The organism is Sphingopyxis terrae subsp. terrae NBRC 15098 (genome assembly GCF_001598815.1).
Taxonomy (GTDB): Bacteria; Pseudomonadota; Alphaproteobacteria; order Sphingomonadales; family Sphingomonadaceae; genus Sphingopyxis; species Sphingopyxis terrae.
The window spans coordinates 52,465-133,930 of the sequence record NZ_BCZQ01000016.1 but is presented as its reverse complement, the minus strand read 5'-3'; the positions used below and the strand labels follow the sequence as shown (position 1 = coordinate 133,930).

At 64.2% G+C, this 81,466-nt stretch carries 76 protein-coding genes, 1 tRNA gene and 1 pseudogene (1 of these 78 cut by a window edge); 45 read left to right on the top strand and 33 right to left on the bottom strand.

Annotated elements, in window-relative coordinates:
- The coding region (locus tag STE01S_RS19680) for an ArdC-like ssDNA-binding domain-containing protein (protein ID WP_255265926.1) at positions 1–518 on the bottom strand (518 nt) is incomplete at its 3' end.
- Positions 519–627: 109 nt separating this feature from the next.
- On the opposite strand from STE01S_RS19680, the gene tnpA reads away from it, so the two are divergent.
- The 4 genes from tnpA (at position 628) to STE01S_RS10645 (ending at position 3,327) form a co-directional block, all read left to right on the top strand.
- Complete coding sequence (tnpA, locus tag STE01S_RS10660) at positions 628–996, top strand: IS66-like element accessory protein TnpA (RefSeq protein ID WP_062767578.1); 369 nt, start codon at positions 628–630, stop codon at positions 994–996.
- Complete coding sequence (tnpB, locus tag STE01S_RS10655; RefSeq protein WP_062767576.1) at positions 993–1,340, top strand: IS66 family insertion sequence element accessory protein TnpB; 348 nt, start codon at positions 993–995, stop codon at positions 1,338–1,340. The genes tnpA and tnpB overlap by 4 nt, the downstream gene beginning before the upstream one ends.
- 62 nt (positions 1,341–1,402) lie before the next feature.
- Positions 1,403–3,031, top strand: a complete 1,629-nt coding sequence (tnpC, locus tag STE01S_RS10650; RefSeq protein ID WP_062767574.1) for an IS66 family transposase — start codon at positions 1,403–1,405, stop codon at positions 3,029–3,031.
- On the top strand, positions 3,031–3,327 hold the full coding sequence (locus STE01S_RS10645) for a hypothetical protein (protein WP_062767572.1): 297 nt from the start codon (positions 3,031–3,033) through the stop codon (positions 3,325–3,327). Before tnpC ends, STE01S_RS10645 begins: the two co-directional genes overlap by 1 nt.
- A 365-nt stretch (positions 3,328–3,692) precedes the next feature.
- Here STE01S_RS10645 and STE01S_RS10640 read toward each other — a convergent pair whose 3' ends face one another.
- The 6 genes from STE01S_RS10640 to STE01S_RS10615 are packed head-to-tail and all read right to left on the bottom strand — an operon-like array spanning position 3,693 to position 12,979.
- Entirely contained in the window at positions 3,693–5,699 is a 2,007-nt protein-coding gene (locus tag STE01S_RS10640) for an ATP-binding protein (protein ID WP_062767570.1), read from the bottom strand.
- Positions 5,696–6,913, bottom strand: a complete 1,218-nt coding sequence (locus tag STE01S_RS10635; protein ID WP_062767568.1) for a GIY-YIG nuclease family protein — start codon at positions 6,911–6,913, stop codon at positions 5,696–5,698. Before STE01S_RS10635 ends, STE01S_RS10640 begins: the two co-directional genes overlap by 4 nt.
- Positions 6,903–8,957: a DEAD/DEAH box helicase gene (locus STE01S_RS10630; protein ID WP_062767566.1), complete on the bottom strand. Its 2,055-nt coding sequence runs from the start codon at positions 8,955–8,957 to the stop codon at positions 6,903–6,905. Before STE01S_RS10630 ends, STE01S_RS10635 begins: the two co-directional genes overlap by 11 nt.
- Complete coding sequence (locus STE01S_RS10625) at positions 8,954–9,367, bottom strand: hypothetical protein (protein WP_062767564.1); 414 nt, start codon at positions 9,365–9,367, stop codon at positions 8,954–8,956. The genes STE01S_RS10630 and STE01S_RS10625 overlap by 4 nt, the downstream gene beginning before the upstream one ends.
- 1 nt (position 9,368) lies before the next feature.
- Positions 9,369–10,205: a hypothetical protein gene (locus STE01S_RS10620; RefSeq protein WP_162928251.1), complete on the bottom strand. Its 837-nt coding sequence runs from the start codon at positions 10,203–10,205 to the stop codon at positions 9,369–9,371.
- A complete protein-coding gene (locus STE01S_RS10615) occupies positions 10,202–12,979 on the bottom strand; it encodes a class I SAM-dependent DNA methyltransferase (RefSeq protein WP_062767560.1) in 2,778 nt (925 codons plus the stop codon). The genes STE01S_RS10620 and STE01S_RS10615 overlap by 4 nt, the downstream gene beginning before the upstream one ends.
- 785 nt (positions 12,980–13,764) lie before the next feature.
- Here STE01S_RS10615 and STE01S_RS10610 point away from each other — a divergent pair.
- A complete protein-coding gene (locus STE01S_RS10610; RefSeq protein WP_062767558.1) occupies positions 13,765–14,922 on the top strand; it encodes a hypothetical protein in 1,158 nt (385 codons plus the stop codon).
- A 60-nt stretch (positions 14,923–14,982) separates the two neighbouring features.
- On the opposite strand, the gene STE01S_RS10605 is transcribed toward STE01S_RS10610, so the two are convergent.
- Positions 14,983–15,366 carry a hypothetical protein gene (locus tag STE01S_RS10605; RefSeq protein ID WP_062767557.1) on the bottom strand — a complete coding sequence of 128 codons (384 nt, stop codon included), beginning with the start codon at positions 15,364–15,366 and terminating at the stop codon, positions 14,983–14,985.
- A 265-nt stretch (positions 15,367–15,631) separates the two neighbouring features.
- Positions 15,632–16,819, bottom strand: a complete 1,188-nt coding sequence (locus STE01S_RS10600) for a leucine-rich repeat domain-containing protein (RefSeq protein WP_062767555.1) — start codon at positions 16,817–16,819, stop codon at positions 15,632–15,634.
- A gap of 229 nt (positions 16,820–17,048) precedes the next feature.
- Here STE01S_RS10600 and STE01S_RS10595 point away from each other — a divergent pair, with 229 nt between their 5' ends.
- The 6 genes and pseudogenes from STE01S_RS10595 to STE01S_RS21020 all read left to right on the top strand — a co-directional run.
- Complete coding sequence (locus tag STE01S_RS10595) at positions 17,049–17,483, top strand: hypothetical protein (protein WP_062767553.1); 435 nt, start codon at positions 17,049–17,051, stop codon at positions 17,481–17,483.
- 70 nt (positions 17,484–17,553) lie between these two features.
- The gene (locus tag STE01S_RS10590; RefSeq protein ID WP_062767551.1) at positions 17,554–18,306 is read left to right on the top strand and encodes a hypothetical protein; all 753 of its coding nucleotides are present in this window, start codon (positions 17,554–17,556) and stop codon (positions 18,304–18,306) included.
- The gene (locus STE01S_RS10585; protein WP_082813303.1) at positions 18,303–19,847 is read left to right on the top strand and encodes a type IV secretory system conjugative DNA transfer family protein; all 1,545 of its coding nucleotides are present in this window, start codon (positions 18,303–18,305) and stop codon (positions 19,845–19,847) included. The genes STE01S_RS10590 and STE01S_RS10585 overlap by 4 nt, the downstream gene beginning before the upstream one ends.
- Positions 19,840–20,181 carry a hypothetical protein gene (locus STE01S_RS10580; protein WP_062767547.1) on the top strand — a complete coding sequence of 114 codons (342 nt, stop codon included), beginning with the start codon at positions 19,840–19,842 and terminating at the stop codon, positions 20,179–20,181. The genes STE01S_RS10585 and STE01S_RS10580 overlap by 8 nt, the downstream gene beginning before the upstream one ends.
- 165 nt (positions 20,182–20,346) lie before the next feature.
- Positions 20,347–20,667, top strand: a complete 321-nt coding sequence (locus tag STE01S_RS10575; protein WP_062767545.1) for a hypothetical protein — start codon at positions 20,347–20,349, stop codon at positions 20,665–20,667.
- Positions 20,664–21,638 (top strand): annotated as a pseudogene (locus STE01S_RS21020) (recombinase family protein); the annotation flags it as partial. The gene STE01S_RS10575 and the pseudogene STE01S_RS21020, both read left to right, overlap by 4 nt.
- 541 nt (positions 21,639–22,179) lie before the next feature.
- Here the strand turns inward: STE01S_RS21020 and STE01S_RS10560 are convergent.
- A tRNA-Arg gene (locus STE01S_RS10560) sits at positions 22,180–22,256 on the bottom strand.
- A gap of 118 nt (positions 22,257–22,374) precedes the next feature.
- On the opposite strand from STE01S_RS10560, the gene STE01S_RS10555 reads away from it, so the two are divergent.
- Positions 22,375–23,439: a YeiH family protein gene (locus STE01S_RS10555; protein WP_058810884.1), complete on the top strand. Its 1,065-nt coding sequence runs from the start codon at positions 22,375–22,377 to the stop codon at positions 23,437–23,439.
- A gap of 31 nt (positions 23,440–23,470) precedes the next feature.
- Here STE01S_RS10555 and STE01S_RS10550 read toward each other — a convergent pair whose 3' ends face one another.
- Entirely contained in the window at positions 23,471–24,268 is a 798-nt protein-coding gene (locus STE01S_RS10550) for a zinc-ribbon domain-containing protein (protein WP_062767539.1), read from the bottom strand.
- A gap of 205 nt (positions 24,269–24,473) precedes the next feature.
- On the opposite strand from STE01S_RS10550, the gene ftsE reads away from it, so the two are divergent.
- Genes ftsE through STE01S_RS10530 form a run of 4 tightly spaced genes read left to right on the top strand, consistent with a single transcriptional unit; the run spans position 24,474 to position 27,375 of the window.
- The gene (gene ftsE / locus STE01S_RS10545) at positions 24,474–25,202 is read left to right on the top strand and encodes a cell division ATP-binding protein FtsE (protein WP_058810882.1); all 729 of its coding nucleotides are present in this window, start codon (positions 24,474–24,476) and stop codon (positions 25,200–25,202) included.
- Positions 25,203–25,214: 12 nt separating this feature from the next.
- Positions 25,215–26,120 (top strand): cell division protein FtsX, encoded by a 906-nt coding sequence (locus STE01S_RS10540; RefSeq protein WP_062767537.1) that lies wholly within the window; start codon positions 25,215–25,217, stop codon positions 26,118–26,120.
- Positions 26,117–26,647, top strand: coding sequence for a YdcF family protein (locus STE01S_RS10535; protein ID WP_003042416.1), 531 nt, complete (start codon positions 26,117–26,119; stop codon positions 26,645–26,647). Before STE01S_RS10540 ends, STE01S_RS10535 begins: the two co-directional genes overlap by 4 nt.
- Positions 26,644–27,375 carry a lysophospholipid acyltransferase family protein gene (locus STE01S_RS10530; protein ID WP_003042413.1) on the top strand — a complete coding sequence of 244 codons (732 nt, stop codon included), beginning with the start codon at positions 26,644–26,646 and terminating at the stop codon, positions 27,373–27,375. Before STE01S_RS10535 ends, STE01S_RS10530 begins: the two co-directional genes overlap by 4 nt.
- A gap of 38 nt (positions 27,376–27,413) precedes the next feature.
- On the opposite strand, the gene STE01S_RS10525 is transcribed toward STE01S_RS10530, so the two are convergent.
- Positions 27,414–28,322: a prephenate/arogenate dehydrogenase family protein gene (locus STE01S_RS10525; protein WP_062767535.1), complete on the bottom strand. Its 909-nt coding sequence runs from the start codon at positions 28,320–28,322 to the stop codon at positions 27,414–27,416.
- Between the two features lie 5 nt (positions 28,323–28,327).
- Positions 28,328–29,446, bottom strand: coding sequence for a histidinol-phosphate transaminase (gene hisC, locus STE01S_RS10520; RefSeq protein WP_062767533.1), 1,119 nt, complete (start codon positions 29,444–29,446; stop codon positions 28,328–28,330).
- A 79-nt stretch (positions 29,447–29,525) separates the two neighbouring features.
- Here hisC and metX point away from each other — a divergent pair, with 79 nt between their 5' ends.
- Entirely contained in the window at positions 29,526–30,647 is a 1,122-nt protein-coding gene (gene metX / locus STE01S_RS10515; RefSeq protein ID WP_062767531.1) for a homoserine O-acetyltransferase MetX, read from the top strand.
- A 2-nt stretch (positions 30,648–30,649) separates the two neighbouring features.
- Positions 30,650–31,237, top strand: a complete 588-nt coding sequence (gene metW / locus STE01S_RS10510; RefSeq protein WP_062767529.1) for a methionine biosynthesis protein MetW — start codon at positions 30,650–30,652, stop codon at positions 31,235–31,237.
- A gap of 40 nt (positions 31,238–31,277) precedes the next feature.
- On the opposite strand, the gene STE01S_RS10505 is transcribed toward metW, so the two are convergent.
- Together STE01S_RS10505 and STE01S_RS10500 are read right to left on the bottom strand one after the other, a co-directional pair.
- The gene (locus STE01S_RS10505) at positions 31,278–31,790 is read right to left on the bottom strand and encodes a DUF1993 family protein (RefSeq protein WP_058810876.1); all 513 of its coding nucleotides are present in this window, start codon (positions 31,788–31,790) and stop codon (positions 31,278–31,280) included.
- A gap of 112 nt (positions 31,791–31,902) precedes the next feature.
- Positions 31,903–32,568 (bottom strand): TetR/AcrR family transcriptional regulator, encoded by a 666-nt coding sequence (locus tag STE01S_RS10500; protein WP_003042393.1) that lies wholly within the window; start codon positions 32,566–32,568, stop codon positions 31,903–31,905.
- Between the two features lie 206 nt (positions 32,569–32,774).
- On the opposite strand from STE01S_RS10500, the gene STE01S_RS10495 reads away from it, so the two are divergent.
- Complete coding sequence (locus STE01S_RS10495) at positions 32,775–35,039, top strand: TonB-dependent receptor (RefSeq protein WP_062767527.1); 2,265 nt, start codon at positions 32,775–32,777, stop codon at positions 35,037–35,039.
- Positions 35,040–35,125: 86 nt separating this feature from the next.
- Here the strand turns inward: STE01S_RS10495 and STE01S_RS10490 are convergent, their stop codons facing one another.
- Genes STE01S_RS10490 through hemC form a run of 5 tightly spaced genes read right to left on the bottom strand, consistent with a single transcriptional unit; the run spans position 35,126 to position 40,082 of the window.
- Positions 35,126–36,244, bottom strand: coding sequence for a CaiB/BaiF CoA transferase family protein (locus STE01S_RS10490; protein WP_062767525.1), 1,119 nt, complete (start codon positions 36,242–36,244; stop codon positions 35,126–35,128).
- A 19-nt stretch (positions 36,245–36,263) separates the two neighbouring features.
- Entirely contained in the window at positions 36,264–37,466 is a 1,203-nt protein-coding gene (locus STE01S_RS10485) for an acyl-CoA dehydrogenase (protein WP_058810873.1), read from the bottom strand.
- A 45-nt stretch (positions 37,467–37,511) separates the two neighbouring features.
- Positions 37,512–38,423, bottom strand: a complete 912-nt coding sequence (locus STE01S_RS10480; protein WP_062767523.1) for a mitofilin family membrane protein — start codon at positions 38,421–38,423, stop codon at positions 37,512–37,514.
- A 1-nt stretch (position 38,424) separates the two neighbouring features.
- Positions 38,425–39,132, bottom strand: a complete 708-nt coding sequence (locus STE01S_RS10475; RefSeq protein WP_062767521.1) for a uroporphyrinogen-III synthase — start codon at positions 39,130–39,132, stop codon at positions 38,425–38,427.
- Entirely contained in the window at positions 39,129–40,082 is a 954-nt protein-coding gene (hemC, locus tag STE01S_RS10470) for a hydroxymethylbilane synthase (protein WP_062767519.1), read from the bottom strand. The genes STE01S_RS10475 and hemC overlap by 4 nt, the downstream gene beginning before the upstream one ends.
- A 115-nt stretch (positions 40,083–40,197) precedes the next feature.
- On the opposite strand from hemC, the gene tsaD reads away from it, so the two are divergent.
- The 3 genes from tsaD to STE01S_RS10455 all read left to right on the top strand — a co-directional run bounded on the left by tsaD (position 40,198) and on the right by STE01S_RS10455 (position 43,869).
- Complete coding sequence (tsaD, locus tag STE01S_RS10465) at positions 40,198–41,232, top strand: tRNA (adenosine(37)-N6)-threonylcarbamoyltransferase complex transferase subunit TsaD (RefSeq protein WP_062767517.1); 1,035 nt, start codon at positions 40,198–40,200, stop codon at positions 41,230–41,232.
- A gap of 11 nt (positions 41,233–41,243) precedes the next feature.
- Positions 41,244–42,236, top strand: coding sequence for an NAD(P)H-dependent glycerol-3-phosphate dehydrogenase (locus STE01S_RS10460; RefSeq protein WP_062767604.1), 993 nt, complete (start codon positions 41,244–41,246; stop codon positions 42,234–42,236).
- 94 nt (positions 42,237–42,330) lie between these two features.
- Entirely contained in the window at positions 42,331–43,869 is a 1,539-nt protein-coding gene (locus tag STE01S_RS10455) for a lipopolysaccharide biosynthesis protein (protein ID WP_003042368.1), read from the top strand.
- 9 nt (positions 43,870–43,878) lie between these two features.
- Here STE01S_RS10455 and STE01S_RS10450 read toward each other — a convergent pair whose 3' ends face one another.
- The gene (locus STE01S_RS10450; RefSeq protein WP_003042365.1) at positions 43,879–44,877 is read right to left on the bottom strand and encodes an adenosine kinase; all 999 of its coding nucleotides are present in this window, start codon (positions 44,875–44,877) and stop codon (positions 43,879–43,881) included.
- Positions 44,878–44,986: 109 nt separating this feature from the next.
- Here STE01S_RS10450 and STE01S_RS10445 point away from each other — a divergent pair, with 109 nt between their 5' ends.
- Together STE01S_RS10445 and STE01S_RS10440 are read left to right on the top strand one after the other, a co-directional pair.
- The gene (locus tag STE01S_RS10445; RefSeq protein WP_062767515.1) at positions 44,987–45,664 is read left to right on the top strand and encodes an EI24 domain-containing protein; all 678 of its coding nucleotides are present in this window, start codon (positions 44,987–44,989) and stop codon (positions 45,662–45,664) included.
- A gap of 12 nt (positions 45,665–45,676) precedes the next feature.
- Complete coding sequence (locus tag STE01S_RS10440; protein WP_058810865.1) at positions 45,677–46,057, top strand: hypothetical protein; 381 nt, start codon at positions 45,677–45,679, stop codon at positions 46,055–46,057.
- 28 nt (positions 46,058–46,085) lie between these two features.
- On the opposite strand, the gene STE01S_RS10435 is transcribed toward STE01S_RS10440, so the two are convergent.
- A complete protein-coding gene (locus tag STE01S_RS10435; RefSeq protein WP_062767514.1) occupies positions 46,086–46,565 on the bottom strand; it encodes a MarR family winged helix-turn-helix transcriptional regulator in 480 nt (159 codons plus the stop codon).
- 193 nt (positions 46,566–46,758) lie between these two features.
- On the opposite strand from STE01S_RS10435, the gene ectA reads away from it, so the two are divergent.
- From ectA to STE01S_RS10395, 8 genes are all read left to right on the top strand, one after another.
- The gene (gene ectA / locus STE01S_RS10430; RefSeq protein WP_322787076.1) at positions 46,759–47,346 is read left to right on the top strand and encodes a diaminobutyrate acetyltransferase; all 588 of its coding nucleotides are present in this window, start codon (positions 46,759–46,761) and stop codon (positions 47,344–47,346) included.
- Positions 47,347–47,384: 38 nt separating this feature from the next.
- A complete protein-coding gene (gene ectB, locus STE01S_RS10425) occupies positions 47,385–48,689 on the top strand; it encodes a diaminobutyrate--2-oxoglutarate transaminase (protein ID WP_062767510.1) in 1,305 nt (434 codons plus the stop codon).
- A 16-nt stretch (positions 48,690–48,705) separates the two neighbouring features.
- A complete protein-coding gene (locus tag STE01S_RS10420; RefSeq protein ID WP_062767508.1) occupies positions 48,706–49,131 on the top strand; it encodes an ectoine synthase in 426 nt (141 codons plus the stop codon).
- Positions 49,132–49,157: 26 nt separating this feature from the next.
- Positions 49,158–50,078: an ectoine hydroxylase gene (thpD, locus tag STE01S_RS10415; protein ID WP_062767506.1), complete on the top strand. Its 921-nt coding sequence runs from the start codon at positions 49,158–49,160 to the stop codon at positions 50,076–50,078.
- A complete protein-coding gene (locus tag STE01S_RS10410) occupies positions 50,075–51,535 on the top strand; it encodes an aspartate kinase (protein ID WP_062767504.1) in 1,461 nt (486 codons plus the stop codon). The genes thpD and STE01S_RS10410 overlap by 4 nt, the downstream gene beginning before the upstream one ends.
- A 23-nt stretch (positions 51,536–51,558) precedes the next feature.
- Entirely contained in the window at positions 51,559–52,797 is a 1,239-nt protein-coding gene (locus STE01S_RS10405; RefSeq protein ID WP_062767502.1) for an MFS transporter, read from the top strand.
- A 6-nt stretch (positions 52,798–52,803) separates the two neighbouring features.
- A complete protein-coding gene (locus tag STE01S_RS10400; RefSeq protein WP_062767500.1) occupies positions 52,804–54,135 on the top strand; it encodes an MFS transporter in 1,332 nt (443 codons plus the stop codon).
- A gap of 181 nt (positions 54,136–54,316) precedes the next feature.
- Positions 54,317–55,357, top strand: coding sequence for a rod shape-determining protein (locus STE01S_RS10395; RefSeq protein WP_058810857.1), 1,041 nt, complete (start codon positions 54,317–54,319; stop codon positions 55,355–55,357).
- Between the two features lie 150 nt (positions 55,358–55,507).
- Here the strand turns inward: STE01S_RS10395 and rpmG are convergent, their stop codons facing one another.
- From rpmG to STE01S_RS10370, 5 genes are all read right to left on the bottom strand, one after another.
- Complete coding sequence (gene rpmG / locus STE01S_RS10390) at positions 55,508–55,675, bottom strand: 50S ribosomal protein L33 (protein WP_003042331.1); 168 nt, start codon at positions 55,673–55,675, stop codon at positions 55,508–55,510.
- Between the two features lie 229 nt (positions 55,676–55,904).
- A complete protein-coding gene (locus tag STE01S_RS10385) occupies positions 55,905–56,633 on the bottom strand; it encodes an energy transducer TonB (RefSeq protein ID WP_062767498.1) in 729 nt (242 codons plus the stop codon).
- A 130-nt stretch (positions 56,634–56,763) separates the two neighbouring features.
- The gene (gene gltX, locus STE01S_RS10380; RefSeq protein WP_062767496.1) at positions 56,764–58,074 is read right to left on the bottom strand and encodes a glutamate--tRNA ligase; all 1,311 of its coding nucleotides are present in this window, start codon (positions 58,072–58,074) and stop codon (positions 56,764–56,766) included.
- 35 nt (positions 58,075–58,109) lie between these two features.
- Positions 58,110–59,783 carry an NAD+ synthase gene (locus STE01S_RS10375; RefSeq protein ID WP_062767494.1) on the bottom strand — a complete coding sequence of 558 codons (1,674 nt, stop codon included), beginning with the start codon at positions 59,781–59,783 and terminating at the stop codon, positions 58,110–58,112.
- Positions 59,784–59,814: 31 nt separating this feature from the next.
- Positions 59,815–60,327, bottom strand: coding sequence for a DUF2306 domain-containing protein (locus tag STE01S_RS10370; protein WP_082813301.1), 513 nt, complete (start codon positions 60,325–60,327; stop codon positions 59,815–59,817).
- Positions 60,328–60,503: 176 nt separating this feature from the next.
- Between STE01S_RS10370 and STE01S_RS10365 the strand changes: the two genes are divergently transcribed.
- The 10 genes from STE01S_RS10365 to STE01S_RS10320 all read left to right on the top strand — a co-directional run bounded on the left by STE01S_RS10365 (position 60,504) and on the right by STE01S_RS10320 (position 70,162).
- Complete coding sequence (locus STE01S_RS10365) at positions 60,504–61,283, top strand: LytTR family DNA-binding domain-containing protein (RefSeq protein ID WP_058810852.1); 780 nt, start codon at positions 60,504–60,506, stop codon at positions 61,281–61,283.
- Between the two features lie 82 nt (positions 61,284–61,365).
- The gene (locus STE01S_RS10360; RefSeq protein ID WP_003042312.1) at positions 61,366–62,301 is read left to right on the top strand and encodes a ribose-phosphate pyrophosphokinase; all 936 of its coding nucleotides are present in this window, start codon (positions 61,366–61,368) and stop codon (positions 62,299–62,301) included.
- Between the two features lie 4 nt (positions 62,302–62,305).
- Positions 62,306–63,088 carry a histidinol-phosphatase gene (gene hisN, locus STE01S_RS10355; protein WP_062767490.1) on the top strand — a complete coding sequence of 261 codons (783 nt, stop codon included), beginning with the start codon at positions 62,306–62,308 and terminating at the stop codon, positions 63,086–63,088.
- A 223-nt stretch (positions 63,089–63,311) separates the two neighbouring features.
- Positions 63,312–63,515: a 50S ribosomal protein L35 gene (gene rpmI / locus STE01S_RS10350; protein WP_003042306.1), complete on the top strand. Its 204-nt coding sequence runs from the start codon at positions 63,312–63,314 to the stop codon at positions 63,513–63,515.
- A gap of 14 nt (positions 63,516–63,529) precedes the next feature.
- Positions 63,530–63,895, top strand: a complete 366-nt coding sequence (rplT, locus tag STE01S_RS10345; RefSeq protein ID WP_003042303.1) for a 50S ribosomal protein L20 — start codon at positions 63,530–63,532, stop codon at positions 63,893–63,895.
- A 325-nt stretch (positions 63,896–64,220) separates the two neighbouring features.
- On the top strand, positions 64,221–65,123 hold the full coding sequence (locus STE01S_RS10340; RefSeq protein WP_082813300.1) for a helix-turn-helix domain-containing protein: 903 nt from the start codon (positions 64,221–64,223) through the stop codon (positions 65,121–65,123).
- Between the two features lie 161 nt (positions 65,124–65,284).
- On the top strand, positions 65,285–66,379 hold the full coding sequence (gene pheS / locus STE01S_RS10335) for a phenylalanine--tRNA ligase subunit alpha (protein WP_062767600.1): 1,095 nt from the start codon (positions 65,285–65,287) through the stop codon (positions 66,377–66,379).
- Positions 66,376–68,757, top strand: coding sequence for a phenylalanine--tRNA ligase subunit beta (gene pheT / locus STE01S_RS10330; RefSeq protein ID WP_062767488.1), 2,382 nt, complete (start codon positions 66,376–66,378; stop codon positions 68,755–68,757). The genes pheS and pheT overlap by 4 nt, the downstream gene beginning before the upstream one ends.
- Before the next feature lie 29 nt (positions 68,758–68,786).
- Positions 68,787–69,746, top strand: coding sequence for an alpha/beta hydrolase (locus STE01S_RS10325; protein WP_062767486.1), 960 nt, complete (start codon positions 68,787–68,789; stop codon positions 69,744–69,746).
- Positions 69,743–70,162, top strand: coding sequence for a GFA family protein (locus STE01S_RS10320; protein ID WP_062767484.1), 420 nt, complete (start codon positions 69,743–69,745; stop codon positions 70,160–70,162). The genes STE01S_RS10325 and STE01S_RS10320 overlap by 4 nt, the downstream gene beginning before the upstream one ends.
- 2 nt (positions 70,163–70,164) lie before the next feature.
- Here the strand turns inward: STE01S_RS10320 and STE01S_RS10315 are convergent, their stop codons facing one another.
- Positions 70,165–72,921: a [protein-PII] uridylyltransferase gene (locus tag STE01S_RS10315; protein WP_062767482.1), complete on the bottom strand. Its 2,757-nt coding sequence runs from the start codon at positions 72,919–72,921 to the stop codon at positions 70,165–70,167.
- Positions 72,918–75,578: a DNA mismatch repair protein MutS gene (mutS, locus tag STE01S_RS10310; RefSeq protein WP_062767479.1), complete on the bottom strand. Its 2,661-nt coding sequence runs from the start codon at positions 75,576–75,578 to the stop codon at positions 72,918–72,920. The genes STE01S_RS10315 and mutS overlap by 4 nt, the downstream gene beginning before the upstream one ends.
- Before the next feature lie 132 nt (positions 75,579–75,710).
- Between mutS and STE01S_RS10305 the strand changes: the two genes are divergently transcribed.
- Positions 75,711–77,975, top strand: a complete 2,265-nt coding sequence (locus tag STE01S_RS10305; protein WP_062767477.1) for an NADP-dependent malic enzyme — start codon at positions 75,711–75,713, stop codon at positions 77,973–77,975.
- 71 nt (positions 77,976–78,046) lie between these two features.
- Here the strand turns inward: STE01S_RS10305 and STE01S_RS10300 are convergent, their stop codons facing one another.
- Positions 78,047–78,535: an outer membrane protein assembly factor BamE gene (locus tag STE01S_RS10300; protein WP_003042276.1), complete on the bottom strand. Its 489-nt coding sequence runs from the start codon at positions 78,533–78,535 to the stop codon at positions 78,047–78,049.
- A gap of 171 nt (positions 78,536–78,706) precedes the next feature.
- Here STE01S_RS10300 and STE01S_RS10295 point away from each other — a divergent pair, with 171 nt between their 5' ends.
- Both STE01S_RS10295 and STE01S_RS10290 read left to right on the top strand, forming a co-directional pair.
- Positions 78,707–79,237: a ubiquinol-cytochrome C chaperone family protein gene (locus STE01S_RS10295; RefSeq protein WP_003042274.1), complete on the top strand. Its 531-nt coding sequence runs from the start codon at positions 78,707–78,709 to the stop codon at positions 79,235–79,237.
- Entirely contained in the window at positions 79,234–79,761 is a 528-nt protein-coding gene (locus tag STE01S_RS10290; protein WP_003042270.1) for a YceD family protein, read from the top strand. The genes STE01S_RS10295 and STE01S_RS10290 overlap by 4 nt, the downstream gene beginning before the upstream one ends.
- Before the next feature lie 15 nt (positions 79,762–79,776).
- Here STE01S_RS10290 and STE01S_RS10285 read toward each other — a convergent pair whose 3' ends face one another.
- The 3 genes in view from STE01S_RS10285 to secY are tightly spaced (at most 48 nt apart) and all read right to left on the bottom strand, a layout consistent with a single transcriptional unit that may run on beyond the window.
- Positions 79,777–80,496, bottom strand: a complete 720-nt coding sequence (locus STE01S_RS10285; protein ID WP_003042268.1) for an SRPBCC family protein — start codon at positions 80,494–80,496, stop codon at positions 79,777–79,779.
- 48 nt (positions 80,497–80,544) lie between these two features.
- Positions 80,545–81,207: an adenylate kinase gene (locus STE01S_RS10280; RefSeq protein ID WP_174531835.1), complete on the bottom strand. Its 663-nt coding sequence runs from the start codon at positions 81,205–81,207 to the stop codon at positions 80,545–80,547.
- A 47-nt stretch (positions 81,208–81,254) separates the two neighbouring features.
- Positions 81,255–81,466: the 3' portion of a preprotein translocase subunit SecY gene (gene secY / locus STE01S_RS10275; protein ID WP_062767475.1), read on the bottom strand. 1,162 nt of this gene lie beyond the right edge of the window; 212 of the gene's 1,374 nt are visible here — the last part of the coding sequence; the start codon falls outside the window, past its right edge — the gene reads right to left on this strand; it ends in the stop codon at positions 81,255–81,257.

The window sequence follows — 81,466 nt, the reverse complement described above, 5'->3', positions numbered from 1 at the left end:
AGCTCGTGAAGCAACGTGGAATACCATCCTTCGGTCGCGGTGCTGGTCTTCGTGCCGACGAACCGGTGACGATCCGGCATCGTGATGCTGTCGGTTGTGCGATTGTAGAACGCGCGTTCACCGGCAACGGTGATGTTCGCACCCGTGGATGCGATGAAGGCTTCGGCAGCAACGCATGGATCGATGCGATCAATCGACGGTTCGATTGCAGGAAGCTCGAAGCCATCGACCTGTGCGACATTGAACACGCGCGATGCACGGGCAACGAAGAATCGATTGCCGCGATCATCATCATCGCCGGATGATTGCGTGTCACGCTCATGCGGTTGAAGTTCACGATAGAAAATGATGATCGAAGATTTCTCGCCCTTGCGGACTTGTGCGCCCTTCTCTTGCCACTGGCGATATGTGCCCCAGAGGCCATGATCGAATTGCTGGCAATATGCCGATGCCCAAAGGGCGACGGTGTTGACGCCGCGATAGGCGTTCTTGCTTTCGACATTGGTGGGACGTTCGATTGATCGTAACCGACCGGTGGAGGCCGCCTGCCGGGATGTGATGTGAGCGGGTAAGAGACGTCGATAAGGGCGTCGATATGGACGTCCTGAGTGAGAGCGAGGGACGGCGGTGGAGATATTGGGCCGGGAACGGCGTCGCCGGTGGAGCCAAGCTGAAAAGCTTGAGATTGTCGCGGCGGTGGGGGTGAACGGCGAGACGTTGGCGCGCGTTGCGCGGCGCTACGATGTGTCGCGAAGCCAGATTTATAATTGGCGCCATCTTTTCAGGAAGAGAGGGCTGCTGCCTGCGCCGGTTGGGCCGATCTTTTTGCCGGTCGAGATCGGCGCGCCCATGCACGCGGAACCCGCGCTCGAGGACCGCATGGTCTCGCCCTTGATTGTCGAGCTGTGTCTGCCGCAGGGACGGTGCCTTCGTTTCGACAGCGGCATCGAGGCTGCTGCCCTGACCCGGCTTATTCGATCGGTGGAAGCCGCATGATCGGACCGGGAACCGGCGTAAGGGTGTATCTCGCCTGCGGCGTCACTGACATGCGCAAAGGAATTTCGGGTCTCGCCATGCTCGCCCAGACCGTGCTGCGCCAGCAGCCAGCCAGTGGTTCCGTATTCGCCTTTCGGGGACGGCGCGGCGACAGGCTGAAGCTGCTTTACTGGGATGGCCAGGGATTTTGCCTCTATTACAAGATCCTGGAGCGAGGCCGCTTTCCCTGGCCCTCTGCGGCCGACGGGACGACGCGACTGACATCGGCCCAACTCGCGATGCTGTGGGAAGGGATCGACTGGAGGCGCCCGAACTGGGGCGCGCCACCGGCACGCGCGGGGTGACTTTTCTTCCTTGAAGCACCTGTTTTTCTGGACCTTTTGGCCGTTTTCGCGTAGAAAAGGCCATGCTGAACGCGGCGTCCGATCCTCCCGAAGACCCGGCACTTCTCAAGGCGATGATCGCCCAGTTGCAGGCAGAGAACGCGAAGCTGACGACGACGCTACACGCCCATGACTTGATCGTTCAGGCACTCCGTTTGCAGATCGCCAGGCTCCGGAAGCAGGTTTTCGGCAAATCCTCCGAGAAGATCGAACGCGAGATCGAACAACTCGAGTTCGCTCTGGAAGACGCTCTCGTCTCCTTCGCGAGGCAGGGCCTCGTGGCAAGCGACCAGGACGATCCGGAAGCGGGGCCCGTGGCCGTTTCTGCCGATACCGGCTCCAGGCCGCGTCCATCCCGTCGCCCGCGCGTCTCGGCGGGTACGCCGCGCGAACGCCACGAACTTGACCCCGGCAGCACCTGTCCGGATTGCGGGGGCGACCTGCGTCTCGTCGGCGAAAACGTGAGCGAGATCCTCGAGATGATAACGGCAAAGCTCAAGGTCATCGAAGTTGCCCGCCCAAAGAAGTCCTGCCGTTGCTGCGAGAAGATGGTTCAGGCGCCAGCCCCGAGCCGACCGATCCCTGGCAGCATGGCCGGAGGAAGTCTTTTGGCTTACGTGCTGGTCTCGAAGTTCGACGACCATTTGCCGCTGTATCGGCAAAACGAGATCCTGGCGCGCATGGGCGCAGACATCCCACGCAGCACGCTTGCTGATTGGTGTGGCCGCTCGATGCGGATCCTGCAGCCCGTGACCGACCGGATCGAAGCATCGGTCCTGGGCAGCGACATCCTGCACGCCGACGACACACCCGTCCGCGTGCTTGCTCCGGAACGACGCGCCAAAGGTATCGGCAAGGGTGTGATGCAAGGCCGGATCTGGGGTTATGTCCGTGACCAGCGCCCCTGGGCTGGCACCGCGCCGCCCGGGGTCGCCTACCGCTATGCTCCCAACTGGAAAGCGGAGCATGTGTTGGCCCACCTGGGCGATGCAAGCGGCATCCTTCAAGCCGACGCCTACAAAGGCTATGCCAAGCTCTACGAACTTGCCGCAAATGGTGAACCTCGCTTCCGGGAAGCCGCCTGCTTTGCGCATTGGCGACGCGATTTTCATGACATCTGGATGTCGCAAAAATCGAAGATCGCGCACGAGGCGCTCGAGCGTATCGGGCAACTCTACGACATCGAGCGCGAAATCGCGGGCAAGCCTGCCGATATCCGCCGGGCCGTGCGCCAGGAACTGAGCAAACCCAAGCTCGAGGCTTTGCGCACCTGGGCCGAGAAGCAACTTGCCCGTATTCCGACCAAGGGGGATCTGGCCAAGGCCTTTCGCTACGCCCTGGGCCGCTGGCACGCGTTCAGCCTGTTCCTCGACGATGGGCGCGTCGCCATCGATAACAACGCCGCCGAGCGCGCCGTCAGGCCCATATGCCTGGGCAAGAAGAACTGGTTATTCGCCGGTTCCGAGGCCGGCGCCGAAACCCTCGCGCGCGCCATGACGCTCATCGAAAGCGCCAAGATGAATGGCCTCGATCCCCAAGCCTACATCACCGACCTGCTCAATCGCATCCACGATCACAAGATCAACAGGATCGACGAATTGTTGCCCTGGAATTGGGTGCCGCTGACCGTCCCGCAAGCACTGGCCGCCTGATGGCCGCGGTCACTTACGTCCGCACCCTCGACTATGTCGCCAGGATACTCGACGAGGACGTGGAGTTGCTGGAAGCCATCGTCTCGAATGACGACAACCTGGCCTACGGCGCCATCATCAGCGTCTACGTCGGACCGGACGAGTCCATAACCGCGCTGACCGATCACGGCGTCGACGAGCTGACTGACATGCTCAGCCAAGCGCGTCTCACGACCAAGACCTGGCACCAGTTCCTCGATGACTTCGTCGACGATCCCGAACTCGCCGCCCGCTTCAAGACCCAGGCCTCGCGGTAGCAATCGGACGGTTACGATTGATCCGCCTGCACGATGCCAAGGCATTTGCGGATGCTCGGCTCCGGCTTCGATTGCGGCAATGATTTGATCGGTGATAGCTCCGTAAACGTCGAAGCGTTCTTTTGATGAAGTGGTCATGTCCTGATCTCCTTTCGCTGTATCCTGAGGACGCGAAGGGAACAGGCTGGGGGAAAGTCGGACTGTCAGCCGTAAGGCGAAACGGGCAACACGGGAGCGCAGCGAATGGATCGGGCCGCCCGTTGACGGGACGACGCCCTCAGCCACATTCGCGGATGAAACTCAGGGCGCAGCGGAAGGCATGGAATGACAGCAATCACAGCGGGATGGGATGTCGCGCCTTGCGTTCATTCAATGCCGAGTTTGCTGAAGAAGATTTTGTTGCGCATCTCTGCATCGCGCAAGACCTTAGTCCAGCTCAGCACCTCGACATAGAGATTGATATTGCCAAACCAGCGGAACCAACCAAGCCCATCGGGCATTGGCGTAAAATCCTTCTCGCGATCAAGCCAATCGGTAACTTTCTTGGTCAAGTCGCATACGACGTAGCCATAGAATGGCGTATTTGTGTTGACGATGATGTCGCGATTCTTCGGTGTCTTGAACTTCCCATCTCGGATCTGATTCACGTAGCGGACAATCTGCTGCACGGGATCATCCTTGGATGACGGGTTCGCAAAATCGTCACGCTGCGGCTTCTTGAACTCGAAAATCGTGATCGGATTGCTGGCTTCGTTCTCGCCGCGGAACGCCACGCGATTGTTGAAAATCGTGATGTCCGTTCGATCGCCATTGGCCTTGTTGATCGGCTTTTCTGACGAAATGTAGGCTGAAAAGTTAAGCCGCTCGTCCAGCATCCAGAGGTTATGGGCGTCAAAGTCGATCTCGTCGGAGTCCTTCTTCCGTTGCATGATAATATCATGCACTTCGCCCTCGGACTTGTGGCGACCGTCATCATCGGATTCGAGCGCCTTCGAGAAAAGGTCGAGAACGCACTTGCGCATCGAAACATAGTGGATGAGGTCGTTCTTGCTCGTCTCGGAAATGCTCGTCATCACCTGCGAAATTTTCTTGTCGAGGTCGGCCTCATCCTCGGCCTGTAAGATTGCCGCAACCTGCGCGCGAGTAGCTTGCTCTTTTTCGAACTTCTTTCGCTGGAAATGCAGTTCGATGTCCTGATTGCTCGGACGCATCGGCAATGAGCTAAAGTCAACCTCGTTGCTCAGGGTTCGATGCCACGGCGCTTGGGTTGATACATATTCCGTGATGCGAGCTTGCTTCCGTTGCTTACGCTCGGCGATCTCCGCGCCAACAGCCGATTTCGCAATCTCTGCCGCTTGCTGCTCGATTTGGCTCTGCGAAATACCGCTGAGCAAATCGGATTCGGTCTGGAAACGGAACTCGCCGCGTTCGAGCGAAACGTTGTCGTTCAGATAGTCGCCGAACACATAGGCTTTGATGACAAAGTTGCGTCCTTTGCCCGCCTCATCGCCGGGTATCGGCTCAAAAAACTCGTCCGCAAACTCTGGAACATAGGCTTGCAACGCTACGTCCGTCACTTCTCGGCGATGGGCGACAAGGCTTACTTTGCTGCGCGCAGCGCGCGGCGAATAGAATTTGAAGACGCGCACCTGAAACAACTGATCTTCGCCATTTGTGGATAGACAGAACGCGCCATTCTGAACGGGCATTTCGACAATCTGGCTGCTATCCTGGCCCAGATAATCGTTCAACGAAACCGGTGCGGCGGTGCTGCCTTCGTCACGGATAACAACGCGTGGGCAGGGTTTATCGGCATCTACGAAATATGGGAGCAATCGCTCCACAAGCACACGGCTGATGGTGTCGATGCCCTTGTCTGGAAACTTGACTGACTTGATCCCTGCGATTTCGATCACGCTTCCCGTGTCGCCTTCCGAGATTGGTCGCAGCTCCTCATCGACGATAATATCTTTATCCAGCCCCATGCGGAACCTGCGTTCGCGCAACTCGTGGCCTTCGGCAAAAATGCTGCTGACATTCATGCGGTCAAAATATTTGAGGCAAGTGAAGCGACCAAAGCCCTTGCCGCCGTCAGATTTCTTTTGCTCGGTGTAGAGTTCGTCAAATGAGTCTCGATTCGCTTGGGTAAAGCCAACGCCGTTGTCAGATACGATGAACCCATCGACACCGCGCAAACCTTCAATCAAATCCTCCTGACCATCACGCTTGATCTGGATATCAACTACGCCTTTGTCAGATTTTTTCTCATCTATAGCTTGGATCGAGTTCACGACCAGTTCGACAAGCGGCGTGTAGACGTTGGTGCCTGAGCGAATGTTTTCGACGAGGCGCTTGATGTTGACGTTGCTCATGACGCGTTACCTTCGCGGACAAGCCGTGCCGTTTTTGGATCATAGGTATATTCGGTAATCGTACTGTCCTTAATCCGCTCCACAGCGTCATCGACAACAAAGCGCGGTACAAGGAACCATTCGCGCGGAATTACAGGATTACCGAAACGATCCTTAATCTCGATGTCGAGCCGCGCTGGATCGAATATTCGATGGATCAGATTTTCGAGCTTCGTCCGGTTGATGTTGTAGAGCGTGTAGGTCGCGACGATTTCAACGTCGGCCATCAAGAATGTCGGGTCGAGCTTGGCATTGGCGATGCGTTTTTGCACATCACCGCCGGTCACACCGATTTTGTGAAGCACCTCGCGGTTTGCGGAGACAACGGGATGATCCGATTTGCTCCGCAAAACATAGATCGTGCCGCTAGCTGAATCTTCGTTTTCAAGCTGTCCTGAAAATGGGGTTCGCTCGTCGTGGACAAACAACGGCCCTGCTTCTGGATCGGAGATGCGGCGTCCAGCTTCATCTTTATGCAAGGCGCGCTGCAATGAGCGCATGAGCATATTGCTCTCAGTGCCGTTGTCGAAAATCACGCGCAAGCGCGCGTCTGTGCGTCCCTGCGCGTTGACGAATATCTCATCCATGTCGGCGACATAGGCTTTCTGCCCACCGACGATGAACCATGCGCCAGGGCGGATTTCCGCTTTTAGCTCGAATTCACGGGATTTTCTGATCCCGCTTTCAAGCTCCCGCTGCACTTGATCGAAAAGCGGTTTGAATGAGGCGAAGTCCTCGCACTTGTCGCGGTTCGCGATCTCTTCCGCTGCGCGCTTTTCCTCAGCCGTGCGAACGTGGCGAAGATCGGCGATTTCCGATGTACCCATCGCGCCTTCAAGTTCTGCAAGAAGCGCGTCAGTGTCCATGTCTTCGTCTGGTGCAATTTCCGTCTGACTGCCGCTTGTCAGCAATCCTTGGTGGTCAAACGGTTCGAGCAATGCGCGGCAATCATCCAGCGCCCGCAACCGATCCAAGCGCGTAGCATATATCCGCTCGAAGATGTCACGGCTCTCACCATGGCGCGGCGCGTGGCCATGCTTCTCGACAAATCGCTGGATCTCCTCAAATCCAGCGATGATGCGTTCCTCGCGTGGACCGCGCCCTGTCTTCTTCTCAGGCGGCGCGAAGTCGGCGAGCTGTTCGGCAAGAGCATCAAGATCGAGGTCAACTGTCATAGCGTCCCTCCTTCTTGAAACGCATGAAGGCGGCGGCGCCCTCGGCGAGACGCCGTTCCCAAGCGTCGGACGAGGTGATCGAAGGCGGACGCTCACGCTCCTTGATGAAGCGCGCGGCGCGCACGGCAAGTTCCTTCGCCTCATCGGGCGACAAGCTGGTGCGCTTGCTCGCGATAGCAGCCGCAACTTGCTTCAAGCTCTCCTCGCTCATGGTCTTGGCGAGAATGGCATAGGCTTCTTGAAACGGATTGATGCGGTCAATGAGGTCGATGTCGAGTTCGCGAACGTCCATCGCGAATTTGCGGACGCCATCAATCAGCGCGGTGTTGGCACTCGGCTCGTCATCTTTCTTGTCGCCACCGAGCGCAATGCGCGCTGCCTGCTGTGTGAGATTGAGGGCTGCGATGGCGTGCTGACGCACTGCCTCCTGATCCTCTTCGTCCAATTCGGGATACTTGTCCTTGATGATCTTGCCGAGCCGAAGCTGTGTCAGCTCTTCGGGCACCATCTCCTCGTCAAACAGTCCGCGTTCGATAGACGGCTTGTCCTGAACGAAGGTTGCTATCACCTCGTTCAAATCCTCTTTGCAGATGCGAACGGCTTCTTTGCTCTTAGGCTCGGTCAGACCTTTGATCTCGATCTGGAACTGTCCCGTCTGTTCGTTGAAGCCAACATTGCACTTGTCCGGCTGATAACCTTCATCGCCGTAATCGAAGCCAGGTTGTGGGCCGCTCTGCGGATTCTTAGGTGTGAAGTTGAAGCGCGGCGCGAGCACTTGTTCCATTAGCAAGCTCGCCGCGATCGCTTTCAACGTATCGTTCACTGCCTCGGTAACAAGTGACTCAGCCGCATCTGGCTCAGCGATCAAATTGGTGAACCGTGCACGAGTCTTGCCCGGTGCGTCGCGAGTGGCGCGGCCAATGATCTGCACGATCTCAGTAAGGCTGGCACGATAGCCGACGGTCAGTGCGTGCTCGCACCAAATCCAGTCAAAGCCTTCCTTGGCCATGCCAAGCGCGATGATGATGTCGACATGATCGCGATTGTTCTTGTGGGCTGGGTCTTTCAGGGCAGCGGACACGCGGTCGCGCTTTGAAGGATCGTCGTCAACCAGGTCAGCGATGCGCAGCTTTTTGCCATCCGACATTTTGACGATCTGGAAGCCGGTGACGGGATCGGCACCTTCCCACTCGCCCAGCTCCGAGATGATGTGCTCGACCTCTTTGATCTTGTCCTTCGTGCTCTCGCGCGAATTGACGTTCGGAATGTGAATGATGGTTTTCTCGGCTGGGTTCAGCACCTCAAGGATGTCGTCCGTGTAGGAGCCGGAATAGAAGAAATAGCCAATGTCGAGCTGCTTGAGATACTCGTAGCCGTTGAGCTGCTCGTAGTAGGTGTAGGTGACGGTATCGAACTTCGCTTCGTCTGTCGGTGACAGCACAGCCTCAGCATCGCCACGAAAATAGCTGCCCGTCATTGCGACGATGTGCACCTTGTCGCGCGCAATAAAGTCGCCCAGGTGCTTGCCCAGCACGTTGTCAGGGTTGGCAGAAACGTGGTGAAATTCATCCACTGCGATTAAGCGGTCATCGAACGCCTCGATGCCAAACCGCTCCACCGCGAAACGAAACGTCGCGTGTGTGCAGACAAGAACCTGATCGTCGCTGGCGAGAAAACTGCCGACGCTGTTGACCTTGCCGCCGTCCTCACCGGGCGCGTTGCAGAGATTCCACTTCGGCGTAACGGTCCAGTCGGACCAAAACCCGTACTTGGTGAGCGGTTCATCAGCGAAGCTGGAGCCGATGGATTTTTCTGGAACGACGATGATCGCCTGCTTCAATCCCTGATTGGCGAGCTTGTCGAGCGCGATGAACATGAGCGCGCGGCTTTTCCCTGATGCCGGCGGCGACTTGATAAGGAGGTATGGTTCCCCACGTTTTTCAAACGCCCGTTCCTGCATCGCGCGCATTCCGAGGGCGTTGGCTTTCGTCGAGCCGCCATTGCGAGCGTATGTAACTGAAACGGATGGGACGGACTTGGTCATCGGGAAATCCTGTAATCGGCTAGATAGTTGATCGCCCAAGCGGGAGGGAGTGGCCAGCTTCGAAACCCCTTTTCGTGCCAGGTAACACTGTCAGCCCCAATCAAGCCGTTTCCTTCTAGGTGTTGAACAAACTTATCATGATCATAGAGATAGAGGTCATCGCCATACAAAAATGCGATGTGGATGCCTTTGCCCACATATTTCCGGTCGATAACCAATCGGCCCTTTAGCTGGACCTTCAAGAAGGTTTCGCCGTCTATGTGGACGGCGATGAAGTCCGCACCTTGCCAATCGTCGGTCAAACGTATGCTGTTGAAGCCATAGTCAGCGAGGCGAGCTGCGACCTTCTGGAAATTGTAGTTTTCCTTCTGGCGTGAGTTCAGGGCGGCATATTGAATACGGGCGAACATATCAGCGCTCCCCTGCAATGCTCGCGAGAGCCGCCTTTAGCACCTGGAAACAGACCTTCGCTGTGTGTTGGTCTGGGGTGAACCCAGACGCCATCTGCTCATAGGGGTGGATGTAGTTGCGGAAATCACGTAGCCCGTGACTGAATTTTTTCACGTCAGGCTTGAACAATCCGATCTCGCTCGCAACGTCGATCAACTGCGACAGTGACCATTCATGGAAACGGCGGGCGGTTCCATCTGACCCCTTCGGGCTAGACGACGCACGATTAAATCGAGCGGGTTCCTTTTGCGCTGCCCCAAGCAACACGGCCTCAAGGACGCTACCGCATAGGAAGATGGTCGATAGATAGGCTCCAGCGGCAATTGCAGTGCGAGCTTCTTTCAAACGGCTTTCAATGATTGGAACTGCTTGGGCTTCGATAGGAAGTTTCTGGATATTGGGAATGATGAACTCGTTGTGCAGAAAGTCATCGACAGTCTGCGCGGCGGGTTTTGGCGATGACGCGGACTTACCCTCAAGCCGTGCAACGATGCTGCGCGCTTTGGCGAGAACGGCGTCATCGGATTGCTGACCATTGAGCGCGCCTATGGCCTCGCTCGTATCGAGCAATTCGGATAGCACTTTCCCGACAAGTGCATCTGGCTCTTGCTCCCAGAATGATCGCAGCTTCTTGGCCTTGGAGCTGCCGTAGGTTTGATATCTGGCGTCGTGGATCGCGACGCGGTGACTTTTGAAGAACTCCGCAAAGGTCTGATCGGTGTAGTCAAGGACGTAACCGCTACCCATCCCGAGCAGGTTTTCAAAATATCGCTTCTCGGTGTCGGTAAGGCTGCTCATGCTGCCCCTGCCTTGCGCTTCTTCGCGCCACCCGCGCCTGCGGTCATCTTGGTGTAAAGCTCGAACAACTTTTCGAGTCGTTCGGTGTCGTTCTTGAACCGCCTTCCAATATAGATTCGTTCCAACACCTCGTCGTTCCGTTCATGCGCTTCGCGCAGGTCGTCGGGCATAGCTTCGGAATCGTAAAGATCGGCGATGGTTGAAGGGAAATGCGCCTCCCGAGCCAACAGAATATCTTCAGCGCAACGTGTCAGATCATCCCTGTTTTTTTCCGTCAGGGTCGGAAGCGGAAAGGCATTCCATCCGAGTGTATTCGAATAGCGGAAATCGGTCTTGATCTTGCCGCAAACGGTTGAAATCCAAACCAGGTGAAGCCTTGAAGCGATGATCGCCATGTTCCAGCTCGGCGCATCGTAAATCGCAAGGGCAGCATCGGAAACAATTGCAGATTCATCAAGAAGCCCAAAGGGCAGATATTCCCGCCGCTCCGATGTATGTCTTGGAATAATGATCGAATGTTGTTTGGCGATAGATTGAATTTGAATAAATTTGTGCGGCGTCTGAGCATGAGGTCGCGTTGTCGGTGCTTTGGCTGAGGCACGAAACCTGCGCACGCTCTCAAGTCGCTCGCTAATTGCCGCAATTGCTTGAGCCTCGGCAACCTCCCCGTTTTCGATCCAGAGACAATATCGTAACTCGCCACGGATGAAGTCTCTGGAACCAACATAAGGCCGAATGAATTTTGAGGCCTCCGGGTGGGTCGAAAGGATTGATGCGCGCTCGGAAGCTTCCAACACCAAAAATCCACCGTCTGACGGCATATTTCCTTTATACATTATGCCCAATCCGACCGGAGGTTTGGATTGTCCCTCGACTACGATTGGTGGCCCTGAAACGAGATATGGGTTAATGTTATCGACTTCTCGTCTCGCTGATATGCCGTCCTTATCCATTGAAAACAGGATCGCATTCCTGCCTAACGTCGCAGTTAGGCCAATGATTACCACTGTCACACCTGCATTGTGTGACGCTAGATTCGACCACTTAAAGGACAGATGCGCGAACCTTATTCTCAGCCCTCGTTGTATAAGAAGCGGCCATAGCAATGGGACTTGTTGCCCTTGGCAAACAGAGTTTGTGCTAACGAATGCAAATTCGCAGGACACTGATGCAGAATATGCGGCGGCCTTAAAGAACCATCCGGCTATATAATCAAGGTTCTTCCACGAAGATGTAATTGATGAGAATATATCGTGGAGATCAGTTTTCTGATCTTCTGATTGCAAACTGCTGCCGATGTAAGGCGGGTTGCCGCAAATGTATGTCTCGCCGCCTTCATTCTCAAAGTCGATCTGCGCTTGATCGAGTGGTGTCGAAAACAGGTCATCGCCAACCAGCTTAACGCCGATTCCCGTTGGCGGACAAATGCTCAGCCAATCAAGGCGCAGCGCATTGCCACAAGTGATCCAGTTTTCTGCATTGAGCGGCAAAAATTCCGCTAGCGCTAACTTCTGCCCGCGATAGAGCGTGTCGCACTGGAACTCGGCGATGATAAGCGCGAGCCGTGCAATCTCAGCCGGAAAATCTCGCAGTTCGATACCGCGAAAATTGGTAAGCGGTATATCAGATACGCGGCCCTCCTCACCACGCCGCCGATTGATCTCTGCCTCGATCTCCCGCATTTCCTTGTAGGCGATAACAAGGAAGTTACCGCTGCCGCAGGCAGGATCGAACACGCGGATGCGCGCCATTCGATTCCGGAGATTGAGAAGCTTTCGAGGACTGTCACCTGCCTCTTCAAGCTGCTCGCGCAGACTGTCGAGAAAAAGCGGATCGAGCACCTTCAGAATATTCGGTCGGCTCGTGTAGTGCATACCCAGCGCGCCGCGCTCTTCATCATCGGCAACAGCCTGAATCATCGATCCGAAAATGTCGGGATTGATCTGCGTCCATTTCAGGCTGCCGATGTGTAGTAGGTAGGATCGCGCGATGCGGCTGAAACGTGGAACCTCAAGGCTCCCAGAAAACAACCCACCGTTCACATAGGGAAACACGTTCGCCCAGGAGCGAATAACTGAGGCCTGCCGGTCACTAATCCGCGTGTTCATCGCGCGGAAGATTTCTGCGATCACCTCATGAGTGTTCGACGCGTCCTTCTCGCTCATCTGATCCACCGTCGCGGTGAACAGGCCGGTGCCGTTGAAGATGTCGGTGTCTTCCGCGAAGAAGCAAAAGATCAGCCGCGCCATGAAGTGGTTCATGTCGGGACGGCGGTCGGCCTTGCTCCACTCGGGATTGTCTTTCAGCAGCTCAACGTAGAGTCGATTGAGGCGGCTGGTAGCGCGAATGTCGAACGCGCTATCACGCACCTGTTTGACGGTGCTGATGCCCGCCAATGGGAGGAAGAAACCGAAATGCTCGGGGAACTCGGCAAAGGTGCAGGCAACCGTTTCGCCGGACTCGATATCCTCGGCTTCGAACATATCGCCGTCGGTGGCGAGCACGAATTGTGCTTTCGCTTTGGAGGTCGCGGGGCTGGCTTTTAGCGCGGCAAGTGTCGCGGTCACATCGCCCTTCTCAGCAACAGCGATGTGGATGTTGCTGCGTTGAAGGACGCCGCCAAGATCGGAGCTGTTGCTGTGACCGTCGCGAAGACGCTTGATCGTCGCCGGTTTGTTGCCGAACGCCTCAAGGAACTGAAACGGAAACTCCGCTCGATCGAACGGACGTTCCGCCAATTCCGTTACTGCCTCTTCGATCTCAACAGCGTTCATGTTTCGCGACGGCTCCCTTCCGCCCTCAGTCTGGTTGATCGGTGTCAGCGACGAATGACCGCATAAATTCGCGGAGCACCTGCGCGGCGGGACGGTCTTGCTTTCGACACGCAGCTAGAAACTTCTCGCGAAGTTCGCGTTCAACGCGGATGCGAAAGCCGGAGTCCTTCCCTGACATGGTGGTGAGTGTAGCCAATGGATACACAAATCGCCAAGCAGAAAGAGGCGGAAAAGTTTAGCGATCAACAGAACTTACGGAAGCTGGGTTGCAAGGGGCAGGCTCGCCCCTGCTCGCGGTCCATCGGCGACTACGATGGTGTGCATCCAATCCGCATAGGGTTGGGCGATGGGGTCCAGGGGAGAGCGAAGTCTCCCCTCGGTCATGGGGGTGTCGGGGGAGCTGGAACGCTCCGCCTGACTGGTGATGCAACGGCCATTCGTTGCACCGGCTTCGATGATCTCCGCAAGCGTTGCCCTGCCTGCATCGCAGGCATCTGGGCAAGCGGATGGAGATTCGGAGAGGCCGGTTTGCCGGAGGGGATGCAACGGGGCACGCGCAGCGGGTGCCCCTTGCCAAGGTTGCGATGGTACTACCATCGACACCTTGCGGATCACGCTAAGGCGTAATCTGGCTATTGCGGAGTCGGTAGAACCGACAAGCTGGATTTGTGCTCGGAGCGGCTGGCACTCCTCGCGGATTGCGGCCTTCGCTCATGCTTGGCCGAGTTTGCCCCATTAGGCAATCTGGTTGGTAGCAAATCGGCGGCGGAAAGGAGTCCGTCACCATGGACAAGCAACCAAACATATCCGCTTTGCTGATCGTGAATTTTATTCTGCACTTCATCTCTGCCTGCATGGCAGGCGTGTGGATCAGCGAACTCGTGTCGTCATCGGGCGGGATGACGCCGCTCGCGTGGTTTGAAACCGCGCTCGCGGTGGTCGCGATTTCGATTGGTCTCAGCGCGCTGAGCTACATCGCGATCCGGCACATTCCGACGCTGCCATCTTCGCAGCGGCGAATTGCCAAGGTCGGCTTCTTCGGTGGCTATTCCGCGATTGCTGCCTTGCTGTTGCTGGCGGCTGCATCTGTGCTCGGTGCACCGGCTGGTGAACGCGCACATTTGGAATATGCTCACCAGGAATTCAAAACTGAAACCCAAATGCGCAGAACGGCTGTTGCGACGATTGAAAATCGCGAATCGTTTCTGATCGACTGTGAAAATGTCGGCGATGCGATGAGCAATCAGGAGAGCGCAACCGGTGCATTCAGCCGCGAAGGCGGCGATGTAGGCCGCGTGGCGATCACGCTTCGCAACATCGCCGACGGGTGCAAAAGTGCGCGTAATTCAATCTATGCAAATCGCGCATATCTTGTCCGCCAATTTGCGCGTGCAGATCGAATTCTGATCGATCTGCGGCGCGTGATCGATTCGGAAAATGATCGTCGCAAAAAGATGGTCGATGCACGCAAACTCGCTGACGAATGGCAGCGTGTCATGCGCGGCATCAATGATGCACTTGCCGCCGAGACGCTGATTGCAGCGTCGGAGTCGCTGACCAAAGATTGGCACGCGGCTGGCCTACCGGTCGCAGCGGCCAACGCGATCACGCAAAACTTCGACGGCATCGCAGATGCCCTTGTCGAAGGTCTCGACGATATCGCAGCGATGAAAGAGCGTCCTCTCCCTGGAATTCCGGTCGTCTCGAACATTGCCTATTTGGGGATGTACCCCGATGCCACGATGAGTGCTCTTGCGATTGGCGCGATCATCGAACTGATACCGCTCGCAGTTATCGTGCTCGGTATGTCGATGACTGAGCGCGCCTATGCGCCGCGCGTACCTGCCGCACCTGCTCCACTGCCTGCTCTGGTCGGCGCGCCGGAAATCGCAGTGCGACCTAAACGGCAATACAAGCGTCGCGCGTCGAAGAGCGACGCGTAACCAGCCATGATCGGCAAAATCTAGCGCGAGGCGATGCTGACATCGCCTCGCGTTTTGGTGTCACCACCATGCGTAGTAGGCAATCGTGCGACCTTTCGCGAACTCCTCGCGGCATTTGCGGATGAATTCGAGATCGTCATCGCGTTCTTCGCCGGTCGTCGCGCCGAAGAAAAAGCCGGACGTATCAGGCAGGCGATTTTCAAGGATCGTGCGCTCAAGCTCATCGATATCCTCCGGCGTCAGCTCTACCGTGTTGACGTTGAAATCGTCATCGGTGCCGCCCTTCTCATAGTAGCGTCCAGCCATCCAACCGTGAAGGTTGGGATGTTTGCGCCAGTAGTGAATGCGCGGCGTGTTATCGAGGTGTAAGCCTTCCACGTCGAAATCGACGGGCGGACGATTATCGTCCTTCGGCATTGAGTGGGCATACATATCAAGTCCCATGATGGTCTCCTTTCGTTATGCCGCAGGACAATTCGCGCGGCTGATGGAGACAGGCGGCACACGCCGATTTGCGCCAGCAATGCCCCTACACGGTCAGGCTTTGCCTGAGTGGTGCGGGCTGGGGCTTGCGGGCATTAGCGAAGCGGACGGGTGCAATGGTCGGAACAATTCAGCTCGCGATTGTGCTCATGCATTCACGCGAAAAGGAATGACCACAGGTTTGATCGGCACGTGCCTCACACGATGAAGTTGAGAAATCCCGCCTTCACTCGTTCGACATGAGCTTGCGCCGTTGCCGGTAAAACTCGCGCAGGCGCGAGAGACAATTCTCATACGATTCACGGCTGAGAATATCAGCGGGAACACCATCGGCGGTGCCCTGATAGAAGATCAGCTTCTTCAAGGTTGGGATGCTGCACAGTCGCTCCAGCGACGCATCGATGTGGCAGCCGTTGAGAATGACATCCTCCAGGTTCGGCAAACCAGCAATCGGATCGAGGGTGCGAATGGCTGTGTCAGAGCAATCGATGTAAGTCAGTTTGTTGCAATTTTCCAAGCCGTCGAGGGACGAGATGAGAGTGTCCTCGCAGCTCAGGAAAAAGAGGTCGGGACAATTCCGCAACGGTGTCAGGTCAGCGATATCGGTGCTGCCCATATAAAGACGCTGCAATTTGTGCGCGTCTTGCAGCACTGCGATGTCCTGCACGTTCGTAACGCCACAAAAGAGCTGCTCAAGGTTACTGACGCTCAGGCCATTCAGGCTGTCGAGCTGGATGTAGCTGCAATCGAGAACCTGCAATTTTTTGAGAACGCCGAACGGTTCAACGGTCGTGACAAGCGTGGAGCAAACGCTGAGATGCGTGAGGCCTTCAAACTGCATCGCCTGATCGGGAACAGAGTCGATGAACAAATTGTAGAAGCTGAGCTTGTTGCTGCGCTCCTTCTTTTCCTGCTCGACGCGGCGATTGGCGATCTCCCAATCGATTAGATTGATCGGCACGCGCGCATTGATATCGATGCGCTTCATTACGCCGCGCTTCGATGCGTTCTCGCGTCCCTCCTTGCCCTTGAGGAAGTGGGTCACAAACGGATCGAGATCGCGCGCGCTTTCCATGAACTCCTGGAACTGACTGCGCGTGCGGGTCCATTGGTAGAAAAGCATCAGCGCAACGAAGTCGCCTGCGTGCGATTTCTTCGCATCCTCGCATTTGCGGCCAACCTGTGCGCGAGCAGTTGCCATGTCTGACGGGAAGGCAACCTGATAAATCGGGCGATAGGCCTCCGCAAACTCGACAAAGGATTTGTACTTCTCGGGGCGCTCGCGCGCCGAATAATCCTGAAAGGCTTGGATCATCTGGAACAAGCAGGCTGAAGTTTGCGCCTTGGCTTCACGGGCGGCGTGAAGGTCCGCCCGCAAAATTCCACTTAGCTTCTTGAAATCGCTGTAATCCATTTCGCCTTCACCTGCTCCGACTGAGACGTAGATTCAGTCGAGGCGATTGTGAAGCGCACTTGTGCGTCGCGCTCCGGCTGCGCTCCGGAGTCGCGTGCAAAATCTCCGGAAATTCTCCGGAGACAGTCCGGAGGACTGAGTTTCCCCCATCTGGCATTTAGAAATCACTGATCAGGGCTTGGGAGAACCAAGCGCGGCCGCTCCCCACAAGACATGAGGAGCGAGAGTGATGACCACTCAAAATTCTTTTGGCGGCGAATGCCGTTGCAATGACCGTAACGGCTCACGCGGACCTGATATCATCTATGTTCCAAGCCCTGCGATACTGCGCGAGGCTTTCACGATCTTCAATCTTGCGATTGAGTATGCGCGAATTCAGCCGCGTATCTCTCGGCGGCGTCTGGTTGATTGGGTCTATGATCGGATCATCGGCTGCGAGGCTGTCGTGATCGATCACGATGGAATTGAAATTGATCTGCTGCGCGTCGATGTCGATGGAATTTTCGGTGATGATTATTCGGCGTCATGGGCAGGCGATTTTCTCGGCGGGCGTGTGCGCCCTCGTCGGCTCGCCGCCTCGCCGAAGATTGCAGCGCGCATCAAGCTTTTGTGGATCGCGCTTGCAGCGCATGATCCTGCTGCTGCAAAAAGTGTTCTGAACTGAGTTTGCCCCACCGCGCGCTCCGTTCAATGATGTCTGTCCTCCATCGCAATCCCGCGATGGAGGACAATTCATGTCTGACGTTCAATACAAGCTCGACTATGACGATGGCGCTGCGCGCCAGGTCGGGACGGAAGTAATTCACGCGGCTGCGCCGCGTGTTGAATCGAAACGGCGCAAACGCAAATTTCGTATTCCGGCTGCCGCAAACACCGCAATTACGGTGATCATTTGCGGCGGTATCTTCTTCGCCGCCGTGCGCTTCGCGCCAGAAGGTTATCGGCCTCAGGATTTCACGGGCGAATATATCGGCGATGTCGCTGGCGAAGTGAAAGAAAACGAAGGCGCGGTCGATGCTGAAGTGCAGGCCTATGTGAACGCGGTGCGCGCGGCTTATGAGCAGCGCAACGCGCAATATACCCGAATCGTCGAAGGGTATCTCGAAGCCTATAAGGCGGCCGTCGCTTTGAATCAGTTGCAGGTCGAAGCAAACAATCGCCTGCGCGGTGCCTATGTCGAACGGCAGATGGGACAATCAGCTCAGGCAAGTGGCGCAAATGTCGGCCTTGCCAATGGTGCTGAAGCATTGGGCACTGTGCTCAACTGGCTTGAACCTGGGTCGGGTGACACCGTTCTCGCGGAAGCGGAACGTCAACGCGGCATCGCGAGCGGTCGTCTCGAAGATGCGGCGGTCACGAGCGCCAATGTCGATCTCACTGGCTATGTGAACGCACTGCCGAGTGAAGATGCACTTCGTCAGCGCATCGATGCTTTGCCGCCAATCGATCTGCCGCCCCCGCCGCGCTTCATGCAGGAGGGACGATGATGCGACACGGCGGGAGCTTTTTGAACTGGATGGAGCGCGGCTTCGCGCTCCATCGTGGTTGGACTGAGGCTGACAACGCACGTCGATCACGCGAGCGAGCTGAAGAACTAGAAGATGCGATGGCAACTGCGGAGCCGTCCGGCGCATTTGGCGACGGGCGGCTTGGTAATTTGGAGGACTGCAAAAAGGCTGGGCTGCTGAACAGCACCGGTCTCTTCCTCGGAGCCTTCGGCGCATTCGGTCACTTCATCTTTCACAATGGCGAGGAGTCCCTCCTCACCTACAATCGTGCTGGCGGCGGTAAGGGGACAACTCTGATCCAGCCGAACCTCGCGCATTCGAATGATCGAACGCTGGTCGTCGTGGATGCCAAAGACGGTGAGCTAGCATTTTCCAGTGCGGCGCATCGGCGTGATACGCTTGGCACTGAGGTCATCTACTTCAATCCTTATGGCCTGCACGGCTATCCGAACACGAATGTGAATCCGCTCTTCCGGCTGATTGAAGTGGTCGAAGCTGGCGGCTCGCCGGATGGCGAAGCCGAAGCGATCTTCGAGATCGTCATGCCTGCGCCCGTGCGTGATGGTGACAACGCATGGGTGCGCAAAGGTGCAATCCAACTTTGTTCGCTGCGCGCTGAATATCTCGCGCATGAAATGCGCGAGCAATGCACGCTGCCTGACGTGTGGACATTCCTGCATGGCGATGACGAACATTTCGCGATGGAATTTTCGATGATGGCGTCGTCGTCCGTCGAATCCATCGCGCGCCGTGCACAGGCCTTCGCATCGATGCGCGTGAATGCGGAAAAGCAGTGGGAGGCCATTCGCAGCGAAGCTGCATCGGCTCTCTCGGCATTCGAGCCTGGGAAGTCGCTCGGCAATGCCTGCGCATCGCACGATATCGATCTGACGCGCGCCAAGCGCGAGAAGATGACGATCTTTATCATCCTTCCTGCCAATCGCATCGATGTCGCGAAAGCGTGGGTCTCGATGCTGATTGCGATGATGACAGAAGTGATCGCAGCGGCGCGCGGGCCGGTGCGCACAACCTTCATTGTCGATGAATTCGCGAACCTGCCGCGCGTGCCCAGCATCCTGCGCTCGCTGCGGCTCTATCGGGGCCTCGGCGTGAGCTACTGGTTCTTCGCACAAGGTCGGAACTCGCTCACGTCGCAATGGTCGAAGGAGCAAGTCAAAGACATCGAAGATCAGGTCGGCATCATCACCATGAAATCGGTGTGGGAGCCTGATCTCTTGAAAGACATCGAGCTGTGGTCGGGGACGAAAACCATCCTGCAAGGTGGTGTCAGTCACAATGGCGGTGTCATTCAAACGGCGAATGCCAATCTCTCGGAAACGAAGCGGCCTGTGCTTCAAGCGGGCGATGTGATCGCACTTGGCCCCACGCGCCAGGTCATCCGCGTGGCATCGATGCCGCATCTGCTGATCAGCGATGCGGTTCCCTACTTCACCGTTGATCCGTGGCGAACACAAGTGCGCGACGTGCGCGATCTGCACAAGGGATTGGGCGATGGATGACAAAAGCGGTGCGCTGTCGCGGCGTTTCTCCAAAGCCGCAAATATGTCGTTTCGCGATTGGGCCGTTCAGGTCCGCGTTCAAGGCGCAATTCGGCGCATGAATGAGCGCTTCGAGAAGTGCGAGCCTGCGTTGACGCAGGCTCGCTATCGTGACCTGCTGACGAAGCAAGGCGCATCGCCGGAGTTGAAGCCATCCTACGCCACTGAGAATCCGCAAGATCGAATGTGGCGGGCTGCAAAACAGTGGGTGCGCTACGATCATCAAGGCCGCGTGAACAAAATTCGCGAAGTAGGCGACAAGATGATGAGCAAGGATCGCGGGCTGGAACGATAGAAACCGCAGAATTCTGCGGAAAAGCTTGTAATTTTTGTTCAATTCATGCTATGATTATATTATAATGTGGTCGCAAACTAAGCGTGTTCTGCGCGAGTTTCCCCCACGTTGTTCTGACCAGACACGCAGAATTCCCATCAGGCCGCTCGCCATCGAGCGTGCGCGATGGTGATTGTGATGAACGAGATTGTCGGAATTACACCTGAGGAACTCGAAGGATATCGCGCGATTGTCGCGACTATCGAAGGAATGACGGACGCCGAGAAAGACGAGGCGATCCAAGTCGTTGACAGCATCATGGCAGCGTTTGCCGCTGCCGATTGGGGTCTCGATCCCACTGAGCTTGCTCTTGAAAAGGGAGCTTCGGACTCTTCACAAAATGGCCGTGAAGATGGTAACATAAGAGCTCTTGGCAACGCCATGCTTGTTGACCTCAGTCATGAGGGCGCGATCACAAAACATAACAAACCGGAAATTGCGCCATGACAGACATAAATTCAAAGAAAGCCGTTATCTATTGCCGCGTATCATCTGCGCAGCAGACAATCAGAACTGACGGCCTATCCTCACAAGAGCAACGCTGCCGCAGCTATTGCGAGCACAAGGGCTATGAGGTCGTCGAGGTATTCAAAGACGATATGTCGGGAAGTTTGGTCAAGCGTCCAGGTATGGACGCGATGATCAAATTCTTGCGCTCGACGCGCAAGCATTCTCACGTCGTCGTGATCGACGATATCTCACGCCTTGCGCGCGGCATCGAAGCGCATTTGCAGCTTCGTGCAGATATCGGCGCTACGGGCGCATCGCTAGAATCTCCGTCAATCGAGTTTGGCGAAGACTCAGACAGCAAGCTGGTCGAGAATTTGCTCGCGTGTGTCAGTCAGCACGCGCGGCAAAAGAATGCAGAGCAAACGCTCAACCGCATGACAGCACGTGTTCAGCAAGGTTTCTGGGTATTCCAGGCTGTTTGGGGCTACCGGTATGCGCGTCATTCCAGCGGCGGCAAAGTGCTCGTCCATAATGAACCGCTCGCCTCGGTGCTTCGTGAAGCACTCGAAGGATTTGCGAGTGGTCGGTTTGCATCGCAAGCCGAAGTGATGCGCTTCCTTGAAGCGCAGCCGTCCGTCCCGAAGATGGCGAATGGCTCGGTATCTAATGAACGCGTGAAGCAGATACTCACGAACCCGATCTATGCGGGGATTGTGCATGTTCCATCGTGGAATGTCGCACCGCGCCTCGGCAAGCACGAGCCGCTGATCTCCATCGAGACGTTCAACGAGATTCAGGATCGCTTGAAGGGCAAAGCGCGTGGTGCCGTCCGCGCCGATGTGAGCGCGGACTTCCCGCTTCGCGGTCATATCTGCTGCCCGTCATGCGGCAATCCTCTGACAGCGAATTACAGCAAGGGCAGACAGGGTGCGGCCTATCCGTATTACCTCTGCCGCCAGCGCGCCTGCGATCTTCGCGGCAAGTCGTATGCACGGGAGAAAGTGGAAGGCGCATTCGAAGCCCTTCTTCGTTCTGTCACTCCGGCGAAAGAGCTGGTCGAGCTGGCTGCTGCTGCGTTCCGGAATCACTGGAACAAGCAGGCGATGAATGCCGATCAATCGCGCAAGGCGATTGAGAAGGAACTCGCTGAAATCGAGCGCAAGGTGAAGCAGTTGCTTGACCGGATCGTCGAGGCTGAAAGCCCGACGGTGATCAGCGCATACGAGAATCGTATCGCGGAATTGGAAAGCACGAAGCTGCTTTTGAAGGACAAAATGGCTCGCGCAGCGCAGCCGAAGCGGGACTTTGACGAAAGCTTTCGAAACGCCTTGGCGTTTCTCGCAAGCCCTTGGAATCTTTGGAAGAATGGATCACTTGCGGAGAAGAAGATGGCCCTCAGGCTCACCTTTCCGAAGCATTTGGTCTATGACCCAAAAGGAGCCGTTCGAAACACCGAATTATCCTTTCCATTCAAGATGTTATTCGACTTGAACAACCCAAAAATGGAAATGGCGCACCCGACAGGATTCGAACCTGTGACCTCTGCCTTCGGAGGGCAGCGCTCTATCCAGCTGAGCTACGGGTGCCGGTAGAGCGCGGCCTCTAGCAAGAGCTTCGCTTGCCAGCAATGGCCTATCGACCGCGCGGCGCGGATATGCGAAGCGGCGTCGGGGTCGCGATGCGGCGGCCGCTGCGGGGACGGTGATGGCGGATACGAACCAGGGCTGGCCGATGGCCGCCGATCTTTATGGCGAACTGCAACTCGAAACGACGCCGCCGGCCGCGCGGCGGTGGCACGATTATTTCCCCGGCGCCTTTGCGACCGCGATCGCGGCGCTCGCCGCTGCGTGGCTCGCCGATCATTATGGCGCCCCGCTTGTTCTGATGGGGCTGCTCATCGGCCTCGCGATGAGTTTTCTGTCGCAGGACAAGCGCACCCACGCCGGGCTCGACCTGATGTCGCAGACCGCGCTGCGGATCGGCATCGTCCTCGTCGGCGCCCGGATTACCGCCGAACAGCTCGTCGAACTGGGTCCGCTTCCCTTTGCGCTGCTCGTCGTCATCATGCTCGCGGTCATCCTGATCACCGTCGCGAGCGCGCGGCTGTTCCGGCAGGACAGCCACGCCGCGCTGCTCGCGGGCGGCGCGACCGCCATCTGCGGTGCGTCGGCGGCGCTCGCGCTCTATTCGCTGATCGGCGACAAGCGCGTCGACCAGGCGCGCTTCACGCTGACGCTGGTCGGGATCACGGTCGCGAGCGCGCTGGCCATGTCGCTCTATCCCATTCTCGCCGCCGAAATCGGCCTGACCGACACGCAGGCCGGCTTTCTGATCGGCGCGTCGATCCACGACGTCGCGCAGGCGATCGGCGGCGGATTTTCCTTCTCGCCGCAGGCGGGCGAGGTCGCGACGATCGTCAAGCTGACGCGCGTCGCACTGCTCGCCCCGATGCTGATGCTGGTCGCCATGTGGCTCGGCCGCGCCGGCGACGCGCCCGCCGGAAAGCGCAAGATCCCGCTGCGCCTGCCGTGGTTCATCACCGGCTTTCTGCTGATCGCCGCGATCAATTCGATCGTCGCGATTCCGAAGCCGGTGCAGGGCGCGGCGGCGACCGGGGCGCAGGCGCTGCTATTGCTCGCGATCGTCGCGACGGCGATGAAGGCACGGCTTGCGCTGCTGCTCGATCAGGGATGGCGCAGCTTCGCGCCGATCATCGTCGCAACGCTGACCAGCTTTCTGCTGTCGCTTGCCGCCGCCGTCAGCCTGTGACGCCGTGACGTCACGGCGGTGTAGCTGAGGCTCAGCCTTTCGGGAGCGCCCAGCTGACGGTCAACTGCGTCGCGCGGCGCGGAATATCGAGCTTCGCCTCGCTAAAATTGACCTTTTCGTTCGGCGGCAGCATCCGCACCGGCGGCTTGATCGTCCAGCTATAGACGATCGTCCCCTGCGCATCGCGCAGTTCGGCGAGGATCGGCGGCACGCGCTGTTCGCGATCGGTCGGGTTGATGATGACCCCGCTCGCCGCGAAATAGATGGTGCCGTCGGGCAGTTCGCGGTGATCCTGATTGGGCGGCAGCTCGATCACCAGATCGGGTTCGTCGGCCATCCCCGGAATGCCTAGACCCTGCGCCCAGCCGGGCAGGCCGAACCAGTACAACGCCCCGGTCGCGCCGATCATCAGCAGCGCGGCGGCAGCGGCAATCATCGTCCAGCGCTTGGCGGGATTGCGCCGGGCGCGGCGGAAGGGCAGCGGCGGCTCGGCCTCGCTGGCCGGAATGACGCGCGGCTCGGCCTCGGTCACCGCAAAGGCCTGCGGCGGCGGCGGCGCGGACTCTTCGACCATGGGCGGCGCGGCCGGTTCGCGATCGACTGCGGGCGCGGCGGATACAGACGCGGGGGCGGAAGGCGCGGCCTCGGGCGCCGAAACCGGCTCCGGGTCCGGCGGCGCTGCAGGCACGGGCGCCGCCGGGGCCGCTGCAGCGGGTTCCTGGAACCAGCTATGACGGCAACTGGCACAGCGCACCGTTCGGCCATTGGGTCCGATCGCCGTGTCGGGGACGACATAGCGCGTATGGCAGGACGGGCAGGACAGGATCATGGGGTCTCTCTAAACACGCTGATCCGCGGTGTTGCAAGCGCCGCGTGCGCCGGGTGTGCCGGCAAGACATGGCGGGCGCCGGTCGAAAAGCCGACGCTTGGCGCTTGTCCTCGCGAAACAGCCGTGCGACAGGCAGCGACATGAGCGGCGGGGCGCCCCTTTTCGACCGGCACCAAGGCGCATCGCGGCACGCGATGGTGGCGTCATGACGGCGACCGCCCCCGGCCGACCCGGCGGCGCAATGGTCGAATTCGACGGCGTCGGCCTGCGTTACGGGCCCGATGCCGAGACATTGTCCGACATCAGTTTCAACCTTCAGCCGGGCAGCTTCTATTTCCTGACCGGCGCGTCGGGCGCGGGCAAGACCTCGCTGCTCAAGATGCTTTACCTCGCGCAGCGGCCGAGCCGCGGCATCGTGCGCCTGTTCGGCGAGGATCTGGGGACGATGCCGCGCCAGCGCCTGCCCGGCTTTCGCCGCCGCATCGGCGTCGTGTTCCAGGACTTCCGGCTGATCCCACATTTGAGCGCGCGCGACAATATCGCGCTGCCGCTGCGCATCGCCGGGGTCAGCGAGGAGGATCTGTCGGGCCCGGTGGGCGAGATGCTGAGCTGGATCGGGCTGAGCGAACGCGCGCACGCCTTTCCGCCGACGCTGTCGGGCGGCGAGCAACAGCGGGTCGCGATCGCGCGCGCGGTGATCGCCCGCCCGCAACTGCTCGTCGCCGACGAACCGACGGGTAACGTCGATCCCGAGATGGCGATGCGCCTGCTGGGCTTGTTCGAGGCGCTCAACCGCCTCGGCACCACGGTCGTCGTCGCGACCCACGACATCCACCTGATCAGCCGCATCGACAATGCCCAGATGATGCGGCTCGAAAAGGGGCGGCTGTCCGATCCCACCGGCGCGCTGCGCTATCCGCCGAACCGCGCCTAGGATGGAAGGCCGATGATCTTCGCGCGCGTTCCCGTCCAGCATCGCCGCCTGCTTCCCGATCGCCGCCTGTCGGGCCCGACACCGTGGGTCATCGCGATCCTGATGATGCTCACCCTGCTGGCCGCCGCGGGCGGCGTCGGCCTTGCGCGGTCGGCGGATGCGATCGGCGAGGCAATTGCGGGGCGCGTCACGGTGCAGATCGTTACCGCCAATCCCGTGCTGCGCGCAGAGCAGGCGGCGGCGCTGCGCCGCGCGGCGGCTGCACAACCGTTCGTGCGATCGGCGCGCGCGGTCGATCCGGCCGAGTTGCAGGCGACGCTCGGCCAATGGTTCGGCACCGCCGACGGCGACGATCCGGTGCTGCGCTCGCTGCCGATGCCGGCGCTCGTCGATGTCGATTTCGTCGGCGAGGATCGGTCGGGCCATATGGGCCAGTTGCGTGCGCTCGTCGCCCGCGAGGCACCGGGCGCGCGCGTCATCCCGCATGCCGATTGGCTCGGCCCCGTCGCGCGGTTGATCCGCTCGCTCGCCTGGATCGCGGGCGGTCTCGTTATCCTGATGACGCTCGCCAACGCCGCGGTGGTCATCATGACGGCACGTGCCGCGCTGGGCACCCATTATGCGACGATCGAGATGCTGCACCTGATCGGCGCGACCGACCAGCAGATCGCCCGCCTGTTCCAGCGCCGCATCACGATCGATACGGCTTATGGTGTCGCGCTCGGCACAGCGGTGGCCGCCGCCATCCTGCTGCTGATCGGCTGGCAATGGTCGCGCGTGACATCGGGACTTGCCGCGACCGCGTCGCTCGGGCCGATCGGCTGGGCGCTCTTGCTGGCGCTGCCGCTATTGGCTATCGCGCTCGCGGCACTGACGGCGCGGCAGACCCTGCTCGCCGCGCTCAAGAAGATATTATGATCAAACGGCTGATCTCTCTCCTGTTCCTGGCCTGGGTGCTGGGCTTCGCGTGGTTCGCGCTGCTCTTGCCGCTGCCCGCGGGCGACCAGACGACCGACGCGATCGTCGTGCTGACCGGCGGCCCCGGCCGGATCGACCGCGGGCTGGAACTGCTCGAGGCGGGGCGCGCCAAGCGGCTCCTGATCAGCGGCGTCGCGCGCGAAGTGAAGCCGAAGGAACTCGCTGCCGAATATAAACGACCGCAAAAGCTGTTCGATTGCTGTGTCGCGCTGGGCTTCGAAGCCGAGGATACACGCTCGAACGCGACCGAGGTCGCGAGCTGGGTTGCGCGGCGCAACTACAAGAGCATCCGGCTTGTCACCACCGACTGGCACATGCGCCGCGCCGAATATGAACTCGGCCGCGCGATGGACAAGAAGGTGACGATCCTTCCCGATGCGGTGCGCAGCCAGCCGAGCTTTTCGACGCTGTTTCGCGAATATCACAAATATCTGGCCGGTCTGGCGGGCGGCCTGCTCGGGCTGTGAGCTATCCGATCGCCTTGGTGCGTTCGATCCTGTTCTGGATCGCCTTCGTCCTGATGAGCAGCATCTGCTCGATCGGCGCGATCGTCACGCTGCCGATCTCGCACCATGCGACGCGCGGGTTCGTGCGCACCTGGGCGAAGTTCCACCGGCTGATCTGCCGCTTCATCCTGGGGCACCGCGTGATCGTCGAGGGCGAGATGCCCGACATCCCCGTCCTCTATGTCTTCAAGCATGAGGGCGCGTTCGAGACGATCGAACAGCCGATGCTGTTCAAATGGCCCGCGGTGTTCGCCAAGGAACAATTATTCTCGATCCCCGTCTGGGGACAGGCGGCGCGCTTTTACGGGCTGATCCCGGTCGACCGCGACGGCGGCGGCAAGGCGATGCGCGCGATGCTGAACGCGGCCAAGGCGGCGCTTGCGATCGGTCGCCCGCTGGTGCTGTTCGCCGAAGGCACGCGCGTGCCGCACGGCAAGGCGCCGCCGCTGCGGTCGGGCTTCGCGGGTGTCTATCGCATGCTGGGCGTCCCCGTGATCCCCGTCGCGGTCAACAGCGGCATCGCCTATCCGCCGCACCGCTGGGTCAAATGGCCGGGAACCATCACCTATCGCATCGGCGACACCATCCCCGCCGGCCTGCCGCGCGAGGAAGCCGAAGAACGCGTCTGGCGCGCGATCAACGCGCTCAACCCGCCCGAAGCACTGCTGGAAAGGCCGGCCGAGCAATAGGAATAACGGTCGTCGCCCCGCCTTCGCGGGGGCGACGGTCAGTGTTTCCGCCCGAAATCGGGGGCCGCATCGTCCTGACCCTGCTCGATGATCGAACGGCGGATCGCCCGCGTCCGCGTGAACCAGTCTTCGAGCCGGTCGCCGTCGCCGCGGCGGATCGCCTGCTGGAGCGCCGTCAGATCCTCGTTGAAGCGCTGCAGCGTCGCGAGCACCGCGTCGCGGTTCGCAAGGAACACGTCGCGCCACATCACCGGGTCACTCGCCGCGATGCGCGTGAAATCACGAAAACCGCCCGCCGAATATTTGATGACCTCGCTCTCGGTCACTTCCTCGAGCTCGCTGGCGGTGCCGACGATCGTATAGGCGATCAGGTGCGGCAGATGGCTTGTCACCGCCAGCACCATGTCGTGATGCGCCGCGTCCATCGTCTCGACCTTCGCGCCGAGCGCCTGCCACAGTCCCGTCACCGCGGCGACCGCATCGGCGGGCGCGTCCGGCGCCGGGGTGACGATGCACCAGCGACCATCGAACAGCGTGGCAAAGCCCGCGGCCGGGCCGCTGTTCTCGGTCCCCGCGACGGGATGGGCGGGCACGACGACATGGCCGGGCAATGCGGCGCGCAGCGCGGCGCCCACCCCTGCCTTCGACGATCCGACGTCCGAAATGATTGCATGCGCGGACAGGCCAGGCGCGATCGCCGCGGCGGCCTCCGCCATACGCCCCACCGGCACCGCCAGAATCACCAGATCGGCGCCCTCCACCGCCTCCGCCGCATCGTCGCTCACCGCGTCGCAAAAGCCGAGCGCCCGCGCTTCGGCGCGGACATCGGGATCGGCATCATGGCCGGTCACCGCCATATCGGGCAGCTTCGCCTTGATCGCGCGCGCCACCGACGATCCGATCAGGCCCAGCCCGACGATCGCAACCCGCCCGATCGCGCGCGCCATGCCGGTCAGCCCGCGGCGATCGCGGCGCGGATCGCCGCCGCGAGCCCGCGCGTCTCGTCTTCGGTGCCGATCGTCATGCGGAGCGCCTGCGGGATGCCCTGTCCGGGCAGCCAGCGGACGATATAGCCCGCCTCCATCAGCCGGTTGTAGACCGTCTCGGCACTGATCGCGCCTTCGAACAGCACGAGCAGGAAATTGGTCGCCGACGGGACGATACGCAGCCCGTGGTTACCCAGGCTTTCGATCTCGCCCGCCAGCCAGGCGCGCCATTTCGCATTATGCGCGCGGCTGCGCGCGACGAAATCATCATCGGCCAGCGCCGCGACCGCCGCCGCCTGTCCGGCGCGCGTGACGTTGAAGGGCAGGCGGATACGGTGCAGCGCCGAAATCACTTCGGCGCTCGCATAGCCCCAGCCGATCCGCTCGGCCGCCAGCCCGTGGATCTTCGAAAAGGTGCGCGTGACGAAGACATTGGGCGCTTTTTTCGCCAGTTCGAGGCCGCCATCATCCTGATCGGCATCCAGATATTCGGCATAGGCCTGGTCGATCACGAACAGCACGTCGCCGGGCAGGCCGGCGTGGATACGCGCGACCTCTTCCTTCGTCGCGAGCGTCCCGGTCGGATTGTTCGGATTGGCGAGATAGACGACGCGGGTCTTGTCGGTCACCGCGGCGAGCAGCGCATCGACATCGGTCGCATAGTCGCGATCGTCGGCTTCGACCGGCACCGCGCCAACCCGCCGGGCCGCAATCTCGTATACCGAGAACCCGTAGCGGACATACAGGATTTCGTCGCCTTCGCCGGCATAGACGCCGGCCGCGAGGTGAAGCAGTTCGTCCGACCCGTTGCCGCAGATGACGCGCGCCGGATCGAGCCCGAACTTCGCCGCGATCGCCGCGCGCAGCACGTCGGCGCCCGGATCGGGATAGCGCGAGAGCGCGTCGGCGGCGGCCTGCGACGCCCGAAAGGCTTCGCGCGCCTTGTCGCCGGTGCCGAGCGGATTTTCATTCGCCGAAAGCTTGATCAGCGGCCGGCCGTCGGCGCCCGCCGACTTGCCGGGCACATAGGGGGCGATGCCGCTGATCCACGGCTTGGGGGCGAGGGTTTTGCTGTCACCGGTCATGCGGCGCCGTTTAACGGCTGTGCGCGCCGAGTCCAGTACGTTGACAGCCTTCGCGCACCGGCCTAGCGCCCCGGAAAGCATGGCGAGCCTCCTCCACCAGATCCGGCACCAGAGCGTGACGATCGACCGGCCCCTGCCGCTCGACAGCGGCCAGGCGTTGCCGTCGGTAACGATCGCCTATCAAAGCTATGGCACGCTCAACGCCGACCGGTCGAACGCGGTGCTCGTCTGCCACGCACTGACCGGCGACCAATATGTCGCGAGCGATCACCCGGCGACAGGCAAGCCGGGCTGGTGGGCGCGCATGGTCGGCCCCGGCAAGCCCGTCGACACCGACCGCTATTTCGTCCTTTGCGCCAACGTCCTCGGCAGCTGCATGGGGACGAGCGGGCCAGCGACCCCCGATGCGGCCACCGGCGCGCCGCTCGGCATGGCTTTTCCCGTCATCACCATCGCCGACATGGTGCGCGCGCAGGCGATGCTGCTCGATCATCTGGGGATTGCGCGGCTTCATGCCGTCATCGGCGGGTCGATGGGCGGAATGCAGACGCTCGGCTGGGCCGCGGCCTATCCCGAGCGGCTGGCGTCCGCGGTGGTGATCGCAAGCGCCGCGCGCCATTCGGCGCAGAATATCGCCTTTCACGAGGTGGGGCGGCAGGCGATCATGGCCGATCCCGACTGGCAGGACGGCCAATATTACGGCAGCGACCGCGCCCCGACCAAAGGGCTGTCGGTCGCGCGCATGGCGGCGCACATCACCTATTTGTCCGAAGCCGGGCTGACCGAAAAATTCGGCCGCCGGCTGCAGGCGCGCGATGCCAAGAGCTTCGGCTTCGACGCCGATTTCCAGGTCGAATCCTATCTGCGCCATCAGGGGCTGGCCTTTACCGACCGCTTTGACGCCAACGCCTATCTCTACATCACGCGCGCGATGGACTATTTCGACCTTGCCGAACCGTACGATGGGCGGCTCGCCGGCGCATTCGCCAAAGCGAGCGACGTGCGCTTCACGCTCGTCAGCTTCGATACCGACTGGCTCTATCCGACCAGCGAATCGCGCCGCGTCGTCCAGGCGCTGCAAAGCGTCGGCGCGGCGGCAAGCTTCGTCGAACTGTCGGCACCGTTCGGCCACGACAGCTTCCTGCTCGACGTCCCGGCGCTCGACCGCCTCGTCGCCGGTGCGCTGCGGAACGGCGGCTGAGCATGGCGCTGCGTCCCGACCTTGCGATCATCGCTGGCGCGGTGCCGGCGGCCACCCGCGTCCTTGACGTCGGCTGCGGCGACGGCGACCTGATCGCGGCGCTCCGCGATAAGGGCGTCGATGCGCGCGGACTCGAAATCGATGCGGCCAACGTCACCGCGGCGATCGCGCGCGGCCAATCGGTGGTGCAGGGCGACGCAAACCACGACCTTGCCGATTATCCCGACGATGCGTTCGATTATGCGATCCTGTCGCAGACGCTGCAGACGACCGAGCGCCCCGACCGCGTCATTGCCGAACTGCTGCGCATCGCCCCGCGCGCCTTCGTCAGCTTTCCCAATTTCGCGCATTGGCGCGTGCGGCTCGCGCTCTTGTGGAACGGGCGGATGCCGGTGACGCGCCTGCTGCCCGTCGCATGGTATGAAACGCCGAACATCCACCATGTCACCGTCGCCGATTTTCGCGAGCTGGTGCGCGCGCGCGGGATCGGCGTTGAGGCGGCCTGGTATCTGTCGGGCGACAAGCCGACCAGCGCCGCCGCCGCAACCTGGCGCGCCGAACATGCAATCTTCCTGATTTCGCGCGTCTGAGCCGCGAAGGCGCGGCATCAAGAAGCCCGGGACATTCTTTCTATTCCGCTGTCGATGCCCTGTAGCGCGCCATATGGGGTATGAAATCCATCTTTCCGATGACCAAACCCGCATTGCGCAGCAAGGCATAGGCCATCGTGACATGAAAGTAGAAGTTCGGAAGGATCCAGTCGCGGATGTCTTCCTCCGCCGACATCAGGAAGCGCACGCCATTGGGCAAGGTCAGGTCGACGAGGGCATCGGCGTCGGCCCATTCGGCAGGGCCGGTTTGTTCGACCAGCAAGCGAATCGCAGAAATTCGTTGGCGCACCTCGGCGAGCGACCGGTAGGCTACCTCTTCGAGCGGTAGCGCCTGTCCGCCGACTTGATTGAGCGCCAACACCACCTGATTGAGGGCAACTCGGAACTGCAGTTCGAGCGGAAACATGTCGTCGGTCAATTTGTCCGCGAGCACGTCATCGGACACTCCGGCATCGATGGCCTTGCCGGCGAGGTGATCGAGCGTGCCCAGCATGTTGGCGAAGGTCATCCGGGCGGATTGCGCGTAAGTCATGACGATCCTTTATGGCGAACGGTGCCAGACGCTAGAACATCGGCGCGGGCCGTCAATCGCAACGCCCGGCAATGTCATTGTTTTCGGCGAATATTGCCGTCGCCAGTCCGCATCAATCCTTCTTCCTGAGCCCGTTCGCCAGCATGTCGTTGGCGATCCGGGCGACGTCGGCGATGTCGGCGCTTTCGTCCCACAGGCCATAGCGCATGCCCAGAAAGACGTTCATGCCGGCGATGGCCCAGGCGTGGACCTCGCCCGCGTCGGCGCGGATTTCGCCCCGCGCTGCGCCATTTTCCAGCCGCTGGCGCATACGTTCGACCGTGGTTTCATAGTGGCGGCGATAGCTGGCGTAATCGACGAATTCGGCCTCGTCGATGATGCGATAGATTTCCTTGTGCTCGCGCACGAAGCGCAGAAAGGATTCAAGGCCGACACGTTCGGCGGCGATTTCGTCGGGCGCCGCCTGCACCAGCGGGGTGACATGGTCGCGGAGTTGCTCGCTCATATAGCGGACGAGCGCCTGGAAGATTTCCTCTTTCGAATCGAAATAGGTGTAGAAGCTGCCCAGCGCGGTTCCGGCGCGGCGCGTGATGCCGCTGATCGACGCGTCGTGAAACCCGCGCTCGCCGAATTCGATCGCCGCGGCGTCGAGCAGCTTGCGCAGCGTGCGCCGCCCGCGTTCGGTGCGCGGCGCCTTGTCGGGATTGCCCGGCGCCGCCGTATCGACGGGGCCTGCGCCCCCTTCGCCCGGTGGTGCCGATGATCGCGGCTGATCCATCTTGTGCCTTCCCTCTCCGCCCCGAAAGTCCGGCGGCCCCCTTGCGTGGCCTTTTTGCATCACCGGAGGGCAAAATATAGCCTTCACAACTTCCAAGTTGAAACTTGGTTCAGGTTTCATTATTGGGTGCGGCGCGGCTTGGCAAGGACCGGCCCAAAAAAACGCAAAGGGTGACGAGGGGTCACCCGTCACATGGGAGACACATCATGCGTTCCTTCGCTCGCCCGCTGCGTCGTGCCGTTCTGGCCTCGACCGCGCTCTCGATGATCGCTTTCACCCCTGCTGCCTTCGCTCAGGACGAAGGCGCCAACTCCGCCGACGACAGTGCCAGCGAACAGATCGTCGTGACGGCCCGTCGCACCGAAGAACGGCTGGAAACCGTCCCGGTTTCGGTATCGGCCTTTTCCGCCCGCGCCCTCGATCGCATCCAGGCCAATGATACGACGGGGCTTCAGGGCGCCGTGCCCAACCTCAACATCGTTCAGGGCCGTGGCTCGTCGAACGCCACCAATATTTATATTCGCGGCATCGGCCAGCCGGATGCGCTGCAAACCTTCGATCCCGCCGTCGGCGTCTATGTCGATGACGTCTATTACAGCCGCATCCGCGGCACCCAACTGGACCTTCTGGACCTTGAGCGCGTCGAGGTTCTGCGAGGCCCCCAGGGTACGCTCTATGGAAAGAACACCATCGGCGGCGCGCTGAAAGTCGTCACGCGCAAGCCGGGCCAGACATTTCAGGGCGGCCTGTCGGCGGCCTACGGCTCTTACGATCAGTTCGAGGTCAAGGCCTCGGCATCGGGCCCGGTGTCGGACACGCTGGCGGCGGGTTTTGCCGTCATGCGCAGCAAGCGCGACGGCTATGTCAAGGATCCGGTGCTCGATCGCGGCTATAATGACAAGGACAGCATCGCGGCCCGCGGCGCCCTCGCCTTCACGCCGAGCAGCGATTTCCGTTTCGACGTGTCGATCGACTATTCGCGCGACGATGGCGCCTTGACGGTGGGTCAGCCGCTCAATTCGCTGACCTATCTGTTCGGCGGCACCGCGCTCGCGCTTCCGACCAATCCCGGCAGCTATGATTTCACCGGCCGCACAACCCCAAGCCTGCCCAACTCGACCAAGTTGCGGCATTGGGGCACCAGCGCCACCGCGGAATGGAATGTCACGGACAATCTGACGCTGAAATCGATTACCGCTTATCGCCGCCTGGCGACAAAGGATTATATCGACATCGACGCGACACAGCTCCAGATCGGAGACGTTCTGGTCGATGTCCATCAAAAGCAGTTCAGTCAGGAATTGCAGTTGACCTATAGCAGCGATCGTATCGAAGCGGTCGGCGGCCTCTATTATCTCAACGAGAATATCCGTTCGCATCAGGAAGCCTATGCCGACGATCTGATTGGTCCGGCGTTCGGCAATCCCACCTTCCTGCGCACGATCGACGACCGGCTGACGACGAAAAGCTATGCCGCATATGCCAATGTCAGCTTCTCGCTGACCGAAGCGCTGCGGCTTTCGGCCGGCCTTCGCTATACCGACGAGAAGAAAGATTATTGGCGCACGACATCGACCTTCTCCAGCAACCCCTTGTTTGCGAGCGCGGCGCCTTACATCTTTCAGCCCGATCGGAGCTGGGACGACTGGTCGCCGATGGTTTCGGCCGACTATCGTTTCAACGACCATCTGATGGTCTACGCGCGCGCCGCAAAGGGGTTCAAATCGGGCGGCTTCAACGGCCGCGCAAACAGCGCGACGGAATCCACCGCCTATGCACCGGAGACCGTCTGGTCGTATGAAGCCGGCTTCAAGGGCTCGTTCGGAACGCTCGCCCGTTTCAGCATCGCGGCCTTCCACAGCGACTATAAGGATTTCCAGGCCCGGGTTTCGGGCATGGACGTCGATCCGGTAACCAATCTGCCCACCCCCGTGCTCAGCGTGCTCAATGCCGGCAAACTGCGTATCCGCGGCGCCGAGCTCGAACTCGGCCTGACGCCGGTTCGCGGCCTGTTACTCGACACCCAGATCGGCTATCTCGACGCAGACTATCGGGAATTCAACGACGTGCGTTTCCCGAACGGCAGCCGCGCCTTTCAGCGCCCCGCGTTCGCGCCGAAATGGACGATGCGCTTCGGCGCCCAATATGAAGCGGACCTCGGTTCCGCGGGCTTCCTGACAATCGGGGGCCAGAGCCGCTATCGTTCCGAAACGGCGCTTTCCGTCGACAACACGATTATCGGGACGACCACCCGGATCGACGGGCTTTTCCAGCCGGGATACTGGCTGCACGATGCCCGGATCGTCTGGGAGGATGCCGACCGTAAATTGAGCCTCGGCATCTATGGTCAGAATCTTTCGGACAAGCATTACAAGACCGACGGCCAGGAATTTTCCAGCATCGGCAGCATCCGCACCGCCTATTATGGCGCGCCGCGCACATTCACGGTGCGCGCAGGCGTAAAGTTCTGACCGGCGGACGGCACCGGAATCAAAAATGAAGGGGCGCCCGCTGCGGCGCCCCTTTTCTTTTGGTCGCCGGACAGAGGCTCGGCGGTTTAGGGTAGCGGCGGCGCGCCGGTGGCGGCAACCATGCGCTCGCCATCGATCACGATCGGACTCGCCACGCCGTCGATAAAGGCGCCGTCGGGCCGGATGCGCATGCCGCGCGCCATGACCTGCGGATCGGCGAACACCGCCGCCAGATCGTTGATCGGCCCCGCCGGAACGCCCTCGGCTTCGAGCGCGAGCGAAAGCGGCTGCGCGTCCCACGTCGCGATCCTTGCGGCGAGCAGCGGAATGAGCGCGGCGCGATTGGCGAGCCGCGCCGCATTGGTCACGAAGCGCAGGTCTTCGGCCCATTCGGGTGCGCCGAGGATCGCGCACAGCTTGCGATACTGGCTGTCATTGCCCACCGCGACGACGAGCTGGCCGTCGGCGGTCGCGAACAGCTGATAGGGCACGACATTGACATGGGCATTGCCCATCCGCTTGGGCGCGACGCCGCTCGCCAGATAATTGGCGGCCTGATTGGCGAGCACCGCGACCTGGCTGTCGAGCAGCGCCATATCGACATGCGCGCCAGCCCCCGTGGCGTCACGACGCCGCAGCGCCGCCAATATGCCGACGGTCGCATACATGCCGGTGAAGATGTCGGCATAGGCGATCCCCGCCTTTTGCGGCGGCCCGTCGGGTTCGCCGGTCAGCGACATGAAGCCGCTCATCGCCTGGACGATGAAATCGTAACCGGCGCGGCGCGCATAAGGGCCGGTCTGGCCGAAGCCGGTGATCGAACAGACGATCAGACGCGGGAAATCGGCGCGCAGCGTCGCAGGGTCGAGCGCATATTTGACGAGTCCGCCGACCTTGTAATTTTCGATGACGACATCGGCTTCGGCGATCAGCGCGCGCACCGCCGCCTGCCCCTCGGCGGTCGCGATGTCGATGGCGACGCTGCGCTTGCCGCGATTGCAGCTGTGATAATAAGCGGCGCCCAGATTTTCGCCCGCCGCGCCGGTGACGAAGGGCGGCCCCCATTGGCGCGTATCGTCGCCAGCGCCGGGGCGCTCGACCTTAACCACCTCGGCGCCGAGGTCGGCGAGCAACTGCCCGCTCCACGGCCCCGCGAGCACGCGCGCCAGTTCGACGACGCGCAGTCCCGCGAGGGGCTTGGCCACCGGCGCCGGCGACGATGCCTCAGGCAAAGGCGCTGATGCCGGTGATCGCACGGCCGAGGATCAGCGCGTGGACGTCATGCGTGCCTTCATAGGTGTTGACGGTTTCCAGATTCACCGCGTGGCGGATCACATGATAATCGGCCGAGATGCCGTTGCCGCCGTGCATGTCGCGCGCCACCCGCGCGATATCGAGCGCCTTGCCGCAATTGTTGCGCTTGAGGAAGCTGATCATGTCAGGCGCGAGATGCCCTTCGTCGATCAGCCGGCCGACGCGCAGCGCCGCCTGGGTGCCGAGCGCGATTTCGGTGAGCATATTGGCAAGTTTCAGCTGGACGATCTGGTTCGCCGCCAGCGGGCGCCCGAACTGCTTGCGGTCGAGCGTATAATTGCGCGCCGCCTCATAGCAGAATTCGGCCGCGCCCATCGCGCCCCAGCCGATGCCGTAGCGCGCGCGGTTGAGGCAGCCGAACGGCCCCTTCAGCCCCGAGACATGCGGCAGCAGCGCGTCTTCGCCGACTTCGACCCCGTCCATCACGATCTCGCCGGTGATCGACGCGCGCAAGCTGACCTTGCCCTCGATCTTCGGTGCCGACAGGCCCTTCATGCCCTTTTCGAGGATGAAGCCGCGGATCGCGCGGTCGTGCGCGTCGGACTTCGCCCACACGACGAAGACGTCGGCGATCGGCGAATTGGTGATCCACATCTTCGCGCCCTTGATCCGGTATCCGCCCGCGATCTTCTCGGCGCGCGTGCGCATCCCGGCGGGGTCGCTGCCGGCGTCGGGTTCGGTCAGGCCGAAGCAGCCGACAAGCTCGCCCGAGGCGAGGCCGGGCAGGAAGCGCATCTTCTGCTCTTCGCTGCCATAGGCATTGATCGGGTGCATCACGAGCGAGCTTTGCACCGAACAGGCCGAGCGATAGCCCGAATCGACGCGCTCGACTTCGCGCGCGATCAGGCCGTAGCTCACATAATTGAGCCCCGCGCCGCCATATTTGGGGTCGATCGTCGCGCCGAGCAGGCCGAGCGCGCCCATTTCCGACATGATCTCGCGGTCGAAGCGTTCGTCGAGAAAGGCCGAGGTGACGCGGGGCAACAGCTCGCCGGTCGCATAGGCGCGCGCCGCATCGCGGACCATCCGCTCCTCTTCCGAAAGCTGCGCGTCGAGCGCGAGAGGATCGAACGGGTCGAGCGCTTCGATGCGCTGCGGATCGGCGAGGGCCATGGGTCAGCTTTCTTCAAAAGCGCGGACCCGTCGATACAGGCCCGCTCAGGAGGTCGGATCGCCCGGCTTGCGGGCCATCGCGGCGGTCGGTCCGTCGCGCGGCTCCAATATCGCCGCGGTCTCGATCAGGTCAAGCGCGCGCCGCGCCTCATGATAGCGGCGCGCCGCGATCAGCCAGTCCTTCGCTTCGGCGGCGCCGGGCATCGCCTGCACCTCCTCGATCGCCTTGTCGACCTGCCCGCCCGCCAGATAGCGGCGCGCGCGATCGAGCCGTTCGGATGCACGCGGCGACTGGGTGCCCGCCGGACGCACGACGAACAATTCGCTGACCTCGCGGCGCAAGCCGGTCCAGAAGCTGCCGCCGCCGTCGCTGCGACCGACGAGTTCGGGCGCCAGCGCGTCGAGTTCGGCGCGCAACTGCTCCAGCGTCACCGGATCGCGCGACGTATCGATGATCGTCTTGACCGCATTGGGCTGGTCGTCGCCGAAGCGCAGGCGCAGCTGCGCCTCGAGATAGCCGAGCGGCAGACCGCGATCGAGCGCACGGCGCACCGCGAAGGCGACCAGCAGCCCTTCGGCGCGCGAGGCATTGCCCGACGCCGACGCCGCTTCGAGATTGAGGCGCGACAGCCGCTGTTCCAGCTCGGCCACGCGCGCCGCCAGCGCGTTCGCGCCATCGACAGGCGCGACGACCAGCGCCGGCTGCCCGCTCTGCCCCGCATCGGGTGCGGCTCCGGCGGGCGCCGCGGCCGGCGCGGTGCCGGTCGCGGGGACATCGGCGACCTTGGCGACCGGCGGCACATCCTTGCCGGTCAGCAGCCGGCTCATCGCCCAGCCGCCGCCGACGATCCCGACCACGAGCAGCGCGAGCGCCGCAATTATCAACGTCCGGAACGATAGCCCCCTGCTGCGGACGCCATCGTCCATACGCACGGGTTTGTCGTTTTCGATTGCCATATTATTCTTTCGCACGACCCTGTCTGGGGCTCTTGTGGCACAAAGCGCGGGCCTGTGCCACCATCGCCGCATCGTCGGGCCGGTCGGCAAGCGCGATCGCCTGCCAATCCCCCCCGGCCCTTGCTGCCACAGCGGGGCTTATCGCGACAAGCGTCAAATGCCCGCGCTGGCCCTCGGTCAGCGCCGCGATCCGGTCCGCACCGCGCCCCGAATGGGCGAGCAGCACCGCCGGCGCAGCGATCAGCGCGGCCCAATCGGCGGGCGGCTCGACGGGATCGACCGCATAGCAGGGCAGCGGGGTCAACGCAGCATCGCGCGCCGCCAGCGCGCTATGATCGCGGCCGCAAAGCCACAGGATATGGCGATAATTTCTGGACGTCATGCCATCAAGAAGCTGTTGGCCATCGCGCGTACCGACTTCCACGACGCGCAGGCCCGCGGCTTCCGCGGCTGCAGCGCTCGCGGCGCCCACGGCATGAACGGGCAGCGCGGCAAGCGCCTGCAAACCGGGTCCGGCCAGCCGCATCGCCTGCGCGCTCGTGACAAGCAGCGCGTCGAAACCCGCGGGATCGGGCAAGGTCCAGTCGATCGCGCGCGCGGCGAACAGCGGCATGCTGCGCGCGTCGAGCCCCAGCGCCTGCGCCCGCGCCACCGTCGCCGCGCCGCCGGGGTCGGCGCGCGTCACGAGTAGCGGCAGCGATTCGGTCATGCCGCGAACAGGCGCCGCACCGATTCGGGGGCCTCGACCAGCAGACGCCGCGCCAGCGCTTCGGCTGCGGCCGGATCGGGCACCAGCGTCTCGCCGATCGCATGGTCGGCGCCATCTTCGGAATAGATTTCGGCATCGAGGCGCAGCGTCCCGTCGGCCAGCCAGCGCGCATAGGCCGCAACCGGCGACCGACAATCGCCGCCGAGCGCCGCCAGAAACGCGCGTTCGGCCGCAACCGCGCGGTGGGTGGGTTCGTGATCGACCCCGCGCAGCAGCGCCAGCGTGGCCGCATCGTCGGCGCGGCATTCGATACCGATCGCGCCCTGCGACGCGGCGGGCAAGAGTATCTCCGCCGGCTGCACGGTTCCGACCGCATGCATGCCAAGCCGTTCGAGCCCCGCCGCGGCGAGCAGAGTCGCATCGACCTCCCCCGCCGCCAGCTTGCCGAGCCGCGTCGCGACATTGCCGCGCAGCAGCGTCGTTTCGAGGTCAGCGCGCAGGCGGCGGACCTGCGCGGCGCGGCGCGGGCTGCTCGTACCCAGCCGCGCGCCGTGCGGCAGGTCGGCGATCGCCGCAGCCGCGATCCCGTCGCGAACCACCAGCCGGTCGCGCGGGTCGGCGCGCTCGAGCATGGCGCCGAGCGCGAAGCGCGGATCACGCAGCGTCTCGACATCCTTCAGACTGTGCACGGCGATGTCGATCCGCCCACCGTCGAGCGCCGCGTCGAGCTCGCGCGTCCACAGCGCCTTACCGCCTACCTCGGCGAGCGCGCGGTCCTGGATCTTGTCGCCGGTGGCGGTCATCGGAACGATTTCGATCGCCTCGGGCGCGATGCCATAGGCGGCGATCAGCGCCGCGGCGGCCATATTGGCCTGCGCCATTGCCAGCGGCGAGGCGCGCGTACCGAGGCGGAGCGGGCGGTCGGGCGTGGGAAGCGGAATCGATGCCATGCGCGCCTGCTAGGGCTTCGGCGCGCGAAAGAAAAGGTGGCGCACGGTCTTGCAGGGACTCGATCGTCCGCCGCTTGCCCCCGCCCCCCTGGCACGGGTAAGGGGGCGCAACATTATGTCTCTCATCCTTGGCCTCGAATCGAGCTGCGACGAAACCGCGGCAGCGCTCGTCACCGACGACAGGCGCATCCTCGCGCATCGGGTCGCGGGACAGGAGGCCGAGCATAGGCCCTATGGCGGGGTCGTTCCCGAAATCGCGGCGCGCGCGCATGTCGACCGCCTCGCCCCGATCGTCGAAGGCGTGCTCGCCGATGCCGGGGTGACGCTCGCCGACGTCGATGCCATCGCCGCGACCGCCGGCCCCGGGCTGATCGGCGGCGTCATGGTCGGGCTGGTCACCGGCAAGGCGCTCGCCCATGCCGCGGGCAAGCCGCTGATCGCGATCAACCATCTCGAAGGCCATGCGCTCAGCCCGCGGCTCGCCGACCCCGACCTTCGCTTTCCCTATCTGCTGCTGCTCGTCTCCGGCGGGCACTGCCAGCTTCTGCTCGTGCGCGGTGTCGACGATTATCGGCGGCTTGCCACCACGATCGACGACGCCGCGGGCGAGGCCTTCGACAAGACCGCAAAGCTGCTCGGGCTCGGCTATCCGGGCGGTCCGGCGGTCGAACGGCTTGCGGCGGACGGCGATCCGCATGCGGTGCCGCTCCCCCGCCCGCTGGTCGGTAGCGCCGAACCGCATTTCTCCTTCGCCGGTCTCAAGAGCGCCGTGGCGCGCGCGGTCGCATCGGGCGCGCACCGTCCCGCAGACGTAGCCGCGTCTTTCCAGCAAGCGGTGGTCGACTGCCTGATCGATCGCAGCCGCATCGCACTCGCCGCCTGCCCCGAAGCCACCGCCTTTGTCGTCGCGGGCGGCGTCGCTGCCAATGGCGCAATCCGCGCCGCGCTCACCGGCCTCGCCGCCGCGTTCGACAAGCCCTTTGTCGCGCCGCCGCTGTGGCTCTGCACCGACAATGGCGCGATGATCGCCTGGGCGGGCGTCGAGCGCTTCGCCGCGGGGCTCAGCGATCCGCTCGACACGGCGGCGCGGCCGCGCTGGCCGCTCGATCCCGCCGCCGAAGCGGTACGCGGCGCCGGAGTAAAGGCATGACGCGCGACTGCATGACGTCATTTGAAAAGTTCGGCGTCGTCGGTGGCGGCGCCTGGGGCACGGCACTCGCCCAGCTTCTCGCCGCCGAGGGCGCACCGGTGCGCCTGTGGGCGCGCGAGGAAGACGTCGTGGCGGCGATCAACGCCGAGCATCGCAATCCACTGTTCCTGCCCGGTGCGGCGCTGTCGCCTTCGCTCACGGCAACGAGCGACCTTGGCGCGCTGTCGGGACTCGACGCGCTGCTCGTCGTCGTGCCGGTGCCCTATCTGCGCGCCGTGCTCGCGGCGCTGCCCGCAGGCGATGCGCCGCTGATCTTCTGCAGCAAGGGGATGGAGGCGGGCAGCTTTGACTTTCCGATCGACATCGCGCGCGAAATCTTTCCCGGCCGCGGCTTCGCCGTGCTGTCGGGGCCGACCTTCGCGCACGAGGTCGCAGCGGGGCTGCCGACCGCGATCACGCTCGCTGCTGAAAACCCCGCGCTCGCCGAGGCGCTCGCCCGCGCGCTCGCCCGCCCGCATTTTCGTCCTTATGTGTCGACCGACATGATCGGCGCCGAAATCGGCGGCGCGATCAAGAATGTCCTCGCCATCGCCTGCGGCATCGTCGACGGGGCCGGGCTGGGGCTCAACGCGCGCGCCGCGCTGATCAGCCGCGGCTTTGCCGAGATGACGCGCTTCGGGCTCGCGCGCGGGGCGCTGGCTGAAACGCTCGCCGGACTCGCCGGGCTCGGCGATCTCGTCCTTACCTGCACATCATCCAACTCGCGCAATTTCGCGCTCGGCCAAGGGCTGGGGCGCGGCGAGAGCGCAGCGGCCCTGATGGCCGACCGCCGCACCGTTGCCGAAGGCGCGTTCAGCGCCCCGGTGATCGCCGCCGCCGCACGCGCCGATGCGATCGACATGCCGATCACCGACGCGGTGGCGCGGCTCGTCGCGGGCGAAACGCGCGTTGCCGACGCCATTCAGGCCCTGCTCAGCCGCCCGCTGCGACCCGAGGGCCGATGATGCACCGCTGCCGATTGCCTGGATTGCCCGGATTGCCTCGCCCTTTTTCGCGCGCTAAACAGCGCACAGGGGAGCAGCAGAAGGGGCGCCAGGCTTGAGCCAGTCGGACAGCGCAGCCGCGCCCCCTTCCGCATCCACCGTGGCCGACCCGGCCGGGCAGGATGCCGACACCGCCGCGCTCGCCAGGGGCGGCCGCACCAATTTCTTCGGCTTCATCCTGCGCCTCGTCGCGCGCCTGCCCTTTCTCTATTTCGCCGGTCGCTGGTATGGCCCGGAAGCGGTCGGCCGCTTCGCCTTTGCCGTGCTCGTCATCGAGCTGATCGCGCAGCTTGCGACGCTCGGGCTCAAGCGCGGCCTCGCCGAACAGCTCAGCAAGCCGGGCGCCGATCATCGTCATATCGTGTGGGACGGCATGTTCGTCGCCTTCCTCGCCTCGGCGTTCGGTTCGGCGATTCTCTTCGCCTTTCCGCAGCTCATGTTCCCCTCGGGCGATATCGACGGCTGGGATCGGTGGGTGGCGATTACCGTCTTCGCGATCGCCGGGGCCGACATCGCACTCGCGGCCTGCGCCTATCGCTACGACATCGGCGCTACGGTCCGCGCGCGTTCGATCGTCGAACCTTGGGCGATCAGCGCCGCCGCCTTCGGCTTCGCTTTCTATTCGCTGCGCGACGGGCTGATCCTTTCCTACGCCGCCGCGATGATCGCGACCTTCTTCACCGCGCTCATTCCGATGATCCGCCACTATGGCGGCCCCGGCGTCTGGCGCCCGCATCCGGCACAGCTCATCTCGCTCGCGCGCCGCAACGCGCCGCTCGCCGCCGCCGATGCGATCGAATGGGGGACCCGCCGGCTCGACCTGTTCATCCTCGGCCAGTTCACCTCGCCCGCGATCTACGGCATTTATTATATGGCGCAGCAGGTTGCCTCGCTGCCGCAAAAGCTCAAGACCAGCTTCGAGCCGATCCTCGGCCCCGTCATCACCCGCAATCTGGCGGAGAACCGCCTCGCCGCGGTCGCCGCGCAGGTCAGCCAGGTCGGCTTCTGGATCATCGCGGCGCAAGCAGGAATCGCGCTTGCGCTCGGCATTCCGGGCGAAGCGGTGATGGGCCTCGTCGGCCCGCAGTTCGTCGAGGGCAATGTCGCACTCGCCTTCCTGCTCGCGGCGGAGGTCGTGGCGGCGACGGCGGTGGTGAGCGAAGCCGCGCTCGTCTATGTCGCGCGCCACCGCAATCTGCTCATCAGCATCGCGACGCTCGCACTGCAGGCGGTGCTCAGCGTCGCGCTGATCCTCACCGCCAAATCGATGGGGTTGCCGCCGATCGCCTATGCCGGCGCGGTCGCGCTCGCGCTGATGCTCGCGCTCGGCTTCGCGTCGGTGGTGAAGGCGCGGCTGCTTGCGCGTATCCTCGGCGCACCGGTCAACAGCCTGCGCTGGGCGCTCGTCTGGGCGACCGCAGGGGCGACGGTTCTCGGCTGGGGAGCGACGCAGATGCCCGAATGGGCCGAGCTGCTGATCGGCGTCCCCTTCATCCTCGGCATCTATGCGTGGCTGATCTGGACGCGCGGCTTCGGCCCGGCCGACCGGGCGCTGTTCCGCAAGCAGCCCGAAACGGCCGCGCCGGCAAGCTGAACCGCCGCGTCAGCCGAGCCGCGCGGCGACCTCCGCTTTCAGATCGCTTTGCGCGCGAGGGCCGACCTGCGCGATGATTTCGCGCGCACACACCGCACCCATCGTCAGGCAATCGGCGAGCGAGCGGCCCTCGGCCTGGCCCGCAAGGAAGCCCGCGGCGAACAGGTCGCCGGCGCCCGTGGTGTCGACGACCGTCTCGATCGGCTCGGCGCCGACCGCAACGCGCTCACCGTTCGCGACCGCGATCGCGCCCTTTTCGCTGCGCGTCACGACGAGCAGCGGCACGCGCGGCGCGATCGCCGCGACGGCGGCTTCGAAGTCCTGCGTTCCGGCGAGCGCGCAGATCTCGACCTCGTTGGCGAACAATATGTCGAACAGTCCCTCGCCGATCAGCGCGCGGAAATCATCGCCGTGGCGGTCGATGATGAAGGCGTCGGACAGGGTGAAGGCAACCTTGCGGCCGGCGCCGCGTGCGACGTCGATCGCGCGGCGCATCGCGGCGCGCGACAGCGGCGGATCCCACAGATAGCCCTCGAGATAGAGGATGTCGGCATCGGCGATCCAGTCTTCGGCGATCATCGCCTGTTCGAGCAGATGGCTTGCGCCGAGAAAGGTGTTCATCGTCCGCTGACCGTCGGGCGTGACGAGGATCAGGCAGCGCGCGGTCGGCGCGCCTTCCTTGAGCGCCGGAGTTTCATAGGCGACGCCGAGCGCGCGCAGATCGTGCGTGAAGACGCTGCCGAGCTGGTCGTCGGCAACCTGGCCGATGAAAGCGCAGCGGCGGCCGAGCGCGGCCATGCCGGCGAGCGTGTTCGCTGCCGATCCGCCCGACATTTCGATCGCAGGACCCATCGCCGCATACAGCCGCCCTGCTTCTTCGGCATCGATCAGGCGCATCGACCCTTTGGTCAGGCCCTCGGCCTCGATCAGCGCGTCGTCGGCGCGGGCAATGACATCGACGATCGCATTGCCGATCGCAACGACTTCGAAACGGGCGGTGGAGGCCATGAAAAATCCTGTGATGCGTGGGAAAATATGCCGCGCGCCTTAGGGGGCCGCGCGCGCCAAAGCAAGCGCGACGCTTGACGACGCAGCGCCCGCCGCGCCATTCGGACGCATGGCCCGTGCCGTCCAAGCCCTGTTCCTCGCCATCGGCGACCTGTCGAGCCCGCGGGTGCTGCGCATCCTGGCGATCAGCCTTGCCCTCACCCTGCTGCTGTTCATTGCGGCGGGCGCGGCGCTTCTGGCTGGCGCGCGCTGGGCGCTCGCGCATTGGCAGTGGCTGGGCGCGGCGGGGATCGACATGGCGAGCGTGCTGATCCTGCTGCTGCTGATCGCGGGGAGTTGGCTCTTGTTTCGCGCCGTCGCGATTGTTGTCGTCGGTCTGTTCGCCGACGCCATCGTCGCCGATGTCGAGGGGCGCCACTATCCTGCCGCCGCGGCAGGCGCGGTCGATGTCGGCTGGCGGCAGTCGGTCGCCCTCGCGCTCGCATCGCTCGCGCGCCTGATCCTTGGCAATCTTGCCGCGCTGCCCTTTTATATCCTCCTCCTGGTTACGGGAATCGGCACGCCGATCCTCGCCCTCTTCGTCAACGCGCTGCTGCTCGGCCGCGATCTCGAGGCGATGGTCCTCGCGCGCTATCCCGGCCGGCCACGCCTCGAGCGGCGCGCGCGCTGGTCGCTCGGCCTGCTGTCCGCCGCAAGCTTTCTGGTTCCCGTCGCCAATCTGTTGGCGCCCATCGTGAGCGCGGCTATGGCCGTCCACATGCTCCATCTGCGCCGGGCAGACAGATAAAGGGGAACCGGCTTGACCCGCACCACCAATTTGGCCGCACTCGCCGGCCTTTCGCTGATGCTCGGCGGCTGCGCCGCCACCGCGGTGCCGCGCGTGACGCCGCCACCGACAAGCAGCGCCCCGGCGCCGCTCAACCCGCCGCGTGTCACCCAGAATAATGCGCTCGTCGGGCGCGATGCCAACAGCGCATTGCGTCTGTTCGGCAAGCCGCGGCTCGACGTCAGCGAGGGCGCGGGTCGCAAGCTGCAATTCGCAGGGTCGGCGTGCATATTGGATGTTTACTATTACGCCCAGCGCTCAGGCGCCGAGGCGCTTGCCACCCATGTCGACGCGCGCACCCCCGACGGGCGCGACGCGAATGTCGACAGCTGCATCGCCGCGCTGCGGCGGTAGGGCAAAGATCGATCCGGAAATAAGTGCGCTAGGCGCGATCGATCGCGCCCGTATCGAGTAACGGCGCGGCGTCGATGTCGGCGGCGCCGAGCACGATCGCCAGCCGCTCGGCCGCGGCCAGGATCATCGCCTGTTCCCATGCGGGCAGCGCGGCGAAGCGGTCGGCGAATATCTGTTGCAGCATATCGGGCGCCTCGGCGACGCGGCGCTGACCCGCGTCGGTCGCGGTCAGCAGCATCTGTCGCTTGTCGCGCTCGCTTCGCGTCCGCGTCACCAGCTCCATGGCAACCAGCCGGTCGACGATGGCGGTGATCGTCGCGTGGCTGAATTGCAGGCGCTGTGCGACCTGCCCCGGCGTGGCGCCCTGCGCCCCCGCCACATCGCGCAGCACGAGCAGCTGCGACGGCGTCAGGCCGGTCGCCGCGCCCAGCTTGCGGCTGCCCGTCTCGGTCGCGCGCAGGATGCGCCGCAGCGCGCGCAGGGTGGCGTTGGCAATTTCGGACTCCATCCCGCCTTGTTAGCCGCGCCCGCGGAGGGCGCCAATTGCAAAGTCGCGCCCGCCGGGATGCAGAATTTTATTTCATTATACGAAACATTATGGTCGCCGCGGGGTTGAACGAGGCGACGAACATCCTATATTTCGCGGCATGCCGGGCCGGTTGGCTCGAATGTGCGCATAGCAATATTTCAGGAGATGAAAGATATTTGACCGGCCACAGGAACGGGACACGGCGCCATCCGCAAAGGACACGCCGTCCGGCCGACCCGCCGCGTCGCTGCAATTTCGCAAGCCGGTCGCTACCGACGGGCCGGCGATCACCGCGCTGATCGCGGCCTGCCCGCCGCTCGACCGCAATTCGCGCTACTTCAATCTGATCCAGTGCACCCATTTCGCCGACAATTGCATCATCGCCGAACGCGGTGGCCGCATTCTCGGTTGGATTTCGGGGCATCGCCCGCCCGCCGAGCCGAGCGCCTTCTTCGTCTGGCAGGTCGCAGTCGCCCCCGAAGGACGCGGTCAGGGACTTGCCAGCCAGATGCTCGACGAACTGCTCACGCGGCCCGCACAGGCGGGCGTGACGCACGTCCTTGCGACGATCACCGCCGACAATGCGGCGTCGTGGGCACTGTTCCACGGCCTTGCCCGGCGCCACGACACGACGCTCGACCGCAGCATCGTCTTCGAGCGCGACGCCCATTTCGCGGGCGTCCATCCCAGCGAGTTTCAAGCCCGCATCGGGCCATTCGCCATCGATACGACACCGACCGATACGACATCGCCTGAATGACTCAGGCACAATGACACAGGCAGAATAGGGGTATTCACATGATCAACGCACCCAAACCGTCCGGGTCCATTCCCGACCGGAGCATTTACGAACGCCGCGAATCGGTGGTCCGCAGCTATGCCCGCGCGATGCCGCGTCAGTTCGGCAAGGCCGAAGGCGTATGGATGCACGACGATCAGGGCGGTCGCTATCTCGACTTCCTGTCGGGCTGTTCGACGCTCAACTATGGTCACAACCATCCGATTTTGAAGCAGGCACTGCTCGATTATATCGCCGCCGACGGCATCGCCCACGGGCTCGACCTGCACACCGATGCCAAGGCCGCCTTTCTCGACACGTTCGAGGATGTGATCCTGAAGCCGCGCGCACTCGACTATCGCGTCATGTTCACCGGCCCGACCGGCACCAACGCGGTCGAGGCAGCGATCAAGCTCGCGCGCAAGGTGACGGGTCGCGAACTGGTTATCGCCTTCACCAACGGCTTTCACGGTATGACGCTCGGCGCGCTTGCCTGCACCGGCAATGCCGCCAAGCGCGGCGGCGCGGGCGTCCCGCTCGCCCATGTCGCGCACGAACCCTATGACGGCTATTTCGGCCCCGAGGTCGACACCGCCGAACTGCTCGACCAGCGGTTGGCCGATCCGTCGAGCGGCCTCGACGCCCCCGCCGCGATCCTGGTGGAAACGGTGCAGGGCGAAGGCGGCCTCAATGCCGCCTCGCCCGAATGGCTGCGCAAGATCGCCGACATCGCAAAGCGCCACGGCGCGCTGCTGATCGTCGACGACATCCAGGCGGGCTGTGGCCGCACGGGAAGCTTCTTCAGCTTCGAGGAAATGGGCTTCACCCCCGACATCGTCACGCTCGCCAAATCGCTGTCGGGCATGGGCCTGCCCTTTGCGCTGACCCTTTTCCGCCCCGAGCTCGACCAATGGTCGCCCGGCGAACATAATGGGACGTTCCGCGGCAACAACCATGCCTTCGTCACCGCGACCGCCGCGCTCGGCCATTTCTGGAGCAGCGACGCTTTCGCCGACGATGTGCGCCGCCGCGGGGCGCTGCTCGAAGAGCGGCTCACGCGCATCGCCGCCGAACATGGCTTCGAAACGCGCGGTCGGGGGATGATGCGCGGCATCAACGTCGGGTCGGGGGAACGCGCCGGGGCGATCACCGCCGCCTGCTTCGACGCCGGCCTCATCATCGAAACCAGCGGCGCGCACGACGAAATCGTCAAGGTGCTCGCGCCGCTCGTCATCGACGACGCCCTGCTCTCGGCAGGGCTCGACATTCTCGAAACCAAGATCCGCGAAGCGATGGCCGACGATTACGCCGTCGCCGCCGAATGAAGACAGGAGACCGACCATGATCGTCCGCAATCTCGACCAGATCCGCAAATCCGACCGCAACGTCCGCTCGAACGGCTGGGCCAGCGCGCGCATGCTGCTCAAGGATGACGGGATGGGCTTTTCCTTCCACGTCACCACCATGTTCGCAGGCAGCGAACTCAAAATGCATTACCAGAACCACCTCGAGGCGGTGTTCGTGCTCAAGGGCACGGGGACGATCGAGGATCTGGACAGCGGCGAAATCCATCGGCTCGAACCCGGCGTGATGTATGCGCTCGACAAGCACGACCGCCACATCGTGCGTCCCGAAACCGACATACTGACCGCCTGCGCCTTCAATCCGCCGGTCACCGGTAAGGAAGTGCATGACGCAAGCGGCGCCTATCCGGCCGAGGCCGACATGGCGAGCGAGCCGGCGCGCGAGGCCGCACCCGCAGAGTAAAAACCATATCAACAGGGGGAAGTCCCATGACCGACATCTACCCATCGCGTCACGCGGCCGCGCCAGAAATGCGGCCGCGGCTCGACCCGATCGTCCGCAGCGCGTGGACGCCCGACGCACCGATCAGCCGCGAGCAGGCGGAGGCCTTCGATCGCGACGGCTATCTGCTGCTCGAAAATCTCTTCGACGACGAGGAAGTGACCTATTTGCAGCGCGCCGCGGGCAAGCTGCTCGCCGATCCCGACGCGCTCGACGAGGAAACGATCGTCACCGAGCCGCAGAGCCGCGAAATCCGGTCGATCTTCGACATTCACAACCAGAGCGCGATCATGGCGCGGCTTGCTGCCGACGAGCGGCTGGCGGGGGTCGCGCGCTTCCTGCTCGGCGACGAGGTTTACATCCACCAGTCGCGCCTCAACTACAAACCCGGCTTCAAGGGCAAGGAATTCTACTGGCACAGCGATTTCGAAACCTGGCACGTCGAGGACGGCATGCCGCGGATGCGCGCGCTTTCAATGTCGGTTCTGCTTGCCGAGAACACGCCGCACAATGGCCCGCTGATGGTCATTCCGGGGTCGCATCGCACCTATCTGACCTGCGTCGGCGAAACGCCCGACGACCATTATCGCCAGTCGCTGAAGCGCCAGGAATATGGGGTTCCCGACGAGGACAGCCTTGCCGAACTGGCGCATGATCACGGTATCGTTGCGCCGACCGGCGCGCCGGGAACCGTGATCCTGTTCGACTGCAACCTGATGCACGGGTCGAACGGCAACATCACCCCCTTCCCTCGCGCGAATGCCTTCCTCGTCTATAATGCGGTGAGCAACCGGCTCGAAAAGCCGTTCGGGGTCGACAAGCCGCGCCCCTGGTTCCTCGCGCATCGCGGCGTCCCCGAACCGCTCGCCATCGAGGCGGGCCCGCTGATCGAAAGGATCGCGGCATGACACAGGACGTCAAAAAGGGTGGACACAGCGTCGAAAAGATCGGCGGCACGTCGATGGCGGCGACCGCGACATTGTTCGACAATGTGCTGATCGCTGGCCGCTGGGGCGCCGATCTCTACAATCGCATTTTCGTGGTGTCGGCCTATGCCGGGATCACCAATCTGCTGCTCGAAGACAAGAAAACCGGCGAACCCGGCGTGTTCGGGCGCTTCGTCGCCGACGACGAGGACAGCGATGGCTGGCGCCGCGCGATGGAGGCGGTGCGCGGTGCGATGCACGCGCGCAACGAAGCGATGTTCGCGCGCCGCGAGAGCCGCGACGAGGCCGATGCCTTCGTCGACATGCGACTCGATGCGGTCGCGGCCTGCCTCGACGATCTGGCGCGGCTGCGCAGCCACGGCCGCTTCTGCGTCAAGGAACAGCTCGTCACCGCCCGCGAATTGCTCGCCGGGCTGGGCGAAGCGCACAGCGCCCACAGCACCGCGCTGCTGCTGCGGGATCGCGACGTCAACGCGCGCTTCATCGATCTGACCCCCTGGGATCAGGAGGATCTGCGTACGCTCGACGAGCGGATCACCGAGGCCTTTGCCAACATCGATCTGGCGACGACGCTGCCGATCGTCACCGGCTATGCCGGCTGCCAGGGCGGCATGGTGAAACGCTTTGCGCGCGGCTATACCGAGATGACCTTCTCGCGCATCGCGGTGCTGACCGGCGCGCGCGAGGCGATCATCCACAAGGAATTTCACCTGTCGAGCGCCGATCCCAAGCTGGTCGGCGAGGATAAAGCGCGCAAGATCGGTCGCACCAATTACGATGTCGCCGACCAGCTCGCCAATCTGGGCATGGAGGCGATCCATCCGGGCGCCGGACGCGGCCTCAGGCAGACCGACATTCCGCTACGCGTGCGCAACACCTTCGACCGCGAAGATGGCGGCACGCTCGTCACCGGCACCTATGTCTCCGACGTGCCGCGGGTCGAGATCGTCACCGGCATCCGCCAGATGCAGGCGCTGCAATTCTTCGAACAGGATATGGTCGGGGTGAAGGGCTATGATGCCGCAATCCTCGACGTGCTGACGCGTCACGGCCTGTGGATTGTCAGCAAGGCGTCGAATGCCAACACCATCACCCACTATCTGTCGGCCAGCGCCGGCGCGGTGAAGAAGGTGATCGCCGATCTGCAAAAACAATATCCCGACGCCGCGATATCGGCGCATCCGGTCGCAATGGTGTCGGTGATCGGCAGCGACATCGCGCGGCCGGGGCTGGTGCCCGATGCGCTGCGCGCGCTCGACAACGCCGGTGTCGCAATGATCGCGATGCAGCATCAGATCCGTAACGTCGATGTCCAGTTCATCGTCGAAAGCCGCGATTTCGATGCTGCCGTCCGCGCGCTGCACCGCACGCTGGTCGAAGAGGATTCCGGCGGGGCAGAAGGGCGCCGCGCCGCCTGACGCGCGGCACCCGCACCCTTCCGATGCTCGCCACCCTCGCTCCCGTTCGCAGCCTGCTGCTCGCCATCTTCGTGATGATGGCGGGCAGCGGCTTCTTGTCGACGCTGATCGGCCTGCGGCTCGAGCGGGCGGGCAGCGACACGATCCTGATCGGGTTGGTCGCCACCGCCTATTTCGGCGGATTGACGCTCGGCGCCTTGCGCGCCGGCGCGATCGTCCGCCGCGTCGGGCATATCCGCGCCTTTGCCGCCTTCGTCGCGCTGCTTTCAGCGAGCACGCTCACCTATGCGCTGGTCCAGCACCCGCTGCTGTGGGCCTTGCTGCGGCTGGTCGACGGCGTGTGCGTCGCAGGCATGTTCATCTGCGTCGAAAGCTGGCTCAACGACCGCGCCGAACCCGAGACGCGCGGCGGTATCCTCGCCGCCTATATGGTCGCCCTCTATTCGGGACAGGCCATCGGACAGCTTTTCCTGAGCACCGGCGCGGCAACGCCGGCCGTACCCTTCCAGATCGCCTCGATCCTCATTTCGCTCGCCATCCTGCCGGTCTGCCTCACGCGCAGCACCGCACCGACCTTGGGCGAAGCCGACAATCTTCCCCTCGCGCGACTGTTTGCCGCCTCGCCGCTCGGGCTGGCGGGGGCGGCGATCACCGGGCTGATCCTTGGCGCCTTCTACGGCATGGCTGCGATCTATGCGCGCGGGATCGGCTTGGGGCTCGGCGCGATCGCCACCTTCATGATGACGGTGATTCTCGGCGGCGTGGCGCTGCAATGGCCGCTGGGACGCCTCTCCGACCGCTATGATCGCCGCCGCGTCATCATCACCTGCTTCGCGCTTGCACTGGCGGTGAGCGTGGCGCTCGCCGCCGCGCCCGGGGGCGGCCTGCTGCTGCTGTTCGGCGCGGCCTTCGGCGGGCTCAGCTTCGCGCTCTATCCGCTGTGCGTCGCGCACGCCAACGACCGCCTGCTCCCGGCCGAGCGGGTAAGCGCTAGCGGCCAGCTTGTGCTTCTCTATTCGGCGGGAGCCGCGCTGGGCCCGCTTGGCGGCGCCGCGGCGATGAACTGGATGGGTCCGGGCGGCCTGTTCCTGTTCATCGCGGCCTGCGCCGCGGCGATGCTGGGGTTCAGCCTGTGGCGGCTTGCCGCCACCGCGCCGGTGCCTGGTCCGGCGCAGCAGGATTTCCAGATGTTGCCCCGCACGACCCCGGTCGCGGCGCTGCTCGACCCCTCCGGCCCCGAAGCCGCCACCGTAAAGGATTAAAGACCCATGGACCGTTCGTCCCCGCTCCCCGCCGCCGGACAGCCCGCGCCGCTCCCCACCCAATCGACGCTGCGCCGCGCGATCGGGGCGTCGGCGCTCGGCAATGCGGTCGAATGGTTCGACTATGGCATCTACGCCTATGGCGTCACCTATATCTCGGCCGCGCTTTTCCCCGGCGAGGCGAGCGAGGCGGTGCTGTTCGCGCTCGCGACCTTCGCCATTTCCTTCCTTGTCCGCCCCCTCGGCGGGCTGTTCTGGGGGCCGCTCGGCGACCGCATCGGCCGCAAGTCGGTGCTCGCAATGACGATCCTGATGATGGCGGGCGCGACCTTCGCCGTCGGCCTGATCCCATCCTATGACAGTATCGGCTTCTGGGCGCCAGCGATCCTCGTCCTGCTGCGGATGGTCCAGGGTTTTTCGACCGGCGGCGAATATGGCGGCGCGGCGACTTTCATGGCCGAATATGCCCCCGACGCCCGGCGCGGCTTCTATGGCAGCTTCCTCGAATTCGGAACGCTCGCGGGCTTTTCCTTCGGCGCCGCGCTGATGCTTGGCTATTCGCTGCACCTTGGCGATGCGGCGATGCACGAATGGGGGTGGCGCATCCCCTTCCTTGTCGCCGGTCCGATCGGGCTGATCGGCATGTATGTCCGCTCGAAGATGGAGGATACGCCCGTCTTTCTGGAGGCGCAGCAGGCGGCCGAGGATCGGCCCTCGCCCGGGCTCGCCGCGCTGGGCCGGAATCACTGGCGGCCGCTGCTCGTCGTCGGTGGGCTCGTCATCGCGCTCAACGTCGTCAATTATACACTGCTCAGCTATATGCCGACCTATCTGGAACGGCGGATCGGCTTGGCGCCCGATCAGGCGCTGCTCGTCCCGATCATCGGAATGCTGTTCATGATGGTTTTCCTGCCCTTTGCCGGGGCGCTGTCGGACCGGATCGGACGGCGACCGATGTGGCGCTTTTCGCTCATCGCGCTGCTCGTCGCGGTCGTGCCGCTCTATATGCTGATCGGCACGGGCTTCGCGGGAGCCATCGCGGGCTTCCTGCTGCTCGGCCTGCTCTACGTGCCGCAGCTCGCGACGATCTCTGCGACCTTCCCCGCGCTCTTTCCGACCGCGGTGCGTTTTGCCGGCTTTGCGATCGCCTATAATATCTCGACGTCGATCTTCGGCGGCACCGCACCGATGGTCGGCAGCGCGCTGATCTCCGCGACCGGCGACCCGCTGATGCCTGCCTATTACATGATGGCGGCGTGTCTCGTCGGGCTCGTCGCGCTTCATTACATGCCCGAAACCGCCGGCCGTTCGCTGCGCGGCGACCCGTTCCGGCGCTAGAAACCGGCACAGTTCCGGCCCGGCTTATCGATCAGGCGCGCGAAACCCTCGCTTTGGCTCGCACGGGCATTGACCTGGCGGGCGCAGTTTTCCAAGCGGCGACCTATGGATTGAGCGAGCGAAGGCCGGGGGGCGGGGCGCTTGTATCGGATTCTGGAAGGATCGAGGTTTCGCCCCGCTTATGAAGATTTTCCAACGCTTCGCATCGCATGCACAGGATGTCGCGATCGATCTCGGCACGGTCAACACCGTCATCTATGTCCGCGGCCGCGGTATCGTGCTCAACGAACCATCGGTGATCGCGATCGAAACGCGCGACGGCGTGCGCCGCGTCAAGGCGGTCGGCGCCGATGCCAAGCTGATGATGGGCAAGACGCCCGCCAATCTCGAGGCGCTGCGACCGCTGCGCGACGGGGTGATCGCCGACATCGACCTGGCCGAACAGATGATCAAGCATTTCATCGACAAGGCGCTCGACGGCACAAGCCGCCTGCGGCGCCGCGGCCATGTCGTGGTCTGCGTGCCGTCGGGGTCGACGCATGTCGAAAGGCGCGCGATCCGCGACGCGGCCTCCAACGCCGGCGCGAGCAGCGTTCAGTTGATCGAGGAACCGCTCGCCGCGGCGATCGGCGCCGGCCTGCCCGTCACAGAACCACAGGGAACGATGGTCGTCGACATTGGTGGCGGCACTACCGAAGTAGCCGTGCTGTCGCTCGGCGGCGTCGCGCACAGCAGTTCGGTACGCGTCGGCGGCGACAAGATGGACGACATGATCGCGTCGTATATCCGCCGCAAGCATAATATGATGATCGGCGAGATGACGGCCGAGCGCATCAAGCTCGCGATCGGCTCCGCGGTGCCGCCGCAGGACGAAGGCGTCGTCATGGCCGTCAAAGGGCGCGATCTCGTCAGCGGCCGTCCGTCCGAAATCAGCGTGTCCGAAGCCGAAATCGCCGAGGCACTGGCCGAACCGGTGGGCCAGATCGTCAGCGCGGTAAAGGCGGCGCTGGAACGGACCCCGCCCGAATTGTCGGCGGACATCATCGATGCGGGGATCATGCTCACCGGCGGCGGCGCGCTGCTGCGCCGGATGGATCAGGCCATCTCCGCGGCAACCGGCTTGCCGGTGCTGGTCGCCGAAGATGCGCTGATCTGCGTCGCCATGGGGGCCGGGCTGACGTTCGACGATCGGTCCTACAGCGGCATATTGATGGCCGCCTGATTTCCCTCGCCGCGCCGTCCTGCGGTGCGGGCGCTTTACCGCGCGCTGCTCGCGCACGCAAAAAGGGCGGCTCAGCGCCGCCCTTCGCAATCCCGGCCGTGCCGGGACAAGCCGTTGCCGGCCCGCGCCATCGGGACGCGGGTAACGCGCTTACTTGATCTTGGCTTCCTTGAACTCGACGTGCTTGCGCGCACGCGGGTCATATTTGCGCACCGACATCTTTTCGGTCATCGTGCGCGGGTTCTTCTTGGTGACGTAGAAAAAGCCCGTGTCGGCGGTGCTCACCAGCTTGATCTTGACGGTCGTCGGCTTGGCCATGGCCCTGATCCTCGAACTATTGGCACATCCGCCGGATCGTCCGGCACATGTGGCGGGACTGGGGGCCCCGACGGTTGCTATGAAAAACAAAGAGGGCCGCGCGCGGGCGCCGCCCTCATTTATCCGGGCGCCATTGGCCGGATTCGCGGTCAATGTCAAGCAATCTGTGGTCGAAAAGGGGGCGGGCCGATGGGGTGCGCCGCCCCCCGGGAGGGGTCTTGCGATGGGGTCAGCCGTTGCGGATCTGGAAATGCACGACCATCACCTTCCAGCTTTCCTCGGCCACCCCGCCGCGCGTCGCGGGCTTGAAGCGCCATTTGGCGAGCGCGCGGCGTTTCGTTTCGGCGAAAAAGCCCGGGCTGTCGGTGCTGACCAGCTCGACCGCCTTGACCCGGCCGTCGGTGCCGATCAGCACGCGCACCTTCGCGCTGCCTTCGATCTCGCGCCGCTGTTCGCTTGCCGGATAATCGGGCTGAAAGCTGCCGGCAAAGCGCTGGTCGAGTTCCGCCAGGACGAGCGGCGGCGGCTTGGGCGGATCGGCGGGCCGGACCGTCGTCGGGCCGGGATCATAGGGAAGCGGGTCGGGCACCACTGGCTTCACCTCGACCCCGCGGTCGGCCGGGGGAAATGTATCGACCAGCGGCCGCACCGCCTCGGTCGGCGTGTTGCTCCTTGGGCTCGGCTTGACCTCTGGCTTCGTCTCGGGCGGTTTGGGCTTTTCGATTTCAATCAGCGTGCCGGTCAGCGGCGCGAGTACAGGCGCCTTTTCGATGATGATCGGCGACAATGCGACCGCAACGACGAACGCCACCGGCAGGCCGACCGCGAAGGCGAACGCTACGGGCCGATGGCCCGCGCCGGGATCGTAGCTATTGCGGCGCGGCGGCGCGGCGCCGGCAACTGCGGTGGTCGCCTCGGGCGCCGATACGATCGCCGAGATCAGGGGAATCAGGGTCATGGCCTCTCTCCTTGCCTGTGACCGGCTCCGCCCGTTTCTGACCGAGCTGTCTGCCGGATCAGTTTGTGTGATATTATAACGTCACAAATATTGTCAAGCGGCAAGATAGGAATGCGCCGACGCCGCGCGTTCAGGAAATGGAGAGACGCGCTATCGCCTGATCCTTGGCGATCAGCGGCAGCAGTTCGGCCATATCGGGCCCATGGTCGCGGCCGGTGAGCGCGCGGCGCAGCGGCAGGAACAGCGCACGCCCCTTCGCGCCGGTCGCGGCCTTCACCGCGGCGGTCAGCGCGTGCCAGGGGTCGGCATCCCAATCGACCGCGGGTGCCGCGGCCGCAGCGGCGGCAAGTACCGGGCGATCGGCGGCGTCGGGCACGGGCGGCACGAACGGCCCGTCGAACACCGGAACCCATTCCGCAGCCTCGGCCACGGTCATCAGATTGGGACGAATCGCGTTCCAGCGCGCGGCGCCGATCGCGAGCGGCAGGCGCGGCGCAACCGCGTGATAATCGGTGTGGTGCAGAATCTTCTGGTTGAGCAGCGCCAGCTCGGCCTCGTCGAAGCGCGCCGGCGCGCGGCCGAAGCGCGCGAAGTCGATCGCTTCGATCAGCGGTCCCGCGCTCGTCACCGGCTCGACCGGATCGCTCGTCCCGAGGCGCGCCAGCAGCGCGACGAGCGCGATCGGTTCGATACCATTCTCGCGCAGCGCTGCCATGCCGAGCGAGCCGAGGCGCTTCGACAACTTGCCTTCGGTGCCGACGAGCAGCGCCTCGTGCGCGAATGCGGGCGGCGTCGCGCCGAGCGCCTGAAACATCTGGATCTGCGCCGCGGTGTTCGACACATGATCCTCGCCGCGCACGACATGCGTGATGCCCATGGCAATATCGTCGATCACGCTCGGCAGCAGATAGAGCCAGCTGCCGTCGGCGCGGCGCACGACCGGGTCGGACATGGTCTTGGGGTCGAAATGCTGCGGTCCGCGAATCAGGTCCGTCCATTCGATCGGCGCGCCCTGATCGAGCCGGAAGCGCCAGTGCGGCGCCACGCCTTCGGGCACCGGCGCGTCGGCGGACTTACGCTCATAGACCGGCGGCAGCCCGCGCGAGAGCAGAATCTTGCGCCGGATTTCCAGCTCCTCGGGCGTCTCGTAACAGGCGTAGACGCGGCCCGCCGCCTTCAGCTTTTCAAACTCGGCCTCATAGAGCGCGAAGCGCGCCGACTGGCGCTCCTCGCCGTCGATATCGAGACCCAGCCATGCGAGATCGGTGCGGATGCCCTCGACATATTCCTCCTTCGAGCGTTCGAGATCGGTATCGTCGATGCGGAGCAGGAAGCGCCCGCCATGCTTGCGCGCCCACATCCAGTTATGGAGCGCGGTGCGGACATTGCCGACGTGCAGGCTGCCGGTCGGCGAGGGAGCGAAGCGGGTGATGACGGTCATGGCGCGCCTATAACCGGTTTCGCGCGGGATGCGAGTCAGGCGGTGCGAAAGCCGTGCGTGATCGGATAGCGGCGGTCGCGGCCAAAGTTGCGCGTCGACAGCTTGACCCCCGGCGGCGCCTGGCGCCGCTTATATTCGGCGATCGCCAGCAGCCTTTCGATGCGCGCCACCACGTCGCGGTCGAAGCCGTAGCGCGCGACCACATCGTCGACGCTCGCCTCTTCTTCGACCAGCATGTGGAGCATGCGGTCAAGATCCTCATAGGGCGGCAGGCTGTCCTCGTCCTTCTGGTCGGGGCGGAGTTCGGCGCTGGGCGGCTTGGTGATGATGCGGTCGGGCATCACCGGCGTCACCGGATTGCGCGACAGGCGCGGGACATTCGCGTTGCGCCAGCGCGATACCGCGAACACCGTGGTCTTGTAGGCATCCTTCAGCGGGTTATAGCCGCCCGCCATATCGCCATAGATAGTCGCATAGCCGACGCTCATCTCGCTCTTGTTTCCCGTCGTCATCAGCATCGGGCCGAACTTGTTGCTGAGCGCCATCAGCGTGACGCCCCGGATGCGCGACTGGACATTCTCCTCAGTCGTATCGACCGCCGCGTCGGCGAAGCTGTCCGACAGCATCGTATCGAAAGCCTCGACCGCCGGGACGATCGAAATCGTGTCGAGCCGGCACCCGATCATGCCCGCGCAGCCCGCCGCATCGTCGAGGCTGTCCCGACTGGTAAAGCGGCTCGGCAGCATCACGCACCACACCTTGTCGGGGCCGAGCGCGTCGGCGGCGATCGCGGCGCAGATCGCCGAATCTATGCCGCCGGACAGGCCCAGCACGACGCCGGGAAAGCGATTGCGCTCTACATAGTCGCGCAGCGACAGCACCATCGCGTCATATATGTCGGCGGGATGCGCGTCCCATTCGGCGATCGCGCCGGGCGAGCAGATCCAGCCGTCGGCCTCTTTCGTCCAGCGGGTTACGCGCTCTTCGGCTTCCCAGTCGGTCAGGCGATGCGCCGCGCGCCCGTCGCCGTTCAGCACAAAGGAGCAGCCGTCGAACACCAGCTCGTCCTGCCCGCCGATGCGATTGAGGAAAATCAGCGGCAGCCTCGTTTCGGCGACACGCGCCGCGAACACTTGTGTCAGGCGGCGGTCGTCCTTGTCGATTTCATATGGACTGCCGTTGACCGATATCAGCAGCTCCGCGCCCTGCGCCGCCAGATGCGCGCAGACCGTGGGAAACCAGCCATCCTCGCAGATCGGCAGTCCCAGCCGCACCCCGCGCCATTCGACGACATTGGGCAGCGGGCCGGGTGCGAAGACGCGCTTTTCGTCGAAGGTGCCATAATTGGGCAGTTCGTGCTTGCGCCGCGTCGCGACGATCCGCCCGCCGTCGAGCAGCGCGACGATATTGTAGAGGCGGCCGTCGCCGTCGCGCTCGACCGAACCGACCAGCATCGCCGGACCGCCATCGGCAGTGTCCGCCGCCAGCTCGGTCAGCAGGCGCGCGGCGCGGTCGGCGAGCGCGGGCTTGAGCACCAGATCTTCGGGCGGATAACCGATCAATTGCAACTCGGGATAGAGGATCAGGTCGGCGTCCTGGTGCCGCGCGCGGACGGCGCGCATCGCATCGACATTGGCGGCAAGGTCGCCGACGCTCTGCGTCATCTGCGACAGGACGATGGACAGCGTGGCGGCAGGGGCGTCGGTCATGCTCCCGCCAATAGACCACCGCGCCCCAAATTCAACCGAAAGCCAGCGTCCACAGCGTCCGGCCGGGCGCCATCGCAAAGAAGCCGGCCGCAATCAGGCCGATATAGATGCCGCGCATCAGCTTGAGGTGGCGGTCGATGTCGCCCATCCGCGCGAACCAGATCGCCCGCGGCAGCTGGACGAGCACGATCAGCGAAAAGATGTGAATCGGGCTGATCGTCCCGGTAACGGTCCGGATCCAGAAGCTGTCGATCGCCGTCACGACCATCATCGCGGCCCAGGCGCGCCCACCGATCTTGTGCGCCAGGTCGCCCTTGCGGCGGCGCCAGAGCAGCCAGGCGCCGAGCGGCACGGCGGGAACGACGGTCGCAAGATGAAGCCAGATCGCCCACATCGGCGTGCGATAGGTAGACGGCCCCATGAACGAACGCGCCAGCAGCGCAGCAACGATGCCGCCGAGAACGAGGAGCGCGGTCAGCCCGATGCGGCGCGACAATTTGGCTGGACGACGCGCTGTGGCGGCGGGGGCGGCTATGCTGGTCATGGCGGCTTTTCCTTTCGAAGACCGATCTGTTCCGGCGCTGTCACCGGCGGTTGCCCTCTTCCTGGCCGCGCGCCGTTCACGGACAAGCGCGCCTTCGCCAAGGCGGCGGAATAGTTCGCAAATCCGCCGCTTTGCCCGTTGACGCTTCGTGAAATGGCACGCACAAACGGGGCGATATGGCGAAACGGCTGACGATCGAACTGCTCGCGATGATCGCGCTCGGCCTGTTGATCGGGCTACTCGGGCCGTTCGGCACCTTCAACAATCCGCCGGCCATCCGGATGCTCAACTGGGTGATGTGGCTGCTCGCGGGCTATATCTTCTATCGTCCAACCGGGGTTGTCGCAGGCTGGCTATGCGACGCGACCGGTCTCCCGCCCCTTGGCGGGCGGCTGATCGCGCTGATCGTCGCCAGCGTGCCGGTGACGCTCGTCGTTACGATGATGGCGATGCAGATGAGCTTCGGCGAGGCGCTGCGCTGGCCGGGCTTCTGGACGATGTATCTCTATATCAGCATCGTGTCGGCAGTGGTCGTGGGCGTGATGGGGCTGAGCTTCCGCGCGCAAGCCGACGATGGTCCGCCGCCCGCCGCCGAAACCCAGCCTACAACGGCGACCAAAACGCCGCCGCCCCCCGCCCCCGCACCGGAACCCGATGCCGCGCTGCCGCTGCCGCCCGGTTTCGGCGCCATCCTCGCGCTGAAGGGCGAGGATCATTATGTCCGGGTGATCGGTACGCGATCGGAAGAGCTCATCCTTGTGCGGATGCGCGATGCGATCGCGCGGCTGGGCGATGCCGACGGCCTGCGCATCCATCGCAGCTGGTGGGTCGCACGCGCCGCCGTCGCTGCCGTCCGCCGCGACGGCCGCACCGCGATCGTCACGCTGACAAGCGGCCATGAAGCCCCCGTTGCGCGCGACATGATGCCCGCGCTGCGCGCCGCGGGGTGGATTTAGACGGGATTGCCCCTTTCCCTTCGCGCGCCCGCTGGCTAAGGGGCGCGCATCCATCCCCAATCGGCGACAAGGGGCCCCGCGCATGAAACTGATTTCCGGCAACAGCAATCTTCCCCTCGCCCGCGCCATCGCGGACTATCTGGAACTGCCGCTGACCGATACCAGCGTGCGCCGCTTCGCCGACGAGGAGGTTTTCGTCGAAATTCACGAAAATGTCCGCGGTCAGGACGTTTTCGTGGTTCAGCCGACCAATTTCCCGGCGAACGACAATCTGATGGAACTGCTGATCATCACCGACGCGCTGCGCCGCGCCTCGGCAAAGCGCATCACCGCAGTGATCCCTTATTTCGGCTATGCCCGCCAGGATCGCAAACCCGGCCCGCGCACGCCCATCTCGGCCAAGCTTGTCGCCAATCTCGTCACCACCGCAGGCGCCGACCGCGTGCTGGCGATCGACCTGCACGCCGGACAGATCCAGGGCTTTTTCGACATCCCGACCGACAATCTCTATGCCGCACCGGTAATGAGCGCCGACATCCAGGCGCGCTTCGGCGACAAGAATCTGATGGTCGTCTCGCCCGACGTCGGCGGCGTCGTGCGCGCCCGCGCGCTGGCCAAGCGGCTCGACAACGCGCCGCTGGCGATCGTCGACAAGCGCCGCGAACGCGCTGGCGAATCCGAAGTGATGAACATCATCGGCGACGTCGAGGGGCGCTTCTGCGTTCTGATCGACGATATCGTCGATTCGGCAGGTACGCTGTGCAACGCCGCCGCCGCGCTGAAAGCCGCGGGGGCGGAGGGCGTCGTCGCCTATTGCACCCATGGCGTGCTGTCGGGCGGCGCCGTCGCCCGCGTCGATGCGAGCGAACTGACCGAGCTCGTCATCACCGATTCGATCCAGCCGACCGACGCCGTGAACGACAGCAGCAAGGTGCGCGCGCTGACCGTCGCGCCGCTGCTCGGCGAAGCGATCAAACGCATTGCCGACGAAAGCTCGGTCAGCAGCCTCTTCGACTGATCGCGTGTCGCTCGAAACCGACATTGCCCTTGCTCATCGCCTCGCCGATGCGGCGGGCGCCGCAATTCGTCCGCTTTTCCGTTCGAACTGGTCGCACGAAGCCAAGGCCGACGCGTCGCCTGTTACCGAGGCCGATCGCGCCGCCGAAGCAGCGATGCGCAAACTGCTGGACGCCGAAACCCCGCGCGACGGGATCATCGGCGAGGAATATGGGGCCGAACGGGCGGACGCCGCGCGCCAGTGGGTCCTCGATCCGATCGACGGGACGGTCAGCTTCATGGCCGGCCGGCCGATCTTCGGCACGCTGATCGCTCTCTTGCAGGACGGCTGGCCCGTGCTCGGCATCATCGACCAGCCGATTTCGGGCGAACGCTGGACCGGCGCGATGGGCGAGCCCACGCTGTTCAACGGCCACCCGGCAACGACGCGAACCTGCCGCAACCTTGCCGACGCGGTGCTTGCAACGACGGGGCCGCAATATTTCAGCGACCATGACGGTGAACATTTCATGGCGCTGGCAGCGCAGACCGCGCACAAGCGGATGGTGTTCGGCGGCGACTGCTACAATTATGGCCTTCTCGCCAGCGGACATATCGATCTGGTGGTCGAGGCGGGGCTGAAACTGCACGATTATGCGGCGCTCGTCCCCATCGTCGAAGGCGCCGGCGGAACGATGTGCGATTGGAACGGCGACCCGCTCCACGCCGACAGCAGCGGGCATGTGATCGCCTTGGGGGATCCCGCGCGCCTGGAGGACGTGATCGAGGGGCTGGCCTGCCACCATTGACGGGCGATTGCCTTAAAAGGCCTCGCACAAAGACACAAGGAGGGCAGCGCGCCCTGCCGCATCGCTTGCGCACCTTCGCGTGACATAAGGGAAATCGCGTGCCATGCTTGCATTTCCGCGCGAATCCGTCTAGGCGCGCGCCTTCGCACGATAGCAAGCTGACCTGCCTGGCTGAAAGGGCTGCCAGGGCCGGTCGATATCGTCGCTAACCAAGGAGACGAAAATGCCCAAGCTGAAGACCAAGAGCGGTGTGAAGAAGCGCTTCAAATTCACCGCCTCGGGCAAGGTGAAGCACGGCGTTGCCGGCAAGCGCCACCGCCTGATTTCGCACAATAGCAAATATATCCGCACCAATCGCGGCACCAGCGTGCTCAGCGATGCCGATGCGGGCCATGTGCGCCTCTGGGCGCCCTACGGCCTGAAGTAAGGAGCGCCTGACCCATGTCCCGTATCAAACGCGGCACCACCACGCGCGCCAAGCACAACCGCGTTCTGGCGCAGGCGAAGGGCTATTACGGCCGTCGCAAGAACACCATCCGCGTCGCCAAGCAGGCGGTCGAGAAGGCCGGCCAGTACGCCTATCGCGACCGCAAGGTGAAGAAGCGGAACTTCCGCGCCCTGTGGATCCAGCGTATCAACGCTGCGGTTCGCGCCGAAGGCCTGACCTATTCGCAGTTCATGCACGGCGTTAAGCTCGCCGGCATCGAACTCGACCGCAAGGTCATGGCCGATCTCGCGATGAACGAAGGCGGTGTCTTTACCGCCATCATCGCGCAGGCGAAGGCGGCGCTGCCCAAGGCCGCCTGAGGCCGCCGGCACCGACGAAACAAAAGGGCGGTCCCGCAAGGGGCCGCCCTTTTTCGTGCGCGCTAACGGCCGGGTGGACAGGATTTCCAAAGAGAGACGGCGCGGAGCTTGCAAGCTCCGCGCCGTCTCGACGATGACCCGAATGGATGCACCGCCCCCCTCCCTCCGTACCGAATAGCCGTGGGTCGCAGATAAGCTGACGGCCGGCGGAAGTATCCCTGTGCCGCGACATATGACTCCGCATCGCCGGGAAAAATTGTAAAAATCCGACAGACGCGCCACCTAGCCTGTTGTTTTTTTGCGCATCGCTTTGCAGGGTGGCGCCATGCCAGGGACTAGGGCGAGCCAGAATCTGCCGCAGGATGTGCGCGTCGTGACGCGCTTTTTTCCCGTGTCGGAAGCCCTGCGCCCCTATTGCAGCATTATCTACCGCACCGATGTCGATGCCCCTGCGGGCGTGCGCATCGACGATTATCTGCACCCCGAATGGGCCAATCTGCGCTTTATTTCCGGAATGACGCCGCTCGCGGCGGTCGGTGGCGAAGCGGCGAGCCCCACCGCGCCCTTCATCGCGACCGGTCCGACAAGCCGTGCGACCTTCTTTTCGTGCGGGTCGATGCGTGCCTGGGGGATCGGCATCCTGCCGACCGGTTGGGCGAAATTCTTCGACATTGCAGCCGATTCGATGGCCGATCGCTTTTGCGACGGGGCGACGCACCCAGCCTTCGCGGCACTCGCTCCCCTGCTCGACGAGCTTGCCACGATCGAGGATCTTGAAGTCGGCGCGGCGCTGATCGACGCGCGCTTCGCCGCGATGCTCGCGGGCGCGCCGCCCGACGATCCGGCGATCGCAGCCGCCTATGCCGCGCTTATGGACGACGATCTCGGCAGCGTGGCCGATCTGGCCGACAAGCTGGGGATGTCCGAACGCTCGGTCGAGCGGCTCAGTCAGCGCGCCTTCGGCTTTTCGCCCAAGCTGCTGCTGCGCCGTCAGCGCTTCCTGCGCAGCCTTGCCCGATTCATGCTCGACCCCTCGATGGCGTGGATCGATACGCTCGATTATCATTATTACGATCAGGCGCAGTTCACCCGCGACTTCAAGGCTTTCATGGGCATCGGCCCGCGCGACTATGCCGCGCGGCCCAAGCCCATCCTTGGCGCCGCCGCAATAGCGCGCGCCGCCGCCGCCGGTGCGGCGGTTCAGGGCCTCCACAAGCCCGCAGGCTGAACCGCCCGCCCGCCGCGCGCTTCGGGGTTGACCCGCGCGCGTCCTTCGGTGCAAGCGGCGACGGGGCAATGGCAGGCTTTGCGCCGCCGCAGGCCGGACAGAAACAGGCTAAAGACGGTCGCACGCGAACCGGTGCGCGGCCGCCGCAGGACGAAAAGACGATGAGCGATTATCAGGCCATGCAGGCCAAGCTGGTGGCCGAGATCGACGCCGCCGCCGACCTCGACGCGGTCGAGGCGCTGCGCGTCGCGGCGCTTGGCAAGGCGGGCAGCGTGTCGGCCCTGCTCAAGACGCTGGGCGGCATGACCCCCGACGAACGCCAGACGCAGGGGCCGCAGATCCACGCGCTGCGCGAAGCCGTCACCAACGCGCTCGCCGCGCGCAAGGCCGCGCTCGAAGGCGCGGCGCTCGAGGCGAAGCTCGCCGCCGAGCGTCTCGACATGACGCTGCCCGCCGACGCCGCCCCCAAAGGCAGCGTCCATCCGGTGAGCCAGGTCATGGACGAAATCGCCGAAATATTCGCCGACATGGGCTTTGCGGTCGCGACCGGGCCCGAGATCGAGGACGACTGGCGCAATTTCACCGCGCTCAACATCCCCGAAACGCACCCCGCGCGCGCGATGCACGACACCTTCTATTTCCCCGACAAGGATGCCGAAGGCCGCGCGATGCTGCTGCGCACCCACACCTCGCCGGTGCAGGTCCGCACGATGATGAGCCAGGAGCCGCCGATCCGCATCATCGCGCCCGGCCGCGTCTATCGCAGCGACAGCGACGCCACGCACACGCCGATGTTCCATCAGGTCGAGGGGCTGGTGATCGATCGCGATATCCACATGGGCCATCTCAAATGGACGCTCGAAACCTTCCTGAAGGCCTTTTTCGAACGCGACGACATCGTCCTTCGGCTGCGTCCCTCCTATTTCCCCTTCACCGAACCGTCGGCCGAGGTCGATGTCGGTTACCGCCAGGAAAAGGGGCGCCGGATCGTCGGCGGACATGGCGATGACGACGGCCATGCGTGGATGGAATTGCTCGGCAGCGGCATGGTCAACCGCCGTGTCCTTGCCAATTGCGGCCTCGATCCCGACGCGTGGCAGGGTTTCGCCTTCGGCATCGGTATCGACCGGCTCGCGATGCTCAAATATGGCATGGACGATCTGCGCGCCTTCTTCGACGGCGACCTGCGCTGGCTGTCGCACTATGGGTTCGGCGCACTGAATGTACCGACGCTCAGCGGGGGGATTTCGGCATGAAGATCACCCTCGAATGGCTGAAGGCGCATCTCGACACCGATGCGACCGTCGACGATGTCGTCGCGGCGCTCAACCGCATCGGGCTCGAAGTCGAAGGCGTCGAAAATCCCGCCGAGAAGCTCGCGGGCTTTCGCGTCGCCAAGGTGCTGACCGCCGAACGGCATCCGCAGGCCGACAAGCTGCAGGTGCTGACGGTCGATGCCGGCGACGGCGCCCCGCTCCAGGTCGTGTGCGGCGCGCCCAACGCCCGCGCGGGACTGGTCGGTGTGCTCGGGCTGCCCGGTGCGGTGGTCCCCGCCAACGGCATGGAGCTGAAAATCTCGGCGATCCGCGGCGTCACCTCAAACGGCATGATGTGTTCGACGCGCGAACTCGAACTCGGCGACGATCATGACGGCATCATCGAATTGCCCGCCGACGCACCGGTCGGCGCCGCCTTCGCCGATTATTCGGGCGCGGGCGATCCGGTGATCGACATTTCGGTCACCCCCAACCGGCAGGATTGCATGGGCGTGCGCGGCATCGCGCGCGACCTCGCCGCCGCCGGGCTCGGCACGCTCAAGCCGCTCGACGTCCCCGTCATCGCGGGCGAAGGCGCCCCGGCAACCGCGATCCGCACCGACGACACCGAAGGCTGCCCGGCCTTTTTCGGTCGCACGATCAGCGGCGTCACCAATGGCACCGCCCCCGAATGGATGCGGCGGCGGCTCGAAGCGGTGGGGCAGCGTTCGATTTCGGCGCTGGTCGACATCACCAACTATGTGATGCTCGACCTCGGCCGGCCGAGCCATGTCTACGATCGCGCGACGCTGAACGGCGCGCTCGTTGCACGCCGCGCGCGCGATGGTGAAACGGTGACCGCGCTCAATGGCAAGGACTATGTGCTGACCGACAGCATGACCGTGATCGGCGACGACAGCGGCGTCCACGACATCGCCGGCATCATGGGCGGCGAGCATAGCGGGTGCAGCGAAACGACGACCGACGTGTTGCTCGAGGTCGCCTATTTCACGCCCGAGCGGATCGCGCTGACCGGGCAGGCGCTCGGCCTCACCAGCGATGCGCGCAGCCGGTTCGAACGCGGCGTCGATCCCGCATTCCTGGACGATGCGACCGCGATCATCACCGGATATATCCTCGACATCTGTGGCGGCACGGCCTCGACCGTAACGCGCGCGGGCGAGCCGCCGATCGCGGCGAAGACGATCGCCTATGATCCCGCCCTGTCGGCGACGCTCGGCGGGATCGCGATCGACCCGGCGCGGCAGCGCGCGATCCTCGAGGCACTGGGCTTCGGCGTCACCGAAGGCACGCCTTGGCAGATTGCAGTGCCGAGCTGGCGCCGCGACATGGACGCCGCGCCCGACGTGGTCGAGGAAGTGACGCGGATCGCGGGTTTCGACGCCATCGCATCGGTCGCCCTGCCCCGCGCCGACGGCGTCGCCCGGCCGACGGCAACCCCCGAACAGCTGATCGAACGGCGCCTGCGCCGGGGCGCAGCGGCGGCGGGATTCCACGAGGCGGTGACCTGGTCCTTCGTCTCCGAACGCGAAGCGGCGCCCTTCGGCGGCGGCGCCTGGACGCTCGCCAATCCGATCAGCGAGGATCTGAAGGTCATGCGGCCGTCGTTGCTGCCCGGCCTGCTCGCCGCCACGGCGCGCAATCAGAACCGCGGCGCCGACAGCATCCGTCTGTTCGAGATCGGGCGGCGCTATCTGGCCGACGCCGAGCATCCGACGCTCGCGCTGCTGATGGCCGGCGACAAGCATCCGCGCGGCTGGCAGGCGGGCAAGGCCGCGCCATTCGACGCTTTCGACGCCAAGGCGGCAGCGCTCGCCCTGCTCGATGCTGCGGGTGCCCCTGCCGACCGTCTGCAGGTGATGGAGCCGGTCGCCGATGGGGCGATCTGGCATCCCGGGCAGTCGGCGACGCTTCGACTGGGGCCGAAGGCCGTACTCGCCGAATTCGGCGCGCTGCACCCCGCGCTCGCAAAGCATTTCGATGTCGACGGGCCGGTGATGGCGGTGCAGATTTTCCTCGACGCGATTCCGGCGAAGCGTGCAAGCGGCCCGGCGCGTGCGGCCTTCACGCCACCTGCGCTGCAATCGGTGCGCCGCGATTTCGCCTTCCTCGCGCCCGAAACGCTGGCGGCAGGCGATCTCGTCCGCGCGGTCAAGGGCGCCGACAAGGCGAGCATCATCGATGCGCGGCTGTTCGACCGTTTCGCCGGCCAGGGCGTCCCGGAAGGACAGGTCAGCCTGGCGGTCGAGGTCGAGCTGCAGCCGCAGGACAAGAGCTTCACCGACGCCGAGCTGAAGGCGATCGCCGACAAGGTGGTCGCCGCCGCCGCGAAACTGGGCGCGGTGCTGCGCGGATAGGCCGGCGACGGCAGAAGGGAAAAACGGTCATGGATACGCGCCACCTGGTCGATCGCGAGCTTCAGCCCCTGATCGACCTGTTCGGACGCATCGACCTCGACGCCGCGCCGATCGCCGACATTCGCGCCAAGGCGGCCGAAACCTATGCGATCCTGCCGCCGCCGGCCATCGCGCCCGAAGAGTTGCTGATCCCGTCTATCCACGGCGGGCCGGACATGCTGGCCTTCCTCTTCCGCCCGGCTCAGGCGCGCGCCGGTGCGGGTGCGATCCTGCATATCCATGGCGGCGGCATGGTGATGGGATCGGTGCGTCAGATGCAGGCCGGACCGGCGGCGCTTGCCGCGGCCGCGGGCGTGCCGGTGCTGTCGGTCGAATATCGGCTCGCGCCCGAACATCCCTTCCCGGCGCCGCAGGAGGATTGCCATTCGGCGCTCGTCTGGCTCGCCGGACAGGCCGATGCCCTTGGCTTCGATGCGCAGCGCATCGTCGTTGCCGGCGAAAGCGCGGGCGGCGGCCTCGCCGCGGCGCTGGCGATCATGGCGCGCGACCTCGGCGGGCCCGCGCTTGCGGGGCAATTGCTGACCTATCCGATGCTCGATCACCGGACGGGCGGCGACGCCTGCCCCTATCGCAATCCGGTCACGGGCGAGTTCATCTGGACCCGCGCAAGCAATCGCTTCGGATGGAGCGCGCTGCGCGGCGCCTACGCGGCCGATGACCAACGGCGCGGCTGGTTTTCACCGAGCCTCGCCGACGATCTTTCCGGCCTGCCGCCTGCCTATATCGCGACCGGCAGCCTCGACCTCTTCTTCGATGAAAATCTCGACTATGCGCGCCGTCTCGCTGCGGCGGGGGTGCCGGTCGATCTGCACAGCTATGCCGGCGCCATCCACGCCTTCAACGCAATCCCGACTGCCGCCATCAGCCAGCGCTTCACCGCCGGGCTGCTCGCCGCCGCCGCCGCGATGACGGCCCCGGCGGCAGGATGAGCGGGCGGGTCGCCACCTGCCACTGCGGCTTGCTGCAGCTTCGATGCAGCGGCGATCCGGTCAAGATTTCGATGTGCCATTGCCGCGATTGCCAACGGCGAACCGGATCGCTGTTCAGCGTCGCCGCCTTCTTCCCGCGCGAAGCGGTGGCCGTCGCCGCCGGTTCGGCGCAGAGCTTCCGCCGGCCTTCGGCGAGCGGCCACGACGTGACCTTTCATTTCTGCGCCGATTGCGGATCGAACCTGTGGTGGGAACCCGACCGGATGCCGCACCTCTCCGGCGTCGCAGTCGGCGCCTTTGCCGACCCGAATTTTCCGATGCCCGAACAGGCCGTCTGGTGCGAGGATCGCCATGCGTGGCTCGACCTGCCGCCAGCGATTGCGGCGCACGCACGCAATCCGGTGAAACGCGCCTGAGGTCAGGCCGCCACCGCCTCCTCGCTGCGACTCGCCGCGGCTTCGAGCAGGCGCTTTTCGAGCGACTTCACGCGCGCCGTGCTGTCGATCTTGTCGCCAATCAGATCGGTGACGTAGAAGGTATCGACGGCGCGCTCGCCATAGGTCGCGACATGCGCGCTGTGCACCGTCACCTTCGACTGGAAGAGCGCATAGGCGAGCTGGTTCAATAGCGCCGGGCGGTCCTGCGCATTGACCTCGATCACCGTGAACCGGTTGGAAGCCTTGTTGTCGATGAAGACATTGGGCGCGATGCGAAAGGCTTCAGCGCGGGTCCGCGGCAGCGCGCGCGCCTCGAGCTTGGGCAGCAGTTTATGCCGGTTGGCGAGCGCGTCCTCGATCGCGCGGGTCAGCCGGACGATCTGTTCGGCCTCGGCAAACGGGCGGCCGAGCGGATCCTGGACCAGGAAATTGTCGAGTGCCAGCCCGTCGCGCGTCGTGTGGATGCGCGCATCGATGATGTTGCCGCCCGCGAGGTGAATGCCGCCCGCGATGCGATAGAACAGCCCCGGATGGTCGGCGGCGAGCACCATCACCAGCGTCGCGCCGCGATCGTCGTCGGGCACTGCCGCGATATGGAGCGGCGCTCCCGACGATTTCTGGATATGGATCAAATTGGCCGCGATCACCTCGACCGGCTCGGCAATCCAGTAGCTTTCGGGCAGGCGCTTGGCGAGCTTCCCGAAATCCTTGTCGCCCATCTGGAGCAGGGCCTGCGCCTCCTCCTTCTTGCTGGCGATCCGCACCTCGCGGCCACGCTGCTTGTGGCCAAGCCGCAGCACTTCTTCGGCGGCATCGTATAATTCGGTGAGCAATTGCCGCTTCCAGCTGTTCCAGACCCCCGGGCCCACCGCGCGAATATCGACAACCGTCAGCACGAGCAGGAGGCGAAGCCGCTCGGGGCTCTGCACGAGCTGCGCAAAGTCGAGGATCGTCTTGAAGTCGGCAAGGTCGCGCTTGAAGGCGGTCGCCGACATCAGCAGGTGGTGGCGGACAAGCCATGACACTGTCTCGGTTTCCGCCTCGTTCAGCCCAAGCCGCGGACAGACGCGCAGCGCCAGTTCGGCGCCCAGCACGCTATGGTCGCCGCCGCGCCCCTTGGCGATATCGTGGAGCAGCACTGCGACATAGATCACGCGCCGCGAGTGGATCTGGTCCATGATCGCGGTCGACAGCGGATGATCGTCCTTCAACCGGTTCTGTTCGATGTCGGACAACAGGCCGATCGCGCGGATCGTATGCTCGTCGACCGTATAATGATGATACATGTCGAACTGCATCTGCGCGACGACGCGGCCGAAATCGGGCACGAAGCGGCCGAAGACCCCGGCCTCGTTCATCCAGCGCAGCACCGTTTCGGGGTCGCGCGGAGAGGTCAACACATCGAGGAACAGCGCATTGGCGCGCGCGATGCGCCGCACCTTGCCGTCGATCAGTTTCGCATCGTGGCGCGCCTGGCGCATCGCCTGTGGGTGGATTTCGAGGCCATATTTGTCGGCGAGCTGGAATATCTCGAGCAGGCGGACCGGGTCTTTGCGGAAATAGTCGTCCGACGGCAGTGCAAGCCGGCCGCGATCGAGGACGAAGCCGTTGAGCCGGCCCGGCCGCCGCCGCAGCGTCGGCAGAAAGCGCCGCCCGCGCGCCGCGAGCTGCTCGTCGAGATGCGCGAGAAAGGTGCCCGTCAGATCGCCGACGCTCTTCGCGTGGAGAAAATAGAGCTGCATGAAGCGTTCGACCGGGCTTTTGCCGGGCCGATCGGCAAATTGCATCCGCGCCGCGATCTCGCGCTGGAAATCGAAGGTCAGCCGGTCCTCGGCGCGCCCGGCGAGGATATGAAGGTGGCAGCGTACCGCGAGCAGGAAATTTTCGGCGCGCGAAAACTGCCGCAGTTCGCGCGCACTGAGCAGCCCCGCATCGACGAGCTCGGGCACGGTGCGGACGCGGTGGATGAACTTGCCGATCCAGAACAGGGTGTGCAGGTCGCGCAGCCCGCCCTTCCCTTCCTTCACATTGGGCTCGACGACATAGCGCGAATCGCCCATGCGCTTGTGCCGTTCATCGCGCTCGGCGAGTTTTTCGGCGACGAAGGCGCGGGCATTGCCCGCCATCACCTCGACATCGAAGCGCGCCGCCGCCTGATCATAAAGCGCGCGGTCGCCCCAGATGAAGCGCGCCTCGAGCAGCGCGGTGCGAATCGTCAGATCGTCCTTCGCGGTGCGCACCATCTCATCGAGCGAACGCGACGAATGCCCCACCTTCAGGCCCAGATCCCACAGCGTGTAGAGTTGGGCTTCGATGACCTGCTCTGTCCAGCTCGTCTGCTTGAACGGGGTCAGAAAGCCGATGTCGACGTCGCTGAACGGCGCCATTTCGGCACGGCCATAGCCGCCGACCGCGATCACCGTAATCCGTTCGCCCGCCGACCGATTGCTTGCGGGATAGAGATAATCGACAGTGAAATCATAGGAAAGGCGAACGATCTGGTCGATCAGAAACGCCGTCGCCTGCGCCGCGACGCGCCCCGAAGACGGGTGGTCGAGCAGGCGGCGGGCGATCTCTGCGCGGCCGTCTTCCAATGCCTCCTTCAGCAACGCGACCATCGCGCCGCGGCGCTTGCCGGCGTCGGCCGTCTCGGCGGCGATGGCATCGAGCCGATCGGCGAGCAGGCGCCGGTCGATGATCGCGCGGCGGTGGGGAAGGTCGCTGAAAATGTCGCTCATCCTTCCTCCGCCACGATCTGCTTGAGCCGATAGAGCGCTTCGAGTGCGGCGCGCGGCGCCAACGCATCGGGGTCGATCCCGGCGAGCGCCTCGCGCAGCGCGTCCTTTGCCGCTGCGGGCGCTTCGGCGAGCGTCGCGGCGAACAGCGGCAGATCGTCGAGCCCCGCCGCCAGTCCGCCGGTTGCTTCGCGTCCCGCCTCCAGCTTGGCGAGCACCGCCTCGGCGCGCCTCACGACGCCGGCGGGCACACCGGCGAGCCGCGCGACCGCCAGACCATAGCTCCGGTCGGCAGGCCCCTCGGCCACCTCGTGCAGCAGGACAAGGTCGCCCTGCCATTCGCGCGCGCGGACGTGGTGGAGCGAAAGCGCGTTCAGCGTTTCGGCAAGCCGCGTCAACTCATGATAATGGGTTGCGAACAGACAGCGGCACCGGTTCACCTCGTGCACCGCCTCGACCACCGACCAGGCGAGCGCGAGCCCGTCATAGGTCGAGGTGCCGCGCCCGACCTCGTCGAGAATCACGAAGCTCTGCGGGGTCGCCTGCGCGAGGATCGCCGCGGTCTCGACCATCTCGACCATGAAGGTCGATCGCCCGCGCGCCAGATTGTCGCTCGCCCCCACGCGGCTGAACAGTCGGTCGACCAGCCCGAGGGTCGCGGCGCTTGCCGGTACGAAGGCGCCCGCCTGCGCGAGCACGACGATCAAAGCGTTCTGGCGCAGGAAGGTCGATTTACCGCCCATATTGGGGCCGGTGACAAGCCAAAGCCGGTCGGCTTCGGACAGCGACACATCATTGGGGACGAAGCGTTCGCCGCTTTTCGCCAGCGCCGCCTCGACCACCGGATGTCGCCCGCCCCTTACGTCGAGGCACGGTTCGTCGGCGATGTCCGGCCGGCACCAGTCGTGGCTCATCGCATGGTCGGCGAGCGCCGCGGCGACGTCGATCCGCGCGAGCACGTCGCAGCTCGCGGCGATCGCCTCGCGGCGCTGGGTCGCGGCTTCGGTCAGCGCTTCGAGATGCGCAGCTTCGGCTGCCACCGCATGCACCCCCGCCTGGGTCACGCGCGTCGCCGCTTCGTGCAGATCCGACGAGTTGAAGCGAACGACGCCCGCCAGCGTTTGCCGATGGGTGAAGCCCGATCCGGGCGCCATCAGCGCATCGGCGTGGCGCGCCGGCACCTCGACATGATAGCCGAGCACGCCATTGTGGCGGATCTTGAGCGCCGCGATGCCCGTGCGGTCGCGATAGCCCGCTTCGAGCGCCGCGATCGCCTTGCGCCCGTCGCGCGCGGTCTCGCGCAGCGAATCGAGTGCGGCGTCATAGCCTTCGGCGATATAGCCGCCCTGCGCGGCATCGACCGGCGGGGTTTCGATCAGCGCACGCGTCAGTTCATCGACCAGCGCGCCATGACCATCGAGCCCCGGCAGCAGCCGCGCAAGCAGCGGCGGCAGATCGGCGCGCAGCGCAAGCCGTTCGCGCAGGAGGCGTGCACCGCCGAGCGCGTCGCGAAGCTGCGCCAGATCGCGCGGCCCACCGCGCCCAGCGACAAGACGGCCGAGCGCGCGGCCCGCATCGGGCAGCGCGCGCAAGGCGGCGCGCAGATCGGCGCGCCACAAGGCATCGCGAGCCAACGCATCGACGAGATCAAGCCGGTCGAGAATCGCGCCCTTGTCGGTGAGCGGGCTTGCAAGGTCGTCGGCAAGCAGCCGCGCGCCCGCCGCGGTCACGGTGCGGTCGATCGTGCCGAGCAGGCTGCCGTCGCGCGCGCCGGCCATGGTGCGAACCAGCTCCAGGCTCTCGCGCGTCGCGGCGTCGATCGCCATCCGGTCGCCCGCGCTGTGCCGCACGGGCGGCTGCAGAAAGACCGCCCCTCCGGTGCCGACATGGTCGAGATAGGCGGCGATCGCGCCCATGGCGGCGATTTCACCGCGCGAGAAATTGCCGAAGCCGTCGAGCGTCTGCACCCCGAACAGCGTCTCGAGCCGTTTCTGCCCCGCGCCACTCGCGAACTCGGCGGCGGGGCGGCGAACGATCTGGCGCGCCGCCGACGGCGGCTGTTCGTCCGCCGCCTCGCTGATCAGCAGTTCGGACGGGGCCAGCCGCGCCAGTTCGGCATCGACCGCTTCGCGCCGCACCGCGACGACCTCGAACCGCCCGGTAGAGATATCGGCGGCGGCGATGGCGACCAGCCCTTCGCTGCCGACCTCGGCAAGCGCCGCAAGCCGGTTCGCGCTCCGTCCTTCGAGCAGGGCCTCTTCGGTCAGCGTGCCCGCCGTGACGAAGCGCACGATGTCGCGCGCGACGAGCGCCTTCGATCCGCCGCGCGCCTTGGCCTCGGCGGGGGTTTCGACCTGTTCGGCGATCGCGACGCGGTGGCCGGCGCGGATCAGGCGGGCGAGATAGGATTCGGCCGAATGGACGGGGACGCCGCACATCGGCACCGGCTCGCCGCCATGCTCGCCGCGCGAGGTCAGCGCGATGTCGAGCGTCGAGGCCGCTGCCTTGGCATCGTCAAAAAACAGTTCGAAGAAATCGCCCATGCGGTAGAAGAGCAGACAATCGCCGGCCTTTTCCTTGAGCGACCAATATTGCGCCATCATCGGCGTCGCGGCGGGAGGGGCCTTGCTGTTGCTGTTGGCGGGAGCGGGAACGGACATCCGCCCCTGCTTAGTCATTGGGGCTCGCATGGCAAGGCGCGCGGGCCAGAAACACGGGGTTCCATTTCGCCAAGCCGACGCTAGGGAATGGGCTCGGACGCGCATCCTGATAATCGAAGTAGGGGATAAAGAATGGACGGCGGCAGCAAGGTGCAATTTTCGGACCGCGAGGCCCTGCTCTATCACAGCTATGGGCGGCCGGGGAAAATCGAGATCATCGCGTCGAAGCCGATGGCGACGCAGCGCGACCTCAGCCTCGCCTATTCGCCGGGCGTCGCGGTGCCGGTGAATGCAATCGCCGAGGATCCGGCCAAGGCCTATGACTATACCGCCAAGGGCAATCTTGTCGCCGTGATCTCGAACGGCACGGCGATCCTGGGCCTGGGCAATCTCGGCGCGCTCGCCTCGAAGCCGGTGATGGAAGGCAAGGCGGTGCTGTTCAAGCGCTTCGCCGATGTCGATTCGATCGACCTTGAGCTCAAGACCGAAGACCCGCAGGCGTTCATCGACGCGGTCGAACTGCTCGAACCGAGCTTCGGCGGCATCAACCTTGAGGACATCGCGGCCCCCAACTGCTTCATCATCGAGGCGGCGCTCAAGGAAAAGATGAACATCCCGGTGTTCCATGACGACCAGCATGGCACCGCGATCATCACCGCCGCCGGGCTCATCAACGCGTGCCATCTGACCGGGCGCGATCTGGCCGACATCAAGGTCGTCGTCAACGGCGCCGGCGCTGCGGCCATCGCCTGCACCGCGCTGATCAAGGCGATGGGCGTGCGGCACGAAAATGTCATCATGTGCGACCGCAAGGGCACCATCTATCAGGGCCGCACCGAAGGAATGGACCAGTGGAAATCGGCCCACGCCGTTCCGACCGAAGCGCGCGACCTGACCGAAGCGCTTAGCGGCGCGGACGTCTTCCTCGGCCTGTCGGCGGCGGGCGCGCTCAAGCCCGAGATGGTGAAGGACATGGCGCCCGCGCCGATCATTTTCGCGATGGCGAACCCTGATCCCGAAATCTCGCCCCCCGATGCCCGTGCGGCGCGCCCCGACGCGATCATCGCAACGGGGCGTTCGGACTATCCCAACCAGGTCAACAATGTGCTGTGCTTCCCCTTCATCTTCCGCGGCGCGCTCGACGTGCGCGCGACCGCGATCAACGAAGAGATGAAGATTGCCGCCGCCTATGCGATCGCCGATCTCGCGCGCCAGCAGGTGCCCGAGGAAGTGGCGGCGGCCTATGGCGGCCGCGCGTCGAGCTTCGGCCCCGAATATATCATCCCCTCGCCCTTCGACCCGCGGCTGATGGAGATCGTCCCCGCGGCGGTCGCGAAGGCGGCGATGGAGACGGGCGTCGCGCAGCAGCCGATCGACGATCTGGAGGCGTATCGCACGCGGCTGCGTGCCCGGCTCAATCCGACCACATCGGTCCTCACCCTCGCCTATGAAGCGGCGCGCGCCAATCCGAAGCGCGTCGTCTTTGCCGAGGGCGAGGAAGAAGTGGTGCTGCGCGCCGCGATCCAGTTCCGCGACGGCGGCTATGGCATCCCCGTCCTCGTCGGGCGCGAAGGTCTGCACAACAAGCTGCGCGACATGGGCGTCGCCGACCCCGAAAGCTTCGAGGTTCATAACAGCGTTAATTCGCCGCACGTCCCCCAGATGGTCGAAATGCTCTACGAGCGGCTCCAGCGCCGCGGCTATCTGCGCCGCGACATCGAACGTATGGTCAACCGCGATCGCAACATCTTCGGCTCGCTGCTGCTCAAACTCGGCCTTGGCGATGCGATGATCACCGGCGTGACGCGCACCTATTCGCAGACGATGCGCGAAGTGCGGCGGGTGATCGACCCTGCCGAGGGCAAGACGGCGTTCGGCATTCACGTCCTCGTCGGACAGCATCACACCATCTTCATGGCCGACACGACGGTCAACGAACGCCCCTCGGCCGAAATGCTCGCCGACATCGCCGACCGCACGGCGCAGGTCGCGCGCCGCATGGGTCACGAACCGCGCGTTGCCTTCCTGTCCTATTCGACCTTCGGCAACCCGCCGGGATCGTGGCTCGACAATATCCGCGATGCCGTCCACATCCTCGACGATCGCCAGCCGGCCTTCGAATATGAAGGCGAAATGTCGCCCGACGTCGCGCTGAATCCGCGCGTCATGGCCAATTATCCCTTCTGTCGCCTTTCGGGCCCCGCGAATGTTCTGGTGATGCCGGGGCTGCAGTCGGGCAATCTGTCGGCAAAGCTGCTGCGCGAACTCGGCGGCAGCGCAGTCATCGGACCGATGCTGATCGGGATGGAAAAGCCGGTGCAGATTGCAACCATGGCATCCACCGCCTCGGATCTGGTCACGCTGGCGGTTCTGGCGGCCGGCGGCATCGCAGTCTGATCAAACGAAAAACGGCGCTGATCCATGGATCAGCGCCGTTTTGCTTTCTTCTGCCGATCGGCAAGCGAGGTTTATTGCCCCTGCGCGCCGCCCCCGACACCCGGCGCGCCGACCGCGCCGATATTGCCGAAAATATCCTCGAAGAAGCTGCGATGACGGCCCAGCGTCGGCGTGCTGTCGCCGTTCGGGCTGATCTTGCTCACCTGTTCGAGCCCGGTGCGATCGACGCCGACGACATTGCCTGCGGGATCGAAGCTGACGCGCAGCACCTGCTGTGCCACGGGCCGCGGGTGGGCGAAGGCGAGCTGGCGCGTTTCGCGCGACAGATAATAATATTCATTGTTGCCGAACTGGCCGACGAAGGTCGGACGGCCAAGCGTCTTTTCCACCGACTCGCGATTGTCGACGCCGGGGGTAATCGCCTGGGTCAGCACCGGATCGACGATATAACCCTGACGCCCCTTGAGCTGGGCGCATCCCCCCGCCGACAGCGCAAGCGCGACCCCGGCAAGGATGAGGCCCGCGCGGCGGCCGGTAAGCGAGGCAATGGTTTTCGGCATCAATCGGTCTCCGTTGCGCGCGGCTCGCCGGACGGCGGCGCAGGCGCTGGCTTGTGCGCCTCTTAACCGCAAGCGGACGGGACGCACAAGCGGCTTATGCCGCCGCAAAGCTTGCTGCAGGCTGACCGGTGCCTCTTTTCCGCGACGCCGAATGGGCCTAAGCGGTGGGCCATGTTCTCGATCAGCAAATTCTTCCGATCCGCCCCCGATCCCCGCGAAGCGCGGCGTCCGCTCTGGAATGCCGTCGTCGCGGCCGCGCGTGCGCCGCACTGGTATCTGGCGGGACAGGTTCCCGACACGCTCGACGGCCGCTTCGACATGGTCAGCTTGGTGCTGGCGCTCGTCCTCCATCGCATCGACGATGATCCCGACCAGGCGCTGGCGGGGGTTGAACTGACCGAATTGTTCGTCGCCGACATGGATGGGCAGATGCGCCAGATCGGCTTTGGCGACATGGTGGTCGGCAAACAGGTCGGTCGCATGGTTGGAGCGCTGGGCGGACGGCTGGGAGCCTATCGCGCGCCCGACGGATCGGCGGCGCTGGAAGAAGCGCTGGTGCGCAATCTGTGGCGCGGCAAGGCGCCGCCCGCCGAAGGACTGGCGCATGTCATGGCAGCGGTCGCGGCCCTGCGCACGGGGCTTGCCGCGATCCCGGTTGCGGACCTGGTCGTCGCCGACCGCTTGCCCGGAGAGCCCGCATGACCAATCCCGAGCTTTCGCACATCGTCACCCTCGCCGACGCGATGCAGGGCCGCAAGGTCGCGCTCGACACCGACGAAGCGACCCGCGCCGCGATTGCCAAGCGACTCGGCCTGATCGCGCTCGATCGCTTCGTCGTCGAGGCAGAGGTGTTCGCCGTCGCCGGCGGAATCACCGCACGAGGCAGCATCACCGCAGACGTGGTACAGGCGTGCGCCGCCACTGATCTCCCCGTCCCTGCACACATCGCGGACCCCTTCGACCTGCGCTTCCTGCGCGACATCGGCGCCGACGCGAGCGAGGAGGAAGAGGTCGAGATCAGCGCGGATGATTGCGATGTCCTGCCGCTCGAAGGCGATCGCGTCGATATCGGCGAAGCCGCGGTGCAGACGCTGTCGCTGGCGCTCGAGCCCTTTCCGCGCCATCCCGATGCCGACCGCATCCTCGCCGAAAAGGGCGTGCTGACCGAAGAACAGGCCGGTCCGTTCGGCGCGCTCGCCCAGCTGCGCGGCAAGGACGCTTCCTGACGTCGGCAGCGGGCGTCAGTCGCGCTTGGGCTCGTCCTTGACGAGATCTGCGACCGCGGCGTCGAGACCCGAATCGGCGGGTTCCGGCTCCGCCGCGCCGTCCGCATCGGCATTGCTATCCGCCGGTTTGGCCGTTTCGTCCGCGCCTTCGCCGGACTTATCCTCGGCCGGCTTGTCGCCGCGCGCGACCGGGAGCGATCCGCCGAGCGCGTTCGCGAGCCCGACCATCTGTTCGGCCAGCACCTTGTCGACGGCGGGAGCGATGTCGGCGACCTTGAAGCGCATATAGCCGCCGACGACATAGTCGAAGCGGATCGCGCTGCCCGTCGGCGTCTTTTTGATCTGGATCGTCAGCGTCCCCGTGACCGCCTCGCCCTGCAGCGGCCCGAATGCGCCCGACAGGCGCATCATTTCGCCCGGCTTGGCGAAGATGATCCGCGCGTGCTGGACGCTGCCGACGCCCTGTCCTTCGTCGGGAAGTTTTTCGCAGAAACAGCCGCCAGCCTGCGAATCGAGCCAGAAATTGGCGGCATCGCCCGACCAACTATGCTCTTTCGACCACCATTTGTCGGGCGTGCGGAGCATTTTCCACACGTCTTCGGGCGTCGCGGCGACCTGCGCCGTATGCGCGACGGTGAAACCGATGTCGCTCTGGTCGATGACCTTGGCCGCTGCCGGCGAGGCGACGCACGTAGCCGCGAACAGGAGCACGCCGAAAGACGATTTCACATGCATGGATCATTCCCCCTTCGCCATCTTCATAGACGGCGCCAGGGGGGCTGACTAGCTGGCGTCGCCTTGTAGGATCGCCTCGATCGCATCGTTGACGACGTCGATCGCGGCCATGCCGTCGACCTTGCTGACGATGCCGCGCGCCTCGTAGATCGGCAGGATCGGTTCGGTCTTCGCGCGATATTCGGCCATGCGCGTGCGCACCGTTTCCTCATTGTCGTCGGGACGGCGCTTGAAATCATGGCTGCCGCACACGTCGCAGGTGCCTTCGACCTTCGGCAGCTTGTAGCGATCGTGATAGCCTTCGCCGCAATTGGCGCACGAAAAGCGTCCGGTGATCCGGTCGACCAGCGCATCTTCGTCGACGACCAGTTCGATGACATGGTCGAGCTTGCGGCCGCGCGCCGACAAGATGCCGTCGAGCGCCTCGGCCTGCGCCGCGGTGCGCGGATAGCCGTCGAAGATGACCGAGGTTTCGTTCCCGAGCTCGTCGAGCCGCTCGCCGATCAGGCCCGAGACGATTTCGTCCGACACCAGTTCGCCCGCGTCCATCACCGCCTTGGCCTGCAGACCGATCGGCGTTCCCGCCTTGACCGCCGCACGGAGCATATCGCCGGTGGAAAGCTGGACCATCCCATGCTCTTCCACCAGACGCGAAGCCTGCGTTCCCTTGCCGGCTCCCGGCGGTCCAAGCAAAATGATGTTCAGCGTCATGACGCCCCCTGTTGCCTACCCTGTCAGGATTTCGCCTAGCGACCGCGTCAGCGGCGCGCAATGCCGCCCTTCAATTTGGCTTTCTTGATCAGATCGCCATATTGGTGCGCGAGCATGTGGCTCTGGATCTGGCTGATCGTATCGATGGTGACATTGACGATGATCAGCAGGCTGGTGCCGCCAAGCTGGAACGGCAGGCCCGACCCGGCGATGAAATATTCCGGGATAAGGCAGATGAGCGCCAGATAGGCGGCGCCGA

Excerpts from the sequence above, each read along its gene's own strand:
- STE01S_RS10285 (WP_003042268.1), bottom strand. The coding sequence starts at position 80,496 with ATGCATGTGAAATCGTCTTTCGGCGTGCTCCTGTTCGCGGCTACGTGC.
- STE01S_RS10300 (WP_003042276.1), bottom strand. The coding sequence starts at position 78,535 with ATGCCGAAAACCATTGCCTCGCTTACCGGCCGCCGCGCGGGCCTCATC.
- STE01S_RS10360 (WP_003042312.1), top strand. The coding sequence starts at position 61,366 with ATGAAACTGATTTCCGGCAACAGCAATCTTCCCCTCGCCCGCGCCATC.
- tnpC (WP_062767574.1), top strand. The coding sequence starts at position 1,403 with ATGCTGAACGCGGCGTCCGATCCTCCCGAAGACCCGGCACTTCTCAAG.
- gltX (WP_062767496.1), bottom strand. The coding sequence starts at position 58,074 with ATGACCGTCATCACCCGCTTCGCTCCCTCGCCGACCGGCAGCCTGCAC.
- tnpB (WP_062767576.1), top strand. The coding sequence starts at position 993 with ATGATCGGACCGGGAACCGGCGTAAGGGTGTATCTCGCCTGCGGCGTC.
- STE01S_RS10280 (WP_174531835.1), bottom strand. The coding sequence starts at position 81,207 with ATGACGCTGAACATCATTTTGCTTGGACCGCCGGGAGCCGGCAAGGGA.
- STE01S_RS10435 (WP_062767514.1), bottom strand. The coding sequence starts at position 46,565 with ATGGAGTCCGAAATTGCCAACGCCACCCTGCGCGCGCTGCGGCGCATC.
- mutS (WP_062767479.1), bottom strand. The coding sequence starts at position 75,578 with ATGTCCGTTCCCGCTCCCGCCAACAGCAACAGCAAGGCCCCTCCCGCC.
- STE01S_RS10485 (WP_058810873.1), bottom strand. The coding sequence starts at position 37,466 with ATGGCCCTCGCCGATCCGCAGCGCATCGAAGCGCTCGACCCGTTCGAT.
- STE01S_RS10320 (WP_062767484.1), top strand. The coding sequence starts at position 69,743 with ATGAGCGGGCGGGTCGCCACCTGCCACTGCGGCTTGCTGCAGCTTCGA.
- tsaD (WP_062767517.1), top strand. The coding sequence starts at position 40,198 with ATGTCTCTCATCCTTGGCCTCGAATCGAGCTGCGACGAAACCGCGGCA.
- metX (WP_062767531.1), top strand. The coding sequence starts at position 29,526 with ATGGCGAGCCTCCTCCACCAGATCCGGCACCAGAGCGTGACGATCGAC.
- STE01S_RS10625 (WP_062767564.1), bottom strand. The coding sequence starts at position 9,367 with ATGTTCGCCCGTATTCAATATGCCGCCCTGAACTCACGCCAGAAGGAA.
- STE01S_RS10620 (WP_162928251.1), bottom strand. The coding sequence starts at position 10,205 with ATGAGCAGCCTTACCGACACCGAGAAGCGATATTTTGAAAACCTGCTC.
- STE01S_RS10500 (WP_003042393.1), bottom strand. The coding sequence starts at position 32,568 with ATGGATCAGCCGCGATCATCGGCACCACCGGGCGAAGGGGGCGCAGGC.
- STE01S_RS10340 (WP_082813300.1), top strand. The coding sequence starts at position 64,221 with ATGCCAGGGACTAGGGCGAGCCAGAATCTGCCGCAGGATGTGCGCGTC.
- pheS (WP_062767600.1), top strand. The coding sequence starts at position 65,285 with ATGAGCGATTATCAGGCCATGCAGGCCAAGCTGGTGGCCGAGATCGAC.
- metW (WP_062767529.1), top strand. The coding sequence starts at position 30,650 with ATGGCGCTGCGTCCCGACCTTGCGATCATCGCTGGCGCGGTGCCGGCG.
- STE01S_RS10635 (WP_062767568.1), bottom strand. The coding sequence starts at position 6,913 with ATGACAGTTGACCTCGATCTTGATGCTCTTGCCGAACAGCTCGCCGAC.
- rpmG (WP_003042331.1), bottom strand. The coding sequence starts at position 55,675 with ATGGCCAAGCCGACGACCGTCAAGATCAAGCTGGTGAGCACCGCCGAC.
- thpD (WP_062767506.1), top strand. The coding sequence starts at position 49,158 with ATGACCGACATCTACCCATCGCGTCACGCGGCCGCGCCAGAAATGCGG.
- STE01S_RS10640 (WP_062767570.1), bottom strand. The coding sequence starts at position 5,699 with ATGAGCAACGTCAACATCAAGCGCCTCGTCGAAAACATTCGCTCAGGC.
- STE01S_RS10290 (WP_003042270.1), top strand. The coding sequence starts at position 79,234 with ATGACCAATCCCGAGCTTTCGCACATCGTCACCCTCGCCGACGCGATG.
- STE01S_RS10610 (WP_062767558.1), top strand. The coding sequence starts at position 13,765 with ATGGACAAGCAACCAAACATATCCGCTTTGCTGATCGTGAATTTTATT.
- STE01S_RS10495 (WP_062767527.1), top strand. The coding sequence starts at position 32,775 with ATGCGTTCCTTCGCTCGCCCGCTGCGTCGTGCCGTTCTGGCCTCGACC.
- STE01S_RS10400 (WP_062767500.1), top strand. The coding sequence starts at position 52,804 with ATGGACCGTTCGTCCCCGCTCCCCGCCGCCGGACAGCCCGCGCCGCTC.
- rpmI (WP_003042306.1), top strand. The coding sequence starts at position 63,312 with ATGCCCAAGCTGAAGACCAAGAGCGGTGTGAAGAAGCGCTTCAAATTC.
- STE01S_RS10580 (WP_062767547.1), top strand. The coding sequence starts at position 19,840 with ATGGATGACAAAAGCGGTGCGCTGTCGCGGCGTTTCTCCAAAGCCGCA.
- STE01S_RS10600 (WP_062767555.1), bottom strand. The coding sequence starts at position 16,819 with ATGGATTACAGCGATTTCAAGAAGCTAAGTGGAATTTTGCGGGCGGAC.
- STE01S_RS10460 (WP_062767604.1), top strand. The coding sequence starts at position 41,244 with ATGACGTCATTTGAAAAGTTCGGCGTCGTCGGTGGCGGCGCCTGGGGC.
- STE01S_RS10410 (WP_062767504.1), top strand. The coding sequence starts at position 50,075 with ATGACACAGGACGTCAAAAAGGGTGGACACAGCGTCGAAAAGATCGGC.
- ftsE (WP_058810882.1), top strand. The coding sequence starts at position 24,474 with ATGACGGCGACCGCCCCCGGCCGACCCGGCGGCGCAATGGTCGAATTC.
- STE01S_RS10370 (WP_082813301.1), bottom strand. The coding sequence starts at position 60,327 with ATGACCAGCATAGCCGCCCCCGCCGCCACAGCGCGTCGTCCAGCCAAA.
- STE01S_RS10295 (WP_003042274.1), top strand. The coding sequence starts at position 78,707 with ATGTTCTCGATCAGCAAATTCTTCCGATCCGCCCCCGATCCCCGCGAA.
- STE01S_RS10525 (WP_062767535.1), bottom strand. The coding sequence starts at position 28,322 with ATGGCGCGCGCGATCGGGCGGGTTGCGATCGTCGGGCTGGGCCTGATC.
- STE01S_RS10480 (WP_062767523.1), bottom strand. The coding sequence starts at position 38,423 with ATGGCAATCGAAAACGACAAACCCGTGCGTATGGACGATGGCGTCCGC.
- STE01S_RS10315 (WP_062767482.1), bottom strand. The coding sequence starts at position 72,921 with ATGAGCGACATTTTCAGCGACCTTCCCCACCGCCGCGCGATCATCGAC.
- STE01S_RS10405 (WP_062767502.1), top strand. The coding sequence starts at position 51,559 with ATGCTCGCCACCCTCGCTCCCGTTCGCAGCCTGCTGCTCGCCATCTTC.
- STE01S_RS10365 (WP_058810852.1), top strand. The coding sequence starts at position 60,504 with ATGGCGAAACGGCTGACGATCGAACTGCTCGCGATGATCGCGCTCGGC.
- STE01S_RS10555 (WP_058810884.1), top strand. The coding sequence starts at position 22,375 with ATGGCGGATACGAACCAGGGCTGGCCGATGGCCGCCGATCTTTATGGC.
- STE01S_RS10395 (WP_058810857.1), top strand. The coding sequence starts at position 54,317 with ATGAAGATTTTCCAACGCTTCGCATCGCATGCACAGGATGTCGCGATC.
- ectB (WP_062767510.1), top strand. The coding sequence starts at position 47,385 with ATGATCAACGCACCCAAACCGTCCGGGTCCATTCCCGACCGGAGCATT.
- STE01S_RS10375 (WP_062767494.1), bottom strand. The coding sequence starts at position 59,783 with ATGACCGACGCCCCTGCCGCCACGCTGTCCATCGTCCTGTCGCAGATG.
- STE01S_RS10595 (WP_062767553.1), top strand. The coding sequence starts at position 17,049 with ATGACCACTCAAAATTCTTTTGGCGGCGAATGCCGTTGCAATGACCGT.
- hemC (WP_062767519.1), bottom strand. The coding sequence starts at position 40,082 with ATGGCATCGATTCCGCTTCCCACGCCCGACCGCCCGCTCCGCCTCGGT.
- STE01S_RS10535 (WP_003042416.1), top strand. The coding sequence starts at position 26,117 with ATGATCAAACGGCTGATCTCTCTCCTGTTCCTGGCCTGGGTGCTGGGC.
- STE01S_RS10615 (WP_062767560.1), bottom strand. The coding sequence starts at position 12,979 with ATGAACGCTGTTGAGATCGAAGAGGCAGTAACGGAATTGGCGGAACGT.
- STE01S_RS10445 (WP_062767515.1), top strand. The coding sequence starts at position 44,987 with ATGGCCCGTGCCGTCCAAGCCCTGTTCCTCGCCATCGGCGACCTGTCG.
- STE01S_RS10590 (WP_062767551.1), top strand. The coding sequence starts at position 17,554 with ATGTCTGACGTTCAATACAAGCTCGACTATGACGATGGCGCTGCGCGC.
- rplT (WP_003042303.1), top strand. The coding sequence starts at position 63,530 with ATGTCCCGTATCAAACGCGGCACCACCACGCGCGCCAAGCACAACCGC.
- STE01S_RS10575 (WP_062767545.1), top strand. The coding sequence starts at position 20,347 with ATGGTGATTGTGATGAACGAGATTGTCGGAATTACACCTGAGGAACTC.
- STE01S_RS10605 (WP_062767557.1), bottom strand. The coding sequence starts at position 15,366 with ATGGGACTTGATATGTATGCCCACTCAATGCCGAAGGACGATAATCGT.
- STE01S_RS10305 (WP_062767477.1), top strand. The coding sequence starts at position 75,711 with ATGGACGGCGGCAGCAAGGTGCAATTTTCGGACCGCGAGGCCCTGCTC.
- STE01S_RS10450 (WP_003042365.1), bottom strand. The coding sequence starts at position 44,877 with ATGGCCTCCACCGCCCGTTTCGAAGTCGTTGCGATCGGCAATGCGATC.
- STE01S_RS10385 (WP_062767498.1), bottom strand. The coding sequence starts at position 56,633 with ATGACCCTGATTCCCCTGATCTCGGCGATCGTATCGGCGCCCGAGGCG.
- STE01S_RS10540 (WP_062767537.1), top strand. The coding sequence starts at position 25,215 with ATGATCTTCGCGCGCGTTCCCGTCCAGCATCGCCGCCTGCTTCCCGAT.
- hisC (WP_062767533.1), bottom strand. The coding sequence starts at position 29,446 with ATGACCGGTGACAGCAAAACCCTCGCCCCCAAGCCGTGGATCAGCGGC.
- STE01S_RS10325 (WP_062767486.1), top strand. The coding sequence starts at position 68,787 with ATGGATACGCGCCACCTGGTCGATCGCGAGCTTCAGCCCCTGATCGAC.
- STE01S_RS10505 (WP_058810876.1), bottom strand. The coding sequence starts at position 31,790 with ATGACTTACGCGCAATCCGCCCGGATGACCTTCGCCAACATGCTGGGC.
- STE01S_RS10585 (WP_082813303.1), top strand. The coding sequence starts at position 18,303 with ATGATGCGACACGGCGGGAGCTTTTTGAACTGGATGGAGCGCGGCTTC.
- STE01S_RS10630 (WP_062767566.1), bottom strand. The coding sequence starts at position 8,957 with ATGACCAAGTCCGTCCCATCCGTTTCAGTTACATACGCTCGCAATGGC.
- pheT (WP_062767488.1), top strand. The coding sequence starts at position 66,376 with ATGAAGATCACCCTCGAATGGCTGAAGGCGCATCTCGACACCGATGCG.
- STE01S_RS10420 (WP_062767508.1), top strand. The coding sequence starts at position 48,706 with ATGATCGTCCGCAATCTCGACCAGATCCGCAAATCCGACCGCAACGTC.
- STE01S_RS10550 (WP_062767539.1), bottom strand. The coding sequence starts at position 24,268 with ATGATCCTGTCCTGCCCGTCCTGCCATACGCGCTATGTCGTCCCCGAC.
- STE01S_RS10475 (WP_062767521.1), bottom strand. The coding sequence starts at position 39,132 with ATGACCGAATCGCTGCCGCTACTCGTGACGCGCGCCGACCCCGGCGGC.
- STE01S_RS10645 (WP_062767572.1), top strand. The coding sequence starts at position 3,031 with ATGGCCGCGGTCACTTACGTCCGCACCCTCGACTATGTCGCCAGGATA.